97 protein-coding genes, 1 tRNA gene and 3 pseudogenes (2 of these 101 running past the window's edge) are annotated in these 112850 nt (G+C 73.6%); 43 read left to right on the forward strand and 58 right to left on the reverse strand.

Annotation, left to right across the window (positions count from 1 at the left end; translation table 11 throughout):
* The 18 genes and pseudogenes from ABZ497_RS06250 to ABZ497_RS06335 all read left to right on the forward strand — a co-directional run.
* Positions 1 to 283, forward strand: partial view of a hypothetical protein gene (locus tag ABZ497_RS06250; RefSeq protein WP_359803739.1) — the 3' portion only. It extends 5 nt beyond the left edge of the window; 283 of the gene's 288 nt are visible here — the last part of the coding sequence; its start codon lies off the left edge, out of view; the stop codon is at positions 281 to 283.
* Positions 280 to 432, forward strand: a complete 153-nt coding sequence (locus ABZ497_RS06255; RefSeq protein ID WP_359803740.1) for a hypothetical protein — start codon at positions 280 to 282, stop codon at positions 430 to 432. Before ABZ497_RS06250 ends, ABZ497_RS06255 begins: the two co-directional genes overlap by 4 nt.
* Entirely contained in the window at positions 429 to 1406 is a 978-nt protein-coding gene (locus ABZ497_RS06260) for a DUF2637 domain-containing protein (RefSeq protein ID WP_359803741.1), read from the forward strand. The genes ABZ497_RS06255 and ABZ497_RS06260 overlap by 4 nt, the downstream gene beginning before the upstream one ends.
* Positions 1403 to 1747: a hypothetical protein gene (locus tag ABZ497_RS06265; RefSeq protein WP_359803742.1), complete on the forward strand. Its 345-nt coding sequence runs from the start codon at positions 1403 to 1405 to the stop codon at positions 1745 to 1747. The genes ABZ497_RS06260 and ABZ497_RS06265 overlap by 4 nt, the downstream gene beginning before the upstream one ends.
* A 4-nt stretch (positions 1748 to 1751) precedes the next feature.
* Positions 1752 to 2129: pseudogene (locus tag ABZ497_RS06270) on the forward strand (RRQRL motif-containing zinc-binding protein).
* A gap of 50 nt (positions 2130 to 2179) precedes the next feature.
* Positions 2180 to 2593 (forward strand): RNase adapter RapZ, encoded by a 414-nt coding sequence (locus ABZ497_RS06275; RefSeq protein ID WP_359803743.1) that lies wholly within the window; start codon positions 2180 to 2182, stop codon positions 2591 to 2593.
* Positions 2594 to 2608: 15 nt separating this feature from the next.
* Complete coding sequence (locus ABZ497_RS06280; protein ID WP_359803744.1) at positions 2609 to 2806, forward strand: hypothetical protein; 198 nt, start codon at positions 2609 to 2611, stop codon at positions 2804 to 2806.
* A 98-nt stretch (positions 2807 to 2904) separates the two neighbouring features.
* Complete coding sequence (locus ABZ497_RS06285; protein ID WP_359803745.1) at positions 2905 to 5106, forward strand: cell division protein FtsK; 2202 nt, start codon at positions 2905 to 2907, stop codon at positions 5104 to 5106.
* Positions 5107 to 5255: 149 nt separating this feature from the next.
* Positions 5256 to 5510: a hypothetical protein gene (locus ABZ497_RS06290; RefSeq protein WP_359803746.1), complete on the forward strand. Its 255-nt coding sequence runs from the start codon at positions 5256 to 5258 to the stop codon at positions 5508 to 5510.
* A 39-nt stretch (positions 5511 to 5549) separates the two neighbouring features.
* Complete coding sequence (locus ABZ497_RS06295; protein WP_359803747.1) at positions 5550 to 5738, forward strand: hypothetical protein; 189 nt, start codon at positions 5550 to 5552, stop codon at positions 5736 to 5738.
* 11 nt (positions 5739 to 5749) lie between these two features.
* Positions 5750 to 5962: a hypothetical protein gene (locus ABZ497_RS06300; protein ID WP_359803748.1), complete on the forward strand. Its 213-nt coding sequence runs from the start codon at positions 5750 to 5752 to the stop codon at positions 5960 to 5962.
* On the forward strand, positions 5959 to 6231 hold the full coding sequence (locus ABZ497_RS06305) for a hypothetical protein (RefSeq protein ID WP_359803749.1): 273 nt from the start codon (positions 5959 to 5961) through the stop codon (positions 6229 to 6231). The genes ABZ497_RS06300 and ABZ497_RS06305 overlap by 4 nt, the downstream gene beginning before the upstream one ends.
* Positions 6221 to 7219 (forward strand): DNA cytosine methyltransferase, encoded by a 999-nt coding sequence (locus tag ABZ497_RS06310; RefSeq protein ID WP_359803750.1) that lies wholly within the window; start codon positions 6221 to 6223, stop codon positions 7217 to 7219. Before ABZ497_RS06305 ends, ABZ497_RS06310 begins: the two co-directional genes overlap by 11 nt.
* Positions 7220 to 7234: 15 nt before the next feature.
* Positions 7235 to 7432 (forward strand): hypothetical protein, encoded by a 198-nt coding sequence (locus ABZ497_RS06315; RefSeq protein ID WP_359803751.1) that lies wholly within the window; start codon positions 7235 to 7237, stop codon positions 7430 to 7432.
* Between the two features lie 238 nt (positions 7433 to 7670).
* The gene (locus tag ABZ497_RS06320; protein WP_359803752.1) at positions 7671 to 8519 is read left to right on the forward strand and encodes a bifunctional DNA primase/polymerase; all 849 of its coding nucleotides are present in this window, start codon (positions 7671 to 7673) and stop codon (positions 8517 to 8519) included.
* A gap of 2 nt (positions 8520 to 8521) precedes the next feature.
* Positions 8522 to 9997 carry an ATP-binding protein gene (locus ABZ497_RS06325; RefSeq protein ID WP_359803753.1) on the forward strand — a complete coding sequence of 492 codons (1476 nt, stop codon included), beginning with the start codon at positions 8522 to 8524 and terminating at the stop codon, positions 9995 to 9997.
* 503 nt (positions 9998 to 10500) lie between these two features.
* Positions 10501 to 10728, forward strand: coding sequence for an excisionase family DNA-binding protein (locus ABZ497_RS06330; RefSeq protein WP_359803861.1), 228 nt, complete (start codon positions 10501 to 10503; stop codon positions 10726 to 10728).
* The gene (locus tag ABZ497_RS06335) at positions 10728 to 11894 is read left to right on the forward strand and encodes a site-specific integrase (RefSeq protein WP_359803754.1); all 1167 of its coding nucleotides are present in this window, start codon (positions 10728 to 10730) and stop codon (positions 11892 to 11894) included. The genes ABZ497_RS06330 and ABZ497_RS06335 overlap by 1 nt, the downstream gene beginning before the upstream one ends.
* Before the next feature lie 76 nt (positions 11895 to 11970).
* Here the strand turns inward: ABZ497_RS06335 and ABZ497_RS06340 are convergent.
* Positions 11971 to 12043: transfer RNA gene (locus tag ABZ497_RS06340), tRNA-Arg, on the reverse strand.
* 312 nt (positions 12044 to 12355) lie between these two features.
* Here ABZ497_RS06340 and ABZ497_RS06345 point away from each other — a divergent pair.
* Together ABZ497_RS06345 and ABZ497_RS06350 are read left to right on the forward strand one after the other, a co-directional pair.
* Positions 12356 to 13897, forward strand: coding sequence for a glycosyltransferase family 39 protein (locus ABZ497_RS06345; RefSeq protein ID WP_359803755.1), 1542 nt, complete (start codon positions 12356 to 12358; stop codon positions 13895 to 13897).
* Between the two features lie 159 nt (positions 13898 to 14056).
* Entirely contained in the window at positions 14057 to 15025 is a 969-nt protein-coding gene (locus ABZ497_RS06350; protein WP_359803756.1) for a YhjD/YihY/BrkB family envelope integrity protein, read from the forward strand.
* Between the two features lie 79 nt (positions 15026 to 15104).
* On the opposite strand, the gene ABZ497_RS06355 is transcribed toward ABZ497_RS06350, so the two are convergent.
* Positions 15105 to 17483: a D-alanyl-D-alanine carboxypeptidase gene (locus ABZ497_RS06355; protein WP_359803757.1), complete on the reverse strand. Its 2379-nt coding sequence runs from the start codon at positions 17481 to 17483 to the stop codon at positions 15105 to 15107.
* Positions 17484 to 17781: 298 nt separating this feature from the next.
* Here ABZ497_RS06355 and ABZ497_RS06360 point away from each other — a divergent pair, with 298 nt between their 5' ends.
* The 3 genes from ABZ497_RS06360 to ABZ497_RS06370 all read left to right on the forward strand — a co-directional run bounded on the left by ABZ497_RS06360 (position 17782) and on the right by ABZ497_RS06370 (position 20074).
* Positions 17782 to 18537 carry a GPP34 family phosphoprotein gene (locus ABZ497_RS06360; protein ID WP_329489267.1) on the forward strand — a complete coding sequence of 252 codons (756 nt, stop codon included), beginning with the start codon at positions 17782 to 17784 and terminating at the stop codon, positions 18535 to 18537.
* Positions 18538 to 19004: 467 nt separating this feature from the next.
* The gene (locus tag ABZ497_RS06365; protein WP_329489266.1) at positions 19005 to 19868 is read left to right on the forward strand and encodes a helix-turn-helix transcriptional regulator; all 864 of its coding nucleotides are present in this window, start codon (positions 19005 to 19007) and stop codon (positions 19866 to 19868) included.
* On the forward strand, positions 19865 to 20074 hold the full coding sequence (locus ABZ497_RS06370) for a DUF397 domain-containing protein (RefSeq protein ID WP_329489265.1): 210 nt from the start codon (positions 19865 to 19867) through the stop codon (positions 20072 to 20074). The genes ABZ497_RS06365 and ABZ497_RS06370 overlap by 4 nt, the downstream gene beginning before the upstream one ends.
* Before the next feature lie 139 nt (positions 20075 to 20213).
* Here ABZ497_RS06370 and ABZ497_RS06375 read toward each other — a convergent pair whose 3' ends face one another.
* Entirely contained in the window at positions 20214 to 21329 is a 1116-nt protein-coding gene (locus ABZ497_RS06375; protein WP_329489264.1) for an ADP-ribosylglycohydrolase family protein, read from the reverse strand.
* A 277-nt stretch (positions 21330 to 21606) separates the two neighbouring features.
* Complete coding sequence (locus tag ABZ497_RS06380; RefSeq protein WP_359803758.1) at positions 21607 to 24213, reverse strand: bifunctional FO biosynthesis protein CofGH; 2607 nt, start codon at positions 24211 to 24213, stop codon at positions 21607 to 21609.
* 179 nt (positions 24214 to 24392) lie between these two features.
* Here ABZ497_RS06380 and ABZ497_RS06385 point away from each other — a divergent pair, with 179 nt between their 5' ends.
* The 3 genes from ABZ497_RS06385 (at position 24393) to ABZ497_RS06395 (ending at position 27704) form a co-directional block, all read left to right on the forward strand.
* Positions 24393 to 25631, forward strand: a complete 1239-nt coding sequence (locus ABZ497_RS06385; protein WP_359803759.1) for a DUF2092 domain-containing protein — start codon at positions 24393 to 24395, stop codon at positions 25629 to 25631.
* A gap of 203 nt (positions 25632 to 25834) precedes the next feature.
* Positions 25835 to 26767: an ABC transporter ATP-binding protein gene (locus ABZ497_RS06390; RefSeq protein ID WP_329489261.1), complete on the forward strand. Its 933-nt coding sequence runs from the start codon at positions 25835 to 25837 to the stop codon at positions 26765 to 26767.
* Positions 26754 to 27704, forward strand: coding sequence for an ABC transporter permease (locus ABZ497_RS06395; RefSeq protein WP_359803760.1), 951 nt, complete (start codon positions 26754 to 26756; stop codon positions 27702 to 27704). The genes ABZ497_RS06390 and ABZ497_RS06395 overlap by 14 nt, the downstream gene beginning before the upstream one ends.
* A 51-nt stretch (positions 27705 to 27755) precedes the next feature.
* On the opposite strand, the gene rarD is transcribed toward ABZ497_RS06395, so the two are convergent.
* Both rarD and ABZ497_RS06405 read right to left on the reverse strand, forming a co-directional pair.
* Positions 27756 to 28823: an EamA family transporter RarD gene (rarD, locus tag ABZ497_RS06400; RefSeq protein WP_359803761.1), complete on the reverse strand. Its 1068-nt coding sequence runs from the start codon at positions 28821 to 28823 to the stop codon at positions 27756 to 27758.
* 153 nt (positions 28824 to 28976) lie between these two features.
* Positions 28977 to 29837 (reverse strand): SDR family oxidoreductase, encoded by an 861-nt coding sequence (locus ABZ497_RS06405; protein ID WP_359803762.1) that lies wholly within the window; start codon positions 29835 to 29837, stop codon positions 28977 to 28979.
* Positions 29838 to 30150: 313 nt separating this feature from the next.
* Between ABZ497_RS06405 and ABZ497_RS06410 the strand changes: the two genes are divergently transcribed.
* The gene (locus ABZ497_RS06410; protein WP_352290672.1) at positions 30151 to 30486 is read left to right on the forward strand and encodes a helix-turn-helix domain-containing protein; all 336 of its coding nucleotides are present in this window, start codon (positions 30151 to 30153) and stop codon (positions 30484 to 30486) included.
* A gap of 210 nt (positions 30487 to 30696) precedes the next feature.
* On the opposite strand, the gene ABZ497_RS06415 is transcribed toward ABZ497_RS06410, so the two are convergent.
* Positions 30697 to 31464, reverse strand: coding sequence for a TetR/AcrR family transcriptional regulator (locus tag ABZ497_RS06415; RefSeq protein WP_329489257.1), 768 nt, complete (start codon positions 31462 to 31464; stop codon positions 30697 to 30699).
* 145 nt (positions 31465 to 31609) lie between these two features.
* On the opposite strand from ABZ497_RS06415, the gene ABZ497_RS06420 reads away from it, so the two are divergent.
* Complete coding sequence (locus ABZ497_RS06420; RefSeq protein WP_359803763.1) at positions 31610 to 31819, forward strand: DUF6011 domain-containing protein; 210 nt, start codon at positions 31610 to 31612, stop codon at positions 31817 to 31819.
* 291 nt (positions 31820 to 32110) lie between these two features.
* On the opposite strand, the gene ABZ497_RS06425 is transcribed toward ABZ497_RS06420, so the two are convergent.
* Positions 32111 to 32971 (reverse strand): hypothetical protein, encoded by an 861-nt coding sequence (locus ABZ497_RS06425; RefSeq protein ID WP_359803764.1) that lies wholly within the window; start codon positions 32969 to 32971, stop codon positions 32111 to 32113.
* A gap of 301 nt (positions 32972 to 33272) precedes the next feature.
* On the opposite strand from ABZ497_RS06425, the gene ABZ497_RS06430 reads away from it, so the two are divergent.
* Positions 33273 to 33986 carry a hypothetical protein gene (locus ABZ497_RS06430; RefSeq protein WP_359803765.1) on the forward strand — a complete coding sequence of 238 codons (714 nt, stop codon included), beginning with the start codon at positions 33273 to 33275 and terminating at the stop codon, positions 33984 to 33986.
* 128 nt (positions 33987 to 34114) lie between these two features.
* Positions 34115 to 34318: a hypothetical protein gene (locus tag ABZ497_RS06435; protein ID WP_359803766.1), complete on the forward strand. Its 204-nt coding sequence runs from the start codon at positions 34115 to 34117 to the stop codon at positions 34316 to 34318.
* Between the two features lie 52 nt (positions 34319 to 34370).
* Here the strand turns inward: ABZ497_RS06435 and ABZ497_RS06440 are convergent, their stop codons facing one another.
* Positions 34371 to 34826, reverse strand: coding sequence for a carboxymuconolactone decarboxylase family protein (locus ABZ497_RS06440; RefSeq protein WP_359803767.1), 456 nt, complete (start codon positions 34824 to 34826; stop codon positions 34371 to 34373).
* 239 nt (positions 34827 to 35065) lie between these two features.
* Between ABZ497_RS06440 and ABZ497_RS06445 the strand changes: the two genes are divergently transcribed.
* Complete coding sequence (locus ABZ497_RS06445) at positions 35066 to 35446, forward strand: VOC family protein (RefSeq protein ID WP_329489252.1); 381 nt, start codon at positions 35066 to 35068, stop codon at positions 35444 to 35446.
* On the opposite strand, the gene ABZ497_RS06450 is transcribed toward ABZ497_RS06445, so the two are convergent.
* From ABZ497_RS06450 to ABZ497_RS06550, 21 genes and pseudogenes are all read right to left on the reverse strand, one after another.
* Positions 35415 to 36041, reverse strand: coding sequence for a GNAT family N-acetyltransferase (locus ABZ497_RS06450; protein WP_359803768.1), 627 nt, complete (start codon positions 36039 to 36041; stop codon positions 35415 to 35417). The genes ABZ497_RS06445 and ABZ497_RS06450 overlap by 32 nt on opposite strands.
* 113 nt (positions 36042 to 36154) lie before the next feature.
* Positions 36155 to 36505, reverse strand: a complete 351-nt coding sequence (locus tag ABZ497_RS06455; RefSeq protein WP_359803769.1) for a hypothetical protein — start codon at positions 36503 to 36505, stop codon at positions 36155 to 36157.
* A gap of 145 nt (positions 36506 to 36650) precedes the next feature.
* Entirely contained in the window at positions 36651 to 37703 is a 1053-nt protein-coding gene (locus tag ABZ497_RS06460; RefSeq protein ID WP_359803770.1) for a 2-oxoacid:ferredoxin oxidoreductase subunit beta, read from the reverse strand.
* A gap of 107 nt (positions 37704 to 37810) precedes the next feature.
* Positions 37811 to 39763, reverse strand: a pseudogene (locus tag ABZ497_RS06465) (2-oxoacid:acceptor oxidoreductase subunit alpha); the annotation flags it as partial.
* Positions 39764 to 40070: 307 nt separating this feature from the next.
* Positions 40071 to 40733, reverse strand: coding sequence for a response regulator transcription factor (locus ABZ497_RS06470; RefSeq protein ID WP_329489248.1), 663 nt, complete (start codon positions 40731 to 40733; stop codon positions 40071 to 40073).
* Between the two features lie 222 nt (positions 40734 to 40955).
* Entirely contained in the window at positions 40956 to 41966 is a 1011-nt protein-coding gene (locus ABZ497_RS06475; protein WP_329489247.1) for a polyprenyl synthetase family protein, read from the reverse strand.
* 264 nt (positions 41967 to 42230) lie between these two features.
* Complete coding sequence (nuoN, locus tag ABZ497_RS06480; RefSeq protein WP_329489246.1) at positions 42231 to 43868, reverse strand: NADH-quinone oxidoreductase subunit NuoN; 1638 nt, start codon at positions 43866 to 43868, stop codon at positions 42231 to 42233.
* On the reverse strand, positions 43865 to 45493 hold the full coding sequence (locus tag ABZ497_RS06485) for an NADH-quinone oxidoreductase subunit M (protein ID WP_359803771.1): 1629 nt from the start codon (positions 45491 to 45493) through the stop codon (positions 43865 to 43867). Before ABZ497_RS06485 ends, nuoN begins: the two co-directional genes overlap by 4 nt.
* Before the next feature lie 37 nt (positions 45494 to 45530).
* A complete protein-coding gene (nuoL, locus tag ABZ497_RS06490; protein ID WP_352290596.1) occupies positions 45531 to 47444 on the reverse strand; it encodes an NADH-quinone oxidoreductase subunit L in 1914 nt (637 codons plus the stop codon).
* A 14-nt stretch (positions 47445 to 47458) separates the two neighbouring features.
* Complete coding sequence (gene nuoK, locus ABZ497_RS06495; RefSeq protein WP_209412994.1) at positions 47459 to 47758, reverse strand: NADH-quinone oxidoreductase subunit NuoK; 300 nt, start codon at positions 47756 to 47758, stop codon at positions 47459 to 47461.
* The gene (locus ABZ497_RS06500) at positions 47755 to 48669 is read right to left on the reverse strand and encodes an NADH-quinone oxidoreductase subunit J (RefSeq protein WP_359803862.1); all 915 of its coding nucleotides are present in this window, start codon (positions 48667 to 48669) and stop codon (positions 47755 to 47757) included. Before ABZ497_RS06500 ends, nuoK begins: the two co-directional genes overlap by 4 nt.
* 5 nt (positions 48670 to 48674) lie before the next feature.
* A complete protein-coding gene (nuoI, locus tag ABZ497_RS06505) occupies positions 48675 to 49268 on the reverse strand; it encodes an NADH-quinone oxidoreductase subunit NuoI (protein WP_329489242.1) in 594 nt (197 codons plus the stop codon).
* Between the two features lie 5 nt (positions 49269 to 49273).
* Positions 49274 to 50617, reverse strand: coding sequence for an NADH-quinone oxidoreductase subunit NuoH (gene nuoH / locus ABZ497_RS06510; RefSeq protein WP_329489241.1), 1344 nt, complete (start codon positions 50615 to 50617; stop codon positions 49274 to 49276).
* A 155-nt stretch (positions 50618 to 50772) separates the two neighbouring features.
* A pseudogene (locus ABZ497_RS06515) lies at positions 50773 to 53232 on the reverse strand (NADH-quinone oxidoreductase subunit G); the annotation flags it as partial.
* The gene (gene nuoF, locus ABZ497_RS06520) at positions 53229 to 54590 is read right to left on the reverse strand and encodes an NADH-quinone oxidoreductase subunit NuoF (RefSeq protein ID WP_329489239.1); all 1362 of its coding nucleotides are present in this window, start codon (positions 54588 to 54590) and stop codon (positions 53229 to 53231) included. The pseudogene ABZ497_RS06515 and the gene nuoF, both read right to left, overlap by 4 nt.
* Positions 54590 to 55330 carry an NADH-quinone oxidoreductase subunit NuoE gene (gene nuoE, locus ABZ497_RS06525; protein WP_329489238.1) on the reverse strand — a complete coding sequence of 247 codons (741 nt, stop codon included), beginning with the start codon at positions 55328 to 55330 and terminating at the stop codon, positions 54590 to 54592. Before nuoE ends, nuoF begins: the two co-directional genes overlap by 1 nt.
* Positions 55327 to 56682, reverse strand: a complete 1356-nt coding sequence (locus ABZ497_RS06530; RefSeq protein ID WP_329489237.1) for an NADH-quinone oxidoreductase subunit D — start codon at positions 56680 to 56682, stop codon at positions 55327 to 55329. The genes nuoE and ABZ497_RS06530 overlap by 4 nt, the downstream gene beginning before the upstream one ends.
* Positions 56682 to 57401, reverse strand: coding sequence for an NADH-quinone oxidoreductase subunit C (locus ABZ497_RS06535; RefSeq protein ID WP_359803772.1), 720 nt, complete (start codon positions 57399 to 57401; stop codon positions 56682 to 56684). The genes ABZ497_RS06530 and ABZ497_RS06535 overlap by 1 nt, the downstream gene beginning before the upstream one ends.
* Positions 57398 to 57952, reverse strand: coding sequence for an NADH-quinone oxidoreductase subunit B family protein (locus ABZ497_RS06540; RefSeq protein ID WP_329489235.1), 555 nt, complete (start codon positions 57950 to 57952; stop codon positions 57398 to 57400). Before ABZ497_RS06540 ends, ABZ497_RS06535 begins: the two co-directional genes overlap by 4 nt.
* A gap of 116 nt (positions 57953 to 58068) precedes the next feature.
* Positions 58069 to 58428 carry an NADH-quinone oxidoreductase subunit A gene (locus ABZ497_RS06545; protein WP_014137597.1) on the reverse strand — a complete coding sequence of 120 codons (360 nt, stop codon included), beginning with the start codon at positions 58426 to 58428 and terminating at the stop codon, positions 58069 to 58071.
* A 523-nt stretch (positions 58429 to 58951) separates the two neighbouring features.
* Positions 58952 to 59881, reverse strand: coding sequence for a DMT family transporter (locus tag ABZ497_RS06550; protein ID WP_359803773.1), 930 nt, complete (start codon positions 59879 to 59881; stop codon positions 58952 to 58954).
* 270 nt (positions 59882 to 60151) lie between these two features.
* Between ABZ497_RS06550 and ABZ497_RS06555 the strand changes: the two genes are divergently transcribed.
* Positions 60152 to 60859, forward strand: coding sequence for a peptidylprolyl isomerase (locus ABZ497_RS06555; RefSeq protein WP_329489233.1), 708 nt, complete (start codon positions 60152 to 60154; stop codon positions 60857 to 60859).
* 84 nt (positions 60860 to 60943) lie between these two features.
* On the opposite strand, the gene ABZ497_RS06560 is transcribed toward ABZ497_RS06555, so the two are convergent.
* The 7 genes from ABZ497_RS06560 to ABZ497_RS06590 form a co-directional block, all read right to left on the reverse strand.
* Complete coding sequence (locus tag ABZ497_RS06560) at positions 60944 to 62233, reverse strand: geranylgeranyl reductase family protein (RefSeq protein ID WP_329492213.1); 1290 nt, start codon at positions 62231 to 62233, stop codon at positions 60944 to 60946.
* 379 nt (positions 62234 to 62612) lie between these two features.
* A complete protein-coding gene (locus tag ABZ497_RS06565; RefSeq protein ID WP_329489232.1) occupies positions 62613 to 63308 on the reverse strand; it encodes a demethylmenaquinone methyltransferase in 696 nt (231 codons plus the stop codon).
* A 122-nt stretch (positions 63309 to 63430) separates the two neighbouring features.
* Positions 63431 to 64018: a hypothetical protein gene (locus ABZ497_RS06570; protein WP_329489231.1), complete on the reverse strand. Its 588-nt coding sequence runs from the start codon at positions 64016 to 64018 to the stop codon at positions 63431 to 63433.
* A gap of 231 nt (positions 64019 to 64249) precedes the next feature.
* Positions 64250 to 64930: a hypothetical protein gene (locus tag ABZ497_RS06575; protein ID WP_359803774.1), complete on the reverse strand. Its 681-nt coding sequence runs from the start codon at positions 64928 to 64930 to the stop codon at positions 64250 to 64252.
* Positions 64931 to 64992: 62 nt separating this feature from the next.
* Positions 64993 to 66216, reverse strand: a complete 1224-nt coding sequence (gene mqnC, locus ABZ497_RS06580; protein WP_329489229.1) for a cyclic dehypoxanthinyl futalosine synthase — start codon at positions 66214 to 66216, stop codon at positions 64993 to 64995.
* A gap of 92 nt (positions 66217 to 66308) precedes the next feature.
* Positions 66309 to 68048 (reverse strand): serine/threonine-protein kinase, encoded by a 1740-nt coding sequence (locus ABZ497_RS06585; protein WP_359803775.1) that lies wholly within the window; start codon positions 68046 to 68048, stop codon positions 66309 to 66311.
* A 161-nt stretch (positions 68049 to 68209) separates the two neighbouring features.
* Positions 68210 to 69109 carry a menaquinone biosynthesis protein gene (locus ABZ497_RS06590; protein ID WP_359803776.1) on the reverse strand — a complete coding sequence of 300 codons (900 nt, stop codon included), beginning with the start codon at positions 69107 to 69109 and terminating at the stop codon, positions 68210 to 68212.
* A gap of 322 nt (positions 69110 to 69431) precedes the next feature.
* Between ABZ497_RS06590 and ABZ497_RS06595 the strand changes: the two genes are divergently transcribed.
* Together ABZ497_RS06595 and ABZ497_RS06600 are read left to right on the forward strand one after the other, a co-directional pair.
* Complete coding sequence (locus ABZ497_RS06595) at positions 69432 to 69635, forward strand: cold-shock protein (protein WP_057227626.1); 204 nt, start codon at positions 69432 to 69434, stop codon at positions 69633 to 69635.
* A 601-nt stretch (positions 69636 to 70236) separates the two neighbouring features.
* Positions 70237 to 72003: a DUF1906 domain-containing protein gene (locus ABZ497_RS06600; RefSeq protein ID WP_359803777.1), complete on the forward strand. Its 1767-nt coding sequence runs from the start codon at positions 70237 to 70239 to the stop codon at positions 72001 to 72003.
* 112 nt (positions 72004 to 72115) lie between these two features.
* On the opposite strand, the gene ABZ497_RS06605 is transcribed toward ABZ497_RS06600, so the two are convergent.
* Positions 72116 to 73462 (reverse strand): dicarboxylate/amino acid:cation symporter, encoded by a 1347-nt coding sequence (locus ABZ497_RS06605; RefSeq protein WP_329489225.1) that lies wholly within the window; start codon positions 73460 to 73462, stop codon positions 72116 to 72118.
* A gap of 428 nt (positions 73463 to 73890) precedes the next feature.
* Between ABZ497_RS06605 and ABZ497_RS06610 the strand changes: the two genes are divergently transcribed.
* The gene (locus ABZ497_RS06610) at positions 73891 to 75099 is read left to right on the forward strand and encodes an MFS transporter (RefSeq protein WP_359803778.1); all 1209 of its coding nucleotides are present in this window, start codon (positions 73891 to 73893) and stop codon (positions 75097 to 75099) included.
* A gap of 223 nt (positions 75100 to 75322) precedes the next feature.
* Here the strand turns inward: ABZ497_RS06610 and ABZ497_RS06615 are convergent, their stop codons facing one another.
* The 4 genes from ABZ497_RS06615 to ABZ497_RS06630 all read right to left on the reverse strand — a co-directional run bounded on the left by ABZ497_RS06615 (position 75323) and on the right by ABZ497_RS06630 (position 78908).
* A complete protein-coding gene (locus ABZ497_RS06615; RefSeq protein ID WP_359803779.1) occupies positions 75323 to 76519 on the reverse strand; it encodes a LacI family DNA-binding transcriptional regulator in 1197 nt (398 codons plus the stop codon).
* A 14-nt stretch (positions 76520 to 76533) separates the two neighbouring features.
* Entirely contained in the window at positions 76534 to 76875 is a 342-nt protein-coding gene (locus ABZ497_RS06620; RefSeq protein WP_329489223.1) for a DUF4229 domain-containing protein, read from the reverse strand.
* Between the two features lie 104 nt (positions 76876 to 76979).
* The gene (locus tag ABZ497_RS06625) at positions 76980 to 77507 is read right to left on the reverse strand and encodes a GNAT family N-acetyltransferase (RefSeq protein ID WP_329489222.1); all 528 of its coding nucleotides are present in this window, start codon (positions 77505 to 77507) and stop codon (positions 76980 to 76982) included.
* A gap of 21 nt (positions 77508 to 77528) precedes the next feature.
* Positions 77529 to 78908, reverse strand: coding sequence for an MFS transporter (locus tag ABZ497_RS06630; RefSeq protein WP_359803780.1), 1380 nt, complete (start codon positions 78906 to 78908; stop codon positions 77529 to 77531).
* A gap of 169 nt (positions 78909 to 79077) precedes the next feature.
* Here ABZ497_RS06630 and ABZ497_RS06635 point away from each other — a divergent pair, with 169 nt between their 5' ends.
* Positions 79078 to 80055, forward strand: coding sequence for a helix-turn-helix domain-containing protein (locus tag ABZ497_RS06635; protein WP_359803781.1), 978 nt, complete (start codon positions 79078 to 79080; stop codon positions 80053 to 80055).
* A gap of 392 nt (positions 80056 to 80447) precedes the next feature.
* Here the strand turns inward: ABZ497_RS06635 and ABZ497_RS06640 are convergent, their stop codons facing one another.
* The gene (locus tag ABZ497_RS06640; RefSeq protein WP_359803782.1) at positions 80448 to 81002 is read right to left on the reverse strand and encodes an ATP-binding protein; all 555 of its coding nucleotides are present in this window, start codon (positions 81000 to 81002) and stop codon (positions 80448 to 80450) included.
* Between the two features lie 545 nt (positions 81003 to 81547).
* Here ABZ497_RS06640 and ABZ497_RS06645 point away from each other — a divergent pair.
* Entirely contained in the window at positions 81548 to 82354 is an 807-nt protein-coding gene (locus ABZ497_RS06645; protein WP_359803783.1) for a sigma-70 family RNA polymerase sigma factor, read from the forward strand.
* Positions 82351 to 83532 (forward strand): zf-HC2 domain-containing protein, encoded by a 1182-nt coding sequence (locus ABZ497_RS06650; RefSeq protein WP_359803784.1) that lies wholly within the window; start codon positions 82351 to 82353, stop codon positions 83530 to 83532. Before ABZ497_RS06645 ends, ABZ497_RS06650 begins: the two co-directional genes overlap by 4 nt.
* Before the next feature lie 75 nt (positions 83533 to 83607).
* Here ABZ497_RS06650 and purU read toward each other — a convergent pair whose 3' ends face one another.
* Complete coding sequence (purU, locus tag ABZ497_RS06655) at positions 83608 to 84483, reverse strand: formyltetrahydrofolate deformylase (RefSeq protein ID WP_359803863.1); 876 nt, start codon at positions 84481 to 84483, stop codon at positions 83608 to 83610.
* Positions 84484 to 84654: 171 nt separating this feature from the next.
* Complete coding sequence (locus ABZ497_RS06660) at positions 84655 to 85170, reverse strand: hypothetical protein (protein ID WP_359803785.1); 516 nt, start codon at positions 85168 to 85170, stop codon at positions 84655 to 84657.
* A 173-nt stretch (positions 85171 to 85343) separates the two neighbouring features.
* Between ABZ497_RS06660 and ABZ497_RS06665 the strand changes: the two genes are divergently transcribed.
* Positions 85344 to 86645: an ABC transporter substrate-binding protein gene (locus ABZ497_RS06665; protein WP_359803786.1), complete on the forward strand. Its 1302-nt coding sequence runs from the start codon at positions 85344 to 85346 to the stop codon at positions 86643 to 86645.
* A gap of 112 nt (positions 86646 to 86757) precedes the next feature.
* On the opposite strand, the gene ABZ497_RS06670 is transcribed toward ABZ497_RS06665, so the two are convergent.
* Both ABZ497_RS06670 and ABZ497_RS06675 read right to left on the reverse strand, forming a co-directional pair.
* Positions 86758 to 87912: a hypothetical protein gene (locus ABZ497_RS06670; RefSeq protein WP_359803787.1), complete on the reverse strand. Its 1155-nt coding sequence runs from the start codon at positions 87910 to 87912 to the stop codon at positions 86758 to 86760.
* Between the two features lie 173 nt (positions 87913 to 88085).
* The gene (locus ABZ497_RS06675; protein ID WP_329489213.1) at positions 88086 to 89462 is read right to left on the reverse strand and encodes a transcriptional regulator; all 1377 of its coding nucleotides are present in this window, start codon (positions 89460 to 89462) and stop codon (positions 88086 to 88088) included.
* Between the two features lie 315 nt (positions 89463 to 89777).
* Between ABZ497_RS06675 and ABZ497_RS06680 the strand changes: the two genes are divergently transcribed.
* The gene (locus ABZ497_RS06680; protein ID WP_359803864.1) at positions 89778 to 90476 is read left to right on the forward strand and encodes a bifunctional DNA primase/polymerase; all 699 of its coding nucleotides are present in this window, start codon (positions 89778 to 89780) and stop codon (positions 90474 to 90476) included.
* Between the two features lie 550 nt (positions 90477 to 91026).
* Here the strand turns inward: ABZ497_RS06680 and ABZ497_RS06685 are convergent.
* Positions 91027 to 91719, reverse strand: coding sequence for a metal-dependent transcriptional regulator (locus ABZ497_RS06685; RefSeq protein ID WP_329489212.1), 693 nt, complete (start codon positions 91717 to 91719; stop codon positions 91027 to 91029).
* A 220-nt stretch (positions 91720 to 91939) separates the two neighbouring features.
* Between ABZ497_RS06685 and ABZ497_RS06690 the strand changes: the two genes are divergently transcribed.
* The 3 genes from ABZ497_RS06690 to ABZ497_RS06700 all read left to right on the forward strand — a co-directional run bounded on the left by ABZ497_RS06690 (position 91940) and on the right by ABZ497_RS06700 (position 94800).
* Positions 91940 to 92704 carry an SIS domain-containing protein gene (locus ABZ497_RS06690; protein WP_359803788.1) on the forward strand — a complete coding sequence of 255 codons (765 nt, stop codon included), beginning with the start codon at positions 91940 to 91942 and terminating at the stop codon, positions 92702 to 92704.
* Positions 92705 to 92879: 175 nt separating this feature from the next.
* Positions 92880 to 93815 (forward strand): DUF4231 domain-containing protein, encoded by a 936-nt coding sequence (locus ABZ497_RS06695; protein WP_359803789.1) that lies wholly within the window; start codon positions 92880 to 92882, stop codon positions 93813 to 93815.
* 58 nt (positions 93816 to 93873) lie between these two features.
* Positions 93874 to 94800, forward strand: a complete 927-nt coding sequence (locus ABZ497_RS06700) for an alpha/beta hydrolase (protein ID WP_359803865.1) — start codon at positions 93874 to 93876, stop codon at positions 94798 to 94800.
* 45 nt (positions 94801 to 94845) lie between these two features.
* On the opposite strand, the gene ABZ497_RS06705 is transcribed toward ABZ497_RS06700, so the two are convergent.
* The 10 genes from ABZ497_RS06705 to ABZ497_RS06750 form a co-directional block, all read right to left on the reverse strand.
* Positions 94846 to 95814, reverse strand: coding sequence for a D-glycerate dehydrogenase (locus ABZ497_RS06705; protein WP_359803790.1), 969 nt, complete (start codon positions 95812 to 95814; stop codon positions 94846 to 94848).
* Positions 95815 to 95862: 48 nt separating this feature from the next.
* Positions 95863 to 99717 (reverse strand): FxSxx-COOH system tetratricopeptide repeat protein, encoded by a 3855-nt coding sequence (fxsT, locus tag ABZ497_RS06710; RefSeq protein WP_359803866.1) that lies wholly within the window; start codon positions 99715 to 99717, stop codon positions 95863 to 95865.
* A gap of 211 nt (positions 99718 to 99928) precedes the next feature.
* A complete protein-coding gene (locus tag ABZ497_RS06715; protein ID WP_359803791.1) occupies positions 99929 to 101296 on the reverse strand; it encodes a TIR-like protein FxsC in 1368 nt (455 codons plus the stop codon).
* 209 nt (positions 101297 to 101505) lie between these two features.
* The gene (locus tag ABZ497_RS06720) at positions 101506 to 102216 is read right to left on the reverse strand and encodes an AAC(3) family N-acetyltransferase (RefSeq protein ID WP_359803792.1); all 711 of its coding nucleotides are present in this window, start codon (positions 102214 to 102216) and stop codon (positions 101506 to 101508) included.
* Positions 102217 to 102350: 134 nt separating this feature from the next.
* The gene (locus ABZ497_RS06725; protein ID WP_359803793.1) at positions 102351 to 104738 is read right to left on the reverse strand and encodes an FxsB family cyclophane-forming radical SAM/SPASM peptide maturase; all 2388 of its coding nucleotides are present in this window, start codon (positions 104736 to 104738) and stop codon (positions 102351 to 102353) included.
* 61 nt (positions 104739 to 104799) lie between these two features.
* Positions 104800 to 104985, reverse strand: a complete 186-nt coding sequence (gene fxsA, locus ABZ497_RS06730; RefSeq protein ID WP_329489205.1) for an FxSxx-COOH cyclophane-containing RiPP peptide — start codon at positions 104983 to 104985, stop codon at positions 104800 to 104802.
* Positions 104986 to 105451: 466 nt separating this feature from the next.
* Positions 105452 to 106489: an HEXXH motif-containing putative peptide modification protein gene (locus tag ABZ497_RS06735; protein ID WP_359803794.1), complete on the reverse strand. Its 1038-nt coding sequence runs from the start codon at positions 106487 to 106489 to the stop codon at positions 105452 to 105454.
* A 3-nt stretch (positions 106490 to 106492) separates the two neighbouring features.
* Positions 106493 to 107665, reverse strand: a complete 1173-nt coding sequence (locus tag ABZ497_RS06740; RefSeq protein WP_359803795.1) for an FxsB family cyclophane-forming radical SAM/SPASM peptide maturase — start codon at positions 107663 to 107665, stop codon at positions 106493 to 106495.
* 44 nt (positions 107666 to 107709) lie between these two features.
* Positions 107710 to 111723, reverse strand: coding sequence for an FxSxx-COOH system tetratricopeptide repeat protein (fxsT, locus tag ABZ497_RS06745; protein WP_359803796.1), 4014 nt, complete (start codon positions 111721 to 111723; stop codon positions 107710 to 107712).
* Positions 111713 to 112850 carry the 3' portion of a TIR-like protein FxsC gene (locus ABZ497_RS06750; RefSeq protein WP_352291451.1) on the reverse strand. 200 nt of this gene lie beyond the right edge of the window, so 1138 of the gene's 1338 nt are visible here — the last part of the coding sequence; its start codon lies off the right edge, out of view — the gene reads right to left on this strand; it ends in the stop codon at positions 111713 to 111715. Before ABZ497_RS06750 ends, fxsT (ABZ497_RS06745) begins: the two co-directional genes overlap by 11 nt.

A 112850-nucleotide genomic window follows, 5' to 3' on the forward strand; every position in this document is an offset into this window, starting at 1 on the left:
GTCGATTGTTGCAGGTCAACGGGCCGCTTCGGCCCGTGAGTTCGCTGAGCTGGCGCTCGGCGTCGACAACGCGCCGTTCGACGCGCTGTTCGGCGGCGTGGCCGGTGAGAGCCCGTCCGAGCGCGAGGCCCGCACCGACGTCGCCCGTGAGGTGCTGGCGGAGTTGTGGGAGACGGACCCGGAGTCGGCCGAGGTCGCCGCCGCTCTGCTGCGGTCCGCCCCGGTCCCGCTGCACCGTCCCCGCTCTGCCGGCCGCCGGTCCCGCTCGGGAGTCGCGGCATGAGCGCCCAGGTCCGAGAGGACGCCGCCCGGGCGGCCGCCGCCGCCGAGGCGGCCAGGATCGCCGCCGCCGTCGCGGCCGAGGCGGCCCGCGTCACCCGGGAAGCGGCCCAGCTCGTGGTCTCCGCCGGCCTGCCCGGAGGTGCCCGATGAGCTACTGGGGGAAGTGGTGGCTTGTCACCGGCCTGCTGGCCGTGGCGACGATGGCGTTCCGCGTCTCGTGGAACGCCCTGAAGGACATCGCGACCGCGATCGGGGCCGACCCGACCGCCGCCCTGGTCTACCCGCTCGTGGTCGACGGACTGATGGCGCTGGCGCTGGTCGTCGCGCTGGCGCTGACCGGTCGCGACCGCGCGTTCGCGCTGCGGGTCCTGGCCGGGTACACCGCCGCCAGTCTGGTCCTGAACTACGTCCACGGACTGGCCCCCGGACTGCACTCCGGCGGTCGGGTCCGGCTGGCCGACTGGGCGCCCGCCCACTGGGCGCTGGTCCTGCTCGCGTCGTCGCTTCCGGTCGGCTCGATCTACTTCGGGTCAGACCTCGTGGCGAAGGTCCTGCACGCAAAGCCCAAAGCGGCAGAAACCGACCAGACCACCGCAAACCGGTCGGGGTCTGACCAGCCCGGATCCGGGACGGGCGACGCGGACTGGCCGCTCTACGAGTCGGCCGACCCCGAGCCCACCCCGGCACCGACCGAACCCGTGACCACCCCGGCCGAGAAGCCCGCCGAGGCGGCTGCTGCCCGGCCGGTCCGCAAGCCGACCGGGACACCGACGGCGCGTCCGCGTCGGGCGACCGGGAGCGTGCCGACGGCGGCCCGCACCACCCGACCCAAGCGCACGGCGGACGAACTGCTCACCGAGGCCCGGTCGGCCACCACCGACTGGCCGGACGCCGAACTGACCGCCGACCGGATCCGGGCCGCCGTCCATACCTCCGCCGCGAACGCCCGACTCCTGCGCGACTCGCTCGCCGCCGAACGCGCCGAGCAGGCCGACAAGGCGACGGCCGAGGCGGAGCGGCCCGCGCTGCACGCCGTCCCCGCCCCGGCCGCCGACGACCACCCCGGCGCCGAGGACGACACCACCATCGGTACCACCAACTCCCCTGAGGAGCAGGCATCGTGAGCACCACCACCGCCATCGCCGCCCCGCAGATCAACGCGGCCGGCGCCCTGCTGGCCCTCCTCGCCGCCCACCCCACCCTGCCCACGCCGGAGGTCGACCTGCGGGAGCTGCGCGCCCCCGGCACCGGTATCGCGTGGGGCCTGCGCATCGCACTGCACGACGGCCTCGACCACTTCGAGCAGTGGCGCGCCGCCCTGCTCCTGGACCCGGCCGCCGTCGACCACAAGCAGAGCCGGGACGGCGCCCTGGCCTGGCTCGTCGTCGTCGGCTCGGCCTACGGCGTCCCGATCGAGCTGGTCGGCTTCTACGACCTGCCCGACCCGGACGACGAGAACGAGTAGCGCCATGGGACGCCCGCGCTTCTGGGACCCCACCGGCGGCCGGCACGGCGGCACCCCCACCTACCCGTGGCGGATGGCCCCGGACGGCCTGCTCACCCGCCGACAGCTGCGCGCCCGGGGCCTGCGCCCCGGTGGACAGCCCGTCGCCGGTCAGGTTCTCTGACGCTCCCGCCGCACCACCGGCGTGCGGGCCGCGTTCCTGTACCGGCTGGCCCTGGCCAAGCCCGTCCGGCCGATGACCCCCGGCCGGGCCGCCGCCCTCGCCAAGGCCAACGCCGCCCGCCGGACCTGCCCCGGCTGCGGCCGCGACGCCGGCTACGTGCTCCCCGCGCACCTCGGCACCTGCCTGCCCTGCGCCGACACCACCGCGCTCGCCGCCTGACTCCTCCCCCTCAGCCTCTCTCGCTCCACCAGCGAAGGGACCACCCAGTCATGTCCGTGACCAGCATCAACGTCATCAGCTTCGGCTACCTGCACGGCGCCCCGCCCCCGGACGCCACCCTCGTGCTCGACCTGCGCCACCACTTCCGCGACCCGCACGTCGACCCCGCCCTGCGCCACCAGACCGCCCACGACCTGCCCGTGCGCCAGGCCGTCATGGGCACCGCCGGCATCCACGCCGCGATCGTGGGAGCCGCGCTGCTCGTCGACGCCCTCGACGCCGGACCGAGCACCGCCCCGGTGACCATCGCGGTCGGCTGCGCGGGCGGCCGCCACCGCGCCGCCACCGTCGCCATGACCCTCGCCGATCGGCTCCGCAAGGACGGCACCCGGGTCACGCTCACCCACCGCGACCTGGACAAGCCCGTGGTCGAGCGCACCACCGCCCGTGTCACCTCCGCCTGATCAGAGGAGCGAGTCATGACGTTCAACAGCGGCGACGAAGTGCTGATCGTGTCCTGCGAGGACGACCCCCGGGCCGCCGGGCGGACCGGCCGGATCGTGGACGAGGTGCCCCCGGGGCCGCTCACGAACGGCCGGTGGACCGTCAACCGGATCGGCTGGCTGATCGGCCCCGCCCTGTGCCACGCGCACGAGCTGCGGCCCACCGGTCGCTAGCAACCCGCTCCACCCCGGGACGGCCGACAGCTTGCCGGCCACGCGGCCGTCCCGGGGCTCTTCCCCGCACCACAAGCGCAGTGAGGAAGGAAGCCCTAGTGAACCACCACACCCCCGGTGACGGGTCCGAGGACGACCTGTTCGCCCGCTTCGAGGCCGAGCTGGCCGACAGCGCCGACATCGTCGACCTCGGCAAGGCCCGCGCCGAACGCCGCACCACCACCGCCGTCGACGACGACCACGTCGACAGGGACGACGAGCCGCCGGTCTACGTCGACCAGCTCGCCGCCGGGCCGTTGCCCGTCCCGCCGGTCGGCACCCGGCGCCCGATCCTCCCGGCCTGGCTGCTCTCCCGGGCCGAGCTGAAGACCCAACTCGCCTACACTGCCGGGCAGATCGGTCACACGGCCGCGTACCACGCGGTCCGGTCCCCGCTCTACGCCGCCCGCCTCGCCGGGCGGGCCCCGCGCGGCACCGCACGGGCCCTGACGTTCCTGGGCCGGTGGACCTCCGACGCGGAGGGTCAGCCGCTGCGGGCGGCGGCCGCCCGCCGGGAGGACGCCGAGCTGTACTTGAAGCTCACCCGCCAGCGTGACAACCGGGTGCGTCTGCGGTCCCTGATTGCCCTGCTTGGCTCGGTATTCGGCCTTACCGCGGTTGTGGTGGTGTGGGTGCTGACCAGCACCGTGACCCTGCTGGCGCTGGCTTCCGCCGTGGTCCTGGCGCTCGGTGTGGCCGGGGCGCCGGCGGACGAACCGCTGATCGGCCGGGCGGTCGTGAAGGCGAAGGCGCCCAAACTCACCTCGGACATGGTGGTGCGGGCCCTGGAGTCGCTGGGCATCGGCGGCATCACCTCCGCCAAGTCCAAGGGCTCCGGCATCACCTTCCCCGCGCCGATCATGCGCGACGGCCCCGGCTGGCGGGCCGACGTCGAACTCCCCCACGGCGTCGAAGTCGCCGACGTCATGGGCAAGCGCGGTCAGCTCGCCTCCGGCCTGCGCCGCCCACTCGGCACCGTATGGCCGGAGCAGGCACCGGGCGAACACCCCGGCCGCATGGTCCTGTGGGTCGGCGACCAGGACATGGCCACCGCCAAGCAGCCCGCATGGCCGCTCTCGAAGAAGGGCACGGTAGACCTGTTCGACCCGGTCGCGTTCGCCACCGACCAGCGCGGCGCCTGGGTGACCGTGACCCTGATGTTCGTCTCCGGCGTCATCGGTGCAGTCCCGCGCATGGGCAAGACCTTCCTGCTCCGCCTGCTCATGCTCATCGCCGCCCTCGACCCCCGCGCCGAACTCCACACCTACGACCTCAAGGGCACCGGCGACCTCGACCCCGTCGGCGAGAAGGTCTCCCACCGCCACCGGGCCGGCGACGACGACGAGGACATCGAATACGCGCTCGCCGACATGCGGGAACTGCGGGCCGAGCTGCGCCGCCGCGCCAAGGTGATCCGCTCCCTGCCCCGGGACATCTGCCCCGAGTCGAAAGTCACCAGCAAGCTCGCGGACAACAAGAGCTTGCGGCTGCACCCGGTCGTCATCGGCGTCGACGAGTGCCAGGTCTGGTTCGAGCACCCCAAGTACGGGGCGGAGTTCGAGGAGATCGGCACCGACCTGGTCAAGCGCGGTCCGGCGCTCGGCATGACGTTCCTCGCCGCCACCCAGCGCCCCGACGCCAAGTCCCTGCCCACCGGCATCTCCGCCAACGCGATCCTGCGGCTGTGCCTGAAGGTCATGGGCCAGACGGAGAACGACATGGTGCTCGGCACCAGCTCCTACAAGCACGGCGTGCGGGCCACCACCTTCACCCGCTCCGACCGGGGCATCGCCTACTACATCGGCGGCGAGGGCGCCGACGCGCAGATCATCCGGTCGGTGTTCGTCGACGCCCCCGCCGCCGAGACCATCGCCCAGCGCGGCCGGGAGGCACGCGAGCAGACGGGGATGCTGACCGGCCACGCCGCCGGGGGCACCGACACCGCCCCGGCGACGGCCCCGGCCTACGACCTGCTCGCCGACGTCCTCGCCGTCATCGGCCCGGACGAGCCGAAGCTGTGGTCGGAGACCGTCGTGGCGCGTCTGGCCGAACTGCGGCCCGACGCGTACGGGCCGTGGGGCGCGCTGGAGGGCCGCGCGAAGGCAGACCAGATCGCCACCGCGCTCAAGCCCTATGGCATCACCACCGGGCAGGTGTGGGGCAACACCGAGGGCGGCAAGGGCGCCAACCGACGCGGAGTGGAACGCGCCGACATCCTCAAGGCCGTCACCGAGCGCGACAAGAACCGCGACGCCGGATAGCCCCGGACAGCCCCGAAACGGTCGCTAGGCCTAGCAAGCACCCTCGCTAGACCTAGCGACCCCGCTAGCGAGCCAAACATCCCCTGAACAGGGGCCTAGCACCTAGCGAACGCCCTGCTAGAGCCCCGGAAACCGTCCCGGAGGCACCCATGACCCCCCTGATACTCGCCGCGCTCGCCGCCGCCACCCTCACCGCACTCTGCTACGCAGCGTTGTGCGCCGCGCAGCCGTTCGGCGACTGTCGGCGCTGCGACGGGCTCGGCTTCCAGCTCACCACTGACCGGCGCGGCAAGCCCAAGCGCGGCAAGCACTGTCGCCGCTGCAAGGGCGTCGGCAAGCGCATCCGTCTCGGCCGCCACCTCTACAACGTGGCCCACCGCACCTGGACCGCCGGCACCAACTAGCCCCCATGTCCCGCACCGCCCAGCTTCGGGAGAGCGCTCATGACCGTCACCCTGTCCATCGCCCTGATCGCCGGCGTCATCACCGGCGTGCTCGTGTGGACCAAGCGCGTCGGCACCGGCACCGCCCTCGTCATCTGGCTGTCCGGCCTCACCGCCGCCTCCACCGGCCTCGCCGGACCCGTCAACGGCTTCCTCGCCGCCGTCGTCACCGCCGTCAGCAACCACTGACCGGCCCCCGGATGACCACCCCCGCCGTGATCCGGCCGCTCGCCGCCGTCCACCTGCGCGAGGCCCTGACCGCCGCCGCCAACGGCCAGGGCCCCGCCGCGATCGCCGCCCTGCTCCACATCGACCACGACTCCTGGACCGCGATCGAGCAGCGCACCGCCCTGCTCGGCACGACCGTCCTGGACCTGCTCGCCACCGCCGCACGAACCGGAGGGACCCCGTGAGCACCACCACCGACGCCATCGCCGTGGCCCTGCTGATGACCCCCGGCGCCGTACTCGGCGCCGCCGCCCTCATCTCCCAGCGCGGCGCCCGCACCGACTCCGCCGCCGTCCAGCTCGTGTTGGCGGAGTCCGCCGCCGAACGCGCCGCACGGCAGGACATCGCCCCGCCCGACGGGGGCGAGGGCGCCCCCGCCCCGACCACCGAGCGGCCCGCTGGGCTGGCCACCGTCCTGGCTTTCCCCGAGGGGCGGGTGCGACGTGCGGCCTGACACCACCGGCACCCGGCCGTGGCGCGGGGTGGACCTGTTCGCCGGCGTCGGCGGACTCGACCTCCCCGCCGCCGCGCTCGGCGTCCACGTCACCGGGATCGAGAAGAACCCGGACGCGTGCGCCACCCGCCGCGCCGCCGGCCTGGCCACCATCGCGGCCGACGTGCGCGGGTACGGCCCCGCCGACTTCCCCGACGCGAACGTTCTGCTCGGCGGGCCGCCCTGCCAGCCGTTCAGCGCCGCCGGGAACGGCGCCGGACGCCGGGCCCTCGGCGACATCGTGACCCTCGCCCACCGGCTCGCCGCCCGCCACCACGTCGCCCGGTACGGCCACGGCCCGCAGGACGACCTGATCCGGTTGGTCCTGGAGCCCCTGCGGTGGGCGCTGGACGCCCTCGACCGGGGCCGGCCGTTCGATGCGATCGTGCTGGAGCAGGTCCCCGCCGTCCTGCCCGTCTGGATCACCTACGCCGAGATCCTGCGCACCGACGGCTACGACGTCGCCGTCGGGGTCCTGAAGGCCGAGGAGTACGGCGTCCCGCAGACCCGCCGCCGGGCCGTCCTCATCGCCCGCCGCACCGGCCCGGCCGCCCTCCCGGCGCCCACCCACCGGCCCTACGCCAAGGGCACCCCCCGCGCCGCCGGGGGCCCGGACCTGCTGCCGTGGATCGCGATGGCTGACGTCCTCCCGGGACGCGGCCCCTTCACCGTGGTGTCCAACTACGGTACCGGCGGTGACCCCAAGGCACGCGGCCGGCGAACCAGCGCCGAGCCGTCCGCCACCGTCACCGGCAAGGTCAGCCGCGTGCGGGTGATCGCCGACGACGGCACCGAGGACCGGTTCACCTGGGCCGAAGCGGGCGCCCTCCAGTCCTTCCCCACCGACCACCCGTGGACCGGCCGGGACATCGGTCAGCAGATCGGCAACGCCGTCCCGCCCCGCCTCGCCCACCACCTGCTCACCGCCGCCACCCGCCCCGCCGCCTGAACCGGGAGAACCCGCATGGCCAAGCGCACCTACCTCGACCCGCGCCAGATGGGCGCCGACAACCCCGGCGACGCCGCCCGCCTGTTCCTGCTCGGCGTCCGCGCCGAAAGCCGCGGGAAGTCCACCAAGCGGCCGGAGAACCGCGCCGACCGCATCCAGCAGGACGCGATCGAGCGGTGGGACGCCAAGTACGGCGCCCCCGAGCAGGACTGACCAGCAGCAGCCTCGGGGTGGCCGCCCTGGACTGGCGCGACGCACGCCACTACGACCGCACCGGCGACCGCCCGTGCCGCTGGTGCGGTCGCCCCACCCCGCTGCGCGACGACCAGCGCAGACCCGCGCACAAGGTCTGCGCCGAGGAGAACGCGGCGAACGACAACGGCGGCCCCCTCCCGCCAAGAAGCGGGGCCGCCGCGAATCCAGCCCCTCAACAGAACTGGAGGCACCCAGCATGACCCATCCGTCCCCCATCCGGGGAGAGCACCTGTCCACCGCCCTCGCCCTGGCCGCAGACGGCGTGCCCGCCCTGCCCCTGCGGGCCAAGAAGGCCACGTTCGGTAACTGCAAGGCCTGCGAGAAGAACGTGTGCGGCGGCCGGCCGAACATGAAGACCCCCGGCCCCTGCACCTGCCCGCTGCCGTGCCACGGCTGGGCCGCCGCCACCACCGACCCCGACGTCCTCACTTCCCGTGCCTGGGCGCGGGCGTGGCGCGAGGCGGCGGGGGTGGCCTACCACCCTGGCGGCGCCGGGTGGACCGCCGTCGACCTCGACAACGCGGCCGCCATCGCCTGGGCGCGCGAGGCCCTGCCCGTCACCCAGATCGTGCGCACCACCCGGGGTGAGCACTGGCTCTACCAGGGCGTCATGCCCTCCTCCAACGGCGTGCGGCCCGGCGTGGACATCAAGTCGGCCATGCAGTACGTGCGGTGGCTCGGCCCCGGCGCCGGCCCCCTTACCGCCCTGCCGGACGTCGTGCGCGACCTGATCGTGAGGCAGCCCGCCCCGGTCCGGCCCGTGGCCGTGCCCGCACCGACCGGGATCGGGGCGTGCCCGCACCGCACCCCCGCATACCTGGCCCGGGGCATCGCCATGGCCGAGCAGCGCATCACCGAGGCCGCCAGCGCGGTGCACGCCACCGTCTACGGGGCGTTCCTCGCCGTGCTCTCCACGCACGGTCGGTGCGGGTGCCTCACCCAGGCACACACAGAGCGGCTGTTCGCCGCCGCGCAGGCCAAGGGCGAATCGCCCCGGCACTGCGCCGACGCCTGGGCCAACGCCCTGACCCGGCTCGGGATGTAGCCGTGGCCGAGGACGAGAAGGACCCCGCCCGCGAAGTCATCGCCCAGTACGCCCTGGCGCACTTCCGGTACTTCCGCACCGCCGACGGCGCCGTGTACTCGCAGCGCACCGGCCACCCGGTCGCCCGGCCCATGCGCTCCCAGGGCACCACCGGCAGCCACCGGCAGGAACTCATCGTCGGCCTGTACCGGGACGGGGTCGGCGTCTTCAACGGAACCGCCATCAAGGAGGCGTTGGACTTGATCGAAGCGCTCGCCATGTCCGAGGACGTGCAGCCCGTCCACATCCGCGTCGCCCCCGGATTCGACGGCGCGACCTGGCTCGACCTCGGCCGCTCCGACGGGCAGTCCGTGCGCATCCACCCCACCGGCTGGGACATCACCGTCCCCGACCCGCGAGAGGTCTGCTGGAAGCGCACCCAGCTCACCGGCGAACTCCCGCTCCCGGTGAAGGACACCGACGGCAAGGGCATCGACCTGTTGCTGAGGCTGACGAACTTCGCGAACGCCCAGGCCGAATGCCTGGCCATCGCGTGGCTGATCGGCTGCCTCGCGCCCGGTGTGCCGGTGCCCGCCCCGTTCCTCACCGGCCCCCAGGGCTCCGGCAAGTCCACCGGCGGCCGGATGCTGACCAGGATTATCGAAGGGATGAGCGGTGATCTGCGCCGGGCCCCCAAGGGCGAGGAAGACCTGATCGCCGCCGTCGCGGCCGGATGGGTTACTGCCCTGGACAACCTCTCCCATCTGGGCCCGGACCTGTCCGACGCCATGTGCTGCATCGTCACCGGCGCCGAGTCGGTCAAGCGCGCCCTGTTCACCGACGGGGACGTCCACCGCTCCGCCTACCGCCGGCCGCTGCTGCTGACCGGCATCGACGTCGGCGTCATCCGCCCCGACCTCGCCGAACGCCTCCTGCCCCTGAGGCTGGAGCCGCCCCTTGTCCGGCGCACCGAGGCGGAGCTGTGGGCCGAGTACGCCGAGGTGCTGCCCATCGTCCTCGGGTCCCTGCTCGACCTCACGGTCAAGGTCCGCGCCGCCGAGGCCGAGACCCCCACCGACCTGCGCATGGCGGACTTCGCGCACCTGTGCGCGCAGGTCGACGCCGCGACCGGCTTCGGATCGCTGACGGCCTACCGGGCCAGCCTGGACGACCTCAACGACGACGTCATCGAGGGCGACCTGATGGCGCAGACCGTCCTGCAGCACGCCGAGACCATCGCCCCGGGCCAGGCCCAGCGCATGACCTCCACCGAGTGGCTGCACTGCCTCAGCCGCCTCTACAGCGGCGACGAACTGCGTCCCGTCCCCAAGGGCTGGCCGACCACCGGCAAGGTGCTGTCCGACCGCCTCAAGCGCTTGCAGCCCACCCTCGCGGCCCGGGGCGTGCTCATCGACTCCGGCCGCACGAAGGAGGGCCGCTACCTCGAAATGGCCCGCCCGGCCGCCGCCGTCGAGCCCGAGCAGACCCGGCTGCTCTGACCGCTCACAAGCAAGAAGAGCACCCGTTTTCGCAGCGCACCGGGTGCTCTTCTTGCTGTTCGGCGAAGCCGCCCAAAGGGCGTGCCGCTTGCGGCTCCTTCTTCACGCCCTGAGGCACGCCAACTACAAGAACAGCCCCTCAATTTTCCTAAGCAGGAAGACGCTGCGTCACCTGCGTCACCCGGCCCAGAAACCGGCCCCTGACCAGCGCCGAAAGCGATGACGCAGACGACGGCCTCTGCGTCATCCTGCGTCACCTGCGTCACCGCTGCGTCATCGGATGACGCACCCGATGACGCAGCGGTGACGCACACCCCGACCCCTGCGTCACGCAAAACCGCAGGTCAGAGGCGCGAATGACGCAGATGACGCAGTGACGCAGAAATCCCCACCTAGGACAAACACGCGGCCCCGAGAAGTCCCCGGTCCCTGACCCCGGGCCCGTTCGCCAACCCGCAAAGGAGCAGGCCTTGGCCAACCACCGCACACCGGCCGCCCCGGCTCTGCCGGAGCAACTGCTGAGCGTCCGCGAAGTGGCGGAGATTCTTGGCACCTGGAAGACCAGCGGCGAACGCTTCCCCCGCCGGCTGATCGAGGAGCGACGGATCACCTTCGTCAAGATCGGGCGCCACGTCCGCATCCCGGCCTCCGCCGTCGCCGAACTCATCGCCGCCAACACCGTGCAGCCCATCACCGCCCGCCGCATCGCCACGAACAGGAACGCTGCCTGATGGCCAACAAGAAGAACAGCCGGCGCCGCTTCGGCGCCGTCCGCCAGCTCCCCTCCGGCCGCTGGCAGGTCCGCTACCGCGACCCGCTCACGGGCGCGCTGCGGCCCGACGAGAAGACGTACGCCACCAAGACCGACGCCGAGGTCAGGCTGAGCCAGCTCGAAGCCGACATCACCCGTGAGAAGTGGGTCGACCCGGACGCCGGGAAGCTGAACTTCGGCGAGTACGCCACCCGGTGGCTCACGGAGCGCAAGTTGGAGGAGACCACCCGGGAGCGCTACGAGACGGCGCTCCGGCTGCACATCCTGCCCACCCTCGGCCCGAAGTTCATCGTGCAGATCACGCCGCAGCGGGTGCGGACCTGGCGGACCCATCTGCTGGAGTCCGGAGTCGGCGAGCCCACCGTGGTCAAGGCGTACCAGATGCTGCGGGCCATCATGAACACGGCCCTCGACGATGAACTGATCAAGCGCAACCCGTGCCGGATCAAGGGCGCCGACACCTACGACGTCCCCGAGCGGCCGGTCCTGTCCGTCGCCGAGGTCTTCGCCGCAGCCGATGCCATCGCGCCCCGATGGCGGGCCCTGGTCTTGGTGACCGCGTTCACCACCCTGCGGTTCGGTGAGCTGGCCGCGCTCCGCCGGCGGGATGTCGACCTGGACGCCCGGCTTCTGCGGGTCCGCCGGAACCAGGCCGAGCTGTACAGCGGGAAGCTCTACGACAAGGCTCCCAAGAGTCGGGCCGGGTTCCGCCCGGTGGCCTTCCCGGCCTCGATCGTGGACGACCTCCGGTCCCACCTTGAGCATTTCGCGGGGCAGGGCCCGAACGGCCACATGTTCATCGGGCCGCGTGGGGGCCGACTGCGGCGGAGCAACTTCCGGGACGACTGGAGCGCCGCGAAGGCGAAGGCGAAGATCTCGCCGGACGTGCACTTCCATGATCTGCGCCATACCGGGAACACCCTCGCCTCGCAGAGCGGCGCGAGCACGAGAGAGCTCATGACCCGCATGGGGCACAGCACGGCGCGGGCCGCGCTGATCTACCAGCACATGACCAGCGACCGCGACCGGGCCATCGCGGACAGGATGGGCGAGATGGTTCGGAAGGAGCTGGAGAAGCAGGCCTCGCCGGAGGAATCTGGCACGGATGTGGCACAGGACGACTGACACTCCTGGGACAGCTAAGGCCCAGACCGGAGGGTTCTCCCCCTCTGATCTGGGCCTTAGCGCGTCTGCACTGCTGTGCCCCAGGCAGGATTCGAACCTGCGACACCGGCTTTAGGAGAGCCGTGCTCTATCCCCTGAGCTACTGAGGCGGGGTCGTTCGCGGTCGGGCGCGCGTGTGGCGCGACGACCGCTGACAGCCTAGCGGATCGGGGGGCGGCCACGCCGGGTCGGGCCGTCGGCCGGGCGGAGGTGGCGGGGTGTGCGGTGAGGGGAGTCCGCGTGCGAATCGTGTGCGGGAGGATGGAATCATGGGGAGGGTGCCGATGGTGCCTGGCGACGGGGCGTCACATCCTGCTCCAGTAGCCTGGAGCGCACCGGTGTTCCGGTGCGGGGCGTCGGTGCCCCCGCCGGCCCTGGCACGCCTGCAGCAACGCATCACCGCAAGGACGAGGCGCTTCACCATGACATCAGCCGGCAGACGGCACCCGGCCCTCCGCGTACTGGGCCAGGTGTGGCTCTGGCCGGCACTGGCGATGCTCTGCGTCGGCGCCTACCGGCTCGGGACGCCCGAGCTGTGGCGGGACGAGGTGGCGACCTGGACGGTGGCGACCCGCTCGCTCGGTGATCTGCTCGGACTGCTCCAGCACATCGACGCCAGCAACGGCGCGTACTACCTGCTGATGCACGGCTGGACGTCGGTGTTCGGCGACTCCGCGATCGCGCTGCGGCTGCCCTCCGTGCTGGCGATGGCCGGCGCCGCCGCGTTCGTGGCGCTGACCGCCCAGCGGTTGTTCGGCGGCCGGGTGGCGGCGATCGGCGGCGGGCTGCTGTTCTCCGTGGTGCCGCTGATCTCGCGGTACGCGCAGGAGGCCCGCTCGTACGCCCTGGTGACCTGTGCGGTCGCCGCTGCCACCTGGTTCCTGCTGCGCGCGCTGGAGCGCCCGTCGCTGCGGCGGTGGGCGCCGTACTGCGCGGCGATGGCGGCGGCCGGCGCCGGGCACCTGATCTCCTTCGCGACGCTGGCCGGCCAGCTGGCCGTGGTGGCGCTGCACCTGTGGCGGACCCGCCCGGCCACCGAGCGGCGGGTGCTCTGGCAGTACCCACTCGCCGTGCTGGTCGCGGCCCTGCCGGTGCTGCCGGTGGTGCTGCTGGGCAGCCGGCAGTCCGGGCGCCAGCTGGGCTGGATCGGCAAGCCGACCTTCTACCAGCTGCGGCACTTCGGTGAGCCGCTGTTCGGCTCGCCCGGGGTGTTCCACGTCTTCGCCCTGCTGGCCCTGCTGGCCCTGGTCCTGCCCGGGCGCCGCCTGCCCGCGCTCCAGCTGCTGCTGCTCGCGGTGCTGCCGGTGCTCGGCGTCTGGCTGGTGTCGCGCGGCAGCACCTCGTACTTCGTCGACCGCTACCTGCTCTTCACGGTGCCGGCCTGGGCGGCGCTGGCCGGCGGCGGGGTGCAGGCGGTCTACACGACGGTGGCGGCGGCCGCGCGACGCAGCCGGACGCCGGAGCAGGTCCGGGCCGCGGGCGCGCTGCTGGCCGTCGGGCTGATCGCGGTCCCCGCCCTGGTGGCGCTGCCCAAGCAGTCCTCGGTGCGCTCCGCGGGCTCGCACTCCTTCTCCCGCGAGCCGTACCGGGCGGCCGCCGAGCTGATCGGGGCCGGGTACCGGCCCGGCGACGGGCTGGCGGCTCCGCTCGGCGACCAGGGCTGGGCGATGGTCGGGCCGGGTGTCTCCTACTACCTGCCGAGCGACGTCCGGCCGTTCCCGGTCTTCGTCGAACGCAGCGCCCTCCAGGCCGAGGACCTCTTCCCGACCACCTGCCCCCAGGTGGACGCGTGCCTGGGGCAGGGGCAGCGGACCTGGCTGCTCGTCCTCGGGGACACCGCCGAGCCGCTGACCGCGATGCCCGCGGAGCAGGCGCGGGCCCTCCGGGCCAGGTACGGCCCGCCCGACCGGGTGACGCCGCTCGGCGGGGTGACGCTCGCACTGCTGGACTCCACCACGGGCTGAGCCCGGCTGCCGGGTCCGCCCGGTCCGGCGCCCGCGTGACGGCGGTCCGCCCGGATGCGGCCGTCCGGCGACCGGGTGACCATGGAGCACGGTGACCGGGGCGCCTCCGGCCTCCGGCCGCCCGCCCCTCGACGGTCGGGACTGCCCGGGAGGACACCTGTGAGCGAGCACCCGGCCGGGCGGGTGACCCGGCTGAAGAAGCGGTCGGCGAAGCTGGCCCGGCGCGCTCGCGAGCTGCCCGAGCAGGTGCCGCTGGTGGGCCGGGCGCTCGGCCACCTGCTGCGGGTGAACCTCCTCGACTGCGCGACCCGGCTGGCCGCCCAGGCCTTCCTGAGCGCCCTGCCCGCGCTCTTCGTGGTGGCCGTGTTCACCCCGGCCGCGGTCCGCGAGAACGTGATGCGCTCGCTCCGCAAGGAGCTGGGCCTGGAGGGTGCGGCGCAGCAGTCGGTGCAGCAGATGCTGCAGAGCAGCCATGACCAGGAGACCACGATCGGCGTGTTCGGCGCCCTGGTGACCCTGGCGTCGGCGACGGCGCTGAGCCGGGCGATGCAACGCGTCTGCGAGCGCTGCTGGGAGCTGCCGAGGGCGGGGTCGCGGGTGGTGGCCTGGCGCTGGCTGGTCTGGCTGCTGGTGTGGCTGGTCTGCCTGATGTTCCAGACGCCGCTGCGGGACGGCTTCGGCCTGGGTGCCTGGCTGGGGATTCCGCTGACCTTCGTCGGCGGGACGGCGATCTGGTGGTGGACCCAGCACCTGCTGCTGGTCGGCCGGGTGCGCTGGCTGCCGCTGCTGCCGGGGGCGCTGTTCTGCGGGGCGGTGGTGGTGGCCCTGGGGATCGCCTCCCGGATCTACCTGCCGCGCGCGATGGCGCACAGCGTGACGCAGTTCGGGCCGTACGGGGTGGTCTTCACCGGCCTCTCCTGGCTGATCGTGATGTTCGCCGGACTGACGCTGGCGATCGCGCTGGGCCGGGTGGTGTCGGAGGAGGAGGCGGTCGCGCACTGGCTGGGCACCCGGACCGAGCCCGGCGTCTGGGGCGGCGCCCCGCTCACCGCGGAGGAGGCGGGCGAGGCGGCGGGGGACGCGGGCGGACCGGACCCCGACGGCGCGGACGGACCGCGGGGCGGCTGACGCGCCTCGGCGGGGGAACCGGTGGCCGGTTCTCCCGCCGAGGGGTGTGCGAGGCCGCGGGCGGGCCGGACGGCCGAGGTCAGAGCAGGCGGGTCAGCCGGGACAGGATGGACGGCGGGGCCAGGTCCGTCTGGAGCACGACCGGGACCTCCACCTTGCCGTCGCCCGCCCCCACGCTCAGCACGCCGACCTGGGCACCGGCCTTGGCCGTGTGGCCGAGCTTGGCCGGGTCCAGGGTGAGGGTGCCGCTGATGCCGGGGAAGCCGGCGGCGGTGAGGTCCTTGGCGGCGACGACCGGGACCGTGCCGCCGAGCCCGTCGTCGACCCGGCCGACGACGTCGCCCTGCTTGGCGAGGGTCTGGCCGGTCAGCCCGTTCTGGGCCGCCTGGATCTGCAGGGCGCTGACGTTCTGGACGATCTTGAGGATGCTCGGCTCGGCGGTGGTCGCCGGCTGGCCCAGGGTGACCCCGAGGATGAGCCGCTGGACCCCGCCGACCTCCTTGTAGGCGGCCCACATCAGGCAGCCGCCGGCCGGGGTGCTGGAGCCGGTCTTGACGCCGATGATGCCGTTCTTCGGGGAGATCAGGGTGTTGGTGTTGGAGATCTTCTGATTGTTGAAGTTGGTCTCCGGCGTCGAGACGATCTGCCGGAAGATCGCGTCCTGCATCACCTGCTCGGCCAGCTTCAGCTGGTCCTTGGCGGTGCTCTTGGTGTCCGGGCTGAAGCCCGCCGGGTCGGTGTAGGTGGTGGCGGCCATGCCGAACCTGGCGGCGGTGTCGTTCATCTTCTTGACGAACGCCTCCTCCGAGCCGGCGTCCCAGCGGGCCAGCAGCCGGGCCACGTTGTTGGCCGACGGTAGCATCAGCAGCTCCAGCGCCTGGTACTGGGTGAGCTGCTGGCCCTCGGTGAGGGTGACCCTGGACTCGTCGACATTGCCGGACTCCTGGGCGGCCTGCTTGTCGACGGTGATCTTCGGGCCGCTCTCCCCCTTCTTGAGCGGGTGCGACTGGAGGATCAGGTAGGCGTTCATGACCTTGGTGACACTGGCGATCGAGGCCGGCGTCTCCGGGCCGGAGCTGCCGAGACTGCCGACGCCGACGACCTGGGCGGCCGACTGGCCCTTGGCCGGCCAGGCCAGGTCGAGCGGGTCGCCGCCGAAGCTGTAGCTGCCCGCGGCGGTCTGCTTCACCTTGGCGTCCGGCAGCGGGCGGAGCAGCTGCGCGACCGCCACCGCGCCGAGCACGACGGCCAGGAAGACCGTCCAGATGGTGATCCGCTTGAGTGCGCGGCGAAACGGCGAGACGGGGCGCGCGTTCAGCGTCGCCAGCACCTGCATCGCCTCGGCCGTCGTCTCCGGGGCCGGCGCGGGCGCGGGCTCGGGGGCTGGCAGCGGCGCGGGCTTCGGCAGCGGCGGCGGGGGCGGCAGCGGCCGGGGGTCGGGGGTGGGGAGCGGCTCGGGGGCCGGGGTGGGCGCCGGCTTCGGGGCCGGAACGGGCTCCGGCTCGGGTGCCGGCTCCGGCTCCGGCTCGGGGACGGGCCTGGGGGCCGGGTGCGGCTCGGGGACCGGCTCGGGCACGGTGCCCGCACCGGGCGCCCGCGGGGCCCGGGGCTTCTCCAGCTTCTCGGCCTGCCCGGCTCGGTCGGCGGGCGGCGCGGGCCGCGCGGGCCGCGCGGGGGTCTCCGGCCCGGCGGCGCCCTTCGGCTCGTCGGCGCCCTTCGACTCGTCGGCACCCTTCGACTCGTCGGCGCCCTTCGGCTCGTCGCCGGGCTCGGCGGGCTCGGCGGGCTCGGCCGGGGGCTTCGCGGGCTCCGCCGGAGGCTTTCCGGGGGCCGCCGAGTCCGTCCGCATGGCGAGACGCGGGTCCGACCCGCTCGGGCGCCCCGGCTTCCCGGCGGGGGCGCCGGCCGGTGGCTCGACCGGCGGAGCGCCCCGGCCGGCACCGCCGTCGGCCGGGGAACGGAGCTCCTCGGGCAGCCGCAACGCGGTGGTCGCGTTGTCCGCGGGCAGTCGCAACGAGGTCGTCGCGCTGTCCGCGGGGAGGCGGAGCGCGGTGGTCGCGTTGTCCACGGGAAGGCGGAGCATGGTGGTCCTGGAGTCCGTATCCCGGACACGGAGCTGGACGGTCGACCCCGTCCTGGGCGCGCCCGCGCCATCGGCGGCGGGCTCCCCGGTGGCGGCGGAGGCGGCCTCCGACCCCGCGTCCGAGGCATCGTCGGCACCGGTCTCCGAAGCCGCCGCGGAGCTCCCGGGCTCGTCCGAAGCGGCCTCGGCACCGGCCCCGGCGTCCGCCCGCGCACCCGCCCCGGCGTCCGCCCCGGCAGCGTCGGCGTCCTCGCGCCCGGCCGGTTCCACGGCCGCCGCCGTCGCGTCGGCACCGGCGCCGGAACCGCTCCGCGCCTCGTCCCGCTCCCGCCTCCGCTCGCCGTCCCGCAGCACCCTGTCGGGGGACTCGCCCACGTAACCCAGCCTCCTCAACGCCCGGCGGGGCACCGGCAGACCCGATTTCGGGAAGCCGACGCCCCGCCCCGTGTACCTGTACAGTCTCCGCCACCGGCGACCGTTCCGGCCGCCCACACCCCGCCCGACCGGCGCGTATTGCCGCCGCACGGCCGCACCGCGGTCCCTCCACCGGTCAGACGCCGGGCCCGCCTCCGCCGGTTCCCCGCCGCGGCCGCAAGGTCACGATTCGGAGGCGTACTCGACAAGCCCGTGTGAGAGGCGTCACGCTGTCATTCATCCACGCGGGGAGGCTTGGATGGGCAAGAGCCGCAGAACTGTTCCCGAGGAACTCTTGCTGCTCGCTTTGGACCCGACCACGGGTACCACTGCGCAGCCGCAGACCCTCGACCTCGGACTCGCCGGGGCCCAGCTCGTCGAGCTGTCCCTGGCCGGACGGATCGTCCCGGAGGGCGATCGGATCGCCGTGGTCCTGCCACGGCCGACAGGCGACCCGACCCTGGACCACGCACTGGAACTGCTGCGCCGACGCGGCAGCCCGGTTCGCGCGGCCCACTGGATCGGTGGGCCCAGACTGGGGCTCAGGCAGACCTATCTGGCGCACCTGGAGCGGTGCGGCATGGTCACGGCCGTGCCGGGCCAGATGTGCGGCGTGCTGCCGACGACGCGCTACCAGGCGTCCGACGACTGCACCAACGCCGCGATCAAGCAGCGGCTGGACACCGCGATCCGCACCGGCGTGCCGCCGGACCCGCGGACGGCCGCGCTGGCCGCGCTGGCCCACTCGGTGGGCCTGGGCAAGCACCTGTACCCGGGCAACGAGGGCCGGTCCTCACGGTCCCGGCTGCGCGACCTGATCCGTTACGACCCACTGGGCGGGATGGTCGCGCACGCGGTGATGGACGTGCAGAACGGTCTGCCGTCGCAGCAGAACCGTTCATCCCAAGGTGGTGGCGGCGCTCCGGTCGGCGCGGACCGACCGGGACCGCGTGCGGCGGCGAGCCGCGGCGGGACCGGTGGCCGGGTCGCACCGCCCCGCGTCGGCGTCCGCTGACCCGGACCCACCACGCGCGGCGCACGCCGCACAGCTCACGCCGCCACCCGGCGGTGAACAGCCGGCAGGAAGCAGGGGCGGTCGCCCGCGACGGAAGTCGCCGGGCGGCCGCCCCTCCGCCGTACCCCGGGGGCGGGGCCGCGCACCCGTGCGGCGGCCCCGCCCCCGCCCGCCCGAGCACGTGCCACCGGCACGTGTACGGGCGCCTGCCGCGCCCGTACGACCCATCGCACCGCCACCGCAGCACTACCGGATCGAGCCGCACCGTCGCCTTACCACGCGGGGAGGCCCGCCGTCTCGCCAAAGCGCTTTTCCGATGATGTGTTCTACTGCGCTCCTGCGATTCCCCGGCGCCGACCTGATCCAAGGTGTCATGCTGCTCCAAGTCAGGGGGGTTGGTCCCAATTTCCACTGTGTTCCGAGGACTGCCGTTCCAACGATCACCAGAGGTCCGGCCGGAGGTCGACGTGTCCGCGAACATCAACCCCACCGTGCGCCGCAGGCGCCTGGGCTCCGAACTCCGCAAGCTGCGGGAGGGCCTGGCCATGACGGCGGAGGAGGTGGCCGGCCGGCTGATGGTCTCCCAGTCGAAGATCAGCCGACTGGAGAACGGGCGCCGCAGCATCAGCCAGCGCGACGTGCGCGACCTCTGCGACGTCTACAACGTGACCGACGAGGCCATGCGGGCCAGTCTGATGGAGATGGCGCGGGAGTCCCGCCAGCGCGGCTGGTGGCACGACTTCAACGACATGCCGACCCCGTACAGCGTGTACATCGGCCTGGAGGCCGAGGCCTCGTCGATCCGCGCCTACGAGTCCTCGTTCGTCCCGGGGCTGCTGCAGACCGAGCAGTACGCCCAGGCCGTCGTGGAGGGCACCCAGCCGGACACCGACGCGCTCTCCGTCCAGCGGCGGGTGCAGGTCCGGATGAAGCGCCAGGACCGCGTCCACGGCGAGAACCCGCTGGGCAGCCTCTGGACCGTCATAGACGAGGCGGTGCTGCGCCGCGAAGTGGGCAACCGGGCGGTGATGGCCGATCAGCTGAAGCACATGCTGGAGCTGAGCCAGCGCCCGAACATCACGATCCAGGTGATCCCGTTCTCGCACGGCGCCCACCCCGGCATGACCGGGACATTCTCCCTGCTGGAGTTCCCCGAGTCAGCCGATTCCACGGTTGTCTACTTCGAAGGGGTGACGAGCGATCTCTACCTGGAGAAGGAAGCCGACGTGCGCCGCTATACCAGTCTCTACGACCACCTGCGGGCAGCGGCGCTCGGAGTGGTCGAGAGCCGGTCACTGATAGCCACGATTGAAGAGGGATACCACGCATGAGCACCACCTTCGAGAACGGGACGACCTGGCGGAAGAGCACCCACAGCGGCGGCAACGGCGCCTGTGTGGAGATCGCCACGCCGGCTGCGGGCGCCGTCGCGGTGCGGGACTCCAAGGATCCCCAGGGTCCTCAGCTGAACTTCTCGGCCGAGGCCTGGAAGGCGTTCGCCGTGGATGCCGGAGCAGGGGTGTTCGGCGGCTTCTGAGCCACCGCGCCGTTCTCGGCGCAGTCGCCCGTAGCGGTGTCCGCCGCCCTCCCCCGGGGCCGCGGGCGCCGCTACCGGCACCTACGCGGCCGCGCGCCGGCGAACCGGGCCGATCGGGCCCACCGGGCCGGGTGGAACGTCAGCGCAGCACCGGGTAGCGGTCCGCCCAGGCGGCGCCCTCCGGGGTGTCCAGGCCGTGCAGCTCCGGCCCGTGCATCAGCTCCAGGACGAAGTCGTCGGCCAGTTCGAGCAGGGCGCCGCGCCCCTCCAGCGCGGCCACCAGGCCGGGCGGCAGGGCGCTGTCCCCGTGCAGCACCCCGAGCAGGTTGCCGCAGATGGCGCCGGTGGAGTCACTGTCCCCCGAGTGGTTCACCGCCAGCAGCAGGCCCGAGCGCACGTCGTGGGCGACCAGCGCGCAGTACACCCCGATCGCCAGCGCCTCCTCGGCGACCCAGCCCTCGCCCAGCGCCTCGACCCGTTCCGCCGACGGCTCGCCGGCCCGTACCGCGTCCAGCGCCGCCCGCAGGGCCGCCGTGGTCTCCTCGTGCGCCGGACGCTCGGAGAGCAGGGCGAGCGCCAGGTGGACGCCCTCCTCCAGGGTGCCGCCGCGGGCCACCGTCTGGACGATCACCGCCAGGGCGCCGGCCGAGAGGTAGCCGGTGGGGTGGCCGTGCGTCAGCACCGAGCACTCCACGGCCAGCTGGAACACCAGGCCCGGCTCCCAGGTGGTGAGCAGCCCGAACGGCGCCGCCCGCATCACCGTGCCGCAGCCCTTGGAGTGCGGGTTCTTGGGCACCTCCACGGTGCCGAGGCGGTCCGCGTCCGGGCCGGAGAGGCCGGACAGACAGGCCTGGCCGGGGGCGCGCTGGGCGTACAGCCACTCCTCGCGGCCGAGCCAGCCGAGGTCGGTGCGGCGCTCGTCCGGGCCCCAGTCCCGCTGGGTGGCGGCCCAGCGCAGATAGGCGAGGTGGAGGTCGGTGGGCGGGTGCCAGCTGCCGGTGTCCCGCCGGATGTGGGCGCGGATCAGCCCGTCCACGGTGAAGAGCACCATCTGGGTGTCGTCGGTGACCGCCCCGAGCCGCCCGTAGGCGGGTATGTAGCCGGTCACGCCGAGCGGGCCGTGCGCGGCCCGGATCTTCTCCAGCGACTCGAACTCGACGCCCGCGCCGAGCGCGTCACCGATCGCCCCGCCGAGCAGACAGCCCCGCACCCGGCTGCGGAAGTCCTGCTGCTGGGCTCGTGACCACAGTGGCATCACGACGGAGCGCCTTTCGTCCGGGAACCGGGGAGCGCGACGCTCGGCCGGCCGCGCGCCCTCGCACTGTATTCGAATGACCGAACAAGTCGAGCGATTCCCTCGAACACCACACGTCGACACGATGGTGCCGACCCGCCACGCGCAGGCCGCGGCCGGCCACCCCGGGCTCCCTGCCGTGCCGGGCCGTGCCCGTCTCCGGGCCGGCAGGCTGTGCCGCCGGCGGTCCGCCGGGCAGGGGAGCCCGGCGGGCCGTCACCGGTACCGGGTGGGGAGGTCAGTCCAGGACCGGCAGCAGCTCCGGCAGGTGGCCGTCCGAGGCCAGGGCCGCGGCCAGCCGCTCGGCGGGGACCTCGCCGTAGGTGGTGGTGCGCTGCCGGTGCGGGCGCCCCGCCGCCTCGGCGATCGCCCGCAGGTCCCGGACCGACTTGTAACTGCCGTACGCCGACCCGGCCATCCGCGAGATGGTCTCCTCCATCAGCGTGCCGCCCAGGTCGTTGGCGCCCGAGCGGAGCATCTCGGCCGCGCCCTCGGCCCCCAGCTTCACCCAGCTGGTCTGGATGTTGGGGATGTGCGGGTGCAGGAGCAGCCGCGCCATCGCGACCACCGCCCGGTTGTCCCGCGCGGTCGGCCCGGGCCGGGCGATGCCGGCCAGGTAGACCGGGGCGTTGGTGTGGATGAACGGCAGCGTCACGAACTCGGTGAACCCGCCGGTGCGCTGCTGGACCTCCGCCAGCAGCCGCAGGTGGCCCAGCCAGTGGCCCGGGTTGTCCACGTGGCCGTACATCATCGTGGAAGAGGAGCGGATGCCCAGCTCGTGCGCGGTGGTGACGACCTCCACCCAGGTCGCGGCGGGCAGCTTGCCCTTGGTCAGCACCCAGCGGACGTCGTCGTCCAGGATCTCGGCCGCCGTGCCCGGGATGCTGTCCAGCCCCGCCGCCTTCGCCTCCTGGAGCCAGTCGCGGATCGAGAGGCCGGTCCGGGTCGCGCCGTTGACCACCTCCATCGGCGAGAAGGCGTGCACGTGGATGCCGGGCACCCGCTCCTTCACCGCGCGCGCGATGTCGAAGTAGGCCGTCCCGGGCAGGTCGGGGTGGATGCCGCCCTGCATGCAGACCTCGGTGGCGCCGACCTCCCAGGCCTGCGCGGCCCGGTCGGCCACCTGCTCCAGGGAGAGGGTGTAGGCGTCCGCGTCGGTGCGGCGCTGGGCGAAGGCGCAGAACCGGCAGCCGGTGTAGCAGACGTTGGTGAAGTTGATGTTCCGGGTGACGCAGTAGGTGACGTCTTCGCCTACCGCGGCGCGGCGCACGTCGTCGGCGATCCGGCAGAGCGCGTCCAGGGCCGGGCCGTCCGCGTGGAACAGCGCCAGCGCCTGGTCGTCCGTCAGCCGGGCGGGGTCGTCGGCGGCCGTCGCCAGCGCACCGCGCAGATCGCCGGCGAGGCGCTCCGGGGCGCCCTTGGCGAGCACCTGCTCGCGCAGCACCTGCCAGTCCCCGTACACGTCCTCGAAGTCGGCCCGGCGGTCGCCGGTGCGGCCCTCGGTGTCGATGGTGGCGTGCAGGTCCGTCCGCCCGTACGAGGTGGGCAGGTCCTCCGGCTCCTGCCAGGGGAGGCCCTGGACCACGGCGTCCGGGCGGGCCAGCCCGGTCTCCGGGTCGGACAGCGCCCGGACGTGCGGCAGCACCCGCGGATCCAGCCACGGCTCGCCGTGCCGGACGTACTCGGGATAGACGGCGAGCCGCTCGCGCAGCTCGAAGCCGGCCGCCGCCGAACGCTCCGCCAGCCGGTCGATCTGCGGCCAGGGGCGCTCGGGGTTCACGTGGTCGGGCGTCAGCGGCGAGACGCCGCCCCAGTCGTCGATCCCCGCGCCGATGAGCCGCTCGTACTCGCCGTCCACCAGGTTCGGCGGCGCCTGGAGGCAGGCCGCCGGGCCCATGATGTGCCGGGCCACCGCGACGGTGGCGACCAGCTCGTCCAGCTCGGCGTCGGGCATGCCGCGCATCGCCGTGTCCGGCTTGGCGCGGAAGTTCTGCAGGATCAGCTCCTGGATGCCGTGATAGGCCCGGGAGACCCGGCGCAGCGCGAAGAGCGACTCCGCGCGCTCCTCGTACGTCTCGCCGATGCCGATCAGCAGCCCGCTGGTGAACGGCACCGAGCTGCGTCCGGCGTCCTCCAGGACCCGGAGCCGGACGGCCGGCTCCTTGTCCGGCGAGCCGTAGTGCGGGCCGCCGGGCTCGCTCCAGAGCCGGGTCGCGGTGGTCTCCAGCATCATGCCCATGGAGGCCGAGACCGGCTTGAGCCGCTGGAAGTCCGTCCAGCTCAGCACCCCGGGATTGAGGTGCGGCAGCAGGCCGGTCTCCTCCAGGATGCGGATGGACATCGCCCTGACGTAGGCGATGGTGTCGTCGTAGCCGTGCGCGTCCAGCCACTCGCGGGCCTCGGGCCAGCGGTCCTCGGGCTTGTCCCCAAGGGTGATCAGCGCTTCCTTGCACCCCAGTTCGGCCCCGCGCCGGGCCACCTCCAGCACCTCGTCGGGCGACATGAACATCCCGTGGCTGCGCCCGGGGAGCTCCCGCGCCGTGCCCTGCGCGGCCCGGCGCAGCTTGCCGGGGACGGTGGCGAAGGTGCAGTAGTGGCACTTGTCGCGGCAGAGCCGGGTGAGCGGGATGAACACGCTCTTGGAGTAGGTGATGACGCCGGGCCGGCCCGCCGTCGCGAGGCCCGCGTCGCGCACCCGGGCCGCACTCGCGCAGAGGTCCGTCAGGTCCGCGCCTCTGGCCCGGAGCAGCACCGCAGCCTCTGCCGCGTCCAGCGCGACACCGTCCCGGGCACGGCGCAGGGCGCGCCGCATCGCGTTCGCAGTCGGGGTGAAGGTTGCGTCCATGGCGCGACCCTACGCCAGTTCCGGTACCTCCGGAGGAGGTGACCCTGAGGGCCTGTCAGGGTCGTCTGCGCCGGGAGACCGACCCCGATCTGGCCCTGCAGAGCGATGACTCGGGCGCCCCGGGGCCGTGTAATGGAGCGGACAGGCAGTCGGTCACGGTTACGGAGGGGTTGGACGCTATGACGGACGACACGACGACTGAACGACACCCGGGCGGCGGCGCGCCCTACCGCTCGGGCCGGCGCACCGCGGTGCGGGTGGCGGTGCCGCTGGCGGTGGCGGGCACGATCGCCGCGGGCATCGGGCTGGTGCCCGCGCTGGCGGACGACGCCCCGCCGAACCTGCCCGCGTTGACGGCGGAGCAGGTGGTGGCGAAGGCGCTCGGCTCGCAGGCCCAGACGCTCTCGGGGACGGTCTCGGTCTCCGCGGACCTCGGGGTGCCCAGCCAGCTGTTCTCGGCCGCGGGCGGCGGACTCGGCTCCGGCGGCGCCGGCCAGGGCTCCTCGGCCGCGCCGGAGGCCAAGCTGACCGGCCTGCTCGGCGGGGACCACACCCTGCGGGTCGCGGTGGACGGTCCGGACCGCCAGCGCGTCGGCCTGATCGAGAACCTCTCCGAGTACGAGCTGGTGCACAACGGCGACCAGGTCTGGGCCTGGGACAGCTCCACCAACGAGGCCGTGCACCTGACGGCCCCGCAGGGTGGCCGGCCCGAGGGCCACCGGGGCGGGGCGCCGCTCACCGGGGTGCCGACCACGCCGGCCGAGGCGGCCAAGGAGTTCCTCGCGGCGGGCGCGGGCACCACCGCCGTCACCGTCGACGGCACGGCGAACGTCGCCGGGCAGAAGGCGTACCAGCTCAGCGTCAAGCCCACCCAGTCCGGCTCCACCATCGGCGAGGTGCGGATCGCGGTGGCCGCCGACAACGGCGTGCCGCTCGCGGTGGTGGTCAAGGGGACGGACGGCTCCGCCGTGCTGGACGTCCACTTCAAGGACGTCTCCTTCGCCAGGCCGGCCGCCAAGTCCTTCGAGTTCTCGGCCCCCAAGGGCGCCAAGGTGACGGAGCAGCGGGCGGAGGCCGGTGGCGAGGGCCGGCAGGCCCCCGGCGGCGCGCCGGAGCGGGCGGGCGCCGACGGCCTGAACGTCGTCGGCGAGGGCTGGACGGCGGTGCTGAGCACCCGGCTGCCCAGCGGCGACGCCGCCCCGGCACCGGCGGAGTCCGGCAAGCAGGGCCGGCACGGGGGCGAGGGCCGGGCGCCGGGCCAGAGCGTGCAGGGCCTGGTCAAGTCGCTCGGCAAGCCCGTCCAGGGCGGCAGCCTGATCAGCACCAAGGTGCTGAACGTGCTGGTCACGGATGACGGCCGGGTGTTCGCCGGTGCGGTGACGCTGCCGGTGCTGCAGAGTGCGGCCGGGGTGAAGTAATGACCCGGGCTCCTGTAACGGGGGACGTTACGGAGCCGGCCGGGGGCCGGGGCGCCGAGGTGCGCCCGGCCCCCGCGGCCGTACCCGCCGTCGCCCCGTCCACTGCTCCCGCCACCGGCGACGGCCGGTCCGGGTCCGCCGCTCCCTCCGGGTCCGTCGCTCCGTACGGGTCCGCCGCTCCGTCCTGGTCCCCGTCCGACGCCGTGATCAGCACCCGGGGGCTGACCAAGCGCTTCCGGGGCGGGCAGCTCGCCGTGGACGGGCTGGACCTGACCGTCCCCCGCGGTTCGGTCTTCGGCTTCCTCGGGCCCAACGGCTCCGGCAAGACCACCACCATCCGCATGCTGATGGGCCTGATCGCGCCCACCTCGGGGGTGGCCACCGTGCTCGGCGCGTCGATGCCGCAGTCCGTCACCGCGGTGCTGCCGCGGGTCGGCGCGCTGATCGAGGGCCCGGCGCTGTACGGCTTCCTCTCCGGCCGGGACAACCTGGCCCGGTTCGACGCGGCCGATCCGACCGCCGACCCGCGCACCCGCCGGCAGCGGGTCACCGAGGCGCTGGACCGGGTGGGGCTGACCGCCGCGGCCGGGAAGAAGGCGCGGGCGTACTCGCTCGGCATGAAGCAGCGGCTCGGCCTGGCCTCGGCCCTGCTCCAGCCGCGCGAGCTGCTGGTGCTGGACGAGCCGACCAACGGCCTCGACCCGCAGGGCATGCGGGAGATCCGGGCGCTGATCCGGGAGGTCGCGGCCGAGGGAACCACGGTCTTCCTCTCCTCCCACCTGCTGGACGAGATCGAGCAGGTCTGCACGCACGCCGCGGTGATGTCGCGCGGCCGGCTGCTGGTGCAGGGCACCGTGGCCGAGCTGGCCGCCCGGGCCCAGGGGCGGCTGGTGGTCCGCACCCCCGACGTGGCGCTGGCCGCCGGGGTGCTGGCGGCGCACCGGGTCCGCGACGTGCTGCCGGGCGAGGACCGGGTCGAGGGGGCGCCGGACGCGCTCGCCGAGGACGGCCTGCCGGAGCTCTGCGCGGCGCTGGTCGCGGCCGGGGTACGGGTGCGGGGCTTCGGAGTGGAGCGGGGCACGTTGGAGGACGCCTTCGTGGCGCTGACCGGGGAGGGCTTCGATGTCGCGGGCTGAGGCTCCGGCCGTACCGGAGACGGTGGGGACAGCGGGTGCGGCGGGTGCGCCGGGCGCGGTGGGTGCGCCGGGCCTGCCGGGCGTTCCCGGGGTGACCGGGCGCCGGGCGCAGACGACGGCCGGGTTCCTGGCGCTGTTCCGCAGCGAGTTGCTGCTGACCTTCCGCCGGATGCGGACGATCGTGCTGCTGGGGATCCTCGGGGTGCTGCCGGTCCTGATCGGTGTGGTGGTCAGGATCGAGACCGACGGGTCGCAGGGCGGCGGGGGCCCGGCCTTCATCGCGCAGGTGACGCAGAACGGCCTCTTCCTGGTCTTCACCTCGCTCGCGGTGGCCCTGCCGATCTTCCTGCCGATGACGGTCGGGGTGGTCGCCGGCGACTCGGTGGCCGGCGAGGCGGCCGGCGGCACCCTGCGCTACCTGCTGGTCGCGCCGGCCGGGCGGACCAGGCTGCTGGCCGCCAAGTTCACGGCCGGTCTGGCGTTCTGCCTGGCGGCGACGGCGACGGTCGCGCTGGCGGCGCTCGCCACCGGCGCCGCGCTGTTCCCGCTCGGGGAGGTCACGCTGATCTCCGGGGAGACCATCGGGCTCGGCCCGGCGCTGCTGCGGGCGGTGCTGGTGGCGCTGGTCGTGGCCGCCTCGCTGTCCGGACTGGTCGCGATCGGGCTCTTCATCTCGACGCTCACCGGCAGCGGCATCGCGGCGATGGCCGCCACCGTCAGCCTGGTGATCACCGTCCAGATCCTCGACAGCTTCCCCCAGCTGCACGCGATCCAGCCGTTCCTCTTCACCCACCACTGGCTGAGCTTCGGGGACCTGCTGCGCGAACCGATGTACTGGGACGGCGTGCTGGAGAACCTCGGGCTGCAGGCCGCGTACGTGGCCGTCTTCGGCTCGGCCGCGTGGTCGCGCTTCACCAGCCGGGACATCACCGCGTAGCGGGCCGGCGGGGGCCGGGGCCGCCCCGCCGGCCGGCCCTGCGCGCCCCCGTCAGCGGGTGGGCGCCGGGGCCGCGTCCAGGGGCGGGGTGGGTGCGGTGGCCGGGGCGGTCGGGGCGTCGGCCGGGCTGGCAGTCGGGGCGTCGGCCGGGCCCAGGGCGTCGGCCGGGACGGCGGCGGCCGACCGGGCCAGGACGGCGGCCCGCTCCGCCCGATCGCTCCGCACCCGGCGCAGCGCGTCCCAGGTCAGCAGCGCCAGCGCGGCCCAGACCAGCGAGAAGCCGGCCCAGCGGGCGGGCGGCATGGACTCGTGGAACACCGTGACACCGATCAGGAACTGGAACAACGGCGCCAGGTACTGCAGCAGCCCGAGCACGGTGAGCGGCACCCGGACCGCCGCCGCGCCGAAGCAGAGCAGCGGGATCGCGGTGATCACCCCGCTGAGCATCAGCAGCCCGGAGTGCCCCCAGCCGAACGACCCCGCCACGGTGTGCCCGAAGGTGCCGCGGCCGACGAGTGCCAGGTAGACCAGGTACCCGAGGGCGAACGGGAACATGAAGGCGCTCTCGGCGGCCAGGCTCTCCAGCCCGCTCAGCCCGACCGTCTTCTTGAGCAGCCCGTACGTCCCGAAGGAGAAGGCCAGGGTCAGCGCGATCCAGGGCAGCCGTCCGTAGCCGACGGTCAGCACCGCCACCGCGAGGGCGCCGATGCCGACGGCAGCCCACTGGGCGGGCCGCAGCCGCTCCTTGAGCACCACCACGCCGAAGGCGATGGTGACCAGCGGGTTGATGAAGTAGCCGAGGCTGGTCTCGACGACGTGACCGGCGTTGACCCCCCAGATGTAGACGCCCCAGTTGACCGAGATCACGGCGGCGGCCCCGCCCAGCATGGCGAGCCGGCGGGGCTGGCGCAGCAGCGGGCGTATCCAGCCCCAGTGCCGCTGGGCGAGCAGCAGTACGACGACGGCGACCAGTGACCAGACCATCCGGTTGGCGAGGATGTCGTCGGCGGCGGCCGGCTCCAGCAGCGGCCAGAACAACGGGAAGAGCCCCCACATCCCGTACGCCGCCAGGCCGTACCAAAGGCCCCGGCCGGCCTCCTGCTGGGTTGTCTCCGCCATCGACGGCCTGCCCTCCGCGCGCACCAATGTCGTGCCGACGGTAGCGGGCGCGGGGGCCGACTGTCATCTCCGTATTCGCATTTTGCTCATGACATGAGACGCCGCCCGACCGACCTGCGGTTTCGCGGTCGGCCCGGGCGGCGCTCCGGTGCGTCAGGCGCCCAGCGCCGTGCGCACGCTCTCCGCCAGCGGGACGGTCGGGCGGCCGATCAGCCGGGCCAGGTCACCCGGGGTGCCGGCCAGTTCGCCGCGTGCGATACCGGCGTCCACGTCCACCAGGACGTCGGCGAAACCCTCCGGCAGGCCCGCGCCGACCAGGACCGCGCGGTGCTCGGCCGGGGTCACCTCGCGGTGCTCGACGGGTCGGCCCGAGACCCGCGCCAGCTCGGCGGCCAGCTCCGGCAGGCTCCACGCGACGTCACCGCTGAGCTCGTACACGGTGTCCGCGTGACCACCCTCGTCCCCCTCGCCGAGCAGCACCGCGACCGCCGCGGCGGCGTAGTCCGCACGCGGGGCGGTGGCCACCCGGCCCTGCCCGGCGCTGCCGATCACCACGCCGCGCGCCACCGTGCCGGCGGCGTCGCCCAGGTAGTTCTCGGTGTACCAGCCGTTGCGGAGGAACGAGAAGGGCAGCCCGGACTCCCGGATCGCCGCCTCGGTGGCCTTGTGCTCGTCCGCCAGCCGGAAGGTGGCCACGCCGGGCGCGCTGGTGTACGCGAGCAGCGCGACGCCGGCGGCGCGCGCCGCCTCGATCACGGCGGTGTGCTGCGGGATGCGGCGGCCGACCTCGCTGCCCGAGATGAACAGCACCCGGTCGCCGGCCGCGAAGGAGCCCGCCAGGCTCTCCGGACGGTCGTAGTCGGCCACCCGGACGGTCACGCCGCGGGCGGCGAGGTCGGCGGCCTTCTCGGCGTCGCGGACGACCACCGCCACCTCGCCGGCGGGGACCTCGGCCAGCAGGCCCTCGACGACCAGCCGGCCGAGCTGTCCGGTGGCACCGGTGACGACGTACATGTTGCTGCTCCCTGGGTCGGGTCGGTTCGGGTCAGGTCGGTTCGGTTCGGGCCGTTGCCCGTTGAACTCCCGGTCGGACGGCCGATCCATCTCGGCCTCGACACTCACCCTAGGAGGGGCACTTACTTCTCGAAAGTACGCACTTCAAAGTAGGGTACTGACATGCAGGTAATGACATGCAGGTAATGACATGCAGGTAATGGCCCAGGGCGCCGCCCCTGCTGCCCCCGCCGCTTCCGACGCCGCCACCCCCTCCGCGGCCCGGCCGGCCGTGCCGCTCGGCGAGCTGCCGCCGCCGGACGTCTACGACCGCATGTGCCCCTCCCGCGGCGTACTGGAGCACGTCACCAGCCGGTGGGGCGTCCTGGTGCTGGCGGCGCTGGACGAACGCGGCTACCGGTTCAGCGAGCTGCGCCGACGGGTGTCCGGGGTGAGCGAGAAGATGCTCGCGCAGACCCTGCAGACCCTGGAGCGCGACGGCTTCGTCCTCCGCGAGGCCCATCCGGTGATCCCGCCACGGGTGGACTACAGCCTCACCCCGCTCGGCCGGGAGGCCGCCCACCTGGTGGCGGCCCTCGCCCGCTGGTCCGAGCAGCGCGTCCCCGTCGTCCAGGAGGCCCGCGCCGGGTACGACGCCCGCCCGCGCTGAGGCGGGGCGGGCTCGGGGGTGAGGCCGACGCGTTTTATGTCGGTCGGTCTACATATGTCGGTCGGTCTACAGAGACCGGCCTCAAGGGGGTATTTCTGTAGACCGGTCTAGCGATTCCGGCCCGGCGCAGCTGGTGAATATGCAGACCGGTCTACCTAAGGCGTCCAGAATCAACCGACCGGTCTACAGATTCGCGGCCCCGCCGGGTGGCTACCGCTCCGCGATCAGCGCCGCGAACCCGTCCAGCACTCGGGCCAGGCCGAAGGCGTACGCGTGGTCCGCGCTGTACGCGCCGCCGTGCACCTCGCCGGCGGCCGCACCGACACGGGCGGCGACCGGGTACCGCTCGGCGTCGAAGACCCGGGCCAGCAGGTCCGCGTTGGCCGCCCACCACTGCTCGTCGGTCATCGCACTGTCCTGCTGCGCGGCGCGGTCGTCGGCACCCATCCGGGCACAGGTCTGGACGAAACCCAGCAGGTGGGTGAGCGCGGCGTCCAGCTCCACGTCCGGCAGCCCGGTGCCCTCCAGGGCGCACAACTCGTACTCGTACTTGGCCATCAGCCCCGGCCCCAGCGGCGGACGGCTGGTCGAGATGCTCGCCACCCAGGGGTGGGCGCGGTAGAGCGCGCGGTTGTCGTCCGCGACCGCGGCGACCCTGGCCCGCCAGCCCTCGTCGGAGGGGGCGCTGCGCGGCATGGTCGCGTAGACGGTGTCCAGCATCAGGTCGAGCAGCTCGGCCTTGCCGGGGACGTACGTGTAGAGCGCCATCGGGGAGACGCCCAGTTCCTGCGCCACTCGCCGCATCGTCACCGCGTCCACGCCGTCGGCGTCGGCCAGCGCGATCGCCACGGCCGCGATCTCCGCGGGCGACTTCGCCTGCCGGGGACCACGACGGCCCGGCTTCTCCTCGGTCGACACGCCCCAGAGCAGTGCCAGCGTCCGCGCCGGATCCCCCGCACTGCTGCGTTCACTCGCCATGGGGGAATCCTTTCACGCGCCCGCCCGGACAGGGCCCGCCGGGCGCACCGCCGGAGCGCACCCGGAGGAGAACAGCGGCGCGTCCGGACTGCGGGGCCGGGCGGGCCCCCGGCGGGCACCGTCGGGCAAGCTCTAGGGTCGACCCATGACCGACCGCACCCCCGAGCCACTCCCCGGCACCGACTCGGCAGAGGTCGTCCGCTCCCGAGTCACCTGCCGCCGCTGCCACCGCCCGCTGCGCGACCCGGAATCCCGCATCCTGCGGCTGGGCCCGGAGTGCCGGGACCCGACCGAACGGGTCGCCCGCCACGAGGTCGACCAGGACCCGTTGCCCGGGTTCGGCCCGTCCCGGTGACCGGCCGCATCGGCCGGAACCGCAACACCCGGCTCCGCCTCCACCCCGCAGCGTTCCGACGCCGCCTCCTGAGGTGACGCAGGGGCGCTAACGCGCGGAGCGGGACGTCGAACCGGCCGACTTCCCACTCCGACCCGAGGCCGGCCGAGGGCGCCGGCCCCAGCCGGAACACACCACGAACGAGCCGCCCCAGTCACCACATCCCGAGGCGCCGCAGGGGCAATGAGTCGCGGAGCAGGGCGTCGGACCGGCCGACTTCCCACTCCGACCCGGGGCCTTCCGGGCCGGCCGTCACCAGCTCGGTGCGCTCCCGTTGCACGTGGCGCCCGGGCAGCCGGCGGCGTAGAGCTGAGTCACGCCGATCGCCAGCAGGTACCGGTGGTTCGCGTAGGCCTTCGCCTGAAGTGCCTCGGCGTCCACGCGCCGCCAGTCCTGGTACACGACCCGCTCGGACTCACCGTCCGCGTAGGGCTTCGCGTCCGGCCCGCGCAGGGTTGACGAGTCGTCCCAACTGCCCCTGATCCTGGGCAGACCCTTGCCGTCCGCGACCGCGACGGTCAGGGTGACGGAGTTCTGCCCGGCGCCGCGCGTGTGGTCGACGGCGACCGAGTTCGGCCGGGCCAGCGCCTCGGCCGTCTGCTCGGCCGAGGCGTCGCCACCCGGGCTGTGCTGGTAGTGCAGCTCCCGCACCAAGTCCCTGCCGCCGCTGCGCGGCTTCCAGCCGACGCCGGCCAGCGCCCGGTCCAGCTCGGCCAGCCGGGGCTCGATCTCACCGTCGAACGCGGCGTACAGCACCGTCGTCCGCCGGCACATCACCCCCGACCACACCGGCTTGCTGCCGAAGCTGCCGGAGGCGGCCCGGGCCTCGCACAGGTCGGCGACCGAGCTGTCCAGCGCCTCCGCCCAGGGCGCGGCCGCCCGGACCAGTCCGGTCTGCTCGTCGGCGAACGCCACCGCCCGGTCGCGGGCCGCACGCGTGTCGGCGGCCCGGGCGAGCGCGCTCGCGTCCGGTGCGGGGGGCACGGTGGTGAGGTCGTGCAGTTGCCACAGGACGGCCGCGACGAGGATCACCGCCCCGGCCACGACCACGCCCGACAACGTCAGCAAGACCCGCCGTACCCCGGCCCAGGCCGATCCGCCCCCCGTACTCATGGCCACCACCGTAGCCAGGCGCGCGGGCGGGGCGTCCGGTCGAGACGCCTCCGAGACGCCTCCGCAACGGGCCCGGTACCCGCCGCGTCCCTCCGTCAGGGCCGGTTCAGCGCCTTGCGGTTCGGCAGCCGGGCGGCCGGGCGCAAGGGGCGCTACTGTACCGGCTCGTCGACAACTCCGACGCGGTCACGTCACATTCGGGCCGAACCGCGCCGAAGCCATGGCCCCCGACCCCCCGACCCCGCTATCAAGATCTCAGCAGGGCCGCCGCCTGACGGCCCGGAACACGGGGGAACCTCCTATGAACGGCATCCACACCCGCAAGCGCATGTGGACGCTCGTCGGTCTCGCAGCGGTCGGCGCCCTGACCCTCACCGCCTGCAACGACGACCCGGCGGCCGACACGGCGAGCAGCACTCCGCCACCGGCCGCCGCGCCGACGACCCCGGCCGCCTCCGCGAGCACGCCGGCCGCGGCCAGCCCGTCGGGTGCCGCCACCGGCACTCCCACCACCGCGGCCACCAGCGCGCCCGCAGCCGCTCCCGCGGCCGGCGGCGGTACCGACGCCACCCCCGGGCAGACCTTCAAGATCGGCCAGCCCGCCCAGGTGCAGTTCAGCTCCGGCAGCACCAAGGGCGTCATCGCCCTGTCGGTCACCGCGATCGAGACCGGCGACCCGGCCGACCTGGCCGCACTCAAGCTCGGTGACAAGGCCAAGGGGCTCGTCCCGTACTACGTGCGGTACTCGATCACCAACACCGGCACCACCGACCTGGCCTACACCAGCGTGGACCACGTCAAGGGCCTCCTGCCGGACGGCAGCGAGGCCCAGGAACTGATGATCATCGGCGGCTTCGCCAAGTGCGCGAACCCCTCGCTGCCGAAGGGCTTCACCAACGGCCAGACCGCCCAGGGCTGCGCCGTCGCCCTCGCCCCGGCGGCCACCAAGGTCTCGGGCGCCGAATACTGGGGCGCGCCCTACAGCCTGGGCAAGGGCGCCATCTTCTGGAAGTAGTGGTGCGAGGTGCGGTCGCCGGGCCGGTCCCACCGGCCCGGCGACCGCACCTCGCGCTCCGACCCCACCGACTTCACCAACCCCGCCAGCCGCGGCCGCACGCCGACCCCCCGAGGTACCGTCCCCTCATGAACGAGCCCCACCGCCCGACGCTCCGCCAGGACCCCGCGGCCCCGCGTGCCGTCCGCTCCGTTCGGGCCCGGTACGCCCGGAACTACCCGCTGCGGGTCGCCGTACTGTTCGCGGGGGTCGCCCGTGACGGGCTCCTCGCCGCCTTCAAGGCCTTCGCCAAGTCGTCCCGCCGCTCCGACCCGGGCGCCTCCGACTCCTGAAGCCCCGCCGCACCCCCACCCCCCACCCCCCGGCCCCCGGCCCAACTCGGGGTCAGCCCTCGGCCGGCACTGCGACGGGCAGCAGGCCGCGCTCCCCGAAGACCTTCTTGGCGACGAACGTCGCGTTGAGGGCGCGGGGCATCCCGCAGTAGACGGCCGAGTGCAGCAGCGCCTCGACGATCTCCTCCCGACCGAGCCCGACGTTGAGGGCCGCGTTGATGTGCACCTCCAGCTGGGGCTCACAGCCGCCGAGCGCGGTGAGCATGCCGAGGGTCACCAGCTGCCGGTCGCGCGGCGCCAGGCCCGGGCGGTCGTAGATGTCGCCGAAGGCCCAGGCGACGACCTGGTGGCCGAGTTCCGGCGAGACGTCCGCCAGCGCCTCGATGACCTTCTGGCCGCTCTCGCCGTCGATCCGGGCCAGGACGCCCATGCCGTGGTCGAAGCGCTCCTGCCGGACAGCCGCGGTGGCGGCGGCGATGGTGGAGGCGGTGGCGAGGGCGTTCGTCATGGGTGATCCGTTTCTGCCGTCGGGACGGCCGCAATCAGGGACGGGCGATCGGGCTTCCGGCCCCGGGAGGAGTCCTCCCCGGCCGACATGACGACGGTATGAGTTGGAGTTCACTCCAACACAAGCCCCGATCCCGCGCGCTCCCCGCCCACTCCCCCTCGCAGACCTCTGGCGCAATTCTCCGTACTATGTATAGTGTACTGCTTACGGGATAATCGCCGACGAAAGGGCACTCCTCCATGCAGATCACCGGCGCCGCAGTCTCACTCACCGTCGAGGACGTCACCGCCTCCGCCGCCTTCCTCCAGCAGCACTTCGGGTTCGCCGAGCAGATGGCGGCCGACGGCTTCGCCTCGCTCGGGCGCCCGGACTCCGGGATGAACGTCGTCTACCTGCGCCGCGGCCTCGACGTGCTGCCCGAGGGCTTCCGGGACCAGCACGCCGCCGGGCTGATCCTGGCGTTCACCGTGGCGGACGTGGCAGCCGAGGAGGCCCGCCTGCGGGCCGCCGGCGTGGAGATCACCATGCCGCTGCGCGACGAGCCGTGGGGCGAGCGGCTGTTCCAGGTCACCGACCCGAACGGGGTGGTCATCCAGCTGGTCGAGTGGGTCCAGCAGTAGGAGTCCGGCGACAGGAACCGGACGTCCGCGACGACACCCCGGCCGACGACCGGGCGACGGGCGCCGGGTCATCCTGGAGCCCGATCCAGTAGCGGCGAACGGCACCGAACTTGGTGTCCTGGACGCTTTCGAGAACACCTCCCCGGCCCTCGATGGTCCGGACCGAGGCGATGTTGTCCACCGCGCAGGCGACCAGGACGCGGTCCAGGCCGACCGTGCGGGCTTCGTCGAGCATCCGGCCCAACGCCCACGCCGCCAGTCCGCGGCGGCGGGCGGAGGGCCGGATGCCGTAGCCGATGTGGCCGAAGTACGGGACGAAGCCGTGCACTCCGTACCGCAGGACGATGCCGCCCAGGACCCGGCCGTCCTCCACGATCCAGCGGTAGCGGAAGGCCAGTGCCCCGGCCTCGGCCGGGTGCGACGGCGCCTCCTCGGCGGCCAGCCGGGAGATCCAGGCGGCGAAGCCGGCCGGGGAGTCGACCTCGTCGCCCGGCGTGAGCCCGAAGCCGTCCTCGTGGCTCCCCGGGCCCCATTCCCTGTGCGCCTCAAGCCAGTTGGCGTGCAGGCGGGTGGTCGGTGCGATCAGTTCGGCCATACCCGGACGATACCCAGCCGCACCGGGCCACGGACCGGCCGACCTCCCCCCGACCGACCTCCCCCGACCGGCCGGACGCTCACGACCGGCCGGACGCTCACGACCCCGGGTGCTCACGGGCGGCGGACGCTCACACCGCCGAGCAGGCCCCAGGCCCTCACGTGCACGGTCGGACCGCCGAGTTCGGTACGGCCGTCGTCGCGGACGCCGCCGAGGCGCAGACCGCTGACCACGACGCGCACGTTCGGGCGGACCCTCAGCCTCACCCCGCCGATCAGGCTCAGCTTGGTGATCCGGAGCTCGGCGCCGTCGGGGATCTCCACATCCGTCAGGTCGATGTCCGCACCGCCGATCAGCGAGGCGGTCACGGTGCGGCGGTGGACCTCCCGGCCCGCCAGCCGGGTGCCACCGATGATGCTCACGTGGACGTCGGTCCTGGTGTCAACGAGCTTCGTGTTCGTCATGGCAAGAACGGTAGGCCCGGGCGGGCGTCGGCCCGTAGTGCCCGGGGGCAGCTCTTCGGGATGACACCTGTCATATCGACCCGGCGGTGGCCCCCGGCGGGGAGGGATCGCTCCCGCCGGGGCGCCGTCGTCCGCCCAGTGACGGTCAGTCGACCGTCCAGGTGTCGCTGCCGGCCAGCAGACCCGCCAGGTCGCCGGTGCCGCGCTGCGCCACGGCGGTGGTCAGCTGGGCGGCCATCAGCTCGTCGTAGACCGGCCGGCGGACGCTGCGCAGGACACCGATCGGGGTGTGGTGCAGGGTGTCGGCGTCGGCGATCCGGGAGAGCGCGAACGCCGCCGCGGAGCCTGCGGCGTGGGCGTCGTGGACCACCACCGAGGCCTCGTTGTCGGCCGTGACGGTGTCGACGTACAGCTCGCCGCCGGCGTCCCGGAAGACGCCCTGCGCCCCGTCGGCGCCGAAGCGGATCGGCTGGCCGTGCTCCAGGCGGATCAGGGCCTCGTCCCGGGTGCCGGACTCCTTCAGGATCTCGAAGGCGCCGTCGTTGAAGATGTTGCAGTTCTGGTAGATCTCCACCAGCGCGGTGCCCTCGTGCTCCGCCGCCGCCCGCAGCACGGACTGGAGGTGCTGGCGGTCGGAGTCGATGGTCCGGGCGACGAAGGTGGCCTCCGCGCCGATGGCCAGCGAGAGCGGGTTGAAGGGCGCGTCCAGTGAGCCCATCGGCGTGGACTTGGTGATCTTGCCGACCTCGCTGGTCGGCGAGTACTGGCCCTTGGTGAGGCCGTAGATCCGGTTGTTGAACAGCAGGATCTTCAGATTGACGTTCCGCCGTAGCGCGTGGATCAGATGGTTGCCGCCGATCGAGAGGGCGTCGCCGTCACCCGTCACCACCCAGACGCTCAGGTCCTGCCGGGAGGACGCCAGCCCGGTGGCGATGGCCGGTGCGCGCCCGTGGATCGAGTGCACCCCATAGGTATTCATGTAGTACGGGAAACGGGAGGAACACCCGATGCCGGAGACGAAGACGGTGTTCTCCCGCTTGATCCCCAGCTCCGGCATGAAGGCCTGCACCGCCGCCAGGATCGCGTAGTCCCCGCAGCCGGGACACCAGCGGACCTCCTGGTCGGTCTTGAACTCCTTCGCGGTCTGGGGCCCTTCGGCCTTCGGCACCAGCTTCAAGGAGGGAAACTTCTCGCTCATCGGTTGTCCTCCTCGTTCGCCGAAGCAGCCTCCGAGGCCGCCTCCGAAGCAGCACCCGAGGCAGCACCCGCCGCGTCCAGGCTGCCGATCGCCGCCCCCAGCACGTCCGCCAACTGGGCCGCCTTGAACGGCAGTCCACGCACCTGGTTGTAGGACTGCGCGTCCACCAGGTACTTGGCCCGCAGCAGCAGCGCCAGCTGCCCGAGGTTCATCTCGGGAACGATGACCTTGTCGTAACCCTTCAGCACCGCACCGAGATTGGCCGGAAACGGGTTGAGGTTGCGCAGGTGCGCCTGGGCGACCTGCCCGCCGTCGGCCCGGACCCGGCGGACGGCGGCGGTGATCGGCCCGTACGTCGACCCCCAGCCGAGGACCAGGACCCGTGCCTCGCCGCCGGGGTCGTCGACCTCCAGCGCCGGCACCGCGATGCCGTCCACCTTCGCCTGGCGGGTGCGGACCATGAAGTCGTGGTTGGCGGGGTCGTAGGAGATGTTCCCCGTGCCGTCCTGCTTCTCGATCCCGCCGATCCTGTGCTCCAGGCCCGGCGTGCCGGGCACCGCCCAGGGGCGGGCCAGCGTCTGCGGGTCGCGCTGGTAGGGCCAGAACGCGCCGTCCTCGCGGTTCGGGCCGGTCGCGAAGTCCGGGGTGATCTCGGGCAGTTCGCCGACCTCGGGGATCCGCCAGGGTTCGGACCCGTTGGCCAGGTAGCCGTCCGACAGCAGGAACACCGGGGTGCGGTAGGTGACGGCGATCCGGGCCGCCTCCAGGGCCGCGTCGAAGCACTCGGCCGGGGTCGCCGGGGCGACGATCGGCACCGGCGCCTCGCCGTTGCGGCCGAACATCGCCTGCAGCAGGTCCGCCTGCTCGGTCTTGGTCGGCAGGCCGGTGGACGGCCCGCCGCGCTGGATGTCGACCACCAGCAGGGGCAGTTCGAGCGAGACGGCCAGGCCGATGGTCTCGCTCTTCAGGGCGACGCCCGGGCCGGAGGTGGTGGTCACGCCCAGCGCGCCGCCGAACGAGGCACCGAGCGCCGCGCCGATGCCGGCGATCTCGTCCTCCGCCTGGAAGGTCCGCACGTCGAAGTTCTTGTGTCTGCTCAGCTCGTGCAGGATGTCCGAGGCCGGGGTGATCGGGTACGAGCCGAGGTAGAGCGGCAGCCCGGAGCGCTCGGAGGCGGCGATCAGTCCGTACGACAGGGCCAGGTTGCCGGAGATGTTGCGGTAGCGGCCCGGTGGCAGCTTGGCCGGCGGCACCTCGTACGAGACGGCGAAGGACTCCGTGGTCTCCCCGAAGTTCCAGCCCGCCCGGAAGGCGCTGATGTTGGCCTCGGCGATCAGCGGCTTCTTGGCGAACTTGGTACGCAGGAAGGACTCGGTGCCGTGGGTGGGCCGGTGGTACATCCAGGAGAGCAGGCCCAGCGCGAACATGTTCTTGGCGCGCTCGGCGTCCTTGCGGGTCAGCCCGCTGTCCTTGAGCGCCTCCAGGGTCAGCGTGGTCAGCGGCACCTTGTGCAGGTGGTAGGCCTCCAGCGAGCCGTCCCCCAGCGGGTCGGCCGGGTAGCCGACCTTGGCCAGGGCGCGCTTGGTGAACTCGTCGGTGTTGACGATGATCTCCGCGCCGCGCGGCAGGTCCGGCACGTTGGCCTTCAGGGCGGCCGGGTTCATCGCCACCAGGACGTTGGGCGCGTCCCCCGGGGTCAGGATGTCGTGGTCGGCGAAGTGGAGCTGGAAGGACGAGACCCCCGGGAGCGTGCCGGCGGGGGCCCGGATCTCGGCCGGGAAGTTGGGCAGGGTGGAGAGGTCGTTGCCGAAGGACGCCGTCTCCGAGGTGAAGCGGTCACCGGTGAGCTGCATGCCGTCGCCGGAGTCCCCGGCGAAGCGGATGATCACCCGGTCCAATCTGCGGATCGGCTTGGCTCGCCTGGGCTGCGGACCGGCCGGCACGGCGGGGCCGGAGCGGCCCTCACCGGGCCCGGAACGGCCCCCGTCGCCGTCCGGACCGTCCACCGCTTCCGACTGATCGACCTGACTGGTCACTGCCGCGGACCTCCTCGTGGGCACCAGCCGCGGGCGTGAGCCGTGTGCCCCGTCCGCCTGGTGCACCTCTCGCATCCTATGCGGGTAAGGATTGCCTTGGACGGAACTACCCGATGCGGCGGGAAATCACCGCCGGATGTCACGGAAGCACGGTAGGTGACCGGCCGGACACCGGCGGGAACGCCCCTGATCGGGCGCCCGGACGGGTTCCGCGCGCCCCGCCCCCGCGTGTCGCGGACAGGGACGCGAACGCGGGCCGGAGGCCGTCCGGCGGGCCGGAGACCGCCCGCGCCCCGCTGTCACCCCCGCCGTCGGCCCGCGGGCGGCCCCGCTACGAGTTCAGGTAGGTGAGCACCGCGAGCACCCGCCGGTGGTCCTCGGAGCTCTGGGCCAGGCCCAGCTTGAGGAAGATGTTGCTGACGTGCTTCTCCACCGCGCCGTCCGAGACCACCAGCTGCTTGGCCACCGCCGCGTTGGTCCGGCCCTCCGCCATCAGCCCGAGCACCTCGCGCTCGCGCGGGGTCAGCCCGGCCAGGACGTCGCCCTTGCGGCTGCGGCTGAGCAGCTGCTGGACGACCTCGGGGTCCAGCGCGGTGCCGCCCCCGGCCACCCGCACCACGGCGTCGACGAACTCGCGGACCTCGGCCACCCGGTCCTTCAGCAGGTACCCGACGCCCCGGGTGGAGCCGGCCAGCAGCTCGGAGGCGTAGCGCTCCTCGACGTACTGCGACAGCACCAGGACACCCACCTCGGGGTAGAGGCCGCGCAGCGTGACGCAGGCGCGCACCCCCTCGTCGGTGTGGGTCGGGGGCATCCGGACGTCGGCGACCACCACGTCGGGCAGGGCGCCGGCGCCGGCCAGGTCGTGGACGGCCTTCAGCAGCGCCTCGCCGTCGCCGACTCCCGCCACGACCTCCAGACCGCGGTCGGTCAGCAGCCTGGTCAGGCCCTCCCGAAGCAGGACGGAGTCCTCGGCGATGACGACGCGAAGCATGGTGGCCTTCCGGTTGGCGGCGCTGCGGACGGTGCTGACGAGGTCAGTCTTCCCTATCCGCGGACGCCCCGGTCCGCCGGGCGGAGAATCCCGCCGACCGCGGTCGCCGACCGCCGGGCGGGTGCGCCCGGCCGGTCGGAGCAGGGCCCGGACGGCCGGTCACAGGCGGCGGACGGCCGGTCACCTCCGGTGCACGGCCGGGCACATGCGGCGGGCCGCCGGTCACATGGTGCGGATGGCCACCGCGTCGCACAGGCCCTGGAGGGCCGCCTTGGCCGCGCTGTCGGGCAGCGGGTCGAGCAGCGCGCGGGCCTCCTCCGCGTGCCGCAGGGTCTCCCGGCGGGCGCGCTCCAGCGCCGGGTGGCGGCGCAGCAGGCGCAGCGCCTCGGCGTGCAGGTCGTCGTCGGCGAGGTCGCTCTCGACCAGCTCGCGCAGCCGCAGGTCGGCCGGGTCGGACTCGTCGACCGGCATCTGCCGGAGCAGCAGCGTGGGCAGCGTCGGCACGCCCTCGCGCAGGTCGGTGCCGGGGGTCTTGCCGGACTCGTGGCCGTCGCTGGCGATGTCGAGCACGTCGTCGGCCAGCTGGAAGGCGATGCCGATCCGCTCGCCGTACGCGCTGAGGATGTCGGTCACCCACGGCTCGGCGCCGGCCATCAGCGCGCCGATCCGGCAGGAGACGGCGATCAGCGAGCCGGTCTTGCCGGCCAGCACGGCGAGGTAGTGGTCGAGCGGGTCGTCCTCCGGGCGGGGGCCGGCGGTCTCCAGGATCTGGCCGGTGACCAGCCGTTCGAACGCGTCGGCCTGCAGCCGGACGGCCTCCGGGCCGAGGTCGGCGAGCACCTGGGAGGCGCGGGAGAACAGGAAGTCGCCGGTGAGGATGGCGACCGAGTTGTCCCAGCGCGAGTTGGCGCTGGGGGCGCCGCGGCGCACGGGGGCCTCGTCCATGACGTCGTCGTGGTAGAGCGTCGCGAGGTGGGTCAGCTCGACCACCACGGCGGCCGGGACCACGCCCGGGGCGTTGGCGTCGCCGAACTGCGCGGCGAGCATCACCAGCAGCGGGCGGAAGCGCTTGCCGCCGGCTTCCATCAGGTGGCTGGCGGTGACGGTGATGAACGGGACGTCACTCTTCACGGCCTCGGTGAGCGCGACCTCCACCGCGTCCATCCCGGACTGGACATCGCGGGTCAGATCGCGGTCCTGCACGTTGAGCCCAAAGGGTCCCACGACGGTCACGAAGACCACTCCTCTGTCCCTGGTCGATCTAGCGGCCTGGTCCCTGAGTGCCGCCGCTGGCCATACAGGCAGGGTATCCGGTCGCGAGTGGATCACTGCACGGGCGTGCGGATCCTGTCATGATCGGGCCGGACCCGCTGGTGGGAGCCGGTCCGGAGACGACACGTCCGGGCCGCGCGGACGTGGGCGCGGCCCGGACGGTGGGGCGCGGCCGGAGCGGTTCCGGCCGGTGGAGCGGGTCCGGGCGGCGCCCGGACGGCGGGCTCAGCGGACGAAGAGCGAGGCCTTCGACGCCAGGTCCAGGAAGTACTGCGGCAGCACCCCGAGGCCGATGGTGACCACCACGCCGATGCCGATCGCGGTCGCCGTGAAGGCGCTCGGGATGGCCACGGTGGGGCCGCCGGGCTGCGGGTCCGAGAAGAACATCAGCACGATGACCCGGATGTAGAAGAACGCGGCCACCGCCGAGCTGAGCACACCCACGATCACCAGCGGGGTCGCCCCGCCGGCCGCCGCGGCCTGGAAGACCGCGAACTTCCCGGTGAAGCCCGAGGTGAGCGGGATGCCCGCGAAGGCCAGCAGGAAGAGCGCGAAGACCGCCGCGACCAGCGGGGACCGCCGGCCGAGCCCCGCCCAGCTGGACAGGTGGGTGGCCTCGCCCTTGGAGTCGCGCACCAGGGTGACCACGGCGAAGGCGCCGAGGGTCACGAAGGAGTACGCCAGCAGGTAGAACAGCACCGAGCCGAGGCCCTGCTTGTTGGTGGCGATCACGCCGGTGAGGATGAACCCGGCGTGCGCGACGGAGGAGTAGGCGAGGAGCCGCTTCACGTCCTGCTGGGTGACGGCCAGGATCGCGCCGACCACCATGGTCAGGATGGCCACGCCCCACATCACCGGCCGCCAGTCCAGCCGCAGGCCGGGGAAGGCGACGTAGAAGAGCCGGAGCATGGCCCCGAAGGCGGCCACCTTGGTCGCCGCCGCCATGAACCCGGTGACCGGGGTCGGGGCGCCCTGGTAGACGTCCGGGGTCCAGGAGTGGAAGGGCACCGCGCCGACCTTGAAGAGCAGGCCGACCGCGAGCATCGCCAGGCCGATCAGGAGCAGGGCGTCGTTCTGCGTGGTGGAGAGCAGCGCCGGGGTGGCCAGGGCCTTGCCGGAGATGACGTCCGAGATCTCGCCGAGCCGGACGCTGCCCGCGTACCCGTACAGCAGGGCGGTGCCGAACAGGAAGAACGCCGAGGCGAAGGCGCCGAGCAGGAAGTACTTGACCGCCGCCTCCTGGGAGAGCAGCCGGCGGCGGCGGGCCAGCGCGCAGAGCAGGTAGAGCGGGAGGGAGAAGACCTCCAGCGCCACGAACATGGTCAGCAGGTCGTTGGCGGCGGGGAACAGCAGCATGCCGCCGACCGCGAACATGGTGAGCGGGAAGACCTCGCTGGTGGCGAAGCCGGCCCGGACGGCGGCGCGCTCCTGCTCGCCGCCGGGCGTGGCGGAGGCCTGCGCGGCGAACGCGTCGGCCGGCTCGCCGCCGGCCTTGGGCTCCAGCTTCCGCTCCGCGTAGGTGAGCACGGCGACCACGGAGGCCAGCAGGATCACGCCCTGCAGGAACAGCGCGGGGCCGTCCAGGGCGACCGAGCCCATGGCGAGCAGGTCGACCTTGGTGGAGCCGTAGCCCTGGGCGGCGAGCACCACCACGGCGGTGAACGCCCCGGCCAGGCCGAGCAGGGCCACCGAGACCTGGGCCCAGTGCCGGTACCGGCGGGGCAGGAAGGCCTCCAGCAGGATGCCGAGCACGGCGGCGCCGAACACCACCAGCATCGGGGAGAGCTGGCCGTACTCGACGTGCGGGGCCGGGATGCTCGACGTGTTGCCGCCCGCGGCGGCGAGCCAACCGGTGGTGCTCACTTGTGCTCACCTCCTGAGGTGGCGGCGACCGGGTGGGCCGGCGCCGGGTCGGTCTCGTGGACCTGCGAGAGCGTCGCGTCCACCGAAGGGTTGACGATGTCGGTGAGCGGCTTGGGGTAGACGCCGAGCAGGATGGTCAGGGCCACCAGCGGGGCGACGACCGCGAGTTCGCGCGCCTTGAGGTCGTGCATGCCGCGCACGCCCTCCTTGACCGGTCCGGTCATGGTGCGCTGGTAGAGCAGCAGCGCGTAGAGCGCGGCGAGCACGATGCCGAAGGTGGCGACGATGCCGATCGCCGGGTACCGGGTGAACGTGCCGACCAGGACCAGGAACTCGCTGACGAAGGGCGCCAGCCCGGGCAGCGACAGCGTGGCCAGGCCACCGATCAGGAACGTCCCGGCGAGCACCGGGGCGACCTTCTGCACGCCGCCGTAGTCGGCGATCAGGCGCGAGCCGCGGCGGGAGATCAGGAAGCCGGCCACCAGCATCCACGCGGCGGTGGAGATGCCGTGGTTGACCATGTAGAGGGTGGCGCCGCTCTGGCCCTGGCTGGTCAGCGCGAAGATGCCCATGATGATGAAGCCGAAGTGCGAGATCGAGGCGTACGCGACCAGCCGCTTGATGTCCTTCTGGCCGATGGCCAGCAGGGCGCCGTAGATGATCCCGATCACCGAGAGGACCAGGATCGCCGGGGCGAAGGTCTTCGAGGCGTCCGGGAAGAGCCCGAGGCAGAAGCGGAGCATCGCGAAGGTGCCGACCTTGTCGACCACCGCGGTGATCAGCACGGCCGTGCCGGCGGTGGACTCGCCCATCGCGTTGGGCAGCCAGGTGTGCAGCGGCCAGAGCGGGGCCTTCACGGCGAAGGCGAAGAAGAAGCCGAGGAACAGCGCCTTCTCGGCGGTGCCGCTGAGGACCAGCTTGCCGTCGGCGATCGCCGAGGTCAGCGTCCGGAGGTCGAAGGTGCCGAACCCCTGGTCCTGCGCGATCACGTACAGCCCGATCACGGCGGCCAGCATGACCAGGCCGCCGAGCAGGTTGTACAGCAGGAACTTCACCGCGGCGTAGGACCGTTGGCGGGCCGACTCGGGGCCGCCCGCCTTGTCGCCGAAGCCGCCGATGAGGAAGTACATCGGGATCAGCATGGCTTCGAAGAACACGTAGAAGAGGAAGACGTCGGTGGCGTAGAAGGAGACGATCACCATCGCCTCGACGGCCAGGATCAGGGCGAAGTAGCCCTGGGTGCGGCGCCGGTTCTCGAAGCTGCCGTCCGGCGCGGGGGCCGGTTCGGCGGGCGGGTCGGCGTCGTGCCAGGAGGCGAGCATCACGATCGGCACCAGGACGGCCGTGAGCAGGGCCAGCACGGCGCCGATGCCGTCCACGCCGAGCGAGAAGGTGATGCCGAAGGAGCGGATCCAGCTGTAGGACTCGGTCAGCTGGTAGCGGGCCCCGTCGGGGTCGAACCGGGCCGCCGCGGTGGCCGCCAGGGCCAGCGTGACGGCCGAGACGCCGAGGGCGACGAGCTTGGTGGTCCGCCGCCGGGTCCCGGTCGTCCCGGCGGGCAGCGCGGCGGTGAGCACCGCGCCGGCCGCCGGGACGGCGCAGGTGGCGGTCAGCAGGGCACTCATGCCGCGCCTCCCCGAAGGTCTGTGTAATCCCTGTCCATCAGACGGACCTCATCAGGAGAGTCGTGGCGACCAGCACCAGCGTGCCGCCGAACATGGAGAGTGCGTAGGTGCGGACGTAGCCGTTCTGGATCCGCCGCAGCCGGCCGGAGATCCCGCCGATGGTGGCGGCCAGGCCGTTGACGAAGCCGTCCAGACCGCGGCTGTCGAAGTAGACCAGCGCCGCGGCGAGCGCGGACCCGGGGCGCACCAGGACGGCGTGGTTGAAGTCGTCCTGGAGGAGGTCCCGGCGGGCCGCCCGGGTGAGCGGGGAGCCGACCGGCGGCACCACGGGGACGGTGGAGCGGCCGTACATCAGGTACGACAGCGCGACACCGGCCAGCATGCAGACCATGGTGAGCAGGGTGACCACCAGCGGGCTGAGCGGGGAGTCCCCCTCGGAGTGCCCGGTGACCGGCTCCAGCCAGGTGACGAAGGAGCTGTTCAGGGCGAACAGTCCGCCGGCGAAGACCGAGCCGAACGCGAGCACGATCATCGGGATGGTCATGGTCCTGGGCGACTCGTGCGGGTGCGGGTCGTTGCCGTCCGCGTCCGGCTGCCAGCGCTTCTCGCCGAAGAAGGTCAGGATCATCACCCGGGTCATGTAGAACGCGGTGATCGCGGCGCCGACCAGGGTGCAGAGGCCGAGGATCCAGCCCTCCGTGCCGCCCTTGGCGAAGGCCGCTTCGATGATCTTGTCCTTGGAGAAGAAGCCGGACAGGCCGGGGAACCCGATGATGGCCAGGTAGCCGAGGCCGAAGGTGACGAAGGTGATCGGCATGTACTTGCGCAGACCGCCGTAGTGCCGCATGTTCACCTCGTCGTTCATGCCGTGCATGACCGACCCGGCGCCGAGGAAGAGCCCGGCCTTGAAGAAGCCGTGGGTCACCAGGTGCATGATCGCGAAGGCGTAGCCGATCGGGCCGAGGCCCGCCGCCAGGATCATGTAGCCGATCTGCGACATCGTCGAGCCGGCCAGCGCCTTCTTGATGTCGTCCTTGGCACAACCGACGATCGCCCCGAACAGCAGGGTGACCGCGCCGACCACCACCACGGCGGTCTGGGCGTCCGGCGCCAGGTTGAAGATGGCACCGGAACGGGTGATCAGGTAGACGCCGGCGGTCACCATGGTGGCCGCGTGGATCAGGGCCGAGACCGGGGTCGGGCCCTCCATGGCGTCTCCGAGCCAGGACTGCAGCGGGACCTGGGCGGACTTGCCGCAGGCCGCCAGCAGCAGCATCAGCCCGATGGCGGTCAGCTTGCCCTCACTGGCCTGGCCGGCCGCACCGGCCGCGCCCTCGGTGCCGAGGATCGGGCCGAAGGCGAAGGAGCCGAACTCCACGAACATCAGCATGATCGCGATGGAGAGGCCCATGTCGCCGACCCGGTTGACGATGAACGCCTTCTTGGCGGCCGTCGCGGCGCTCGGCTTGTGCTGCCAGAAGCCGATCAGCAGGTACGAGGCGAGCCCGACGCCCTCCCAGCCGACGTACAGCAGCAGGTAGTTGTCGGCGAGCACCAGCAGCAGCATGGCCGCCAGGAAGAGGTTCAGGTACGCGAAGAAGCGGCGCCGGCGCTCGTCGTGCGCCATGTACCCCACCGAGTACAGGTGGATCAGCGTGCCCACACCGGTGATCAGCAGGACGAAGGTGATCGAGAGCTGGTCGAGTTGGAACGCGACGTCGGCCTGGAACCCGTTGACCGGGATCCAGCTGAACAGGTGCTCGGTGATCGAGCGGTCCTCGGCCTCGCGGCCCAGCAGCTCCGAGAACAGCGCGAGCCCGAAGCCGAACGAGAGCGCGGCCAGAGCGGTGGCCAGCCAGTGACCGAACCGGTCGAAGCGGCGGCCACCGAGGAGCAGCAGGGCGGCGCCGGCCAGCGGCGCTGCCACCAGCAGCGGAATGAGAGAGTTCACCGAAGGCCCTCCGCCTACAGCTTCATCAGGTTGCTGTCATCGACCGAAGCCGAGTGCCTGGTCCGGAAGATGGACACGATGATGGCGAGACCGACCACTACTTCGGCCGCCGCGACCACCATGGTGAAGAACGCGATGATCTGGCCGTCCAGGTTGCCGTGCAGCCGGGAGAACGTGACCAGGGCCAGGTTCGAGGCGTTGAGCATCAGCTCCACGCACATGAACAGCACGATCGCGTTCCGCCGGATCAGCACGCCGGAGGCGCCGATGGTGAACAACAGGGCGGAGAGATAGAGGTAGTTGACCGGATTCACTCCGCGCCCTCCTCGTCGTGGCCGGCCGACGCCGGCCGGTCGTGCGGGACCGGCTCCAGCTCCTTGCGCGGGCCGGCGACCGGCGGGCGCTCGGACGACGGGCGGCCCAGCCAGTCGGCGGTGGTGTTCTCCAGCTCGGCCATCCGCCGCAGCATCTCCTGGCTGACGTCGCGGATCTGGCCGCGGTCGCGCAGGGTCCCCATCACCGAGTCCTCGGCGACGGTGCCGTCCGGCAACAGGCCGGGGACGTCGACCGCGTTGTGCCGGGCGTAGACGCCCGGCGCGGGCAGCGGCGGCAGCTGGATGTTGTCCTTGACCCGCTGGGCGGCCAGCTCGCGCTGGGTCTTCGGGGCCGTCACGTGCTCGCGGTGGGTCAGCACCATGGCGCCGATCGCGGCGGTGATCAGCAGCGCGCCGGTGACCTCGAAGGCCCAGACGTACTTGGTGAAGATCAGCCGGGCCAGGCCCTGGACGTTGCCCTCGGCGTTGGCCTCGGCGAGGCCGGTGAAGGTGTCCAGCCTGGCGTTGGCGATGCCGGCCACCAGCAGCACGCCGAACCCGAGCCCGCACAGGACGGCGGCGAACCGCTGGCCCTTCAGCTGCTCCTTCAGCGAGTCCGCGCTGGTGACACCGACCAGCATCACCACGAACAGGAAGAGCATCATGATCGCGCCGGTGTAGACGACGATCTGCACCACGCCCAGGAAGACCGCGCCCTGGGCCATGTAACAGACCGCCAGGGCGAGCATGGTGGCGGCCAGGCAGAGCGCGCTGTGCACGGCCTTCTTCATCAGCAGCATGCCGAGCGCGCCGCCGACGGCGATCACCGCGAGCACCCAGAACTGGACGGCCTCGCCGGTGGAGGCCGTCCTGGTGGCGGCGAGGGCCGCGCCGTGTCCGGCGAGGTTCAGGGCGGTCACTGCTGGGCCTCCTTGTCCCGGTCGGTGCTCTCCTGCTGGACCGTCCCGGGCGCCGCCGCGGTGATCTCGCCCCGGTAGTAGGCGCCTTCGTCGGCGCCCGGGAAGATCGAGTGCGGGCTGTCGACCATGCCTTCGGAGAGGCCGACCAGCAGCTGGTCCTTGGTGAAGATGAGGTCCTGGCGCGAGGAGTCCGCGAGTTCGTACTCGTTGGTCATGGTGAGCGCGCGGGTCGGGCAGGCCTCGATGCAGAGGCCGCAGAGGATGCAGCGGGCGTAGTTGATCTGGTAGACCGCCCCGTACCGCTCACCCGGCGAGTAGCGCTCGTCCTCGCGGTTGTCGGCGCCCTCCACGTAGATCGCGTCGGCCGGGCAGGCCCAGGCGCAGAGCTCGCAGCCGACGCACTTCTCCAGGCCGTCCGGGTGCCGGTTCAGCTGGTGGCGGCCGTGGAAGCGCGGAGCGGTGGGCTTCTTCTGCTCCGGGTACTGCTCGGTGAGCCGCTTCTTGAACATGGCCTTGAAGGTCACGCCGAAGCCGGCGGCCGGCCCGAGGACGGACGGCTTGTCGGTCCTGTCGTTCTGGTCGGACGACATCGCGGTCAGCTCCCTTCGGAATGGTCGGACCCGTTGAGGGCGTCCTGGAGTTGCTTCGGGGCGCGGCTGGGCCGGCGCGGGACCGGCGGGAGCTGCTGGCCGGGCAGCGGGGGCACCGGGTAGCCGCCGGCCATCGGGTCGAACTCGCCGCCGGGCGGCGCGCCCTCGGCCTCCGGGCCGGCCGGTTCGGGCCCCTTCTTCAGGGTGTCCCGGAGCAGTGCCAGCAGCAGGACGGCGCCGGCCGGCGCACCCACGTACAGCACCACCTCGCCGAAGTCGTAGCCCTCGTTGCGCAGCGCCCGGACGCTGGCCACCATGACCAGCCAGACCAGCGAGACCGGGATCAGGACCTTCCAGCCGAGCTTCATGAACTGGTCGTAGCGAAGCCGGGGCAGCGTGCCGCGCAGCCAGATGAAGAAGAAGAGCAGCAGCTGGATCTTCAGCGTGATCCAGAGCATCGGCCACCAGCCGTGGTTGGCCCCCTCCCAGAAGGTGGAGACCGGCCAGGGCGCCCGCCAGCCGCCCAGGAAGAGCGTGGAGGCGACGGCCGAGACGGTGACCATGTTGACGTACTCGGCCAGCATGAACATCGCGAACTTCAGCGAGGAGTACTCGGTGTTGAAGCCGCCGACCAGCTCGCCCTCGGCCTCCGGGAGGTCGAACGGCGCCCGGTTGGTCTCGCCGACCATGGCGATGATGTAGACGATGAAGGAGACCGGCAGCAGCACCGCGAACCAGGTCGGCTGCTGCGAGGAGACGATCTCCGAGGTGGACATCGACCCCGAGTAGATGAACACCGCCGCGAAGGACAGGCCCATCGCGATCTCGTAGCTGATCATCTGGGCCGAGGAGCGCAGCCCGCCGAGCAGCGGGTAGGTCGAGCCGGAGGACCAGCCGGCCAGCACGATGCCGTAGATCCCCACCGACGCGGTGGCCAGGATGTACAGCAGCGCCACCGGGAAGTCCGTCAGCTGCAGCGGGGTGCGGGTGCCGAAGACCGACACCTCGTCACCGGCCGGGCCGAAGGGGATCACCGCGAAGGCCATGAACGCGGGGATGGCGCAGACGATCGGGGCCAGGATGTAGACCACCTTGTCGGCGCCCTTGACCACCAGGTCTTCCTTGAGCGCCAGCTTCACGCCGTCGGCGAGCGACTGCAGCATGCCCCAGGGGCCGTGCCGGTTGGGGCCGATGCGCAGCTGCATCCAGGCCACCACCTTGCGCTCCCAGACGATCGCGATCAGCACCGTGCCGACCAGGAACGCGAAGCAGAAGACGGCCTTGAGCAGGACCAGCCACCAGGGGTCGCGGCCGAAGAAACCCAGGGTCTCGTACGCGGCGAGGTTCATCGGTGCTCCCCCTCGGCGGTCGGGGCGGTCGGGGCGGTCGGGCCGTTGGTCGGGGTGCCGGCCGTCGCCGCGCCGGTGGTCGCCGGGGGCTCCGTACCGGTGTCGGCACCGGCGTCCGGGGTGGCGTCCGCGGTGGCGACGGCGATCGTGTCGGCCGCGATCGTGACCAGGTGGCCCACGGCGGTGCCCAGGGCGCGGTGGGCGCCGCCCGGGGTGGAGTTGAGCGGGATCCAGACCGTCCGGTCCGGGATGTCCTTGGTGATCTCCAGCGGCAGGGTGAGCGACCCGGCCGGGCCGGTCAGCCGCAGGGCCGGGCGCAGCGCCGCGGCGGTCACTCCGGTGGCGCCGACCTCCTCGGCGGTGGCCGGTGAGATCCGGGCGACCGCCGGGTGCCGGGTGCCGGCCAGGTGCGGGTCGCCCTGCTGGAGCGAGCCGTTGTCCAGCAGCTGGCGCCAGCCGGCGAGCACCGCCTGGCCGGTGGCCGGCCGGGGCAGCAGTCCGGGGTGCGCGGCGGGGGCGGCCGGGTGGTCCCCGGTCCACGGCTCGAAGCGGTCCAGCTCCAGCCGGGCGGCCCGGACGTCGGGCAGGCCCAGCCGGTGGCCCAGCGCGTCCGCCAGCATGTTCAGCACCCGCAGGTCCGGGTACAGGTGCCGGCCCATCTGCTGGTCGGGCTTGAGCGCGGCCTCGAACATCCGCACCCGGCCCTCCCAGTCCAGGAAGGTCCCGGCCTTCTCGGCCACCGCGGCGACCGGCAGGACGACGTCGGCCACGGCGGTGACGGCGGACGGGCGCAGCTCCAGCGAGACCACGAACCGCGCGGTGGCCAGCGCCTCCTCGGCGAGCACCGGGTCCGGCAGGTCGTCCGGGTCGACGCCGCCGACCAGCAGCGCGTCCAGGTCGCCGTGGGCGGCGGCCGCGAGGATCTGGTCGGTGTCCCGGCCGAGCCGGGCGGGGAGTTCGGCCACGCCCCAGGCGGCGGCGGCCTCGGCCCGGGCGGCCGGGGCGGCGACCGGGCGGCCGCCGGGCAGCAGCCCGGGCAGCGCGCCGGCCTCGACGGCGCCGCGTTCGCCGGCCCGGCGCGGGATCCAGGCGAGCCGGGCGCCGGTGGCGTGCGCGAGGCGCAGCGCGGCGGTCAGCGCGCCGGGGGCGGCGGCCAGCCGCTCGCCGGCCAGGATGACGGCGCCGGGGGTGCGGAGCAGTTCGGCGGCGCGGCCCGCGTCGTCGTTCAGCGGCTCGTCGGCGGCGAGGGCGCCGAGCCACTCGGCCTCGGTGCCGGGGGCGGCCGGCAGCAGGGCGCCGCGCAGCTTGCCCAGGCCCCGGGAGCCGTAGGCCGCGATCGAGAACACCTTGAGGCCGGTGGCCCGGGTGGCCTTGCGCAGCCGCAGGAAGACGATCGGCGACTCCTCCTCGGGCTCGAAGCCCGCGAGCAGCACCGCCGGGGCGGCCTCCAGTTGCTCGTAGTCGACGCCGCCCGGGCCGAGGTCGGTGCCCCGGCCGGCGACGGCGGCGGCCAGGAAGTCCGCCTCCTCGCCGCTGTGCGGGCGGGCCCGGAAGTCCACGTCGTTGGTGCCGAGCACCACCCGGGCGAACTTGGCGTAGGCGTAGGCGTCCTCGACGGTGACCCGGCCGCCGGTGAGCACTCCGGCGCGGGCGCCGCGCAGCCCCTCGGCGGCCCGGGCCAGCGCCTCCGGCCAGGAGGCGGCGACGAGTTCACCCGTCGCCGGGTCGCGGACCAGCGGGGTGGCGAGCCGGTCGCGCTGCTGCGCGTAGCGGAAGGCGAACCGGCCCTTGTCGCAGTTCCACTCCTCGTTGACCGCCGGGTCCTCGCCGGCGAGGCGCCGCAGCACCTTGCCGCGCCGGTGGTCGGTGCGCTGCGCGCAGCCGGAGGAGCAGTGCTCGCAGACGCTCGGCGAGGAGACCAGGTCGAACGGGCGCGAGCGGAAACGATAAGCCGCCGAGGTGAGCGCGCCGACCGGGCAGATCTGGATGGTGTTGCCGGAGAAGTACGACTCGAAGTCGTCCCCCGCGCCGGTGCCGACCTGCTGGAGGGCGCCGCGCTCGACCAGGTCGATGAACGGGTCCCCGGCGATCTGCTGCGAGAAGCGGGTGCAGCGGGCGCAGAGCACGCAGCGTTCGCGGTCCAGCAGCACCTGGGTGCTGATCGGCACCGGCTTCTGGTACGTCCGCTTCATCCCCTCGAAGCGGGAGTCGGTGTCCCCGGTGGACATCGCCTGGTTCTGCAGCGGGCACTCGCCGCCCTTGTCGCAGACCGGGCAGTCCAGCGGGTGGTTGATCAGCAGCAGTTCCATCACGCCGCGCTGGGCCTTCTCGGCGACCGGCGAGCTGACCTGCGTGCGGACCACCATGCCCTCGGCGACCGGGATGGTGCAGGAGGCGACGGGCTTGCGCTGGCCCTCGATCTCGACGATGCACTGCCGGCAGGCGCCGGCCGGGTCGAGCAGCGGGTGGTCGCAGAAGCGCGGGATCTGGGTGCCGATCTGCTCGGCCGCCCGGATCACCAACGTCCCCTTGGGGACCTGCACTTCGATGCCGTCGATGGTGAGCGTGACCAGGTCGACCGCGGCCTTGGAGGTGGCTGGTTCTGTGATCGTCACGCGTGCACCTCCCTTTCGGTGGCGGACTGGTGGCCGGGGCGGGGGCCGTCGGCCCAGACGGTGGAGGCGGCCGGGTCGAACGGGCAGCGGCGCTCGGCCAGGTGCTGCTCGTACTCGGCCCGGAAGTGCTGGAGCGAGGAGACGATCGGGCTGGCCGCACCGTCCCCCAGCGCGCAGAAGGACTTGCCGTTGATGTTGTCGGCGATGTCGAGCAGCTTCTCCAGGTCGCCGTCGACGCCCTCGCCGGCCTCGATCCGCTTGAGCAGCTGGACGAGCCAGTACGTCCCCTCGCGGCAGGGCGTGCACTTGCCGCAGGACTCGTGGGCGTAGAACTCCGTCCAGCGGGTGACGGCCCGGACCACGCAGGTGGTCTCGTCGAAGACCTGGAGGGCCTTGGTGCCGAGCATCGAGCCGGCCGCGCCGACGCCCTCGTAGTCGAGCGGGACGTCGAGGTGCTCGTCGGTGAACATCGGGGTGGAGGAGCCGCCCGGGGTCCAGAACTTCAGCCGGTGCCCGGTCCGGACGCCGCCGCTGATCTCCAGCAGCTGGCGCAGCGTGACGCCGAGCGGGGCCTCGTACTGGCCGGGGTTGGTGACGTGGCCGGAGAGCGAGTAGAGCGTGAAGCCGGGGGACTTCTCGGTGCCCAGGCTCTTGAACCACTCCTTGCCGCGGGCCAGGATCGGCGGCACCGAGGCGATCGACTCGACGTTGTTGACCACCGTCGGGCAGGCGTAGAGGCCGGCGATCGCCGGGAACGGCGGGCGCAGCCGGGGCTGGCCGCGGCGCCCCTCCAGCGAGTCCAGCAGGGCCGTCTCCTCGCCGCAGATGTAGGCGCCGGCGCCGGCGTGCACGGTGATGTCGAGGTCGGTGCCGGAGCCCAGGATGTTCTTGCCGAGCAACCCGGCCCCGTACGCCTCGGCGACCGCGGCCTGGAGCCGGCGCAGCACCGGGACGACCTCGCCGCGCAGGTAGATGAACGCGTGGTCGCAGCGGATCGCGTAGGAGGCGATGATCATGCCCTCGATCAGCGCGTGCGGGTTGGCGAACAGCAGCGGGATGTCCTTGCAGGTGCCCGGCTCGGACTCGTCCGCGTTGACCACCAGGTAGTGCGGCTTGCCGTCGTTCTGCGGGATGAACTGCCACTTCATGCCGGTGGGGAAGCCGGCGCCGCCGCGACCGCGCAGCCCGGAGTCCTTGACCAGCGCGATCACGTCGTCCGGGGGCATCGCGAGGGCGGCCTTCAGCCCCTCGTACCCCGCGTGGCGGCGGTAGGTGGCGAGCGTCCAGGGGCGGCTGTCGTCCCAGGACGCGGAGAGCACGGGGGTGAGCAACTTCTCGGCCGGCTCGGCGGAGGTCATCACGCTTCGGTCCCTTCGTGACGGGGCGAGACGACCCGGGTGCCACCGGTCCCGGGCAGGGCCTCGCCCTTGGCGAGGCGCAGGCCGGCCAGCGAGGGCGCGCCGCCGGCACCGGACTCGTCGACGGCGCCGGGGCGCTCGTCGGGGAAGCCGGCCAGGATGCGGGCGGACTCCTTGAAACTGCAGAGCCGGGCGCCGCGGGTGGGGTGGACCTCCCGGCCGGCCCGCAGGTCGTCGACCAGCCGCCGGGCGCTCTCCGGGGTCTGGTCGTCGAAGAACTCCCAGTTCACCATCACCACGGGGGCGTAGTCGCAGGCGGCGTTGCACTCGATGTGCTCGATCGAGATCTCACCGTCCTCGGTGGTCTCGTTGTTGCCGACCCCGAGGTGCTGCTGGAGCTCGTCGAAGATCTGGTCGCCGCCGAGCACCGCGCACAGGGTGTTGGTGCAGACCCCGACGTGGTACTTCCCGGCCGGCCGGCGCCGGTACATGGTGTAGAAGGTCGCGACAGCGGTGACCTCGGCGGTGGTGAGGTCCAACTGCTCGGCGCAGAACCGGATGCCGGTCGTGCTGACGAAGCCCTCCTCGGCCTGCACCAGGTGCAGCAGCGGCAGCAGTGCGGACCGGGCCACCGGGTAGCGGCCGATCAGCTCCTCCGCGTCGGCGGCGAGGCGGGCACGCACCTCCTCGGGGTACGGCCTGGCCGGCAGTGCCGGCATCCCCAACTGGACGTCTGTCACCGGTCCACGCCTCCCATCACCGGGTCGATCCCGGCCACCGCGACGATCACGTCGGCGACCTGGCCGCCCTCGCACATCGCCGCCATCGACTGCAGATTGGTGAACGACGGGTCCCGGAAGTGCACCCGGTACGGGCGCGTGCCGCCGTCGCTGACCACGTGCACGCCCAGCTCGCCCTTGGGCGACTCGACCGCCGTGTACGCCTGGCCGGCCGGGACCCGGAAGCCCTCGGTGACCAGCTTGAAGTGGTGGATCAGGGCTTCCATCGAGGTGCCCATGATCTTGCGGATGTGGTCGAGCGAGTTGCCCATGCCGTCCGGGCCGACGGCCAGCTGGGCCGGCCAGGCGATCTTCTTGTCGGCCACCATGACCGGGCCGGGGCGCAGCCGCTCCAGGCACTGCTCGACGATCCGCAGCGACTGGCGCATCTCCTCCAGCCGGATCAGGAACCGGCCGTAGGAGTCGGCGCTGTCGGCGGTCGCGACCTCGAAGTCGTAGTCCTCGTAGCCGCAGTACGGGTCGCTCTTGCGCAGGTCGTTCGGCAGGCCGGTGGCGCGCAGGATCGGGCCGGTGGCGCCGAGGGCCAGGCAGCCGGCCAGGTCGAGGAAGCCGACGTCGACCAGCCGGGCCTTGAACACCGGGTTGCCGGTGGCGAGCTTGTCGTACTCGTGCATCCGCGAGCGGAGGGTCTTCACCGCCTCGTGGATCTGGTCGACGGCGCCGGGCGGGAGGTCCTGGGCGAGGCCGCCGGGGCGGACGTACGCGTGGTTCATCCGCAGGCCGGTGACCAGCTCGAAGACGTCCAGGATGAGTTCGCGGTCCCGGAAGCCGTAGATCATCAGCGTGGTGGAGCCGATCTCCATGCCGCCGGTGGCCAGGCAGACCAGGTGCGAGGAGATCCGGTTGAGCTCCATCATCAGGACGCGGATGACGCTGGCCCGGTCCGGGACGTCGTCGGTGATGCCGAGCAGCTTCTCGACCGCGAGGCAGTACGCGGTCTCGTTGAACAGCGGCGTCAGGTAGTCCATCCGGGTCACGAAGGTGGTGCCCTGGACCCAGCTGCGGAACTCCATGTTCTTCTCGATGCCGGTGTGGAGGTAGCCGATGCCGCAGCGGGCCTCCTTCACCGTCTCGCCGTCGATCTCCAGGATCAGCCGCAGCACCCCGTGGGTGGAGGGGTGTTGGGGGCCCATGTTGACGATGATGCGCTCGTCGTCGGCCCGGCCGACGGCTTCGACCACCTCGCCCCAGTCGCCCCCGGTGACGGTGAAGACCCGGCCCTCGGTGGTCTCGCGGGCGCCGGCGTGGGCGGCCTCGCCGGCCGCCGCCTCTTCGTAGTGCCGAGTACTCATCAGCTGTACGACCTCCGCTGGTCGGGTGCCGGGATCTGGGCGCCCTTGTACTCGACGGGGATGCCGCCGAGCGGGTAGTCCTTGCGCTGCGGGTGGCCCAGCCAGTCGTCCGGCATCATGATCCGGGTGAGCGCGGGGTGGCCCTCGAAGACCAGGCCGAAGAAGTCGTAGGCCTCGCGCTCGTGCCAGTCGTTGGTCGGGTAGACGGTGACCACCGACGGGATCCGCGGATCGGCGTCCGGCGCGCTGACCTCCACCCTGATCAGCCGGCCGTGGGTGATCGACCGCAGGTGGTAGACCGCGTGCAGTTCCCGCCCCCGGTCGCCGGGGTGGTGCACGCCGCTCACGCCGAGGCAGAGCTCGAAGCGGAGCGCGGGGTCGTCGCGCAGGATGCGCACCGTCCGCAGCAGGTGTTCGCGGGCGACGTGGAAGGTGAGCTCGGCGCGGTCGACGACGGTCTTCTCGATCACGTCCGCCGGGTCGAGGCCCTGCTCCTCCAGCGCGCCCTCCAGTTCGTCCGCGACCTCGTCGAACCAGCCGCCGTAGGGGCGTTCGCTCGCGGACGGCAGGACGACCGTGGTGTTGAGCCCGCCGAAGCCGGAGGTGTCGCCGCTGCCCTGGGCGCCGAACATGCCCTGGCGCCGGCCGACCACCTCGACGGGGATCTCCCGGCGCGGCTGCTCCGGGTCGCTGCGGGTTCCGGGTACCTGGTCGCTCATCGCAGCTGCCCCCGCATCTCGCTCACCGGGGTGGCCGTGAGGGCCAGTGCCTCGCCCAGCTCCTCGGCCCGGCGCCGGTTCGCGCCCAGCGGCTCGTGCTGGATCTTGTCGTGGAGCTTCAGGATGGCGTCCAGCAGCATCTCCGGGCGGGGCGGACACCCGGGGAGGTAGATGTCCACCGGGACGATGTGGTCGACGCCCTGCACGATCGCGTAGTTGTTGAACATCCCGCCCGAGGAGGCGCAGACCCCCATCGAGATGACCCACTTCGGGTTGGGCATCTGGTCGTACACCTGGCGCAGCACCGGCGCCATCTTCTGGCTCACCCGGCCTGCCACGATCATCAGGTCGGCCTGCCGGGGGGAGCCCCGGAAGACCTCCATCCCGAACCGGGCCAGGTCGTAGCGGCCGGCCCCGGTGGTCATCATCTCGATCGCGCAGCAGGCGAGTCCGAAGGTGGCCGGGAAGAGCGACGCCTTGCGCACCCAGCCCGCGGCCGTCTCCACACTCGTGAGCAGAAAGCCGCTCGGCAGCTTCTCCTCGATTCCCATCAGATCCCTCTCAATGCCCTCAGTGCCCTCAAGTCCGGTGGTCCGTGCGCTGGTTCGGGCCTCTGCGCGCGACCGGGCTTGTCCGCCCGTTCACAAAGTCAGCGGCCGCCCCGCCCTCAGTCCCACTCCAGACCGCCGCGGCGCCAGACGTAGGCGTACGCGACGAAGACGGTGGCGATGAACAGGAGCATCTCGACCAGCCCGAAGATCCCCAGGGCGTCGAAGCTCACCGCCCACGGATAAAGGAAGACGATCTCGATGTCGAAGACGATGAAGAGCATCGCCGTCAGGTAGTACTTGATCGGGAACCGACCGCCGCCCACGGGCTGCGGGGTCGGCTCGATGCCGCACTCGTACGCCTCCAACTTGGCCCGGTTGTACCGCTTGGGCCCGGTCAGTGAGGCCATCACGACGGAGCCGACCGCGAACGCCGCCGCGATGGCACCGAGTACGAGGATCGGCGCGTAGGCATTCATAGCCCCCGCTCCCTCCGTCCAGTCGTCCTTGACTGCAGATCGGAACCGCCGGGTCACGCTGTGGTGGCCCGCGTTCCAGTTCCCGAGATCCACCCCATGTGAGGCAGTTCACAAAGCCTGGAACGAGCGCATCCTATGCCCGTCGGCTTGTGATCTGCGACACGCAGTTCAGGGCGATCTTTGTGATCTACGCCACCCCTGGAATGCTGTCGAAAGTGAACATGACCAGAGTTGTCGACGCAAAGCAGTCAAATGGTCACAACAAGTCGCATTCATCTGCGAACTGGCAGGTCAGAGCTTCGCTCCTATATCAACTACGCAGCGCCCAGAGCAAATTTCTGGGCGTCATGTTGACGTGTTATGGCGTCTCACCCGCAGGGGTGGCGGGGCTCCGAACGCCCGCTTGACCCTTCGTTCACAAGCGCGCGAGCGTCCGTTTCCACGACCCGGGACCAAGGCTCGACGAACTGCCGCCCAGGGTCGTCGCCCAGGGCTGTGACGCCGGGCGGTCGCGGGCGGTCGGTCAGACCGACGCCGGGGCCGGCTCCACCGGCCGGGGTTCGGGCCGCGCGGCGCCGGTGGCGGAGCGGCGCCCCCACTCGGTGGCGACCAGGACGAGCGCGCCCCCGGCCAGCGCCACCGGACCCAAGTGGTTGCCGGCCAGGGCGATCCCGAAGACGGCGGCCCAGAGCGGCTCGGTGCCGAGCAGCAGACTGACCCGGGACGGCGAGGTGGCCCGGACCGCCCACATCTGCACCAGGAAGGCGAACAGCGTGCAGAGCAGCGCCAGATGCAGCAGCCAGGCCCACTCGGTCGGCCCGTACGAGGCGGCGACGGTCCACGGCAGCGGCCCGGCGAACGGCGCGGCGAGGGCGAACACCGCTGTGGCGGTGGCGAGTTGGACCCAGGTGAGACCCAGGTTGTCGGTGTCCCGGATGGCCCGGACCCGGGACATCGCCAGCACGTGCGCCGTCCGCACCACGGCGGCGCCGAGCACCAGCAGGTCGCCGGAGGTGGGCGCCTTCAGCCCGCCGCCGCCGGTGAGCAGGGCGACGCCCAACACGGCCAGGCCGGCCGCCGCGAGGAAGGCCCGCGGCAGCGGTGTCCGGGTGAGCGCGCTCTCCGCGAGCGGGGTGAACACCATCGTGAGGCTGATGATCAGCCCGGAGTTGGTGGCGGAGGTGTGCACCGCGCCGTAGGTCTCCAGCAGGAAGACCCCGCCGAGCACCAGGCCCAGCACCGCCCCGCCCAGCCACTCGGCCCGGCCCATCCCCCGCAGCGCCCGCCGGGCGAGGACCCCCAGCAGCGGCAGCACCAGCCCGAAGCGCAGCACCAGCATCGCCACCACCGTCCCCGGCCCGGCCACCTGCTGCACCGCGAGGAAGCTCGACCCCCACACCACCGCCACCAGCAGCACGGGTACATCACGGAGCAGGGCGGGTGACGGGCGCATGGGCGGGACCTCTCCGAAGGCGAACGGGGCGGACGAGGAGACTCCCGTACGACGTCGGACGGATCTCGGAACACCGCGGGCCCGCTCGGACGGACCCGCGCCAAGGTCCGCCATCCTCGCGCACCGCCCCGCCCGCGATCAACGGCTTTCGGCGCACTCCTCCCATCCGGACGCCCACGGCAACGGGGCGCCACCCGCCCCTGCCACCCACCGCCCACCACCGGCCCCCGACGTCTACCGGATCCCTACCCGACCATGGATGATGTCGCCATGACAATCCAGCCGTCCACCACCCCCCGGAAGGCCCGTCACATGAGGCGCAAGCACTGGGCGCTGCCCGCCGCCGCCACCGTCCTCCTGCTGGCCGCGACCACCGGCACCGCCGCGGCGGACCCCGCGCCGGCCCCGCCCGCGGCCCCCGGCTGCGCGTACACCCCGGCCGTGCCCGCCGACAACTTCAAGGGCATCCCGGTCTTCGACGCCAAGAAGGCCGCCAAGCCCTACCAGGCGACCCTGAAGACCGGCCAGGGCGCGATCACCTTCCGGGCCCTGACCGCCGAGGCGCCCTGCACGACGTTCTCGTTCCGCTTCCTCGCCGAGCACGACTACTTCGACAAGAGCCACTGCCACCGGCTCACCACCCAGCGGATCTTCGTCCTGCAGTGCGGCGACCCGACCGGCACCGGCAGCGGCGGCCCGGGCTACTCGTTCCCCGACGAGAACCTCACCGGTGCCACCTACCCCGCCGGCACCGTGGCCATGGCCAACGCCGGGCCGAACACCAACGGCAGCCAGTTCTTCATCGTCTGGAAGGACACCAAGCTCTCCCCCGCCTACACCCCGTTCGGCCGGGTGACCGCCGGCCTGGACGTCCTGCAGAAGATCGCGGCCGGCGGCGAGGACGACCAGAACGGCCCCGGCGACGGCTTCCCGACCCTCCCGGTGAAGTTCCGGAACGTGCGGATCAGCGCCCGCTGAACCCCGCTCCCGTACGGCGGCCGGCGTCACCGGAACCGTACGGGAGCGCCCCCGCCGCCGCCCGGAGCTCCGGGCGGCGGCGGATCAGGCATTCGGGGCGACCCGGGCGAGGCCGTTGATGATGCGGTCCATGGCGTCGCCGCCCTGCGGGTCCGTCAGGTTGGCCAGCATCTTGAGCACGAACTTCATCAGCATCGGGTGGGTCAGGCCGCGCTGGGTGGCGAGCTGCATCACCTTGGGGTTGCCGATGAGCTTCACGAAGGCGCGGCCGAGGGTGTAGTAGCCGCCGTAGACGTCCTTGAGGATGCGCGGGTACGCCTGGAGGGCGCGCTCGCGGCCGCCCTCCGTCACCCGGGCGTTGGCCTGGACGATGACGCCGGCCGCGATCTGGCCGGATTCCATCGCATAGGCGATGCCCTCGCCGTTGAACGGGTTGACCATGCCGCCCGCGTCACCGACCAGCAGCAGGCCGCGGGTGTAGTGCGGCTGCCGGTTGAAGGCCATCGGCAGGGCGGCGCCGCGGATCGGGTCGGTCATGTTCTCGGGGGTGTAGCCCCACTCCGCCGGCATGCTCGCGCACCAGGCCTTGAGCACGTCGCGCCAGTCCAGCTCGCCGAAGGCGGGCGAGGAGTTGAGGATGCCGAGGCCGACGTTGGAGGTGCCGTCGCCCATGCCGAAGATCCAGCCGTAGCCGGGCAGCAGCTTGCGCTCCCCGGCGCGGGTGTCCCACAGCTCCAGCCAGGACTCCAGGTAGTCGTCGTCATGGCGCGGGGAGTTGAAGTACGTCCGGTAGGCGACGCCCATCGGACGGTCCTCCCGGCGGTGCAGGCCCATGGCCAGCGAGAGCCGGGTGGAGTTGCCGTCGGCCGCGACGACCAGCGGGGCGCGGAAGGTCACCGCACGCTTCTCGTCGCCGAGCCGGGCGGTGACGCCGACGATCCGGCCGGTCCGGTCGTCGAGCACCGGACCGCTGACGTTGCACCGCTCGTACAGCCGGGCGCCGGCCTTCTCCGCCTGACGGGCGAGCAGCTCGTCGAAGTCGGCGCGCTTGCGGACCAGCCCGTAGTCGGGGAACGCGGACAGCTCCGGCCAGTCCAGCTCCAGCCGGACCCCGCCGCCGATGATCCGCAGGCCCTTGTTGTGCAGCCAGCCATTCCCGGTCGACACGTCGATCCCCATGTCGACCAGCTGCTTGGTGGCACGGGGCGTCAGACCGTCGCCGCAGACCTTCTCGCGGGGGAACGACGTCTTCTCCAGCAGCAGCACGTCCAGCCCGGCCTGGGCGAGGTAGTACGCGGTGGTGGCGCCGGCCGGGCCCGCGCCGACCACGATGACGTCCGCGGTGCTCTCCACGGGGCTGTCCGGCTTCGTCAGGTCGGCTGCGGTCTCGGACACGGTGGGCACTCTCCTGGAGCTACGGCTGGGGACGGAGGCGTTGACCCCGGCAGTCTAGTTGCCGCCCCCGGGACGGGGTCCGAGGGCGGCGTCCGCGGCGTCCGCCGCGCGCGGCGGCGCCGTCCGGCACCGCCGCGATGACCGCACCCCGAGCGCCGCCGCCCCGGCACCGATCGCGAACGTCGCCCGGAAGCCGCCGGGCGAGGGCACCTGCGCCGGCCCGGAGGGGACCGCCGTGCGCGCGAGCACCGCACCGATGACGGCACTGGCGAAGGAGGTGCACCACCATCGAGCGGCCCAGGCCGTAGCCGGGCCGACCGTTCGCGCCGCACCAGTGCGCGGACCGTCGGACCGGGCCCTAGGAGACCTTGTACGCCCGGTGCAGGGCGACGATCCCGCCGGTCAGGTTGCGCCAGGCGACCTTGGACCAGCCGGCCTCCTGGAGCTTCGCGGCCAGCTCCGGCTGGTCCGGCCACTCCCGGATGGACTCGGCGAGGTAGACGTAGGCGTCCGGGTTGCTGCTGACCGCAGTGGCCACCGGCGGCAGCGCGCGCATCAGGTACTCGGTGTAGACCGTCCGCAGCGGCGTCCAGGTCGGCGTCGAGAACTCGCAGATCACCAGCTTGCCGCCGGGCTTGGTGACCCGGAACATCTCGCTCAGCGCCGCGTCGGTGTCCTGCACGTTGCGCAGCGCGAAGGAGATCGTCACCGAGTCGAAGGTGCCGTCGGCGAACGGCAGCCTGGTCGCGTCCCCCGCGGTGAGCGGCAGTTCGGGGTGGCGGCGCTTGCCCTCCGCGAGCATGCCGACCGAGAAGTCGCACGGGACGACCGTGGCGCCCGCCTCGGCGAAGGGCAGCGAGGAGGTGCCGGTACCGGCCCCGAGGTCGAGCACGACGTCGCCCGGACCGGCGGCCACCGCCTCGGCCACCGCCCGGCGCCAGGCACGGGCCTGGCCGAGGGAAAGCACGTCGTTGGTGCGGTCGTACTTGGCCGCGACGTCGTCGAACATGGCGGCGACTTCGTGCGGCTGCTTGTCCAGAGAGGCTCGGGTCACGTCCCCATTGTTCACCCTGCCACCGGCGGGTTCGGCAAGGGGGCACGCCGCCCGCCCGTCGCGGTCGCTCCGCGCGGCCCGTCACCGCCCCGGCCGGGGCGTGCCCCGGAGGGCGCGCGGCCTCAGTGCAGGCCGCGCCGCCCGCCCGAACGCCGCCTGCGGCGCGAGCGCTTGCCCTGCGTTATCGCGGGCATCCCCTCGGCCAGCGCGCCGGTCGCCAGCGCGACGGTGGTCGCGAACCGCCCGGTGCCGCTGCGGATGGCGACCGCCCGGCGGTGCCGGCGGATCCTCAGCACGCAGACCAGGAAGAGCACGACGGCCACCGGCACGCTGAACCGGGCCAGTCCGACGCCGACCGGCTGCGGGTAGGTGGCGCCGCAGATCCGGACCGCGCCCGGGTCGTCGGCGGCGTGCTCCAGGCAGACCGCGTCACCGACCTTGGCGCCGTCCGCCAGCGGCAGCGCGGCGGCGGTGTGCTGCTGGCCGGCGGCCCGGTAGCTGACGGTGCTGTAGGAGCCGCCGCCGGAGGGCATCTGGGTGACGACGCCGTCCACTCTCACCGGGTGCGCGCCGATCCGGTCGGCCTGCTCGGTCTGGCGCCAGCCGAGCAGGCACATGCCGACGGCCAGCACGGCACTGAGCACGGCGGTGAGGTACCAGCCACGGCCCAACCGCGGGAAGCGCGGCGGGGGGACGGTCGCGGATCGCATGGTTCCTGTCCTGGCTAGCCTTCGGGGCCTGGGACGGGGCCCCGCCACCCGTGGGGACGGGTGGTGCGTGGTGAGGGTACGGACTGAGCTGCCGGGATCGTATCCGCTGGCGGGCCCTCAGGTCACGGCGAAGGGTGAATCAGACAATATGGCCGACACCGCAGTTCGGCGGCACACGAAGGAACGACCGTACGTCGCACGGGAGTCCGGCTACCCGCGAGTAGCCGGGGCTCAGCGTCGGCGGTACACCAACCGCCCGGCCAGGACCGTCGCCAGGCAGCCGGCCGGCCGCGGGGCCGGCCCGCGAGCGCCGTCGGAGGCACCGGCACCGGACGCACCGGCACCGGCGGCGCCGGCCGTCGCGAACACCGCGAAGTCGGCCCGCCCGCCCACGGCCAGCCGCCCGTGCACCGCCGCCGCGAGCGGCAGCACGGCGAGCGGGTCCAGCGGCCCCTCCGCACCGGGGGGACCGGCCGGACCGGGCAGCGCGGCCAGCCCGGACCGGGCCACCGCCGTCCGCACCGAGGCCCGCTCGAACGGGCCGGCCACCGCCGTCACCCCGGAGCCGAGCATCCGCTGCAGCCCGCGCCGGGCGCTCGCGCCGCAGCGCGACTCGTCGGCCTCCCCCAGCAGTCCACCGGGCACCGGCGCGTCCCCGAGCTCCTCGCGCGGGTCCGGGTGGTACGCGCTCTCCAGCAGCCAGTGCCCGTACGGGTTGCGCAGCCCGGGGGTGAGCAGGGCGTCGCCCCAGTCGCGCAGCCGGGCCCGGGGGTGGGCGGCGGCCAGCTCGGCGTGGCGGCCCAGGGCGGCGATCAGTTCGCCGTGCACCAGCACCGCCCCGTCGGCGACGGACGGGGCGGTGGGGTCGGCGGGGTCGGGCAGCACGAGGGCGGCCCGGTGCAGCGTCAGCATGGCGAGTCACCGTTGCGGGGCCGGCGGGGGCGCCCCTGCGGCGGGCGCCCCGGACGCCGGCGTCAGCCGTTGTCGAGGATCTTCAGCTCGGGGTGCGCGGTGCCGCCCGCGATCGCCGTGGAGGCGATGTGCGAGGCGACCCGCGGGTCGACCGGGTCGTTGGCCGGGTCGTCCAGCACCCGCAGGTGCTCGTAGGTGGTCGAGCGCTGGGCCGGGACGCGGTCGGCGGCCCGGATCAGGTGGATCAGCTCGGTGAGGTTGGACCGGTGCTTGGCGCCGGCCGCCGAGACCACGTTCTCCTCCAGCATGACCGAGCCGAGGTCGTCCGCGCCGTAGTGCAGCGACAGCTGGCCGGCCTCCTTGCCGGTGGTCAGCCAGGAGCCCTGGATGTGCGCGACGTTGTCGAGGAACAGCCGGGCGATCGCGATCATCCGCAGGTACTCGAAGACGGTCGCCTGGGTGGAGCCCTTGAGGTGGTTGTTCTGCGGCTGGTAGGTGTACGGGATGAAGGCGCGGAACCCGCCGGTGCGGTCCTGCACGTCGCGGATCATCCGCAGGTGCTCGATCCGCTCGGCGTTGGTCTCGCCGGTGCCCATCAGCATGGTGGAGGTGGACTCCACGCCCAGGCCGTGCGCGGCCTCCATGATCTCCAGCCAGCGCTCGCCGGACTCCTTGAGCGGTGCGATCGCCTTGCGCGGCCGGGCCGGCAGCAGCTCGGCGCCGGCGCCCGCGAAGGAGTCCAGGCCCGCCTTGTGGATCCGGGTGATGGCCTCCTCGACCGACACCCCGGACAGCCGGGCCATGTGGTCGACCTCGGACGCGCCCAGCGAGTGGATCACCAGCTGCGGGAAGTCCGCCTTGATCGCCGCGAAGGCGCGCTCGTAGTACTCCACGCCGTAGTCCGGGTGGTGGCCGCCCTGGAACATGATCTGGGTGCCGCCCAGCTCGACCGTCTCCGCGCAGCGGCGCAGGATCTCGTCGAGGTCGCGGGACCAGCCCTTGTCGCTCTTCGGCGGCACGTAGAAGGCGCAGAACTTGCACGCCGTCACGCAGACGTTGGTGTAGTTGATGTTCCGCTCGATGATGTACGTCGCGATGTGCTCGGTACCGGCGTAGCGGCGTCGGCGCACCGCGTCGGCCGCCGAGCCGAGCGCGTGCAGGGGCGCCGAGCGGTACAGCTCCAGGGCCTCCTCCGGGCTGATCCGGCCACCGCCGGCCGCCCGGTCGAGCACGGCCTGCAGGTCGGTGCTGGGCGCATCGAGGGTGGTCGCTGCGAGCTCGGACACCTGGCGGCCTTCTCTCTCTCGGTACTGCTGTGCGTTTCAGTGCTTCCGGGTACGGCCGAACCAGCCTACGCCAGCGCTTTCGCGCGTCGGCGTCAGGCCGCTTTCCGCATCGTCCCGGTCGGGTTCCCGGCCGCCGGATCGGCGGAGGAGAACCGGATCGTGCCGTCCTTCTGCAGGGTGAGCGTCTCCGCGTTGGAGCCGCCGCTGCACGCCCCCGGCAGCGAGGAGCGGACCAGCCGGGAGGTGAACACCAGCTTCCCCTCGGACGCCGAGTCCAGCGTCCAGGCGCCCTCGCAGCTGACCGAGATCAGCCCGGTGACGGCGTTGCGGCTGGTGGTGTTCTCCTGCCCGACCGCGGCCGGGCCGATCACCAGCGTGGTGGTACCGGCGGGCAGCCCCTTGTCGGTGGTCATCTCCCCGCGCCAGGTACCGAGGAAGCCGGCCGGCACGACGCTCGGGCCGCCGGTGCCCGGCGGCACCGGGCCGGGCGGCAGCGTGGTGGAGGAGGAGGTCGTGGACGAGGAGGTGGTGGAGGTCGAACTGGCCGACCAGCTGAACGAGGACGTGACCGTCGGCCCGTCGGTGGGCGGGTGCTCCACCGCCGCCTCGCCCCGGAAGCCCCGGTAGGCGCCGTAGCCGCCGGCCGAGAGCACCAGGAGGACGGCCACCGCGACCAGCGCCGCGTTCCGCACCCGGTGCCCCGGCCGCTCCGGCCCGGTCGGCGCCCGGTCCTGCGGCACGGCGTCGCGGGGCGGATCGTCGTACGACCGGTGACCGGCCTGCGGGTGGCCGGCCTGCGGGTGACCGGCCTGCGGGTGACCGACCGGCCCGCCGCCGAGCGGGACCCGGTCGGTCGGGGTCCGGCCGCCCGGCAGGTCCGGCGCCGCGGCCGGGCGCCGCGGGGCGCCGGCTCCCCCGACCTCCACCTCCCCCTCCAGGTCGAGCAGTTCGACCGCGCTGCGGCCGACCCCCGCCGCCAGCGCGGGCGGCAGCCAGCCGCCCCGCCCGAGCCGTACGGTGGCCGCGCCGTCGGCGTCCAGCCGCTCCCGGAGCTGCCACGGGGCCGGGCGGGCGGCCGGGTCCTTGGCCAGGCAGTCCAGCACGATCGGGCGCAGCGGCCCGGCCAGCCCGGAGAGGTCCGGCTCCTCGTGCAGCACCCGGTAGAGCAGCACCGCCACGCTCACCCCCTCGCCGAAGGGCTGCACCCCGGTGGCCGCGAAGGCCAGCACCGCGCCCAGCGAGAAGACGTCGCTCGGCGGCCCGGCCGGCTGCCCGTTCGCCTGTTCGGGCGACATGAAGCCGGGCGAGCCGACCACGTAGCCGGACTGCGTGAAGCCGCTGGTCGCGTCCAGCGCGCGGGCGATGCCGAAGTCGATCAGACGCGGCCCGTCCAGCGTCAGCAGGACGTTGGAGGGCTTGACGTCCCGGTGCACCAGTCCGAGGCCGTGGACATGGCCCAGCGCCTCGGCGAGCCCGACGCCGAGGGTCCGTACGGCCTGTTCGGGCAGCGGGCCGAAGTCCCGGACGGCGGTGCCGAGCGCGGGACCGGCCACGTAGCCGGTGGCCACCCAGGGGTGCTCGCCCTCGGTGTCGGCGTCCAGCACGGGCGCCGTCCAGGCACCGCCGACCCGGCGGGCGGCGGCGACCTCCTGCCGGAACCGCGCCCGGAACTCGGCGTCCTCCGCGAGCTCGCCGCGGACCAGCTTGACGGCCACCGTGCGGCCGCCGGCCGTCCGGCCGAGGTAGACCCGGCCCATCCCGCCCGCGCCGAGGCGCCGCAGCAGCCGGTACCCGCCGACCTGTCGCGGGTCGTCCGCCCCCAGTGCCTGCATCCCGCACGCTCCCCTCGACCGCCCGGCGTCGCCGGCGCCCTCCAGGCACCGCCGACCGCACGGATCTCGCGTGCAGACGCTACCGGGCCGCGCGGGGCGGGAGGGGTGGCCCGGAAGGACCGGTGCACCCCTTCCCCCGCGGTCGGACCTCCCCGGCGGGGTCAGACCACCGCCGGTGCCGGCTCCAGCAGCCGGACCGTGACGTCCGGGGCGAAGCCGCTGTCCGCGGCGACCCGTCGGGCGAACTCGGCCATGCCGGCCAGCTGCCGCTCGCCGAGCGAGAAGTCCAGCGCCTCGCTGAAGTAGCGCTCCAGCACCCCGGCGTCGAACTCCTCCCAGCGGGCCGCGTGCTCGGCCACCGCGCCGGCCTCGACCAGCGAGAGGTCGCGGGACTCCAGGAAGGCCCGGTGCACGGCCGCCGTCAGCTCGGGGCTGCGGTCGGCGAAGTCGCGGCGGGCGGCCCAGACGGCGAAGACGAAGGGGAGACCGGTCCACTCCTTCCACATCGCGCCGAGGTCGTGCACGGTCAGGCCCTGGTCGGCCGCCTGTCCCAGGTAGGCCCGCAGCGCCGGGTCGCCGATCAGCACGGCGGCGTCGGCCTCGGCGAGCATCGCGTCCAGGTCGGGCGGGCAGCTGAAGTACTCCGGCCGCACCCCCTCGCGCTCCTCCAGCAGCAGCCGGGCCAGCCGCACCGACGTCCGGCTGGTGGAGCCGAGGGCGACCCGGCGGCCGTCCAGCTCGGCCAGCGGGACCTTGCTGACGATCACGCAGGACATCACCGGTCCGTCGCTGCCGACCGCGATGTCGGGCAGCACCAGCAGCTCGTCCGCGTGCCGCAGGTACTCGACGCAGGTGATCGGGCCGATGTCGAGGGAGCCGCCGACCAACTGGTCGCTGAGCTTCTCCGGAGTGTCCTTGGTGAGGTCGAGATCGAGCAGATTGCCCGTCCTGGCCAGCCCCCAGTAGAGGGGTACGCAGTTCAGGAACTGAATGTGTCCGACCCGCGGCCTGACCGGGGGGTTCTGCCGGGGCTCGTGCGTTTCCGCATCCGGTACCGCCACTGCGCCGCTCCCTTGCTGTTCGTGGGCCTCCAGGCAGGGTATGCCCGCCCTTCCGGAAGCCCCGCACCGGCCTTGCGACACGCCCTGTCCGGCCCGTAAGTCACCCCTGGTCGTCACCGCGACCGCATGCTAGCGTTGCCCTCAGTTGCAGTTTGATTCCCCTTGCAGTACTTGAAGCCTGCGGAGCATGTAACCGCAGGCTTTTTGTAGTTTTTCAGCAATATCGAAAAACTCCGGACCCGTCCGGAGGCAGGGCGATCAGCGCAGCGGACCGGGTGCCACACGGTGTGGCCCCCAATACGTCCCTCGCAAGGAGAACGGCATGGCTCAGGGAACCGTCAAGTGGTTCAACGCTGAGAAGGGCTTCGGCTTCATCGCCCAGGAGGGCGGCGGCCCCGACGTCTTCGTCCACTACTCCGCCATCAACGCGAACGGTTTCCGCTCGCTGGAGGAGAACCAGGCGGTCAGCTTCGACGTCACCCAGGGTCCGAAGGGCCCGCAGGCGGAGAACGTTACCGCTATCTGATCATCCTCTGATGACCTGATCGCTCGGGACCCCTCGGGTCCGCAGACGGCCCCCGCGGCCGTCATCATGAGCACAAGAGCAGTACCCAAGGGGGCCCGGCCAGCTGCCGGGCCCCCTGCCTTTCCCGGCCCGGCGCCGGTCTCGCGGAACCACGCACAGGTGCCCACTCCCGGCGGCCGCGGACCCCTCCGACCCTCTCCCGGCCCTGCCCGGCCCCGTTCCGCCGCCGGTCGACGGCGTGACCGACGGCCCGCCCCGGGACGGCGGGCTCCGGTGCCCGACCGGCACCGCTCGTGGCGACACCGCCTGGAACGTAAAGGTGTTGTCGGACTGTCAGACGTGATCCCTATGCTGTGCTGCCGCCTCCCGGCCCGGTCACCGGTGCCCGGGCGCGCGGCACAGCCGTGAGCCCCGGCACCGCCGGGGCCGTTTCCCCAGGGAGAACGTCATCACCACGCATTCCGGCGCCCGCCGCCGAATACTCACCGCCCTCGGCGCGACGGCGGTCCTGTCCGTCGCGGCTCTGGGACCGGCGCAGGCCGCGCCCGGCACCTCGCCGGCCCCCGGCAAGAACGTCTCCTACCTCGGACACACGTTCACGGTGCCGGCCGACTGGCCCGTGATCGACCTGACGGCCGATCCGACGGCCTGCGTGCGCTTCGACCAGCACGCCGTCTACCTCGGCACGCCGGGGGCCCGGCAGGACTGCCCCGCCCACCTGGTGGGCCGGACCGAGGCGCTGCTCCTGGAGCCCGGCGCCGAGGGCGCCCCGTCCGCCACGACCGTGTCGGAGATCGACCGCGAGGTCCGCGCCACCGCCCCGGGCGTCACGGCCACCGGCGTGTACGGCGACGACCAGGCGCTGGTCCGGACGATCCTCGCCTCGGCCGGGTTCCCGGCCGGCCCGGCGCGGAAGCCGGGTCCGGCCGCGGCGGCGCCGGCCGCGGGAGCGCCCGCCACCGGGTCCGCCGCCGCGACCACGGCCGCCGCGCCCGCGCTGCCGGCCGACGCGACCAGGTACACCGGCAAGGGCTTCGACGCCTGCACCGCACCCGACTCCGCCGCGATGAGCGCCTGGCGCGCCGACTCGCCCTACCAGGCCGTCGGCATCTACATCGGCGGAGCGGCCCGGGCCTGCGCCCAGCCCAACCTGACGGCCGCCTGGATGCAGCAGCAGTACACCGCCGGCTGGCGCTTCCTGCCGGTGTACGTCGGTGCCCAGGCATCGCGGATCACCTCGCCGGCCGCGCAGGGCACCGCCGCGGCCGACGACGCCGTGGCGCAGGCCGCCGCCCTCGGGCTCGGCCCCGGGAGCGTCCTGTACTACGACATGGAGTCCTACAACGTCGCGGCCTACTCCGGGGTGGTCCAGCCGTTCCTCTCCGCCTGGACGACCGAACTCCACGCGCTGGGCTACAACTCGGGCCTCTACAGCAGTGCCGCCACCGGCATGGCGGACCTGGTCGCCACGGCCGCGAGCGGCAAGGGCTACGCCATGCCCGACGCGCTGTTCACCGCGCGCTGGAACGGTGTCGCGGACACCGCCGACCCGGCGCTCCCGAGCACCGCCTGGGCCGGGCACCAGCGGGCCCACCAGTACGACGGCAACGCCACCGAGACCTGGGGCGGCGTCACGATCGGCATCGACCGGGACTACCTCGACGTCCAGGTCACCACCAGGCCGACCGGCAAGCCCACCCAGACCGGCATCTACCGCCCCGCGAGCCAGACCTTCGCGCTGGCCGACAGCGTCGGCAACCTCACCCACGCCGCGCCGTTCGGCTCGGCGAACGACATCCCGCTCACCGGGCACTGGAGCGGGCCGGGCCGGGACACCATCGGCATCTACCGGCCGGGCGACCGGGCGTTCTACCTGACCAACGACAACGCCAACGTCACCTTCTCGGTCCCGTTCGGCGACACCGGCGACATCCCGCTGGTCGGGGACTGGAACGGCGACGGCAAGGACACCATCGGCATCTACCGGCCGGGCGACCGGGCGTTCTACCTGACCAACGACAACGCCAACGTCACCTTCTCGGTCCCGTTCGGCGACACCGGCGACGTCCCGATGGTGGGCGACTGGAACGGCGACGGCAAGGACACCATCGGCATCTTCCGGCCGAGCACGCACGGGTTCTACCTGAGCGACTCCAACACGTCGATCGGCGTCGACCACACGGTCCTGTTCGGCGACACCGGCGACATCCCGGTCAAGGGCGACTGGAACGGCAGCGGGACGGACAAGGTCGGCATCTACCGGCCGGGCGCGGCGAGCTTCTACGGCGCGTTCCAGGACTCCGGCGCTCCGCTCTACAGCCTCCGCTTCGGCGAGGCCACCGACACCCCGCTCACCGGCCGCTGGTGAACCGGCGGCCGTCGCCCGGGCGGGCCGCCGGGCCGTCCGCCCGCTGAACCGACGGCAACGGGCCCTCTCCCCCGGCGTGGGGAGAGGGCCCGTGGTGCTGCGGGCGCGGCTGTCAGGCCGCGGCGGGGGCCTTCGCGGAGGCCTGCGCCGGGACGGCCGCCGCGGGGGCGTCGTCGTACAGGTCACCGTGCGGGTTGTTGTAGGCGACCAGGTCCAGCGTCTTCTCCCGGGCCGCCACCAGGACCGGCACGACCGCTTGACCGGCGACGTTCGTCGCCGTGCGGACCATGTCGAGGATCGGGTCGATGGCGAGGAGGAGGCCGACGCCCTCCAGGGGCAGGCCCAGGGTGGAGAGGGTCAGGGTCAGCATCACGATCGCGCCGGTGAGGCCCGCGGTGGCGGCCGAGCCGATGACCGAGACGAAGGCGATCAGCAGGTAGTCCTTGATGCCGAGGTCGATGCCGTAGACCTGGGCGACGAAGATCGCGGCCAGCGAGGGGTAGATCGCGGCGCAGCCGTCCATCTTGGTGGTCGCGCCGAACGGCACGGCGAACGAGGCGTACTCGCTCGGGACGCCGAGGCGCTCGGTGACGCGGCGGGTGACCGGCAGGGTGCCGACCGAGGAGCGGGAGACGAAGGCCAGCTGGATGGCCGGCCAGGCGCCCTTGAAGAAGTTCAGCGGGTTGAGGCCGCCGACGAACTTCAGCAGCAGGGAGTAGACCACGAACAGCACCAGGGCGCAGCCGACGTAGACGTCGATGGTCAGCGTGGCGAAGGGCTTCAGCAGGTCCCAGCCGTACTTGGCGACGGACTTGCCGATCAGGCCGAGGGTGCCGAGCGGCGAGAGCCGGATGACCCACCAGAGGGCGGTCTGCACGAGCTCCAGGACGGACTCGCTGAGCTTGAGGACGGGCTCGGCCTTCTTGCCCAGCTTGATGATCGCCGCGCCGGTCACGACCGCCAGGAAGACGATCTGCAGGACCTCGACCTCGGTGAAGGCGGTGACGATGTTGGTCGGGAAGATGCCGGTCAGGAAGTCGATCCAGCTACCGGTGGACTTCGGCGCCTTCAGGCCCTCGGTCTTCAGGTCGGTGCCGTGGCCCGGGTTGGTCAGCAGGCCCAGGCCGAGGCCGATCGCGACGGCGATCAGCGAGGTGATCAGGAACCAGAGCAGCGTCCGGGCGGCCAGCCGGGCCGCGTTGGTGACGTTGCGCAGGTTGGCGACCGACACCACGATCGCGGTGAAGACCAGCGGCGGGACGGCCAGCTTCAGCAGCTGGACGAAGATCTTGCCGATCGTCTCCAGGGTGGTGGCCAGCCAGGAGATGTCGGCCGCGCGGGCCAGGTAGCCGAGGCCGACGCCGAGCACGAGGCCGGCGACGATCTGGACCCAGAACGGGGTCTTGCGGATTCTGGCGAGCACGGACGGCGACGAGGTCGCCTCGGGCGCTGTGGACATGACGGTGCGGCTCCGGGGAGGGCGTTGCTGACGGTGGGGTGAGGCGGGGAAGGCGGCACGGCGGGTGGGCCGGACGGGAGGACGCGGCCCCGTCAGGGGCGTGCCGCCTGGATACAGCTCATGGCACGACAACGGCGCGCGCTGTCCACAGCACCCGTCAGGCAGCACGCGCGGGCGGCCGTGGGCGCCGGGCCCGAGCCGTACATCCGCGCTGCTCCTGAGGTGGTCATGGCCGATACGTTAGCAGTAAAGGTTTGAGATGTTCAAAGTACTTGTTTGAGATGTGACCCGCGCAAGGGTAAATCCGGACACGAACGAGGCTGACGCACCATCAGATCGCGCCACGGGTCCGATTGACCGCTCAGCAGTTATACGTATAACTTGGAGAGAGTCCCCGCCCTCCCCTGCCCCGACCCGGAGAACCGTCCATGGGCTATGCCGCCCTGCTCCGCGCCCCGCACGTCAGCCGTCTGCTCCTCGGCACCCTGCTCGGCCGCCTCCCCGCCGGTATGACCGCCCTGGTGATCGCGCTGGCCCTGCGCGAGGCCGGCACCCCCTACAGCCGGATCGGGCTGGCCACCGCCGCCTACGCGATCTCGGCCGCCGTGGGCGGGCCGGTCCTCGGCCGGATCGTGGACCGCACCGGCCAGCCGCGGGTGCTGCTCGCCTCCGCCGTGGTCGCGGGCGGCGGGTACGCGCTCCTGGCACTCGCGCCGGGCTCGGCGCTGGCCGCACCGGTCGGCGCCGCGATCGCCGGACTGGCCATGCCGCCGCTCGAACCCTGCCTGCGCTCGCTCTGGCCGGATGTCGTCGCCGAGGAGCAGCTGGACACCGCGTACGCCTTCGACTCCGCCTCGCAGCAGATCCTCTACGTGGCAGGCCCGCTCGCGGTGGCCGGGATCGCCGGGGTCTTCAGCCCGGTCGCGGCGCTCTGGGTGGCGGCCGGGCTGGGGCTGGCCGGGGCCCTGGTGGTGGCCACCGCCGGACCGGCCCGGGCGTGGCAGGCACCGCCGCGCGCGCACTCGGCCGGTCTGCTCGGGCCGCTCCGCTCGCCCGGCCTGGTACTGCTGCTGATCGGCCTGGCCGGCGCCGGCTGGGCGGTCGGTGCCCAGAACGTGCTGTTCATCGCCTACGCGGAGGCGCACGAGGGCGGTCTGCCGGGCGGCGCGGGGACGCTGCTGGCGCTGGCCGCGCTGGGCGGACTGCTCGGCGCGCTCGGGTACGGGGCGGTGCGCTGGCGCAGCGGAACGGCGACCCGCACCTGGGTGATGGCGCTCGGGATGGCCGTCTCCTACCTCCCGCTGGTGCTGCTGCCCGGGCCGTACGCGATGGCCGCGCTGGCCTTCCTGTCCGGGATCGGGCTGGCCCCGCTGCTGGCGGCCGCGTTCGTCCTGGTCGCCGAGCTGGCCCCGGTGGGCACGGTGACCGAGGCGTTCGCCTGGCTGGTGACGCTGTTCGCGACCGGCAACTCGCTCGGCTACGCCGTCTCCGGCAACCTCGCCGAGGACTCGCTGCGCCCGGTGGCGCTCTGCGCGGCCGGCGGGATCGGCCTGGGCGGGCTGCTGCTGTTCGGCGCCCGCCGCTGGTTCCGGCCGCTGCCGGCGGCCCCGGTGGCGCAGCCGGTACCGGTGGGCTGAACCCACCCCTCATACGTGACCGCGCCCGTCGGACCGGGTGGTCTGGCCGACGGGCGCGGTCACTGACCGTCGACGGGGTCCGGCCGACGGACTCCGTCCCGACCGGCAGGGGTGTCGGTGATCAGACCGTTGATCGGAGCGTCCGCACGCCGGAATCTCGTCGTCGGTTCATTCGCCCGCCGCTGCGGCGCCAGACGCCCTGACGGCATTTCACCTGTCCGAGCTAATCCGAACGGCCGGTCCCGGTGGGCGAGGCGCCGGAGGCGGGGCTCCCGGCCGCGGCGGTCCCGGCCGCGGTCGAGGAGCGCAGCACCAGCGAGGTCGCCAGCGGCGGCACCGGCGCGACCGGCTCGCCGCGGAGCAGGTCCGCGAGGGCCGCGACCCCGGCCCGGCCCAGCTCCTCGCCGGGCAGGTCCACGGTGGTGAGCGGCGGGGTGAGCAGCTCGGCCACGGGGATGTTGTCGATGCCGACCACCGAGAGGTCCGCGGGCACCCGCAGACCGAGTTCGGCGGCCGCCTGGTAGACCCCGGAGGCCACCACGTCGTCGTCGCAGATCACCGCGTGCGGGCGGTCGGGGCCCGCCAGCATCCGGCGGGCGGCGCCGCGGGCGGCGGGCTGGCCCTCGTTGAGGCTGACGCCCAGCTCGACCACGTCCAGGCCGAGTTCCGCGGCGGCCTGCTCGAAGGCGGCCTGGCGGACCCGGAAGGTGTACGCGGCGTGGGTGGAGCGCAGCCGGCCGATCCGCCGGTGCCCCAGCCCGGCCAGGTGTTCGACGGCGGCGCGCATGCCGCCGGCCACGTCCAGCTCGACGGTCGGCCGGGCCCGGTCGGTGCCGGGGTCGGCGTCCAGGAAGACCGCGGGGGTGTCGGCGGGCAGCGCACCGAGCTGGCTGTCGTCCGGGGAGCAGATCAGCAGGCCGTCGAACCGGCTGGTGGTGGCCGCGTCGGCGAGGGTGGCGCTCCCCCAGCCGGAGCTGACCACGACGGCCAGGCCGTGCCGGCCGGCCTCCTCGTGGACGCCCTCCAGCACCCGGCCGAAGAACGGGCCGAGGATGTTCGGCACGGCCAGCAGGATCATGCCGCTGCGGCCGAGCCGCAGTTGCCGGCCGGCCGCCTGCGGGCGGTAGCCGAGGCTGCGGGCCGCCTCCCGGACGCGTTCCCGGGTGGCGTCGGAGACCCGGCGGCCCGCCTCGGGGCCGGAGAACACCAGCGAGACGGTGGCCTGCGAGACCCCGGCGAGCCGTGCCACGTCCCGCCCGGTGGGCTTGCGGACCGGAGCCGGCCAGGTGCCGCTGACGCTCCCGCCCTGCGGCGCGGCGGGCCCGGGCAGCGGCTCGGAGAGCGGCCCGCTCAACGGCTCGGACACCGGTTCGGCCGGCGGCTCGCGGTCGGCCGGCGGCTCGGGGTCGGGGGCGGGCACGGCGGTGACGCGGATCAGCCCTGCAGGGCGGTCGCGCGCGCGGCGTCGTCGGCCGCGTCCTCCTCGGCGTTCTGGTCGGCGATCCGCGCGGCCGTCCGGCTGCGGAGGCCGTCGACCCTGCCGGAGATCTGGGCCGACATCGCGTCGCGCTGCCGGCTCAGCAGCACGTAGCTGAGCGGCGCCGAGACCACGGCGGCCACCAGGAACAGGAAGATCGCGCCGGTCTGCCCCTTGACCGGGATGACCTGGAAGTGGCCCAGCAGCAGGGCGACCAGCAGGCAGCCGAGGAAGATGCTGACCCGCATGGAGGTGTAACGGAGCGTGGCGTGGGACTTGTCGCTCACCTTGCTGCTCACGGGGGACACATCCTTCTCTGCGCGGGGACCGGACCGGTATCCCAGTGAAGCATGCCCGACGCGCCGCGCGGGGCACGGGTCACCCGGCCCCGCGCGGCCGTCCGTCAACGCAGGTCCAGCCACATCGTGACGTCGTCGCGGTCGTCCCCGGGGGCCACCCGGATCGCGGCGGGGACCCGGCCGACCTCGGTGTAGCCGCAGCGGGCGTAGAAGGCCTCCAGCCCGAGACCGCCGCGCAGGGTCAGCCGCAGTCCCTCCAGCCCCCAGGCCCGGGCCACCCGCTCGGCCTCGGCCATCAGCTCGGCGCCGTAGCCGCGGCCCTGGAAGTCGGGGTGCACCATGACACGCTTGAGCAGCCGCCAGTGGTCCATCAGGCCGAACCGCATGGAGTCGAGGAAGAGCAGGGCGGCCAGCCGGCCGCTCTCCCGCTCGTGGGCGATCAGCAGCCGGTCCGGCCCGGCGGGCGCGAGGCCGGCGAAGTGCGGGTCGGCGGTCTTCCAGACCTCGTCCTCCGTCACCGGCGCCACGAAGCCGACCGCGCCGCCGGCGTTGGTGACGTCGGTCCAGAGCCGGACGATGTCGGCGCGCAGGTCCGGACCGGGCTCGGGGTCGAGGGTGAAGGCGAGCGTCATGACGGTGAGCCTAGTGTCCGCTCACGACAGGCTCGGCGCGGGCGCCCCCGCCCCCGGCCGGTCCGCCCGCAGGGCCAGGCAGAGCAGCACGGCGACCGCGCAGAGCCCGCCGGCCGCGTACCAGGCGAGGTCGTAGGTGCCGAGCGCGTCCCGGGCGAGGCCGGCCAGCCCGGCCACCGCGGCCGCGCCGAGCTGGTGGCAGGCCAGCACCCAGCCGAAGACGATCGGCGCGTCGTCGCCGAAGTGCCGTCGGCAGAGCGCGACGGTCGGCGGGACGGTGGCCACCCAGTCCAGGCCGTAGAAGATCACGAAGGCCAGGATCGGCGGCTCCAGCGAACCCGCGAACAGCTGCGGCAGCAGGAACAGCGAGAACCCGCGCAGCGCGTAGTAGACGACCAGCAGCAGCCGGGAGTCGAAGCGGTCGGTGAACCAGCCGCTGGCGATGGTGCCGATCACGTCGAAGATCCCGATCAGGGCCAGCAGGCTCGCCGCCGTGGTGACCGGCAGGCCGTGGTCGTGCGCGGCGGGGATGAAGTGGGTGCCGACCAGCCCCGCCGTCGTCGCGCCGCAGATCGCGAAGGAGCCGGCCAGCAGCCAGAACGCCCGGCTGCGGGAGGCGTCCCGGAGCACCCGCAGCGAGCGGGCCAGCGCCCGGTTGTCCGCCACCGGCGGGGGCGGCTCCTCGGTCGCGCCGTACGGGAGCAGGCCGAGGTCGGCGGGCCGCTCGCGCATCAGCAGCAGCACCGGGACGGCGACCGCGCTGGCCGCCAGCGAGACGACGACGACCGCCGAACGCCAGCCGTGCTCTTCCACCAGCCAGGCGCCGACCGGCAGGAAGACCAGGTTGCCGGCCGCGCCGGCGGCCGTGAGCACACCGGTGACCAGGCCCTGGCGGGCCCGGAACCAGCGGCCGGTGACGGTGGTGGCGAACGCGCCGGCCATCGAGCCGCTGCCGAGGCCCACCAGCACGCCCCAGCAGAGGATCAGTTGCCAGGGCTCGCGCATCAGCATGGTGAGCCCGGCGCCGACCGAGATGGTCAGCAGCGCGCAGACCACCACCAGCCGGACGCCGAAGCGGTCCATCAGCGCGGCGGCGAAGGGGGCGGTGAGGCCGTAGAGCGCGAGGTTGACCGAGGTGGCGCTGGATATCGTCCCCATCGACCAGCCGAACTCGTTGTGCAGCGCGTCCATCATCAGGCTGGGCGTGGAGCGGAAGCCGGCCGATCCGAGCAGCACCAGCAGCGAGACCGCGGCGACCACCCAGGCGTAGTGCGGCCGGGGGCGGCCGGTGCGGCCCGGCCGCGGGGGCCCGGAGGGGGCGAGGTCCGGTGCGGGGGCCGGTGCCTCGGGGCGGGCCGGCGCGGCGGTCGGGCCCGGGGTGGGGGTGTGGCGTTCGTTCACCCGGCCGAGTCTCCCGAACGGCCCGAACGACCACGAGTGGCCTGACTGCCAGCTTTCGCAAAGATCGGGCCAGCGGTTCGGCGTACGCTGGTCGCCGGCCCGGGCGACGGGCGGCGCGGTGCCCGGCGGCAGGCGGCGGGCGCCGGCGGGGAACGGAAGGGCGGGCGCGATGGCGCACAGGATCGCGGTACTGGCACTCGACAGGGTGATCGCCTTCGAACTGGGCATCCCCGCAAGGATCTTCGAGTCGGCCAAGGACGCCGACGGCGTGCCGCACTACCAGGTGGCCACCTGCACCGTGGACGGCCGGCCGGTCCCCACCAGTACGGACTTCCGGATCGCCGTCGACCACGGGCCCGAACTCCTGGAGTGGGCGGACACCGTGGTGATCCCGGCCTCCGCGGACCAGGGGCCCCGGGAGGTCGACGCCCGGCTCGATCCCGCCCTGGTCGCCGCGCTGGCCGGGATCCGGCCCGGCACCCGGCTGGTGTCGATCTGCACCGGCTCCTTCGTCCTGGCGGCCGCCGGACTGCTGGACGGCCGCCCGGCCACCACCCACTGGCGCTACACCGAGCTCTTCGCCGCCCTGTACCCGAAGGTCCGGCTCGATCCGGACGTCCTGTTCACCGACGACGGGGACGTCCTCACCTCGGGCGGGGTGGCGGCCGGCATCGACCTCTGCCTGCACATCGTGCGCCGCGACCACGGCAGCGCGGTGGCCAACGCGGTGGCCCGCACCTGCCTGGTGCCGCCCTGGCGCGAGGGCGGCCAGAAGCAGTACGTCGAACTCCCCCGCCCGGCCGTCGACGCCGGCCCCGGCGCCGCGGCGGTCCGCGCCTGGGCGCTGGAGCACCTGGACCAGCCGCTCCCGCTGCGCCTGCTCGCCGACCGGGCGGGCATGAGCGTGCGGAGCTTCACGCGGCGGTTCCGCGAGGAGACGGGCAGCAGCCCGGGCCAGTGGCTGACGGTCCAGCGCGCCGAGCGCGCCCGCCAGTTGCTGGAGAGCACCGACATGACGATCGACCAGGTGGCCCGGGAGTCCGGCTTCGGGACGGCGGCCTCGCTGCGGCTGCGGCTGCGCGGGCGGCTGGACGTCGCGCCGAGCGCCTACCGGCGCACCTTCCGGTCGGTGGAGCGGTCGCACTGACGGTGCGCCACCCCCGCGGGCCGCTCAGCGGCGGCAAGTCGGCGGCGAATGACCGGAACCGGCCCTGCGGAACGCACGGATCGGACGGCGGCGGGCCGCACGCACCCCGAGCACGGCACGGCCCGCCGCCATCCGATCGTGAAGCACGGGCCCTGAACCCGCGCAAAGCCCACCGCACTCGCCAAGGAGCCACCGCGCGATCGGCGTACCACGGCCCCCCTGCTGACATGATCCCCCTGGACAGCAGCACCGCAGCGGCGTTCGGGTGTTCCCTCGGCGTCCCCTCGCAACGGAGAGCTGCTCCCAGAGTGATCAGTCGGATACGTCACGTCAATGGGTTGTCCGAAATTCGGAATGGTTGCGTCAGGTTTCGGCCCGTTGATCGTCGGGCCTCACTGGGCCAGTGCGGCCCAGTCCACGGCGGTCAGCGGGTCCACCGGCGGCGCGCCGGCGCCGATCTCGCACCAGACGCGCTTGCCCGAACCGTCCGGATACCAGCCCCAGCGGTCGCAGAGCAGTTCGACCAGCTCCAGGCCCCGCCCGTTGGTGGCGTCGGCGTCCGGCCCCGCGTGCCGGGGAGCCGGCGCGGCCTGGCTGGCGTCGGCGACCTCGACCCGGAGCGGGCCGATCGCGGCCGTCTCGCGCGCCGCGCCGCCGCAGCCCGTCCCGTCCACCGGCCCGCCGGCCGGCGGGCAGCCGCCGGCCGCCGAAGTACCGCTCCCGGCCGGGGAGTCGTCGACGGGGAAGCAGAGCCGAAGGACGGCCGGACAGCCGGTGTGCACCACGGCGTTGGTCACCAGTTCGGAGACCACCAGGACGACCGTCTCGGCGATCTGAGCGTCCGGGTCCACCCCGTGGTTGAGCAGCCGCGAGCGCACCCAGCGGCGGGCCCGGCCGACCTCCGCGGGGTCCGCCCGCACCGCAAGCTGTACCTGAAGAACCTGCACCGCTCCACCACCCGCACTCGCAGTTCGGCCATCGTCTCGATCGGGCCGGATCGTCCAGCCGGCTGGTCCCGGCTCCCGCCGGGCCGCCGCAGGCCGGGCCGCCGTACGTTCACATCCGGTACGTCGCGCCCGCGCCATCTCGTCCGTCGCGCTCCGGCTGCGACACGAATACGCCTCAGGATGGTTCGACGGGCGGACCGCAGCAAGCGCTTCGGGCATATTCCAACGATCGGGGGACAGGGCAGTGCATACTGTCCCGTTCACTCTGGCGAGCCTCGTACCGGCGATCGTCCGGCCCGGGCCGACCGGCCGGACATGCAGTGGCGAACCTACCGCCGGACACCCCGGGCGCGCCGCCCGCCACTCGCGAACCACCCGTGCGACATATGTCCAACGGCCTTCGAACAGCGGGAGCCGCGGCAGATCCCACGATGTGACGATCCGAAACCGGGCGGCCCCTCCGGTACCGAATCCGCCCGCTCCCGGAAGGCCGCAGGATACCGTTGGGCACGGCAGCGAACCCCACGGTAGGAGGGTGGTTACCGATGGCCACCCCCGGCAGCGCCCCGCGCTGGGACGAACAGCTCCAACGGCGCCTCGCCCGCGGCGAGGAGACGGCGCTGGGCGAACTGTACGACCAGCTCGCGCCGATGGTGCACGGACTGGCCGGGCGGATACTGGCCGACCAGGCCGCCGCCACCCAGCTGACCCGCGAGATATTCGCCCACGTCTGGGAGCACCCCGAGGCCTTCGACCCCGCCCAGGGCTCGCTCCGTTCCTGGCTCGGCGCCCTGACGCACAGCCGCGCCGTCGACCGCCTGCGGGTCCGGCGGGCCGCCGAGGCCCCGCTGGGCGTCGAGGGCGCGGACGGCACCGGCGCGCCGGGCGGGCCCGTCGAGGAGGAGATCCGGGCCGTGGCCACCGCCGCCCGCGTCCAGTACGTGGTCGACTCCCTCCCGCAGAGCCTGCGTGAGACCATCGAGGTGTCGTACTACGACGGCCGCACCTACCAGGAGACGGCCCGCCGGCTCGGCATCACCGAGCAGACCGCCAAGCAGCGGATGCGGCTCGGCCTGGAGCTGCTGGCCACCGAACTCGCCGAGGAGCGCGCCCATCAGCGGCAGCCGGGCCCGCCCGACTGCCGGCGGCACGACGGGTGCGACGGCGGGCCGCGGCAGGGCACCGCGCCGCACGAGGGACCGGGTCACCCGGCGCAGCGGCACGGCGATCGGCACCACGAAGGACAGCCCCACGAAGGCCGGCACGACGAAGGCCGGCACGACGACGGGCAGCGGCACGACGGGCGCCGGCACGACGGACCGCGCCACGGGAACGAGAGCGGGGGCACGTGACCATCACCGAGGAGCAGCACGAGGCCCTGCGCTCGCTGCTCGGCGCCTGGGCCCTGGGTGCCTGCCCGCGGCGCGAGGCCGCCGAGTTGGAGCAGCACCTGCGCGGCTGCCCGGGCTGCGCCGAGGAGGCCGCCCGGCTCCGGGACGCGGCCGGCTGGCTCTCCGCCGACGAGCCGCTCGACCAGCCCGCCTCGCTGCGCCAGCAGGTCCTCGACTGGTGCCTGACCCGGCGGCCGGCCGAACTGCCCGTCCCCGCCTGGGGCGTTCCCTACACCGCGGAGACCGCCAAGCTCGACGCACTGCTGCGCGACCTCGGCCCGGAGGAGTGGCAGGAGGTCGCCGAACTCCCCTGGCACGGCGGTACCGAGTACCTGCGCCCGGCCGAGGTGCTCTGCCATCTCGCCGCGGTGGACGGCTACGTGGCACTCGCCCTCGGGCTGCCCGACCCCGTCCCGGGCGGCGGGGCGACGGCCGACCGCCGGGTGCCGCCGCAGGACGCGGCTCCCCCGCTCCCCCGGGTGCCCCGGCAGAGCGGCCCGCCGTGGGCCGGGATCACCGGGCGCACCGCCCGGCTGACCGCCGAGCAGGCCGGGCAGCCCCCGCAGCGGGTCCGGGCCCGGTGGCGCCGGCACTGCCACGAGCTGGTCCGCACCGCTGCCCTGGCCCCGCAGGGCAACACCCCGGTGGACTTCGGCTTCGTGACCGTCCCGCTGCGCGACGCCTTCGTCGACCGGGCCTTCGAGTGCTACGTGCACGGCGAGGACGTGGCCCGCGCGGTCGCCTACCCGTACGCCCCACCGGCGCCGCAGCACCTGCGGCAGATGGTCGACCTGGCCGTACGGATGCTCCCGGCCGCGCTGGCGGGCCTGCGGGCCTCCCGGCCCGAGCACGCCGGGACCCCCGCGGGCGGACCGCCCGACGGCACCGCCCGGACCGGCCGGCAGATCCGGCTGGTCATCGACGGACCGGCCGCCGGCGAGTGGCTGATACCGCTGGACGGCCCGGAGTGCGGACCGCCCGGCGGTGAGCCGGTGGCCGCGATGGTCCTGGACGGGCTGGAGTTCTGCCAGCTGGCCGCCGCGCACCGCGACCCGGACCGGGTGCCGGTCGGCGAGCACGGCGACCGGGCGGCGATCCGCGAGGTGCTCCGGGCGGCGCCGCTGCTGTCCCGCCCATAGCCGGGCGGGACGCGGGCGGACGGGACGCGCGCGGGCGGGACGCGCGCGGGCGGCGCGGGCAGACCCGGGCGGACTCTAGGTGAAGACCACCGTGCGGGTGCCGTTGAGCAGCACCCGGTGCTCGCTGTGCCACTTCACCGCGCGCGCCAGCGCCTGGCACTCGACGTCCCGGCCGAGCGCGACCAGCTGGTCCGGGGTGATGTCGTGGGTCACCCGGGCCACCTCCTGCTCGATGATCGGGCCCTCGTCGAGGTCGGCGGTGACGTAGTGCGCGGTGGCGCCGATCAGCTTCACACCCCGGGTGTGGGCCTGGTGGTAGGGCTTGGCGCCCTTGAAGCTCGGCAGGAAGGAGTGGTGGATGTTGATCACCTTGCCGGACAGCGCGGTGCAGAGCTCGTCCGAGAGCACCTGCATGTAGCGGGCCAGCACGACCAGCTCGACGTTCTCCTTGGCCACCAGGTCCAGCAGTTCCTGCTCGGCCGCGGCCTTGTTGTCCCGGGTGACCGGGATGTGGTGGAACGGGATCCCGTAGCCCTCGGTGAGGTCGCGGAAGTCGGTGTGGTTGGAGACCACCGCGGCGATCTCCACCGGCAGCGCGCCGATCCGGGTGCGGAACAGCAGGTCGTTCAGGCAGTGCCCGAACTTGCTGACCATCAGGACGATCCGCATCCGCTCCTCGGTCGGGTGGATCTGCCACTCCATCCCGAACGACGCGCCGATCGCGGCGAAGCTGGCCCGCAGCTTGTCCACGCTCACCGGCTCGGCCGCGGTGAAGTGCACCCGCATGAAGAACAGTCCGCTGTCCCCGTCCCCGAACTGCTGGCTGTCGATGATGTTGCAGCCGGTCATGAAGAGGTAGCTGGAGACCGCGTGAACGATGCCCTGCTTGTCGGGGCAGGACAGCGTGAGGACGTACTGGGCGCTGGCCGTCTGCTGTTCCACGGTGGGGATATCCCGTCCTGAGGTCGTGCCGGTGGTGAATGGTCCAGCGTGTCACATCCTGGACAGCGACCGTTCCGCTGCCCGCACTGCGGGACGCTCCGGCCCACCGGCGGGCAGGCCGGGACCCGGGCCGCCGGCGCGGGTCCGCGCCGAAGCGCCCGGAACGGGCTCAGGACGGGCTCAGGACGAGGTCAGGATGCGCAGCACGTCCAACGAGCGCGGCGGGACGTCCGGGTCCTCGCCGTCGTTGACCGCCAGCTTGACGTGGGCCTCCCGGGCCGCCCGGACCGCCTCCGGCCAGCCGTGGTGCCCCAGGTAGGCGGAGGCCGGGGCGTCCGCGCCGACCTGGTGCAGGATCCGGACCACCCGCAGCACCGCGACGTCCACCACCGCCGCCTCGGCCGAATCCCGGAAGATCGTGCCGACGTACTTCTCGGCGGACCAGCGGTCCAGCCAGGTGTCCTCGACCAGCCGGTAGACGGCGTCGGTCACGTCCCCGAAGCCCTCCCGGCCGGAGAGCCAGGTCTCCTGCTGGAACCCGGGGTCGGACAGCATGTGCAGCGCCGAGCGCAGTCGGGCTCGCCAGCGCCACCAGGGCAGGTCGTTGAGCGGCATGCCGCCCATCGTGCTGGAGCGGTGGCCCGGACGAGAAGGGTTTCGGGAAGACCGATACGAAGAATCTGAGCTGGCGGACATGGACAGCGATCGTACGTTCCCCGACGGTTCGTGCTCCACTCCCCATCTACACGCGTCCCCACCCGGAGTTCCGTCGGCGTTTGCCGTTCATTCGCTTTTCGGCCCTCTCTGCTTGCGACGCCCGGGCTTGGCTGGGCCGGTACGCAGCAGAAGCGCCCCGGGAGGGAAGACCGATGACCGGCCTCAAGGGCTCGTCCCAGGCTCAGAACCCGATCGTGGCACGGCGCAACCGCCGCCCGATCGCCGCAGCCGCCATCACCGTGGCGCTGCTCCCCACCCTCTTCTCGGCCTCCGCGTGCGGCGGACCGGCCGACGCCGCCACCGGCAAGGGCGAACTGACCGTGATGACCTGGGCCCCGTCCGGCACCGGCACCGCGGACCGGCCCGGCATGACGGCCCTCGCCGAGGCCATCGGCCGCGACCTCAACGCCAAGGGCGGTCTGAACGGCCGCCCGCTGCGGGTCCTGACCTGCAACGAGCACAACACCGCCGACGGGGCCGCGGCCTGCGCGCAGCAGGCCGTGGACGCCAAGGCGGTCGCCGTGCTCGGCTCCTACAGCCAGTACGGGGACAGCTTCATGCCCGTCCTGGAGCGCGCCGGCATCCCGCTGATCGGCGGGTACGGGCTCTCCCAGCCCGAGTTCAGCAGCCCGCTCTCCTACCCGGTGGGCGGCGGTCTGCCGGCGCTGATCGGCGGCAGCGGCCGGCAGCTGGTGGAGGCCGGCTGCAAGGCCGTCGCGCTGGTCCGGCCGGACACCCCGGCCGGCGACAACCTGCTCGGCTACCTGGCCAACGCGCTGAAGCCGGCCGGGATCAAGCTGCTGGACGTCAAGGCGCCCGAGCAGTCCAGCGACTACGCGCCGGTCGTCCGCAAGGCGATCGGCAAGGACGAGCCGGGGAACTGCATCACCTCCGCGCTCGCCGCCGAGCCGACCGGCAACCTGCTGGACTCCTACCGTCGGCTGGGCCCCAGGAACACCCGGGTCGCCTCGGTGATCGGCAGCGTCCAGCAGTCGGTGGTCGACTCCACCGGCGGCGACAGCGGCCCGCTGGCCGGCGCGTTCGTCACCAGCTGGTACCCGCCGGAGTCGGCCAAGGTCTGGGACGCGCTGCGCTCGGTGGTGTCCGGCGACTCCGCCGGCGGCCGCAGCGTGGACGTCTCCGACCCCGGGGTGCAGACCACCTGGGTCGCCTACGAGGTCTTCCGGCAGGTCGCCGACCGGCTCTCCGCCGCCGGCCGCCCGCTCACCGCCAAGACCGTGACCGCCCTGCTGGACGGCGGCGAGCAGATCGACGTCGGGCTCACCCCGCCGCTGAACTGGGGCACCACCAACATGCTGGCCAGCACCGAGTCGCCCCGGCTGGTCAACACCTGGGTGACGTACCAGGTGGTCAAGGGCGGCCGGCTGGCCCTGCAGCAGCCGGGTTTCGTGGACGTCCGCTGGGTGCTCACCGGGAGCCGGCCGCCGGCCTGACCGGCCTCGACGGGGCCCGCGGCGGGGCCGGACCGGTCACCCGGTCCGGCCCGCCGCATGTCCGGGCGGGCCCCGCCGACGCGGGCCCCGTCGCCGTCAGAGGCCGCCGCCGTCAGAGGTCGCCGTCGCCGCGGGTCGGCAGGCCGGTCTGGCCGGCGATGGTGTTCCACAGGCCGGAGGCCTGCTTCTTCGCGAGGGTGGCGGTCCCGCTGGCCTGGACCGCGTTCTTGTAGTGCTGGTTGTCGATCTTCTTGGGGTCGCAGGCGCTCTGCGCGTCGGCGGCCCAGGCCGCGTACTCGTCGTCCGCGGTCGCCGAGGCCTGCCAGGCCGCGTTGAGCTGCTCGACCAGCTGCGGGCCGCCGGGCAGCTTGTCCGTCTTGAGCGCGGCGAGCTTGGTCTGCAGCTCCCGGCGCTTGCCCGCGGCCTCGGTCAGGGCCTGCTGGGACTCGGGGAGCTTGTCGCACTTCTGCACCGCGGCGACCGCGCCGATCACCGCCTGGCGGCTGTCGTTGGCGGTGCCCAGCAGGTCGGAGAGGGGCTGGGCCTGGGCCTTGACCTCGGGGCTGACGGCAGCCCCCGAACCGCTCGCGGGCGGCGGGCTGCCGGCCGTGCTGCTGCCGGTGGCCGCCGGGGCGGCCTTCTTCCCCGGGTCCGCCGTGTCGTCGTCCCCGTTCATCAGCACGACGACCAGGAGGCCGGCGGCCACGCAGCCGGCCACCACCCCGCCGATGATCAGCTTGCCGGACGACCGCCCGCCGCCGCGGTTGCCGGCCTGGGTCGGGAAGTCCTGCCCGGGGTACCCCTGCTGCGGGGCCGGGTACTCCGGCGGGGTCTGCTGGTAGGCCGGGTAGCCGTGGTCCGGCTGCTGCGGATAGCCCGGGGCGGGCTGCTGGTGCCCGGGCCGCGCCGGGTAGCCGACCGCCTGCGGGTCCCCCGAGGGGTAGGGCGGCAGGTACTGCGTCTCCGGCGCCTGGGCGGCCTGCGGAGCGCCGTTCCACGGGGCGCCCTGGGCGGGCAACGGCTGGCCGCCCCACGAGGCGCCCTGGGCCGGCAGCCCGTGCCCACCGCCGCCGAGGTACTCCGGCTGCCCGGAGGGCTGTCCGGGCGGCTGCTGCTGCCCCTGGAGCCCGGCCGGCGGCTGCTGGCCGGGCATCGGGGGCGGCAGCTGGCCCTGGGCGTCCGGCCCCGGGGGCTGACTCGGCTCGGGACGGAAGAGATCGTCCAGGTTGAAGTCACCCGAGTTGGGGTACGAGCGGCGCTGGCTCAACGCGATTCCTCACCTGTGCACGACCGCGCGCTGACGGCGGACCACATCTCGTCGGTTCTTGGGGGCATCACAGTTCCTTGGACGTCGCGCCCACGCTACCGGTTCACCGAACCGGGTGACCACGTGGGCGGTCCATCCCTCACCGGCCCCTCACGCGCCGCTCCCCACCCCGGTCAGGCGGCCTCCGCCTCGGCCCGCGCCTGGAACTCGCGGACCACCCGCTGCTCCCGGTACGGCTCCAGCCGCCGCCGGAACTCGTCCAGGTACTCGACGCCCCGGTTGGACCGCAGCCCGCTCAGCAGCCGGACCGCCTGCGCGCCCGTCTCGCAGGCGCGCTCCAGGTCCCGCTGCTGCAACTGGGCCGTGGCCAGCAGCACCAGGTCCACCGCGCGGCGCCGCACCCTGGTCGGCGGGTGCAGGTCGAGCGCCCGGCGGGCGTAGTGCTCGGCCTGGCCGGCCTGCTCCAAGTCCCGGTGGCAGTGGGCCAGCTCGTCCGCCAGGTAGGCGTCGTCGAAGTGGACGATCCAGTCCGGGTCGTCCTCCGGACGGCGCCGCTCCATCGCCTCCAGCGCCTTGGCGGCCACCGCCTCGCAGGAGCGGGCGTCGCCGAGCAGGGCGTGGCCGCGGGCCTCGGCCGCGTAGAACATCGCCATCGCCGTCGGAGTGGCCACCGAACGGGCGCCCTCCTGTGCGGCGCGGGCGAGTTGGGCGATCTCCCGCGGGTTGCCGAGCGTCGCCGCCAGGTGGCTCATCGAGGCAGCCAGCACGTACCCGCCGTAGCCGCGGTCGTCGGCCGCCTGGGCGAGGCGCAGGGCCTGGATGTAGTAGCGCTGGGCCAGCCCCGGCTGCCCGGTGTCCACCGCCATGTAGCCGGCCAGCTCCGTCAACCGGGCGACCGCCGCGAAGAGTTGCCGCCCGGTCTCCTCCCGGTAGGCGCCGCCGAGCAGGCCGGAGACCACGCTGTTGAGGTAGTGGACGACCACCGGGCGGACGTGCCCGCTGCCGAACCGGTGGTCCAGGTCGACCAGCATCGCCGTGGTCGCCTTGATGGCGGCGACGTCCGTCGGACCGACTCGCGGGCCGCCGGTACGCGCCACCACCGGGTCGGGCGGGGTGATCAGCCAGTCCCGGCTGGGTTCGACCAGGGCGGAGGCCGCCACCGTCGCCCCGGTCAGGAAGTCCCGCCGGCCGACGTCGCTGCGCCAGAGCTCGCAGACCTGCTCCAGCGCGGCGTTGAGCGTCGGCGCGAACTGCAGTCCGATCCCGGAGCTGAGGTTCTTGCCGTCGGCCATGCCGATCTCCTCGACCGACACGCCCCGGCCGAGCTTGCGCCCGAGCGCTTCGGCGATCACCGCCGGCGCCTGCCCGCGCGGCTGCTGGCCACGGAGCCAGCGCGCGACGGAGGTCTTGTCGTACCGCAGGTCCAGGCCGTGTTCGGCCCCGCAGAGGTTGACCCTCCGCGCCAGGCCGGCGTTCGAGCAGCTGGCCTCCTGGATCAGCTGCTGCAGACGCTCGTTGGGCTGTCGTGCGACAAGTGGTCTCGCGGCCATTGGCTTCGCCTCCCCACACCCTCCGGTCCCGGCCGGCGGGCGACGATTCTGCTGATCTGTTGCCGACTGTCCGACCGTCCAAGGAATCTGACACCAGGTTAGCGATCAGCAACGCCACCGGGATACCCACGGTGACGATCCCCACCCCCCACGCGCCCTGGTAAATGCTCCCGTGCGCCCCCACTGCGCCCACCGTCGCCCGCCCCAACTCGGTTGCCTCACCGGTTCGGGTGACAATCGGTGCCGCCGGGCAGACCCGCTCGCGCCGGGCCGTAACCAGCCTCACGCACGGTAGTTGAGCAGCGCGTGGAAGACATCCCAGACTCCCCCGACCAGGGCGGCAACGCCGGCCTCCCTCCGCTGCTCATCGAAGCCGTCAGCTATGCCGAGAACCGCCACTGGGAGGTCGCCCCGGGAGCCTGGCTGATCGACGGCGACGGGCCGGCCCGCTGCTCCTGCGGCGACGGCCGCTGCCCGCTGCCCGGTGCGCACCCGATCGACGCGGACTGGGCCCGCAAGGCGAGCGCCGGTCCGGGTGCGGTGCGGCGCTGGTGGACCGAGCGCCCCGACGCCTCGATCCTGCTGCCCACCGGCCGGTCGTTCGACGTCCTGGACGTGCCGGAGGTGGCCGGCTGTCTCGCGCTGGCCCGGATGGAGCGGATGGACCTCCAGCTCGGCCCGGTGGTGGCCGTCCCGGCCGCGCCCGGCCGGGACGGGCGGCGGCTGCACTTCCTGGTACTGCCCGGGGTGGCGGCCAAGCTGCCGGAGATGCTGCGCCGGCTCGGCTGGCCGCCGGGCCGGCTGGACCTGGTGGCCCGCGGCGAGGGCGACTGGACGGTGGCCCCGCCGTCCCGGGTCGGTCCGAGCGGCTTCGCGCAGTGGGCCCGCTCGCCGTCCGCGCTGAACCGCTGGCTGCCCGACGCCGCGGAGCTGATCAGCCCGCTGGCGTACGCGTGCGGCCGCGAGGCGCCCTCGGTCCGCCGCCGGCCGGCCCAGCCGGCGGCGGTGCGCTGAGGCCCGCCGACCGCCCGGACCCGCGCCCGGGCCGGGACGGGCCGGTGATCGGGCCGGTGATCGGCCGAATGATTCACCCCCCGTGGACAGCCGCCCTACGCCTATCGGGTGAGGGCGTGCGATGCGCGACACCCCGCGCCCGACTGACGGGCCTTGCCCCCCACCGGAGGCGGGGCCCGTCAGACGCATGTGCGGATAAGGCTTCGATGTACCCGCTGGTCAACGGCGAAAGCCCCTCGTACGAGTGACAACGCTCAAGGATTGCCATGATCTGCCGAGGGGAGGAATTCCACCGTGAGGGGACGCCGGAAGGGTCGCTCGGACGGGGAAGCCGGGTGAGGCGGTCGGGAGGGAGCGGAGGGGAGCGGGAGGGAACAGGAGGGGAGCGGGAGGGGCCGTGGCACCGGCCGGGTTCGGGGAGGCCGGTGCCGCGGGAGCGGGAGGGACGGGGAGGGCGAGCAGGGCCCGGTGCTTCGGGAGCACCGGGCCCTGCTCATCGCTTCGCGTCGCACGGCCGGCGAGGCCGTCACGGCCGCGCACCGCGCCGTGGTCAGGGCTGCGCGACGAAGACGTGCGCCGCGATCTCCTTGCCCAGCTCGGCCGCGTTGTCGCCGGTGCCCACCAGCACCCCGCCGACCCCGGCGGAGACCCGCACCGTGGAGCCCGGCCGGATCCCGGCCCGGCGCAGCGTGCGCATCAGCTCGCCGTCGGTCTGGATCGGCTCGCCGATCCGGCGGACCACCACGTCGGCGCCGCCGTCACCCGGCCGCACCGAGTCCAGCGGCACGAGCGCGGCGTCGAAGCCCTCGCCCTCGGCCTTGGCGTCCCCCAGCTCGTCCAGCCCGGGGATCGGGTTCCCGTACGGGGACTGGGTGGGGTGGCCGAGCATGGCGAGCACCTTGCGCTCGACCGTCTCGCTCATCACGTGCTCCCAGCGACAGGCCTCCTCGTGCACCTGTTCCCACTCCAGCCCGATCACGTCGACCAGCAGGCACTCGGCGATGCGGTGCTTGCGCATCACCCGCACCGCGAGCCGGCGCCCCTCCTCGGTGAGTTCGAGGTGGCGGTCGCCCGCGACCTGCAGCAGCCCGTCCCGCTCCATTCGCCCGACCGTCTGGCTGACCGTGGGGCCGCTCTGCTCCAGGCGCTCGGCGATCCGGGCGCGCATCGGGGTGATGCCCTCCTCCTCCAGTTCCAGGATGGTGCGAAGGTACATCTCAGTGGTGTCGATCAGCCCAGACATCGCCGCTGGCTCCGTTCCTCGGTGTCCTCATCGCCAATTCTGACGTACCGGGCAGGCAACCGGGCCCGCGCAGGGGCTCCGGGGGCGGGTTTTCGTTCCTGTTGACAGCGGCACCGGTGAGGCAGCACCGTGCTCGCCGTAGCTTTCTCCATCGGCGGCCCGGTCGGCGGGCCGTCCCACCCGGCCGGCGGCCCCCACCGGCAGAGAGCGAAGGCAACAGATGAGCGACCTGGTCGGCCGGTACTTCGACGCCGCGATCGAGCACCTGCGGCGGGTCCGCGCCGAGGAGGCCGGGACCATCGAGGCGGCCGCCGAGCTGCTCGCCGGGGCGGTCCGCGAGGGGCGCCGGATCTTCACCTTCGGCTCCGGCCACTCCTCGCTGGCCGCCCAGGACGTGGTCTACCGGGCCGGCGGACTCGTCCCGGTCAACCTGCTGGACGTCCCCGGGATGGCCGGGGTGACGGTGATGCCGGCCCCGCTGGCCAGCGCGCTGGAGCGGGTCTCCGGGCTGGCCACCACCACCCTGGACCTCACCCCCGCCACCGCCGGGGACCTGCTGTTCGTCATCTCGCTCTCCGGCCGCCAGGTGATGCCGGTCGAGCTGGCCCAGTACGCCCGGTCCCGCGGCCTGAAGGTGGTGGGGGTGACCTCGCTGGCGTACCCGGCCGAGGTCCCGTCGGCGCACCCGTCGGGCACCTATCTGAAGGACCACTGCGACGTCGTGCTGGACAACAAGATCGCGGTCGGGGACGGCGAGCTGACCCACCCGGCGGCCGAGACCACCTTCGGCCCGGTCTCCACCATCGTCACCAGCGCGCTGATGCAGGCCGTGGTCGCCTCGGCGGTCGGCCGGCTGGCCGACGCGGCGGCCGCCGGCGACGGCGCCGCCCCGCCGCTGTTCCGCTCCGGCAACGTGCCCGGCGGCACCGAGTGGAACGCCAAGCAGATGGCCGACAACGCGGAGCGGATCTTCTACACCTACTGAGCCGCCCGGCCCGGCCGCCCCGGACCCTCACGATATGGGACAACCTCCGGCGGCATCCCGGCCAATGCGGCCGGGCCCGGCCCCGGCCGGGCGTGCCGGGCGGGCGGGCTGGGCAGGAGGACGGTGCGACCGGAGCGACGGGTGGGGGCCGAGGATGGCGTCGGGTGCGGATCCGATGGGGTGGGCGCGCGAGGAGGACCTGCTGCCCGAGCTGTTCCGGGTCGCCGACACCGCCTCGCTGCGGGGCCAGCGGCGGTCGGTCCTGCTCTCCGCCTGGGAGCTGGCGCTGCTGGTGGCCGCCGCCGCGGCGGGCTCGGCCGACGGCGAGCCCTGGGCCTGGCCGGCCGCCGTCGCCTACCTCGGCGCGATCGTCCTCGCCCTGGTGATCAGCCGGCAGAACCCGCAGGGCCTCTGGTACGAGGGCCGGGCCGCCGCCGAGTCGGTGAAGACGCTCGCCTGGAAGTTCGCCGTCCGGGCCGACGCGTACCAGCCGCCGCCGCGCAGCCTGCCGGACGCCGAGGGCCTGTACCGGTTCCAGCTCGGCCGGGTGCTGAACGCCTTCCGGGGCAGCGGCGCTCTCGGCCCGGCCACCGGGGGCGCCGGCCCGGACGGCGGCGACGGCACCGGGGTCACCGAGGCGATGCGCGGCCTGCGCGGCCAGCCGCTGGCGGTGCGCCGCGAGGTGTACCTGCGGCAGCGGATCCAGGTGCAGCACGGCTGGTACCGCGCCAAGGCCCGCTACTGCGCCCGGGCCGGCTTCTGGACCGGCGTGCTGGGCGTGGTGCTGCCGCTGCTCGGCCTGGTGCTGGCCGTCCTGCGGGCGATGGGCTGGTTCCGCTACGACGCGCTCGGCACGGTCTCCGCGGTGGCCGCCTCGGTCACCGCCTGGGCCCAGCTGCGCCAGTACCGGCCGCTGGCCGCCGCCTACCGCCTGGCCGCCGACGAACTGGAGCTGATCCGCCGCCAGCTGGCCGGGCTGGACGTCGCCTCGGCCGACGCGGAGGAGATCTGGGCCCGGCTGGCCCGCGACGCCGAGGACGCGGTGTCCCGGGAGCACACCACCTGGCAGGCCCGCCGCGAGGTGCGCGGGACGACCGACCGGGACCACTGACAGGGGCCCCGAGCGGAGCCCGGACCGGAGCCTGAGGAGGCCGCGCGTGTCATTACGGATGGTCAAGGCGGCCGACGGCCGTGCCCTCGCCGTCGAGACCGTGGGCGACCCGCGCGGCCGGCCGGTGTTCCTGATGCACGGCATGCCGGGCAGCCGGGTCGGCCCGCACCCCCGCAGCACCGTGCTCTACCGGCTGGGGGTCCGGCTGATCTCCTACGACCGGCCCGGGTACGGGGACTCCACCCGGCTGCGCGGCCGCCGGGTGAGCGCGGCCGCCGCCGACGTGCGGACCATCGCGGACTCCCTCGGGCTCAGCCGGTTCGCGGTGCTCGGCCGCTCCGGCGGCGGACCGCACGCGCTGGCCTGCGCGGCGCTGCTGGCCGAGCGGGTCAGCCGGGTGGCCGTCCTGGTCGGCCTCGCCCCCAGGAACGCGACCGGCCTGGACTGGTACGGCGGGATGACCCCCTCCAACGTGCGGGCGTACCGGGAGGCCGAGCGCGGGCACAACCGGATGGCCGACACCATGCGGTTCCGCTCCGAGCAGATCCGGGCCGACCCGGGCCGGCTGCTGCGGGGTCTGCGGCCGGAACTGCCGCCCACCGACCGCGAGGTGGTCGCCGACACCGGGCTGCGCCGGATGCTGCAGAGCAACTACCGCGAGGCCTTCCGGCACGGCGCGGACGGCTGGATCGACGACGTGCTGGCGTTCACCGCCGACTGGGGCTTCAAGGTGGAGGACATCACCGTGCCCACCTGGCTCTGGCACGGCGCCGACGACCAGTTCTCGCCGGTCGACCACTCGCGCTGGCTGGGCGACCACATCCCCGGCGCCTCGCTCTTCCTGGAGCCCGGCGCCGCGCACTTCGGCGCCTTCCGGGTGATGACCGCCGCGCTGGCCTGGGCGGCGGGCCAGACCTCCACCGGGCTGCCCTCCACCGGGCTGCCCTCGGCCGGCCTGCCGCCGGGCGGCCCGCTCAGGCCCTGACGCGGCCGCCCGGCGCCCCGGGAGCCTGCGGGAGACCGGAGCCGTTCAGACCCCGACCGGGGTGACCGGTTCGCCGCCCGCCAGCACCGCCAGCACGTTCTCCACCGCCAGGCCGCCCATCGCCTGCCTGGTCCGCACGGTCGCGCTGCCCAGGTGCGGGGCCAGCACCGCCCGCTCCTGGGCGAGCAGCGCGGCGGGCACCGCCGGCTCGCGCTCGAAGTTGTCCACCGCCGCGGCGAACAGCGCGCCCGACTCCAGCGCGGCGGCCAGCGCCTCCTCGTCCACCACCCCGGCGGTCATCGAGACCACCACCGCGCCGGGCGGCAGCAGCGCCAGCCGCCGGGCGTCCAGCAGGTGCCGGGTGGCGGGGCCGAGCGGGCAGGTGACCACCAGCACGGTGGACCGCGCCAGCAGCTCCTCCAGCGGCAGCCACTCGGCGCCCTCGGCCTGCTCCGGGGGCAGTTCGCGGCGGTTGTGGTAGCCGACCGGCATGTCGAACGCGCGGGCCCGGCGGGCCACCGCCTGCCCGATCCGGCCCATGCCGAGGACGCCCAGCGGGGTACCGGCCAGCTCCAGGCCGAGCAGGAAGTTCGGCGCCCAGGCCCACGGCCGGCCGGACCGCAGCAGCCGCTCGCCCTCGCCGAGCCGGCGGGTGGCGGCCAGCAGCAGCGCCCAGGCCATGTCGGCGGTGGCGGCGGTGAGCACCCCGGGGGTGTTGCTGACCGCGACGCCCCGCTCGGCGCAGGCGGCGAGGTCGACGTTGTGGTGGCCGACCGCGTGGTTGGCGACGATCCGCAGGCCCGGGCCGGCCGCGTCCAGGAAGGCGCCGTCCACCACGTCGTCCAGCGTGGTGATCACCGCCGACCGGCCGCGGACGGCGGCCAGCAGCTCTTCGCGGGCCATCGGCAGGTCCGAGTCGTGCCACGTCACGGTGTGCCGTGCGGTGAGCCGCTCGATCACCCCGGGAGCGAGGCGTCGGGTGACCAGGACCGGGGGCGGGGGCTGCTCGCTCATAGGGCCCGAAGCATACGCTCCGGGCCCTATGAGCGAGCAGCGCTCTGGTCACACCGGCTGCGGTTCCAGGTCCCGGTTGATCCGCTTCCAGCCGCGGGCCGCGACGGTGTTGGGGTGTTCCTCGCCGAACTGGCGGATCAGCTCGGCGATCGCCCGGGCGCGCAGGTCGGCGGCCTGGCCGTGCCGGCCGGCGGCCCGCAGGGTGACGGCCAGGTTGGCCTCGCAGGCCACCGCGTCCGGGTGGCGGGGCGTGTAGCGCTCGCACAGTCCGGCGTAGGCGCGGCGGCCCAGCTCCTCGGCGAGTCCGACCTGGCCGGCGTCCCCGTGGGCGTTGGCCAGGTTGATCATCGCGTTGAGGGTGTACGGGTGCTCCGGGCCGACCGAGCGGGTGAGCCCGTCCACGGTGTCCCGGCCGCGCTCGATGGCCCCCGGGACGTCGCCGCTGCCCCGCAGGTAGATGCCGAGGTTGTTGGCGCAGGCCAGGGTGAACGGGTGCTCCTCGCCGAACAGCCGGCGGTGGCCCTCGTACACGGTGGTGCAGAGGTCGCGGGCGGCCTCCTTGTCGCCGGAGGCGCTGTGGTCGGCGGCCAGGTTGAGCGCGCAGGCCAGCGCGTCGGGCGCGTCGGCGCCGTACCGCTCCAGGTAGCGCTCGTAGGTCTCCTTGGTGATCCGCCGGGCCTCGGCCAGCTGACCGGTCCGGCGCAGCGAGACGGCCAGCGACTTGGCGTTGCGCAGGTTCTCCGGGAGGTCCGGGTCCAGCACGTCGCCGAGGTCGTTGGTGACCTCCTGGAGCAGCTCCACCGAGCCCCGGTAGTCGCCGAGTTCGCGCAGGTCCCGGGCGAGGTTGGACTTGGTGGAGAGGGTGTAGGGGTGGCGCGGGCCGAGCACCGCGGTGCGCCGGTCCAGGGTCTCCTGGTCGAGTTCGCGGGCGGCCTCGCTGTCGCCGACCAGCCGGTAGTCGATGGCCAGGTTGTTCGCCATCGAGAGGGTGCGCGGGTTGTCGTCGCCGAACAGCTCCCGAAACTGGTCCAGGATCTCGCGGTCCAGGTCGAGCGCCTCCTGGAACCGGCCGAGGGCCCGGCGGTCGGCGCCGAGCGAGCCCGCGGTCATCAGGGTGTAGGGGTGGTGCTCGCCGAGCAGGGCCCGCTGGCGCTCCAGGGTGGACTCGTCCAGCGCCAGCGCGTCGGCGTAGTTGCCCTGCGAGCGGAGCACGTTGGCGAGCTGGAAGCGCAGCAGCAGGGTCTGCCGGTCGTCCTCGCCGAGCTTGCCGGTCCACTCCGCGTCCAGCGCGTGGCCGAGGTCCCGGGCGCGGTCCAGCTCGCCGCGCTTCCAGAGGTAGCGGACGCGGTCGATGAGCAGCTGCCGGGTGTCCGCCTCGTCGCAGTTGTGCGCCCTGGAGGGCGACAGGTGCGGCCAGATCTCGTCGAAGGCCGGCCAGTTCGCCGGGTCGTCGGTGTCCCCGAGGACGGGCCGGGCGCCGGTGAGGATGCGGTGCACCTCGTGGACGGCGACCTCCTGCTCGTCCTCGGTCATCTCGGCCCGGATCACCGCCTGGACCAGCCGGTGCACCTGGAAGCTGTTGGTGCCGGCGTCGACCTTGGCGAGCGCGTACCGGCCGATCGCCTGGATCACCTTGCCCAGCATGAACTTGTCGCTGAGGTCGGCGTCGTACTGCACCAGCGCGCGGATCATCTGGTCGCTGTAGAACAGGTTCATCGAGATCGGCTCCGGCGCGAAGAACGCGCAGAGCTGGAGCAGCCGGACCGCCGCCGGGGACTGCGTGCGCAGCCGGCCGATCGAGACGTTCCAGGTCGCGCCGACCGGCGTCGGGTAGTCGGCCGGACGGGCACCCGCCAGCGCGCGGGCCGCCTCGGCCTGCAGCTGGGTGACGTAGGTGTCCACCGGCGTGCCGGTGGTGTCCAGCCAGGCGGCGGCGACCTCGACGGCCAGCGGCAGGTCTCCGACCGCCTCGGCCACCCGGTCGGCGTCCGAACGGGAGAGCCCGCGGGCGCGGCGGCAGAGGTGCTCGACGCTCTCGCCGCGGGTGAAGACGTCGACCTCCAGCGCCTCCGCGTGCCCGGACCAGGCCTGGTTGCGGGAGGTGACCAGGATGTGGCCGGAGCCGCCGGGGAAGAACCGGCGGATCTCGGCGGGTTCGTCGGCGTTGTCGAAGATCAGCAGCCAGCGCGAGGTGGGCACCCCGCGGCGCAGCGCCTCCCGGGCCGCCTCGGCGGCCTCGGTCACCGAGTCGCCGACCCGCAGACCCAGCCGGCGGGCCAGGTCGGCCAGCGCCGGGGCGACCAGCTCGGTCTGTTCCGCGTCGATCCACCAGACCAGGTCGTAGTCGGACATGAAGCGGTGCGCGTACTCCAGCGCCACCTGGGTCTTGCCGACGCCGCCGAGCCCGTACAGCGTCTGCGGGGTGGGCAGCACGGCGGCCATCCCGCCGCGCAGCTGGTTGCGCAGCTGCTCCAGGACGGCGGCCCGCCCGGTGAAGGAGGGGTTGCGCGGCGGCACGTCCCAGACCTGCGGCTTGCTGCCGGGGAAGCGCGGGCCCGTCCCGGTGGTCTCGGCGAGCGGCACGTCGGCCCGGCCGAGGGCGCGCAGCAGCGTCTGCACGGACTGCGTCTCGTCCCGTCCGACCAGGTCGACCGGGTTGCGGTTGCTGAACGGCGCGGTGAGCCGGACGTCGCCGACCCGGACCGGGACGAGCTGGCGCCGGGTACCGGACGGATCGGAGCTGACCACCGACTCCCAGAGCGCGCGGGCCTGCGGCGAGCGCTGGTAGGCGGGCGAGAGCACGGCCACCGTGCGGTAGGCGGCGTCGATGCCGCGCTCGGTCTCCTGGCGCGGGTCGGAGCCGGCGCTCAGGTCCCGGGGCAGCACCCGGAAGCCGGCCCGGGTCAGCACCGACTCGATCCAGTCCGCCCACATCCGGTCCTCGGGGACGTAGGAGAGGTAGAGGTCGGCCGGGACGGACGGGCGGCGCCGGGTGAAGGCGTCGACGTAGCGCAGTCGGACCTCCTCGTCGACCGTCGGCAGCGAGGTGACCCGGCCGTTGGTGATCTCGCCGGTCAGCCGTTCGCAGGCGGCCAGCATCGAGGTCTGGGTACCGCCCTGGTCACCGAAGGTCGCCAGGATCTCCTCGTAGGCGTAGAACGGCCGGTACGGGATCTCCACCGAGCCCCAGTAGTGGGCCAGTTCCTCGCCGGACAGACCGGCCGGCAGGCCGTCGAAGCGGATCCGGGCCAGCGCCCGGCCGGCGTCCGCCTTCTCCTTCTCGCCCTCGTCGATGCGCATCGGCACCGGCAGGATCCGGATGCCGCGCTCGCGGTAGCGGTCGTGGATGTGCTGGGCGATCCGGGAGGCGCCGTCGATGGACTGGTCGCTCAGGGTGAAGCAGACCACCAGGTCGTCGGGCATCTGGACGGTGCAGATCTCGGCTATGTCGGACAGGCCGGTACGGGAGTCGATCAGTACGTAGTCGTAGCGCTTGCTCATGTCGGCCTTGAGCGCGTCGAAGAACTGCCCGCCGTCGAAGCGGTCGTAGAAGATGTCCCAGTCCAGGTGGGTGACGGCCTCGGAGTAGTCCCGGTTGAACTGGCCGGCGGAGAGGAAGTCCAGGCTCCCGCCGCCGGGGAAAAGCGGCCAGGAGAGCGAGAGCGCGTGCGGGTGCACCCGGGCGAAGTCGAGGTGCCAGCCCTCCTCGTGCTCGACCGGCCGCAGCGCCTCCTCCCGGTACTCGGCGATCAGGTCCATCATCCCGGTGGTGCCGGCCAGCACCGCCGGGTCGAGGAACGGGTGGAAGAACTTGGCCAGGCCCGGCGCCTCCAGGTCCCAGTCCACGGTGAGCACCCGAAAGCCGTTGGCCGCCAGGATCCAGGCGGTGTTGGCGAGCGCCATGGTGCGTCCGGTGCCGCCCTTGTAGGAGTAGAAGGTGATGACCCGGCCCTGCCGGTCCTGCTCCGCCTCGCGCTGGGCGGCGAGTTCGGCCGCGGTCAGGCCGCCGATGCGGAGGTTCCTGGTGCGGTTCTCGCTCATGCGCCCACCCCGCCGCACTCGACAGCCGCCTCACGAGACGCGCCGCCCCCGATGATTCGCTCGCTGCGCTCGCTCATGTGATTCCTCCCCCGGGCGGCGTCCCGTGGTCCGGGCGGTCGCCTAAGTCGCTGGCTGAGTGGTCGTCGTCGCCGAAGGGAGCGGGGCCCGGCCCGTCCCGGCCGCGTCCCTGGCGGAAGGCGTCGCGCAGATTGGGCCGCGGTGGTGCCGGTTCGTCGGGCTCGGTCCTGGTCCGGCCCTCGAACGCGTACTTGGCCTTCATCGCGGCCCGCGGCAGCGCGTCGTCGAACTCCTCCAGACTGCCCAGCCCGGGGGTCCCGCCGACGGCGCCGAGGAAGCTCGGCCGGGCCGACCGGTGGGTGATCCGCAGTATCTGGTCGCTGAGTTCGCCCATCTCCCGGTGCCGCTCCACGCAGTCCGGGTCGTCCTGGTTCCACGGCTCCAGGACGCTCACCCAGGTGGAGTCGGAGCGGTCGAAGCGGCGGACCAGCTCGCGCCGCCGCTCGTCCTGGAGCGCCCAGCGGTCCAGCAGCAGCAGGCCGGGGGCGCTGGGTTCACTGCCCGCGATGATCGCCTCGGCCTCGTCGTCGAACTCGTGCACGGTGGCCTGGAACCCCAGCTGCCGGGCGAGGCGGACGGCGTGCTCGGCGAGCGGGCGGGTGGCGGCGGGCCGGTAGGGGTGCCAGTCGGTCCGCTTGGCACCGTAGTAGTCGGGGTTGCGGTCGCCCGGCAGCTCGCCCCGGTGGTAGGAGAGCACGGAGATCCGCAGCTGCTTGGTGGGCGCGGTGACGTCGAACGCGCTGGGCAGGGAGTTGAAGTCCAGTCGGCGCCCGACCGGGATCACCGTCTCCTCCGCCACCTCCACGATCCGCCGGGCCAGCCGGTGCACGGCGAGCTCGTAGGCGGAGCGGAAGTAGGTGAGCTTCATCAGCGCGTAGAGGCCCTCGGTGGCGTAGTCCGGCCCGAAACTGGTGTGGTTGAACTGGAGTTCGCTCGCCACCCGGGGCAGCCGGTAGCGGCTCATCGGCGCCCAGAGCACCGGGACGATCCCGCTGGTCCGCTCCGAGTCGAGGTTCGCCGGGTACACGGGGCGGCGGGTGAAGGAGTGCCACTCCTGGCCGCACGGAACGCTGTTGAAGTAGCGCGGCGAGTACAGCGGCACGAAGACCCGGCAGGTGGCCAGCTCCTCGGAGAGCCGCTCGGCCCACAACTCCCCCTGGTGCATGGACTCGTCCATGAAACCGACCGGGACTCCCGCCGGCACCGTGGTGAGCTGGAGCACCGCCTCGCAGAGGTCCCGGTACAGCTGCCGCACCCAGTGGTTGGGATCCCCCGCACCGCGTGCCCCCGATCTCGGGGTGTGGGCGTAACTGAGGAAGAAGTACGGCCGGGCGGCGTCCTCGTCCCAGCCATGGTCGTTCACACGCGCCTCCCCCTGGCCCGCCGGCAACCTCTTTACCGCGAGTCCCCGTACGCGGGGCTTCAGTGTAGGAACGACTGCGGGACTAATGGAATAGCACCTCGCCCCGCACGAATTGACATGACCGAAACGAACCAGGTGCGACGGGGGCCCGGCCCGGGGGCGGCGCCGCGGCGCGCCCGCCGCTCAGGGCCGCCGCTCAGGGCCGCCGCTCAGGCGCGGGAGCGGCGGAGGATCCGCTCGGCGAGGTCGACGGCCTCGCGAACCGGGACGAGCCGGCACGGCGCGCCGCCGATCTCGCCCGCGGTCACGCCCTCGGCCTCGCGGAGGACCTGTGCGCCCAGCGCGCCGAAGTGGAGGTCGTCGAGCTGGGGGGCCTTGAAGGAGATCCAGCCCTCCGCGCCGCGGCAGCGGTACTCGCGCAGCGGGACGTCGGGCATCCGCAGGTCCGCCAGGTGGAAGGCGGTGAAGTTGGCCATCGGGACGCCCAGCATCAGCACCCGGGCGTCGAGGTCGTAGAGCCGGCCGAGGGGGGAGTCCGGGCCCAGGTGGCAGTCGTACGGGTGCCGTTCGGTGATCCGCCGGGCGTGCCGGCCGATGGCGGCCCAGGAGGTCTGGGGGTGGCGGCTGCGGTGGGCGTCCCGGTGGGTGCGGATCGCCTCCGAGAGGGCTCCCATGGTCGGGGAGCAGGGGGTGGTGGCCGGGTCGAAGGGCGGCATCAGGGCGCGGTAGGCGGCGACCTCGGCGGGCGAGAGGCCGGCGGTGGCGGTGGCGTGGATGCGGGAGGTGGCCGAGTTCTCGGGGGTGGCCGTGTACCCGACCAGGGTGCCGCGGTCGCCGACCGCCGCCAGCAGCGCCGCCACCACCGCCGCGGCCCCGCCCGCCACCGGGCCGAGCGACCGCAGCGACGCCTGGACGTGCACGACCGCGCCGGGGCGGACCCCGAGGGCCGTGACGTGCTCGGTCAGCCGGGCCTCGGTGAGGGCACGGAGTTCGGTGAGGATGACGGCTCCCCGGGGGTGAGGGCGGCGGACGGTGGACGCGGGCGGGGGGAGGCTCAGCCGCCGGCCATCGCGCGCTCCTCCCGGGCCAGCCTGGCCGCCCGCTCGGCGGCGTCGGGCAGCGCCACCGCGAGCCAGGGGGCGACCGCCGCCCGCATGCCGTCCGCGAAGCGCAGGCCGAGCGCGGTCAGCGAGCCGGACCCGGCCAGCCGTTCGACCGCCTCCGCGGTGTACTGCCGCCAGAGCGCGAACTGCAGCCGCGCCCGGTCGGCGGCCTCACCCGGCAGGCCGTCGTACGCGAGCGTGCGGGTGCCCCAGTACTCGGTGACGGCCAGATGGGCGTAGGTGCCCTGGAAGAGGCCTTCGAGCGGCCTCGGGTCGGGCCGCCAGGGGGCGAGGTACAGCGTGTCGTCGTTCCGGTCGTACAGGTCCAGCAGGTCCAGCACCGCGCCGAGCTTCACGTGCTGGAACTCGTGCGCGAGCAGCAGGGCGAGGGTCGGCGCGGTGGCGGGCCGGGCGATGGCGACCACCCCGAACGCCTGCCGGGCGGCCGAACTGACGTCCCGCCCGGCCGGGCCCGGGCGCAGCGGGGTGATCGCCGTCAGCCCCACCCGGATGCCGTCCGCGTACCCCGGCAGGTCGTGCCCGAGCAGCTCCCAGGCCTCGCGCAGCGCACCGGTCCAGTGGAGCAGTTCGCCGTCCGGCAGCCGCTCCGCCACGGCGTGGTCGTGGCTGTCGCGCAGCGGGTCGACGTCCTCCAGCGCGACGGTCCACCCCCCGGCCAGCCGGATCCGCCGCAGCGGCTCGTCCAGGGCCGTGCGCACCGACCCGTCGGCCGCCCGGACGGTGAACCCGTCGGCCCGGCCGGTGACGACCGCCTCCCCGTCGGGGAGGGCGATCCGCCCGAGCGTCGGCAGGTGCAGCCACCCGCCGCGCACCGGTACGGCGACGGCGTCGCCCCGCCCGGCCCGCACCGCCGCGGCGGCGGCCAGGCCCGCCAGCGGGCCCAGCCCGGTCCCCAGGTCGCCGGCCAGCTGCCGGGCGGCCCAGGCGCGGGCGTACGGGTGGGCGAGCACGGTGTCGACGGCGGCCGGAGCGGCGGCGTCCAGCTCGGAGAGCAGCGCCCACGCCTCCGGACGCCCCTGGCCCGAGGCGTCCCAGGCGGCGGCCAGCATCGCCCGGGTGAGGGCGAGCTGGGAGCGGCCCAGCGCGCGCACGGTGTCCGCGCCGCCGTATCCGCGGGCGAGTTCGTCGAGCTGCGCCGGGGCGAGCGCCGCCGGCACGACCGGTGCGGCGACCTGGGCCGGCAGGGCGACCGGCCCGCTCCGCGCCGTGATGCCGTTGATGAGCGTCATGAGGTCCCCGCAGTAGACGGAGGGGTTGTCGAAGCCGCCGCCACCATCGTGGCCCCGATAGCGGTGGGCGTACAGGCCGCCTCCGCAGGTGCGCACGACGGGACAGCCGCGGCAGGTGGCGGCGAGCCCGGCCAGGCCGGACTGGCGGGCGACGATGCCGGGGTGCCGGGCGACGTCGTCGAGGCTGTGCGCGAACACGTCGAAGCCGGTCGCGGGGGCGCCGTCGAACGCGGTCTTGAGGCTGTCGACCTGCTCGAAGGTGCCGTCGGTCTCCAGCACGACCAGGTCGGACGGCTCCAGGCCGAGCGACTCGGTGAGGCTGGTGAACCCGCGCAGCGTCCGGTGCACCGACTCGAAGGTACGGACGGCGAAGCGCCGCCCGTCGGCCTCCCAGTGGTCGTGCACGGCGAGCAGCCAGTCGGCGTACGGGTGCTCGCCCCGGCCGGCGGGGCGTTTCGGCGGATCGTCCCAGGTGGCGTGCGGCAGCAGGAAGTCGACCGCGGGGGGCTGGAGTTCGGCCAGCGCGCGGTAGACGGCCACCGGGTCGTTCTCGACATCGATGGTGCAGAGCAGTCCGGCGTAGAGGTGCTGGAACTCCGGTTCGCGCAGCAGTGCCACGGCCCGCAGCACCTGGGGGTGGCTGCTGCGCCCGTCGGCGAACCGGCGGTGCCGGTCGTTGGCGGCCCGGTCGCCGTCCAGCGAGATGCCCACCCCGACGCCCAGCTCGGCGAACAGGGAGCAGAATTCACGGTTCAGCAGGACGCCGTTGGTGTGGATGCGCAGGTCGAGGGCGCACCCGGGCGGGAGCGCCGCCCGGAGCGCCTCGGCCACCCCGCGCAGCCGGTCCGGGCCGGCGAGCAGGGGTTCTCCCCCGTGCAGGACGACCCGGACGCCGGGCAGCCGGTGCGCGGCCGCGTGCGCGCCGATCCGTTCGGCGGCCTTGGCCAGGACCTCGTCGCCGATGACCTTCGGCCGGGTGCGCCAACTGGTGTCCGCGTGCTCGTAGACATAGCAGTGGTCGCAGGCGAGGTCGCAGCGACTGTGCACCTTGACCACGAATTGCGAGAAAGGCAGCGGAATTCGCTTCATCGTAGATCTGGTGAATTCGGGCCCGGTCGGACGGAAATCCGGTCCGGCATTCCCGGACCGGTCAGATCGAGGAATTGAAGGCGGCGACCGCGACGCGACCGGCTTCCGCGCCGGGCAGGGCGCGCTGCAGTCGGGCGGCGAGCTCCTCCGCGCCGAGGGCGGCGAGTGCGGCGAGCGAGGGGCCTCGGTCCAGGTCCTGGGGGTCCGTCAGCTCGGTGCCTGGCCTGGTGCTGATTACCGGTGTCATATTCGTTCCTTAGGCGCGGTTAGGACCTGCCGGGGGTGGGTAAGCCACCCGATTGCGACCAATGTAGTGCCAGCGCGACGTCCGCGCGGCACCTTGCGGTCTCAAGTTGGTCTCCACGCCCAGTCGACGCCCTGTGGCGGCGCCCGGAGCCTCAAGAATTCACCCGTCCGGCGGTCGCGCACTTCGCCGTGGCGCGCGCCGAAGCGTTCCCTCGGCCCTTGCGGCGACTCGGCGGCCCCGGTTCCTCGCCGCCGCCGCCCACCGGGGCGCCCGGCGGGTCGCCCGCGGCCCGGACGCCGGTAAGCCCCGGCGCGGCCCACGCGGGGCACGGCTCCCGGGGGCCCCGCGACGGGCCGGCCGAACGCCTGAGCGTTCGTCAATAACATTTCTCTTGTTCATTCTTACGGCAATCATCACTACCGCGCGACAGACCGGTGCCCCGCCGTAACGCGGGGCGACCCGCACGCTATCGAGGACCGTCCAATTCGCGTACGGTGCGCACGAGTTCCTCGGTGAACTCGCGGCCGTGCCCGGTGAGCTCCGCGCTGTCCAGCAGGGTGGCGCCCGCGGTCAGGGCGTGGCCGCGCCACCGGGTGAACTCCCCGGCGGCGCGGCCCGTGTCCCCCGCGCCGGCGGCCAGCTCGGCGCACCAGAAGTCCACCACCCCGAGGTGCGCGTAGGTGCCCTGCAGCAGGGCACCGACCGGGCGCGGGTCGGGGCGCCAGGGAGCGTGGTGGACGGCGGCGCCGTTGGGGTGGTGCAGCGGCACGAGGTCGAGCAGCGCGCCGAGTTGGAGGTGCAGGAACTCGTGTGCCAGGGCGAGCGCGAGCAGCACCGGATCCCCCGGTCGCGAGGCCGCCACCGCGCCGAACGCCCGGCGGGCGGCGGCGCTGACCGCCTCGCCGCCCGGGGCCGGGCGCAGCGGGACGATCGTGGTGACGCAGGCCGCGACGGCCTCCGCGTACGGCCGGTGGCGGCGCACCAGGACCTGCCAGGCGAGGGCCAGTTCGGTGCGCCAGTGGGCGAGTTCCCGCTCGTCGAGGGGCCCGGCCGGCGGCCGGCCGTAGTCCACCCGGCGCGGCCCGGCGTGGTCGATCGCCGGCGTCCACCGCAGCCCGTCGCACTCCAGCCGGAGCGGCTCGCCCGGCGCGGCCCGGAGAAACTCCGCCAGCCCGTCCAGCCGGACGGTCTCACCCGCCGCGCGGGCGCGCAGCCGGTCGGCCGCCCAGGCGTCCAGCTCCGGCCGCAACAGCACCTCCTCCCACCGTGCCCGGTCGGCCCGTTGCGACGCCCGGAGCTCGGCGTAGGCCGCCTGGTAGGCGGTGTCCTCGGGCGCCGCCCGCCGCAGGGCCAGGAGCAGCAGCGCGCGTTTGCTCAGCTGTCCGGCGCGCAGCAGCCGGACAGCCTCCGGCCCGCCGCGCGCGGCCGCGATCGCCCGGAAGGTCGCCCGGTCCACCCCGTGCCGGGGCAGTCCGTCCGTCGTCCGCCCACCCGTACCCGCCACCGGTCATCCTCCTCGCGTCGCAGCGGCCGTGTCCGCCCGCAGCCTCCCCGCGATGTGGCGGATCAGCCGGTCCAGGTCCGCGCAGTACACGGACGGGTGAGCGAAGCCGCCCCCGGCGTCCGGCCCGGGGTAGCGGTGCGCGTACAGGCCGCCTCCGCACACGCGGACCAGCGGGCAGGCCGCGCAGACCGGCCCGAGCCCGTCGAGGCCGCGCTGGCGGCCCCGGAACGCCGGGTGGGCGGCGGCCTCGCCGAAGCCGTGCCGGAACACGTCCAGCCCCGTCCCGGCGGCGCCGTCGGCCACCACCTTGAGGCTGTCGGCCTGTTCGATCGTGCCGTCCGTCTCGACCACCACGAGGTCCACGGGGGCCAGCCCGACCGCCTCGCTGGCCGCGCGGCCGCCGAGCAGCAGCACCGCCAGCTCCTCGAAGAGCCGCACCCCGGTCTCCCGCCGCGAGGCGCCGTACCAGCGGTCGAAGGCGGCGATCAGCCACTCCCCGTACGGCGCCGCGTCCTCGCCCGAGGGCGGGCGGGTCGGCAGCGACCGCCGCACCCCGGCCGGCTGGGCCGCCCAGGTCCCGTGCGGCAGCAGCAGATCGACGCGCGGCGGCGCGAACTCCAGCAGCGCCTCGTAGGTGGCGACCGGATCGGCGGCGAGGTCCACCACGCAGAGCAGCCCGGCGAACAGCTCCCGGTGCCGGTCCGAACCCAGCAGCCGCAGCGCCCGGGCCGTCCGCTCCCAGCTGCCGCCGCCGGACGGCAGCCGCCGGTGCCGGTCGTGGTCGGGGGCGGCGCCGTCCAGCGACACCCCGACGGCGACCCGGTGCCGGTGCAGCACCTCCAGCAGCGCCGGCTCGTCCAGCAGCCGAAGTCCGTTGGTCTGCAGGCTGAACCGCACCCTCGGCGCGACACCGGCCAACTCCGCCAGCAGCGCGTCCAGATGGCCGGCCCCGACGAGCAGCGGCTCACCGCCGTGCAGGATCACCGCGACCTCGTCGAGCCCGCACCCGGCCGCGTGCTCGGCGATCCGCCGGGCCACCCGGCGGACCGTCGCCAGCTCCATCCGGCGTGGCCGCCGGCGCCAACTCTGGTCCGCCGCCTCGTACATGTAGCAGTAGTCGCAGGCCAGGTTGCACCGGCTGTGGACCTTGAGCAGGAACTGGCGGAACGGCACCATGCCCGCGAGCCTAGCCCGCCGCGGACCGGCCGCCGCGGTGGAGTTCACACCGACGGCGGCTCGATGTCGGAGTCCAGCCGCAGCCCCGCCTTGACCGCCACCGTGGTCGGATGCTCCTCGCCGAGCGTCTGCCGGGCCCGGCGGATGCAGTCGCCGCGCAGCTGGGCCGCGCGCTCGCCCTCCCCCGCCGCGGCCAGCGACAGCGCCAGGTTGGAGTTGACCCCGATCGAGTCGTAGTGGTCCGGCCCGAGGGTCTCGGCCATCAGCGGCGCCGCCTGCTCCTCGAAGGCCAGCGCGGCCGCCGGCTCCCCGGACAGGACGAGGTCGTTGGCGTGGTTCATCATCGCGATCGGTATGTACAGGTGCTGGTCGCCGAGGACGGCCCGGAACTGCGCCAGGGTGCGCCCGGACAGCTCCCGCGCCTGCGCCGTCCGGCCGGCCAGCCGCAGGTAGACGGAGAGGTTGTTGGCACCGGCCAGCGTGACCGGGTGGTCCTCGCCCAGGTAGTCCCGGTAGCGGGCGAGGGCGCGCTCGGCGAGCTGGATGGCCCGGTCGGTGTCGCCGAGCGCGCTGAGGTCGCTGGCCAGGTTGGTGGCGGCCGCCAGGGTGTCGGGGTGCTCGGCGCCGTTGATGTCCAGGTAGCGCTGGTAGATGTCCTCGTCGATCTCCAGCGCCTCGTTGTACCGGCCGGCCCGGCGCAGCGCCACGGCGAGGTTCTTGCGGGCGCGCAGGGTGTCGGTGTGGCCGTCGCCGATGGTCTGCTGGTAGATCCGGACGGTCTCCTCCAGCAGGTCCAGGGCCTCCCGCAGCCGCCCGGTCTCGCGCAGGTCGCGGGCGTAGTTGGAGGCGGAGGACAGCGCGTAGAGGCTGTGCGCCCCGAGGGCGTCGCGCTGCTGGAGGTAGTTGCTGCGGTGGCGCTCCAGGGCGGCCCGGCGGTCGCCGGCGAGGTAGTCGGAGACCGCCAGGTTGTTGGTGATCATGAGGGTGCGCGGGTGGTCCGGGCCGAGGGTTCGGCGGGCCGCGTCCAGGGTCCTGCGGTCGCGCGCCCTGGCCTCCTCGTACCGGCCGAGGAACCGCAGGTCGGCGCCGAGGCTGTTGGCGACGGCGAGGGTGTGCGAGTGCTCGGGGCCGAGGGTGGCGGTGAAGCGGTCCAGGATGTCCTGGTCCATCGCGTACGCCTCGTGCAGGGCGCCCTGGGAGCGGCGGATGTTGCTGAGCTGGGTGCGCAGCATCAGGGTCTGGGCGTCGTTCTCGGCGTCGAAGCCGGCGCCGCCGTAGTCCTCCTGGCGCCAGATCTCCAGGGTGCGCTCGGCGAGGTCGCGGCCGGACTCGTGCAGGCTGCGCTTCCACTGGTAGCGGACCGAGTCGATGATCCACTGCCGGACGTCCTCGTCACCGCTGCCGGCCGCGCCGGAGGGCCACAGGTGCGGCAGGAGTTCGGCGTACTGCGGCCAGTTCGCGGGGATGTCCGGGTCACCGGGGTTCGCGGTGGCGAGGGCGGCGTGCACCACCGCCCGCAGCCCGGTCCGCTGATCCTCGTCGACCTGGTCCCGCAGGACGGCCTGGACCAGCCGGTGCACGGTGATGGTCTCGCTGCCCTGGTCGGTGCGGGCCAGGCCGAACCGGTTGATGGCGCGCAGGAACTCGCCGATCGCCAGCTTGTCGCGGGGCGCGCGCGGCGGCAGCCGCAGCGCGTGGGTGACGGCCCGGCTGTAGAGCAGCCGCATCGGGATGGCGTCGGGCCCGAAGAACGCGCAGATCTCCAGGATCTGGGCGGCGGGGCCGTTCATCCGGCGCAGCTCCTCGACCGAGATCCGCCAGGTGGCGGCGGCCGAGTGCGGGTACTCGGCGGTGCGCAGCCGGGTGCGCTCCAGCATCTCGGTGAGCTCTTCGTCGAGCAGTTCCAGGTAGGTGGCGATCGGCATCGAGGTCTCCTGCAGCCAGACCGCGGCCTGGCCGACGGCGAGCGGCAGGTCGCCGAGCCGGTGCGCGACCTGGTCGGCGTCGTCCGGGGCGAGGCCGCCGTTGAAGCGGCGCAGCAGCCGGACGCTCTCCTCCCGGGTGAAGACGTCGACCTCGACCAGGCCGGCGTGCTTGGACCAGCCCTGGTTGCGCGAGGTGATCAGCACGTGCCCGCCGGAGGAGCCGGCCGGCAGCCAGGGCGCCAGCTCCTCGGGGGTGCCGGCGTTGTCGTAGACCAGCAGCCAGCGGCGGTACGGCTCGCCGCGGCGCAGCGCGTCCAGCACCGCGACGGCGGTGTGGGCGACGTCGTCGCTGCTCTGCACGCCGATCCGGGGGGCGAGTTCGGCGAGCTTCTGCGGGATGTTCGCGGGCTCCTCGGCGGGCACCCACCAGATCACGTCGTAGGCGGCCTTGAAGCGGTGCGCGTACTCGGCGGCGATCTGCGACTTGCCGGCGCCGCCGAAGCCGTAGAGCACCTGGCTGAGCACCGCACCGGGGCCGCCGGTGAAGCGGTTGCGGAGCAGCTCCAGCAGCCGGCCGCGCCCGGTGAAGGAGGCGTTGCGCGAGGGCGCCTCCTGGATCTTGGGCGCGGTGCCGGGGAAGCGCGAGGGGGCGGCGTGCTCCCCGCTGTCCCCGTCCGGCCGGCTGCTGCTGCCCGGCGGCGGCCCGAGCTCGCTGTACAGCTGGGACTCGGCGAGCACGGCCGAGGAGCGGACCAGGTCGGGGACGGCCGGGCCGACGAACGGGCGGGGCACCGGCTCGTCCGAGTCCTGCAGCCGCAGCGCCACCAGGGCCGGCGAGCCGGAGCTCAGTTCGCGCCCGCTGAGGAGCTGCCAGGCCTCGGCCGCGCGGGGCAGCGCGGTGTACTCGGGCGAGAGCAGCGCGAGCAGCCGGCCCTGGCCGTCCAGCGGCCCGGCGGCCTCCGGCGGACGGCCGCCGGGGTAGGGCTCGGCGGCGTTGTGCAGGGAGGTCTGGTAGCCGAAGCCGGTGAGGGTGGCGGCGGCCCACTCGGCCCACATCCGGTCCTCGGGGGCGTAGCTGACGAAGACCTGGCGGGGCATGGTGCGGGTGGAGCGCAGGTAGGCGCCGTACAGCCGGCGGCGGGCGTCCCCGGTGAGCGGGCGCAGCGTGCGGACCCGGCCGTCGGTGATCCACCCGGCCAGCCGTTCGAAGGCGTTGAGCAGGCTGCGCGCCTCCTGCGGCCGGTCGGCGACGGTGGCGGGCACCTCCTCGTAGGCGTAGAAGGGCTTGTACGGGACTTCGACATCGCTCCAGTAGGCGGCCCGCCGCTCGGCCCCCAGCCAGCGGCCGAGGTAGGGCGCGAACGCCTCGCGGGCGTAGTCCCGGCCCGCTTCGAGCCGCTCCTGCTCGGCGTCCTCGACCCGCATCGGCACCGGCAGGACGCGGATGGCCCGCTCCTCGGCCTCGGCGATCGTGCGGGCCGCGTCCACGCCGCCGCGGATGTTCTGCGCGCTGAAGGTGAAGCAGTCGACGACGGAGTCGGGCATCAGGACGGTGCAGATGCCCGAGGTGTCGCTGACCCCGGTGCGGCTGTCGATCAGCACGTAGTCGTAGGCCCGGGCCCAGCGGTCGCGCAGTTCGCGCAGGAACTCGCCGCCCCGGATGTCCCGGCCGTGGTAGAAACTGCGCCAGTTGAAGCTGGTGACGGCGGCGGGGTAGGCGGCGTTCTGCCGCCCGGCCGGCAGGAAGTCGAGGCGGCCGCCGGGCGGCAGGTCGAGCGCCAGGCCGCAGATGTAGCCGCCCAGCCGGCCCGGTTCGTCCAGCCAGTCGGCGGGGGCGAGCCCGCCCGGACCGGCGGCGGTGGGCAGCGCCTGCTTGACGTACGCCCGCAGCAGGTCGATCAGGCCGTCGGTGGCGTGCAGTTCGGGGTCGACCAGCAGCGGGTGGTAGTAGCGGTGCAGGCCGGGCGCCTCCAGGTCCCAGTCGACCACCAGGACGCGCAGGCCGCGGCTGGCCAGGATCCAGCCGACGTTGGCCAGGGCCATGGTCCGGCCGGTGCCGCCCTTGAACGAGTAGAAGGTGACGACCGACCCCGGTCCGGTCCGCTCCGGGTCAGTTCCGGGCTCAGTGAACATCGTCCTGTTCCCTCCTCGACGGCACCGCCGCGCCGTCCGGGCTGCGGCGCGGTCCTGGCGGCCCGGCCGGAATGGCCAGCCCGGGCATCGCCGGGGCGGCGTCCTCGCCGTCGGGGCCGAAGCCGAAGGCGGCGCCGTCGACATCGTCCCCCCAATCGAAGTTGTCGTCCATGAGCTTGTTCTGAGCAACCGTCACCATGATGGTGAGGTCCGTGTCAAAGCTCTCCCGGCCCACCGCGACGCGGAACAAGTGCTCCAGGTCGCTCCGGCGCAACCAGTTGCGCCGGAACACGCTGCGCACGCCGGTCCACAGCGCGTCGCGCTCCGGCCCGGCCGGCGGGTCGTCCGTACCGGCCGGCACCATCACGCCGGTGACCGGGTGGTTCTGGTCGTCGTACTCGCGCAGCGCCGGCCGGTAGACCTCGCCGCCGGCCATCCACGGGTCCACCAGCAGCACGCTGACCTGGTTGTCCTCCCGGGCCCGGTCGAGCTTCTCGCCGAGGCCGGGCCCGACCTCCTCCAGGGTGGTGGTGTGCCCGGCGGAGGTGATCACCTGCTGGGCGCGGACCGCCAGCGACGGCTGCGTCGGCGGGTGGTAGGGCGCCCACTGCCACGGCTTGGCCCCGTACCAGCCACCGCGGGACGAGCCGCCCGCCTCGGCGGCGGCGGCGTCGGAGGAGCGGCCGGCGGCGATGAACAGCCGGACCATCCCGGCGGTGGGCGCGGGCCGCATCGACGGCACCACCGGGAAGTAGCCGCGGACGGCGCCGAGGTCGAACTCGGGCAGCTCGCCCAGCCGCCGGGCGGCCGCGTCCCGGATCCGCTCGGCGACCACCCGGACCACCCGCCGGTAGTCCGGGCCGAGCGGGTCGGTGCGCAGCAGGTCGCGCAGGCCCGAACGGGCGTAGGCGTCACCCATGCCCTGCTGGACGAACTGGATCTTCCGCACCTCGTCCGGCAGCTCCCCCGGCAGGGTCTCCCAGAGCACCGGGATCAGGGCCGGGACGACCTCGCCGGCCAGCTCCTCGTGCCGGCGGACCCGCCCGCGGAACGCCGTCCACTCCTTGCCGCAGTAGAGGCTGGCGAAGTAGGCCGGGGAGTAGAGCGCGACCATGGCCCGGCAGCGG

The sequence above is a fragment of the Kitasatospora sp. NPDC005751 genome (assembly GCF_040630835.1).
Lineage (GTDB): Bacteria > Actinomycetota > Actinomycetes > Streptomycetales > Streptomycetaceae > Kitasatospora.

What these genes read in the sequence shown, in the direction of transcription:
- ABZ497_RS06255 (WP_359803740.1), top strand. Translation starts at nt 280, where the DNA reads ATGAGCGCCCAGGTCCGAGAGGACGCCGCCCGGGCGGCCGCCGCCGCC.
- ABZ497_RS06485 (WP_359803771.1), bottom strand. Translation starts at nt 45,493, where the DNA reads ATGAGTGCCCTGCTGACCGCCACCTGCGCCGTCCCGGCGGCCGGCGCG.
- ABZ497_RS06665 (WP_359803786.1), top strand. Translation starts at nt 85,344, where the DNA reads ATGACCGGCCTCAAGGGCTCGTCCCAGGCTCAGAACCCGATCGTGGCA.
- ABZ497_RS06545 (WP_014137597.1), bottom strand. Translation starts at nt 58,428, where the DNA reads ATGAATGCCTACGCGCCGATCCTCGTACTCGGTGCCATCGCGGCGGCG.
- ABZ497_RS06445 (WP_329489252.1), top strand. Translation starts at nt 35,066, where the DNA reads ATGCAGATCACCGGCGCCGCAGTCTCACTCACCGTCGAGGACGTCACC.
- ABZ497_RS06375 (WP_329489264.1), bottom strand. Translation starts at nt 21,329, where the DNA reads ATGCCACTGTGGTCACGAGCCCAGCAGCAGGACTTCCGCAGCCGGGTG.
- ABZ497_RS06705 (WP_359803790.1), bottom strand. Translation starts at nt 95,814, where the DNA reads ATGAGCGAGCAGCCCCCGCCCCCGGTCCTGGTCACCCGACGCCTCGCT.
- ABZ497_RS06450 (WP_359803768.1), bottom strand. Translation starts at nt 36,041, where the DNA reads ATGGCCGAACTGATCGCACCGACCACCCGCCTGCACGCCAACTGGCTT.
- ABZ497_RS06320 (WP_359803752.1), top strand. Translation starts at nt 7,671, where the DNA reads ATGACCCATCCGTCCCCCATCCGGGGAGAGCACCTGTCCACCGCCCTC.
- fxsT (WP_359803866.1), bottom strand. Translation starts at nt 99,717, where the DNA reads ATGGCGCTCGCCAACACCGCCTGGATCCTGGCGGCCAACGGCTTTCGG.
- ABZ497_RS06295 (WP_359803747.1), top strand. Translation starts at nt 5,550, where the DNA reads ATGACCGTCACCCTGTCCATCGCCCTGATCGCCGGCGTCATCACCGGC.
- ABZ497_RS06415 (WP_329489257.1), bottom strand. Translation starts at nt 31,464, where the DNA reads ATGGCGAGTGAACGCAGCAGTGCGGGGGATCCGGCGCGGACGCTGGCA.
- ABZ497_RS06280 (WP_359803744.1), top strand. Translation starts at nt 2,609, where the DNA reads ATGACGTTCAACAGCGGCGACGAAGTGCTGATCGTGTCCTGCGAGGAC.
- ABZ497_RS06700 (WP_359803865.1), top strand. Translation starts at nt 93,874, where the DNA reads ATGGTCAAGGCGGCCGACGGCCGTGCCCTCGCCGTCGAGACCGTGGGC.
- ABZ497_RS06360 (WP_329489267.1), top strand. Translation starts at nt 17,782, where the DNA reads ATGGGCAAGAGCCGCAGAACTGTTCCCGAGGAACTCTTGCTGCTCGCT.
- ABZ497_RS06290 (WP_359803746.1), top strand. Translation starts at nt 5,256, where the DNA reads ATGACCCCCCTGATACTCGCCGCGCTCGCCGCCGCCACCCTCACCGCA.
- ABZ497_RS06455 (WP_359803769.1), bottom strand. Translation starts at nt 36,505, where the DNA reads ATGACGAACACGAAGCTCGTTGACACCAGGACCGACGTCCACGTGAGC.
- ABZ497_RS06660 (WP_359803785.1), bottom strand. Translation starts at nt 85,170, where the DNA reads ATGTCCGCCAGCTCAGATTCTTCGTATCGGTCTTCCCGAAACCCTTCT.
- ABZ497_RS06635 (WP_359803781.1), top strand. Translation starts at nt 79,078, where the DNA reads ATGGCGCACAGGATCGCGGTACTGGCACTCGACAGGGTGATCGCCTTC.
- ABZ497_RS06300 (WP_359803748.1), top strand. Translation starts at nt 5,750, where the DNA reads ATGACCACCCCCGCCGTGATCCGGCCGCTCGCCGCCGTCCACCTGCGC.
- ABZ497_RS06695 (WP_359803789.1), top strand. Translation starts at nt 92,880, where the DNA reads ATGGGGTGGGCGCGCGAGGAGGACCTGCTGCCCGAGCTGTTCCGGGTC.
- ABZ497_RS06690 (WP_359803788.1), top strand. Translation starts at nt 91,940, where the DNA reads ATGAGCGACCTGGTCGGCCGGTACTTCGACGCCGCGATCGAGCACCTG.
- ABZ497_RS06550 (WP_359803773.1), bottom strand. Translation starts at nt 59,881, where the DNA reads ATGCGCCCGTCACCCGCCCTGCTCCGTGATGTACCCGTGCTGCTGGTG.
- ABZ497_RS06675 (WP_329489213.1), bottom strand. Translation starts at nt 89,462, where the DNA reads ATGGCCGCGAGACCACTTGTCGCACGACAGCCCAACGAGCGTCTGCAG.
- nuoI (WP_329489242.1), bottom strand. Translation starts at nt 49,268, where the DNA reads ATGTCGTCCGACCAGAACGACAGGACCGACAAGCCGTCCGTCCTCGGG.
- ABZ497_RS06410 (WP_352290672.1), top strand. Translation starts at nt 30,151, where the DNA reads ATGTGCCCCTCCCGCGGCGTACTGGAGCACGTCACCAGCCGGTGGGGC.
- ABZ497_RS06610 (WP_359803778.1), top strand. Translation starts at nt 73,891, where the DNA reads ATGGGCTATGCCGCCCTGCTCCGCGCCCCGCACGTCAGCCGTCTGCTC.
- ABZ497_RS06425 (WP_359803764.1), bottom strand. Translation starts at nt 32,971, where the DNA reads ATGAGTACGGGGGGCGGATCGGCCTGGGCCGGGGTACGGCGGGTCTTG.
- ABZ497_RS06440 (WP_359803767.1), bottom strand. Translation starts at nt 34,826, where the DNA reads ATGACGAACGCCCTCGCCACCGCCTCCACCATCGCCGCCGCCACCGCG.
- nuoH (WP_329489241.1), bottom strand. Translation starts at nt 50,617, where the DNA reads ATGAACCTCGCCGCGTACGAGACCCTGGGTTTCTTCGGCCGCGACCCC.
- ABZ497_RS06530 (WP_329489237.1), bottom strand. Translation starts at nt 56,682, where the DNA reads ATGAGTACTCGGCACTACGAAGAGGCGGCGGCCGGCGAGGCCGCCCAC.
- ABZ497_RS06595 (WP_057227626.1), top strand. Translation starts at nt 69,432, where the DNA reads ATGGCTCAGGGAACCGTCAAGTGGTTCAACGCTGAGAAGGGCTTCGGC.
- ABZ497_RS06420 (WP_359803763.1), top strand. Translation starts at nt 31,610, where the DNA reads ATGACCGACCGCACCCCCGAGCCACTCCCCGGCACCGACTCGGCAGAG.
- ABZ497_RS06540 (WP_329489235.1), bottom strand. Translation starts at nt 57,952, where the DNA reads ATGGGAATCGAGGAGAAGCTGCCGAGCGGCTTTCTGCTCACGAGTGTG.
- fxsA (WP_329489205.1), bottom strand. Translation starts at nt 104,985, where the DNA reads ATGACACCGGTAATCAGCACCAGGCCAGGCACCGAGCTGACGGACCCC.
- ABZ497_RS06315 (WP_359803751.1), top strand. Translation starts at nt 7,235, where the DNA reads ATGGCCAAGCGCACCTACCTCGACCCGCGCCAGATGGGCGCCGACAAC.
- ABZ497_RS06625 (WP_329489222.1), bottom strand. Translation starts at nt 77,507, where the DNA reads ATGACGCTCGCCTTCACCCTCGACCCCGAGCCCGGTCCGGACCTGCGC.
- rarD (WP_359803761.1), bottom strand. Translation starts at nt 28,823, where the DNA reads ATGGCGGAGACAACCCAGCAGGAGGCCGGCCGGGGCCTTTGGTACGGC.
- ABZ497_RS06335 (WP_359803754.1), top strand. Translation starts at nt 10,728, where the DNA reads ATGGCCAACAAGAAGAACAGCCGGCGCCGCTTCGGCGCCGTCCGCCAG.
- ABZ497_RS06435 (WP_359803766.1), top strand. Translation starts at nt 34,115, where the DNA reads ATGAACGAGCCCCACCGCCCGACGCTCCGCCAGGACCCCGCGGCCCCG.
- ABZ497_RS06345 (WP_359803755.1), top strand. Translation starts at nt 12,356, where the DNA reads ATGACATCAGCCGGCAGACGGCACCCGGCCCTCCGCGTACTGGGCCAG.
- ABZ497_RS06725 (WP_359803793.1), bottom strand. Translation starts at nt 104,738, where the DNA reads ATGAAGCGAATTCCGCTGCCTTTCTCGCAATTCGTGGTCAAGGTGCAC.
- ABZ497_RS06275 (WP_359803743.1), top strand. Translation starts at nt 2,180, where the DNA reads ATGTCCGTGACCAGCATCAACGTCATCAGCTTCGGCTACCTGCACGGC.
- ABZ497_RS06385 (WP_359803759.1), top strand. Translation starts at nt 24,393, where the DNA reads ATGACGGACGACACGACGACTGAACGACACCCGGGCGGCGGCGCGCCC.
- nuoF (WP_329489239.1), bottom strand. Translation starts at nt 54,590, where the DNA reads ATGACCTCCGCCGAGCCGGCCGAGAAGTTGCTCACCCCCGTGCTCTCC.
- ABZ497_RS06575 (WP_359803774.1), bottom strand. Translation starts at nt 64,930, where the DNA reads ATGCTGACGCTGCACCGGGCCGCCCTCGTGCTGCCCGACCCCGCCGAC.
- ABZ497_RS06585 (WP_359803775.1), bottom strand. Translation starts at nt 68,048, where the DNA reads ATGCAGGCACTGGGGGCGGACGACCCGCGACAGGTCGGCGGGTACCGG.
- ABZ497_RS06555 (WP_329489233.1), top strand. Translation starts at nt 60,152, where the DNA reads ATGACAATCCAGCCGTCCACCACCCCCCGGAAGGCCCGTCACATGAGG.
- ABZ497_RS06370 (WP_329489265.1), top strand. Translation starts at nt 19,865, where the DNA reads ATGAGCACCACCTTCGAGAACGGGACGACCTGGCGGAAGAGCACCCAC.
- ABZ497_RS06740 (WP_359803795.1), bottom strand. Translation starts at nt 107,665, where the DNA reads ATGGTGCCGTTCCGCCAGTTCCTGCTCAAGGTCCACAGCCGGTGCAAC.
- ABZ497_RS06395 (WP_359803760.1), top strand. Translation starts at nt 26,754, where the DNA reads ATGTCGCGGGCTGAGGCTCCGGCCGTACCGGAGACGGTGGGGACAGCG.
- ABZ497_RS06535 (WP_359803772.1), bottom strand. Translation starts at nt 57,401, where the DNA reads ATGAGCGACCAGGTACCCGGAACCCGCAGCGACCCGGAGCAGCCGCGC.
- fxsT (WP_359803796.1), bottom strand. Translation starts at nt 111,723, where the DNA reads ATGTTCACTGAGCCCGGAACTGACCCGGAGCGGACCGGACCGGGGTCG.
- ABZ497_RS06645 (WP_359803783.1), top strand. Translation starts at nt 81,548, where the DNA reads ATGGCCACCCCCGGCAGCGCCCCGCGCTGGGACGAACAGCTCCAACGG.
- ABZ497_RS06260 (WP_359803741.1), top strand. Translation starts at nt 429, where the DNA reads ATGAGCTACTGGGGGAAGTGGTGGCTTGTCACCGGCCTGCTGGCCGTG.
- ABZ497_RS06380 (WP_359803758.1), bottom strand. Translation starts at nt 24,213, where the DNA reads ATGGACGCAACCTTCACCCCGACTGCGAACGCGATGCGGCGCGCCCTG.
- ABZ497_RS06405 (WP_359803762.1), bottom strand. Translation starts at nt 29,837, where the DNA reads ATGTACGTCGTCACCGGTGCCACCGGACAGCTCGGCCGGCTGGTCGTC.
- ABZ497_RS06685 (WP_329489212.1), bottom strand. Translation starts at nt 91,719, where the DNA reads ATGTCTGGGCTGATCGACACCACTGAGATGTACCTTCGCACCATCCTG.
- ABZ497_RS06460 (WP_359803770.1), bottom strand. Translation starts at nt 37,703, where the DNA reads ATGAGCGAGAAGTTTCCCTCCTTGAAGCTGGTGCCGAAGGCCGAAGGG.
- ABZ497_RS06470 (WP_329489248.1), bottom strand. Translation starts at nt 40,733, where the DNA reads ATGCTTCGCGTCGTCATCGCCGAGGACTCCGTCCTGCTTCGGGAGGGC.
- ABZ497_RS06430 (WP_359803765.1), top strand. Translation starts at nt 33,273, where the DNA reads ATGAACGGCATCCACACCCGCAAGCGCATGTGGACGCTCGTCGGTCTC.
- ABZ497_RS06605 (WP_329489225.1), bottom strand. Translation starts at nt 73,462, where the DNA reads ATGTCCACAGCGCCCGAGGCGACCTCGTCGCCGTCCGTGCTCGCCAGA.
- ABZ497_RS06570 (WP_329489231.1), bottom strand. Translation starts at nt 64,018, where the DNA reads ATGCGATCCGCGACCGTCCCCCCGCCGCGCTTCCCGCGGTTGGGCCGT.